We start from the raw sequence: 110,846 nt of genomic DNA, 5'->3' as shown, positions 1-110,846 counted from the left end.
GTTCTTCCTTCGCCATGCACACTCCCACCGGAGAATAAAACGACGGCCCGCGCCTTTAGACGAGGTCGCGAGCCGTGAACAGCGCGCAATTTATAACGCAGCGTCCCGGCTTAGGTCGATGGGGGCGCCTAGCGTCGGAATCGGGCCGCGATCCGGGCGGCCAGGGCGTCACGCACTTCCCGGTATGCTGCCAGCCGCGCCTCACGCGAGCCCTCGGTGAGGGTGGGGTCGAAGGTCGGCCAGTACTCGATGTCGACCGCCCGGCCGCGCGCGAGTTCGACGGCGCGGTGCTGCGCCTCCGGCGTCAGCGAGATCACCAGGTCGAAAGAGCTGTCTTCCAGATCGTCGAAGGTCTTGGCGTTGTGGCCGGAGAGGTCGCAGCCGAGCTCCGCCATGACCGCCTCGGCGAAGGGATCGACGGCGGCCTCGCCTTCGTCCACCTCGGGCTGGGCGATCCTCGTCCCGCAGCTGTCGACAAAGATCTGATCTCCCGCCAGCCGCTTCAGGAGCGCCTCGGCCATGGGGGAGCGCACCCGATTCAGGTTGCAGGCGAAGAGCACGGCTCCGGGCGACGGCGGACGATCCTCAGCAGCCATCCAGGATCAGCCCCGCCAGTGCAGCGCGCAGATGAGGGTGAAGAGGCGTCGCGCCGTGTCCAGGTCGGTCTCGACCTTGCCCTTCAGACGGGTCTGGAGGAGCTCCGAGGCCTCGTTGTGCAGCCCCCGCCGACCCATGTCCAAGGCCTCGATCTGCGCTGGCGTCGAGTTGCGGATCGCCTGGTAGTAGCTCTCGCAGATCATGAAGTAGTCCTTGATCAGCCCGCGGAACGGCGAGAGCGACAGGATGTGGCGGCGCTCGTACTCCGGCCCCTTCACGTCGAGCACCAGCCGGTTGTCCACCAGACCCATGCGCAGGTCGTAGGGACCGCCCTCGGCGCCTTCCGGCGCGAAGTGGTTCTCCTCGAGCAGGTCGAAGATGGCGATCTGCCGCTCCTGCTCCTGGTCGCGCGAAACCGCCGCGAGCGACTCTTCGTCGAGCTCGACGCTCTGCAGTCGGTGCGTGTTGCGGTCGTCGGCGGCCATGACCTGATGGATGGGCGGGCGGTGGGGGAGCTTTATTGCAATCCGGGGGGGCGCGTCATCCCGCGCTGCAGCCCAACGCCCCGGATACGAAAAAACGCCCGGCGCAGGGCGCCGGGCGTTCGAACGTTGGCCTGAGCTCTAGTACCGCGCAGCGTAGCGGTGGTCGGCAGGCTCCGCGTAGGCCCGGTGGACGTAGCCGACGCCGACGCCGCCCTGCCCCACCAGGACCCAGTCGGAGCCGCGCACCTGAGCCATGGCCTGGAAGCGCTCGCCGGCCCGCAGGCTGCCCACGCGGGCCGAGCCCGTGGAGGGGGCCGAGCGCAGGTTCACCGAGCGGGTGGCCACGAAGGTGTCGCCCAGCCGGTGGTAGCTGGCCGGCGCGATCTGCGACGAAAGCCGATAGCCGCCACGGGTGTAGGTCGACGGCGCGTACCCATAGCCGGAGGCCTTCTCGTGGGCGGTGTGCTGCATCTTGCAGCCGATCGCCGAACCGGCCGCCGCGCCGGCGGCTGCGCCGAGCACGGTCTCTGCGGCCGGCTTGCTGCCGCCGACCTTGTTGCCGATCAGGCCGCCCACCAGGGCGCCGATCACCGCGCCGGCCTCCTGCTTGCCGCCCGGCGCGGCGCAGCTGGTGACGCCGCTGATGCCGGCCGCCTGGGCGGGGGCTGCCGCACCAAGGGCGAGCGGCGTCGCCAGGAGGGCGGCGGCCGCGCCCGCGCCGATGGCCTTGTTCGTCTTCGAAGTCCGCATTGTCGTTCTCCGTCCTCTTGCGAATGCTGCTCGAGAGCTGACGCCCTCGACGAGATGCACCCTAGAGGGTCTACCCTGAACGGCCTTTGGGCCGGGAAGACAGCTACTGTTCAGCTAGGTTGACGGCCGTTCAGGGGATCGAACGAGCGCGGCTCCTGCCGGCGACGCTCCGGATCGTCGGGATCCTCGGAGGCCGGCATCATCTGGACGCTGGTGAAGGGGCTGGAGATGCCCTCGGCATCGAACGCCTTCTTCAGGCGCCGGTTGTACTCGCGTCCAACCTTCCACTGCGCCTTCGGCTCGGTGGTAAGGCGAGCCTTCAACGTCACGGCGGTTTCAGTCAGCTGATCGACCCCCAGGACCTCGAACGGCTTGGTGATCACCTCGGTGAAGTCCGGGTCGCGGGCGAGTTCGTCCCCGACCGACTGCATGACCTCGAGGGCCCGGTCCACGTCGGTATCGTACGCCACCGGGACGGCGATAAGGTAAGAGGAGAAGGCCTTGGTGCGGTTATGGATCACCTGCGCTTCGCTGTAGGGGAAGATGTGCAGCGTGCCGTTCATGTTGCGCAGGCGGATCGTCCGCAGGGTCATGGCCTCGACCGTCCCGCTGGCGTCGCCGATGCGCACATTGTCGCCGACGGACACGGCGTCCTCGGCGATGAGGAAGACGCCGGTCAGGAAGTCCTTCACCAGCGTCTGGGCGCCGAAACCGACGGCCAGCCCCACCACCCCGGCGCTGGCCAGTAGCGGACCGACCTGCACGCCGAGCTCCGACAGGAAGGTAAGCAGGCCCACCACCAGGAGCACGGCCTGGACCGAGCCGGTCAGCAGCGGGCCTAGGGAGCGTATCTGGGCGGCGCGCCGGCCGTCTCCGCCACGGTTGGCGAAGCTCTCCACCAATCGTCGGATCACGAAACCCGCGACCTCGACCAGGGCGACGACCAGGAAAACGACGAGCGCCAGGCGAGCGATCCGGGCGCCGGCGCCGGCGGATATCCACGCCCACGGGTCGATGCCCCAGACCGCCACTACACCCAACAAGGCCGCGGCGACGACGAGGAGCCGCAGCAGGGTCCAGGTGACCCCGACGGCGCGCGGGGCCCGCTTCTGGTCGTCGGCCCCCTCCACCTCGCACTTGCTGGCGAACTGCCGCAGCCAGTAGTCGACCAGCCGGCGCAGCAGGAACATGCCGCCGAGCGCCAGCAGGATCACCCCTGCCGACATCAGGAAGTTCAGCCCGGCCTCGCGGGCGTCGAGCTGCGCGAGGTGGGCCCAGGCGTCGCGGACGAACCCGGTCAGCTGTTCGGCAAGCGAAGGTTCGACGGCGTCGGCGGGAGGGGCCGCGGCCTCTGGCGCGGCGGCAGGTGCTGGCATCACGCTGAAGCTCTACTCCAAGGGCCGGGCCGCAACGCCTTGAGCTTGCAGGAGGTTCCGCCTCAGCGCCTAGTCTGCCCCAGGCGGATCGCCGCCGAGCGCGCATGCGCCGGAAGCCCCTCGGCCTCGGCCAGGGCGATCGTCGCCGGCGCCAGAGCCGCGAAGGACTGGGCGTCACACTTCACGATCGAGGTGCGCTTGAGGAAGTCGTAGAGCGACAGCCCGGACGAGAAGCGCGCGGCGCGGCTGGTCGGAAGGACGTGGTTCGAGCCCGCCACATAGTCGCCCACCGCCTCGGGCGCATAGCGGCCCAGGAAGATGGCGCCCGCGTGCCGCACGCGATCGGCGAGGCGCTCGGGCTCCTCCACGGCGAACTCCACGTGTTCCGGCGCGATGCGGTCGACGAGGCCCGGCGACTCGTCCAGAGGGGCGATGACCACCGCGCCGTGGTCGCGCCAGGACGCCGCTGCGTCCGCGCCGGTCGTAAGCGTCGAGAGCTGCACCTGCAAAGCAGCTTCAACCCGCCCGGCAAAGGCTTCGTCGTCGGTGATGAGGATGGATTGGGCGGCGGGGTCGTGCTCCGCCTGCGAGAGCAGGTCCGCGGCGATCCACTCCGGGTCGTTGAGCCCGTCTGCGACCACCACGATCTCGGATGGACCCGCCAGCGCGTCGATGCCCACTGCGCCGTACACCCGCCGCTTCGCCGCGGTGACAAAGGCGTTGCCAGGCCCCACGATCTTGTCCACCGGGCGGATCGGTCCGGCGCCGTAGGCCAGCGCCGCCACCGCCTGGGCGCCGCCGACGCGCCAGATTTCCGTGACCCCGGCCGTCTTAGCGGCGGCGAGCACCGCCGGCTGCAGGCGGCCGGGCGGCGTCACCATGGCGATCCGCTCGACGCCCGCCACGGCCGCCGGGACCGCGTTCATCAGCACGGTGGAAGGATAGGCCGCGCGACCGCCCGGGACATAGATCCCCACCGCCTCGAGCGGCGTCCACCGCCAGCCCAGCTCTACGCCGGCGTCGTCCGTGAACTGCTGGTCTGCCGGCCGCTGCCGTTCGTGATAGGCGCGGATTCGATTGGCGGCGAAGGCGATCGCGTCGCGCACCTCGGCCGGGCAGGCGGCCGCGCCTTCCTCGATCTCGGCGCCCGAGACCCGGATCGAACCCTCGTCCAGCTCGATGCTGTCGAACTCGCGGGCGAACCGCAGGAGGGCCGTGACCCCCTCGCTTCGGACGGCCGCCAGCACGTCGCGGACGATCGCGTCGACCGCCTCGGGCGTCTCGCGCCGCTCTTCCACGAAGGCGGAGAAGACGGCCTCAAAGCCGGGGTCTGAGAAGCGGAAGCGGCGCATGGCGCGCCTCTTTAGCGGTGGCGCGCCGCCAGCGCCATGCCGGTCTAGAGCTCGTGCGCGGGCGTGCGCGGCGTGGGCCAGGGCTGGGAAACGTCGGCCAGCACGGCCTCGACACACTCGACAGTGGCCCTCAGGTCACCCCCGCCGGCGCAGCTCAGCGTGACCACACCGCCTGGAGCTTCGCCGGGCTCGAAGGTGAGCGCCAGCACCTCCAGCACCGCGTCGGGGGCATTGCGCCGGATCTTGCGCGCCTGGACGGCCAGCACGCCGCCGAGTTGCAGTCCGGTGCGGACGCGCTGTCCGCCGCCGCATTCCCAGCAGTACCGGTTGAACGCGATGGTGAGCCGGCGCGCCTTCGGCTCGAACTTGATGTCGCCCACCTTGGCCACGGCGTCCTGCAGGGCCGCCGAGATCACAGCAAGATCGTCGGCGTCCTGCGCGAGCAGACGGAGCGGCTGCGGTTCGGCCATCAGTCCTCCGGAGCCTCTTCGTCACCCTTGATGCGGCGGATCTGGGCTCCGCACGCGGAGAGCTTCTCCTCGAGCCGCTCGAAGCCGCGGTCGAGGTGGTAGACGCGGTTCACCACCGTCTCTCCGCGCGCCGCGAGTCCCGCGATCACCAGGCTGACCGACGCCCTTAGATCGGTGGCCATTACTTGGGCGCCTTCGAGCGAGGCCACCCCGCGCACCCGCGCCTCGCCGCCCTGCACCAGGATGTCCGCGCCCAGACGGCTCAGCTCCGGCGCGTGCATGAAGCGGTTCTCGAAGATGGTCTCGCGGATGACGCTCTCGCCATCCGCCAGGGTCATGAGGGCCATGAACTGCGCCTGGAGGTCCGTCGCGAAGCCGGGATAGGGGTCGGTCGCCACCTCAACGGCCTTCAGCCGCGCCCCGTTGCGCCTGATTGTCAAACCATCGTTGTGCGGCGTCACCTCGACACCGGCCTCGACCATCTTGTCGATGAGGGCCTGGATGAAATCGCTGCGGGTCCGGGTAAGCCTGACCTCGCCGCCTGCCATGGCCGCCGCGAGCGCATAGGTGCCCGTCTCGATCCGATCGGGCAGCACCGCGTGGGTGGCGCCGGACAGCCGCGCAACGCCCTGCACCCGGATCACAGCCGTCCCCGCGCCGGTGACCTTTGCCCCCATCTTGTTGAGACAGTCGGCCAGGTCGGTCATCTCCGGCTCCTGGGCTGCGTTCTTCAGCACCGTCTCGCCCTGGGCCAGCACGGCGGCCAGCAGCGCGTGCTCGGTGGCGCCAACCGACACGAACGGGAACTCGATCTCCGCGCCCGAGAGGCCGCGCGGCGCCTGGGCGTAGACATAGCCCTCGTGCAGGTCGATCTGCGCGCCCAGCGCCTCCAGCGCCTTCAGGTGCAGGTCCACCGGCCGGGCGCCGATCGTGCAGCCGCCGGGCAGCGAGACCTTCGCCTGCCCGGTGCGGGCCAGCAGCGGTCCCAGCACGTTGAACGACGCCCGCATCTGGCGGACCAGGTCGTAGGGCGCGAAGCCGGAGACGATCTCGCGGGTGGTGAGCACGGTTTCCGAGCCGTCCGGCCCCTCGCGCTCCTCCACCTGCGTCCCGAGCCGCTGCAGCAGCCGGCCCAGGAACCGCGTATCGGCCAGCCTGGGCATGTTGGTCAGGCGAAGCGGCTCTTCGGTCAAAAGGCTCGCGGCCATGAGCTTGATGGCCGAGTTCTTGGCGCCGCTGATCGGGATCTCTCCCTCCAGCCGCGCGCCGCCGGTGATGGCGATGCGGTCCAATCCAGGTCCTTCGAAGCAGGACCGCATCCCTTGCGGTGTCGCGGGGGCGGCCTAGACGCCGTATCTAGCGTGCGAGCCGTCCGCCCGCAAAGGGCTCCGACGACTAGGGCTCGCCCTCCTTTTTCGGCGGCTTTGGAGGCGCACCCGCCTTCCGCCGGCGCAGGTTCGCCCGGAGGGCCTGGGCGAGCTTCGCCTCCTTGCTCGCATTCTCCGGCTTCGGGGGCTTGCCGTCCGCGCTCATGTCGGAGGGGTGCGGCGAGGCGTCTCCGCCGTCAAGGGACAGGCGCGCGGAATTGGGGCTTCCCCCGGCGCGCGACGTTGGCTATAGCCCCCGCCTCGCCTTTCGCCGCCGTAGCTCAGTGGTAGAGCGCATCCTTGGTAAGGCTGAGGTCGGCAGTTCAATCCTGCCCGGCGGCACCACTTCCCTTCCTTGCATTTGGCCTGCGGGCCTGAGCGTCCAAGGGGCAGCCCACCAGTTGCACCCGCACGCCCATCTTTCGGCGCACCTCGGCCCGCGCCTCGGGCGTGAGGGCGCAGTAGGCCGCCTGGCTCAGGCCGAGCACGCTCAGCACATGCTCGGTGCGCGGGGTAGCGCAGCCGGCGAGAAGGACGGCGCAGGCCAGCGCCGCGTGACGAACGGTCATTGCGATTCTCCAGATTGACGAAGAAATATATCCGGGTAAAAACCTGACGATGACGCCGACCTACACTGCCTTCGCCGGCCACCGCTGCCTCGCCTCCGGCGCATCTGAAGCCGTGGCAAAGGCCGCGGCGCTCGCGGTCGCGCGCGGCGAAAGCCATGTCCTGATCTTCGAGGACAGCACCGGTGAGCAGGTGGAGCTCGGCCCGCCTCACGAGCCCCCTCGGATCGTCGCGCGCTCCACGCTGGCGCCCAAAGCCGGCCGCGGGCGGCCCAAGCTGGGTGTCATCCCCAGAAAACGCGCGCGGCGGTCAAGAACAAAATGCGAACATCACTCACCGCATGCCGCGACAGGCCGCCGCAGGGGCGCTAACCCCGCGTTGACTCTAAGGCCAAGCTTTGATGGCCTCTGCGCCACCTACGGGTGGGGGTTCAGAACGTATGCGTGGACAGTCCCTGGTTTGCGGGGCCGCGGTGGCGATCGTGCTTGGCCTGCCGGCCGCGGCAGGTGCGGAGGGGGTGTTCCCCCGCACCAGCGTCGCATTCCAAGGTCCGGCCGAACAGCTCTGGACAGGCCAGGCGGAGGCGCCGCGCTGCACGCGTCCGGCGCCGCGCCAGATCGCGCTCACGCCCTCCCCCACGCGCCGCCTGCCGATGCCGGAGCTCAGGGGCGAGTTGATCGCGGAGTTTGCCGGCAAAGGCCCGGTCCCGCCCGCGGCGCTCGCCCAGGCGCGCAGCTGCGCGGCGACGGCTGAGGCCGCCACCACCGCGCCGGTCATGCTGGCAAGCGCCCAGGGGTTCTCGAAATTCCAGACCGCCTTTGCCCAGTGCATGGACAAGGCGCAGGCGGGGCGCGCCGTAGGATCGATGACCCTATGGGTGGACGCTCACTGCAACTGGTGAACGGGCTCTAAGCCTGCAGGTCGCGCCGGTCCGCCTCGGTCAGCGCACGCTCCTGCGGCGGCGGCCCGAGCGTGGCCCCGCCCGCCCGCACTTCGGCCACCCGCGCCCGGTCGAACCCCGGAGCGAACTCCACCTCCTCCCACGACAGGTATGGACGATAGAGGATCAGGTCGTAGGCAGCCGCCAGCCCCACCGTAGGCAAGGTGGCGAGCTCCTCCGCCGAGGCGCTGTTCAGGTCGATCATGCGAGGCTCCCGTATGTGAGGCCAACGCCGCGCATCGTACGCCGTTCCAGGGAATTTGCGTGTTACGTCAGATTTGATTCAGGGGCTGTTGCGGCCGCGGCCCGCACCTCGCCGGAACACGAACGGCAGCCCCAGCAGCAGCGGCAGGAAGAAGACGAACGCGCGCCCGCCGCTCGCGTACCAGACCACCACGGAGAGCGCCACGCAGGCCAGAACGATCAGGATATTGAGGGGCAGGCGCATGCCCGCAGAACCCGCGCGCCGCGCAGCCGTTCCTAGCGCTCCGCTTCGCGCCCGCTGCTCGCCGCGGCCACCGCCTTCGGCTTCGGCGCCGGCTTGCGCTTGGGCGTCGCGACCTTCAGGTCCGGCTCGGGCTTTCCGGGGTCCTCCTCCCGCAGGTCCGGCGTCGACGTGTAGCGGACCGAGAACTGGGCGCAGGCCCCGTCGTAGCCTTCGACCTGGGTCTGGCGCACGATGTTGCGATAGGCGACCTCGGCCCGCAGCTCGCAACCGAGGTGTTGGCCGTCCACCTCGACGGTCTTGCGCCACACGTAGTGGGTGCGGCCCTTGATCGTAATCTTGGCGTCGAAGGGCCCGTAGATCGCAATGGCGTTTTCCAGGTCGCGCCCATTGATGGCCTCCGGAGCCGGGACCACCGACGCCGTCGCACAGGCGCAGCCCAGCAGGGCCAGGCCCGCGAGCGCAGCCGCCGTCGGCGCCGACGCGTATCGGCGCGTCCGCCTCGTCTCTGTGTTCGCGGTCAAACTGCGATCCCCGACAGGGCGGCAAGCTAGCGAGTCGCCAGCCCCTGACCAAACGCCAAGTTACCGGGATTGGGTAAACACCTAGTGCGTGTACCCCGGTGGGTAGGCCCGGTTGAGGTCGCGGTAGCGGTCGCGCAGCTCGATCTGCCGGGAGGTGAGCGGCTGCGGCCGGCCTTCGATGAGGATCAGCCTGGGCCGCGACAGCGGCTCGAACGGGTCGCCTGACCAGAGCACCAGGTCCGCCGACTTGCCGGCCTCGAGCGAGCCCAGCCGGTCGGCGACCCCGAAGATGCGCGCCGGGTTGATCGTCACCGCGGCCAGCGCGACGGCTGGCGGCAGGCCATGGGCCACGGCATTCCCGGCGTTGTAGCGCGTCTCGTGCGCCCGGTGCCCGCCACCTTGCCCTTCCAGGGCGATGGTCACGCCGGCGGCGTGCAGGCGCGCGGCGTTCTCCATGGTCGCGCCCAGCATCTCCAGGCTGGCCGGCCGGTCGGTGGTCGGGTTGATCAGCACCGGCACGCCGGCGCGGGCGATCTCCTCGGCGACCCGCCAGCCTTCCTCGGCGCCGGACAGGATCAGCTTCAGCCGCTCCTCCCGCGCCAGCTTCAGCACCGCGCGGATGTCGGACGCTCGGTGCACGATCGCCACCAGCGGCATCCGCCCCTCGACCACCGGGATCAGCGCCTCGAGGTCGGCGCGCGACAGCGCCAGGTCCCGGTAGCCGGCGCGCTCGTAGGCCGCGCGGTTCCTCATGTAGGCCCGCACGTCGGCGAGCGCGGCCTTCAGCACCACCACCTGCGCGCCGCGGGCGCCGCCCGCGAGGGTTGCGCCGGCCTCCCCGAAGGTGGTCACCATGCCGACCTTGGGCTTGACCAGGATCTCGCCGCCGCCGGCCTTCAGCTGGATCACCGCCGCCTGTCCGGCGAACAGCCCCGTCGAACGCGTCGTCAGGTCGCCGTCGCCGGCGAAGTCGTGCATCGCGCCATCGTCCTGATGGTCCGTCGGCGGTCCTGGCGCGCCGGGCCGCGGCGTCACGATCGCGCTGGTGATGCCGCCCAGCCTCGCCACCGGGATCACCACCGAGTCCGGGTTCAGCGCGTACTGCACGTCGAAGGCCGCGCCGAAGCCGGCGTTGTTCACCGACAGGTCGTTGCCCTCGGAGTTCACCTCCACCGCGCCCAGCGCCGAGTTGGTGGCCACCAGCCCCGGCGTCACCACGCCCCCCCGGGCGTCGACGACCTGGGCGCCCTGCGGGATCGCCACATTGGCGCCCACGGCGGCGATCTTGCCGTCGCGGATGACGACAGTCCCCCGGGCGATCTCCCCGCCTGGTCCGGCAGTCAGCACGCGCGCGTTGGTGATCGCCACGGTCTGCGCCGCGGCCGCGCCGGCCATCGCCCAGACGGCTACGGCCATCATCAGGGAGCGGATCATCTCAGGCCTCCTAGGCCGAGCTCGAAGTCGGACTTCGGCTGCAGGCGCGGGTCGCGCCGGTCGTACGCCACGCCGCCGTCGATCCACACCCGCTCGGCGCGCGCGTAGATCGAGAACGGGTTCTTGTCCCACAGCACCATGTCGGCGCGCTTGCCGCGCTCCAGGCTGCCGGTCTGGTCGGCGATGCCCAGCGCCTTGGCCGGGTTCGAGGTGATCCAGCCGATCGCCTCGGCCTCCGAGATCTGGAGGCCGGCGTCGCGGCCCGCCGCCAGGGCCTCCGCGGCCTCCTGGTTCAGCCGCTGGATCACGTCAGGGTCGTCGGACTTGATGATCGCGCACGCGCCGGCGGCGTGGACGAGCGGCACGTTCGCCTCGATCCCGTCCCACGCCTCCAGCTTCATGCCCCACCAGTTCGCCCAGGTCGCGGTGCAGATGCCTTCGCGCGCCAGTACGTCGGCGATCTTGTAGCTCTCCAGGGCGTGGTGGAAGGCGGTGATCCGGTAGCCGAACTCCTTGGCCACATCGATCATCTGCGCCATCTCGTCGGCCCGGTAGCAGTGGTTCTGCACCAGGATTTCGCCGCGCAGCACGCCCACCAGCGTCTCCAACTGCAGGTCGCGCGTCGGCGGGTCGGCCTTCTCGCCGTTCGACGCCTTGCGCCGGTAGTCGCCCCACTTGCGGTCGTATTCCGCCGCCTTGATCCAGGCCGAACGATACCCCGCCACATTGCCCATCCGCGTGTAGGGCGCCCGCCCCCGCGAGCCGTAGTTGCGCTTGGGGTTCTCGCCGCAGGCCATTTTCAGGGTGTAGGGCGCGCCGGGGAACTTCATCTCCTGCACCGTGCGCGCCGGCACGTTGCGCAAGGTGACGCCGCGCCCGCCGATCAGGTTCCCCGAGCCCGGCAGCACATGGACGGTGGTCACCCCGCCGATACGGCCGGTGTTGAACTGTGGGTCCTGCGGCCAGACGGAATGCTCGGCCCACACCTGGGCGGTGTTCGGGTCGCTCATCTCGTTGCCGTCCGAGTGCGCCGGCACGTTCGGCGAGGGATAGACCCCCAGGTGCGAGTGGGTGTCGATCAGCCCGGGCGTCAGCCACTTGCCGGTCGCGTCCACCGTCTCGTAACCCGCGGGGACCGCGAGCCCCGGCCCCACCGCCTCGATCCGCCCGTCGCGGACCAGCACGACCCCGTTCGCCAGCTGCTGGCCGGTTCCGGTGAGGATGCTCGCGCCCACCACCGCCAGCGGCCGGCTCGGCAGCGGCCGGTAGGTGCTCGGGAAGGGATTGGACGAGGCCGCCGGATCGAGCCCCTTGGCCAGCGGCGCCGACGGCGACTTCGGCGCGTCCGCCGGCTTCGCACCCTGGGTGGTGGCGCACCCAGCCAGCGCCAGCGCGGCGGCGGCCATCATCAGTGTTCGTCGCATCCCGTCCCCCTCAACCCGGAATGTGGCCGGGCTCAGGGATGCAAAGTCAAGCCGCTCAGCGGCGCCTCGCCAGCGCACCGCCGGCCAGAAGCAGCCCGCCCAGGGCCGCCGCGGCGGCCAGCGGCCCGCGGTGGCGGCTGGCCCACAGCATCGGCGAACGGGTCCGCGCCCCCGCCCCGAACCGGCCGTGCGCGCCGTGGTCTCCCGGCAGCGGCTCGAACAGGTTGTCCGGCCGTCCGGGGGCGATGGGCTCGCCGCTCTGGCCCTCCACTGCCGTCTTGGCCAGGTACCGGTCGAGCCAGCCCGAGATCAGCTTGTCGCCCACCACCGCCTGCATGGCCGGCGCGCCCACCACCACCTCCTTGCGCTTGGAGTGCGCGGCGAACCAGATCGCCTCGGCCGCCACCTCCGGCTGGTAGACCGGCCCCACCGGTTGCGGCTGGCCGTCGATGTGGGCGCGCACCCAGTCGAACTGCGGGGTGTTCACCCCGGGCAGCTGCACCATCACCAGGTTCACCCCGCTCTTGGCGTGGATCAGCTCGGCCCGCACCGAGTCCTGGAACCCCTGCAGGGCATGCTTGGCCGCGCAATAGGCCGACTGCAGCGGGATGCCCCGGTAGGCCAGGGCCGAGCCCACCAGCACGATGGAGCCCCGGTCCCTGGGCAGCATCCGCTTCAGCGCCGCGCGCGTCCCGTGCACCTGGCCCATGTAGGTGACGTCCGTGACCCGCCGGTACTCTTCCGGGGTGATCTCCAGGAAGGGCGAGAAGATCCCGGCGAAGGCGTTGTTCACCCACACGTCGATCGGCCCGAGCTCGGCCTCCACCTGCGCGGCCGCGGCCTCCACCTGGGCCTCGTCCGCCACGTCGGTGGGGATCGCCAAGGCGCGGCCGCCATGCGCCTCCACCTCGCGGGCCGCGGCCTGGAGCCCATCCGGTCCCCGCGCCAGCAGGGCCACCCAGGCGCCCCGGCGGGCGAACTCGCGCACCGTCGCCCGGCCAATGCCCGCCGACGCGCCGGTGACCACCACGACCTGAGCCATTTTCCGCGCTCCTGCGTTTTCTTGCACGTCAGAGTCGAAAACGCGCCGAAGGTTCCCTTTTGATCCTCGCGGGAACCTCGGCGCGCCGGGGCGGTCTAACGCCCAGGACGCAGGAGGAATTGGACGTGTCAGAGATCGACCACAGCAATCCGAAAAGCACCGCCAAGGTCGGCGGCCACCCGCTTCACCCGATGATCGTGCCCTTCCCCATCGCCTTCTTCATCTCGGCCCTCGTCACCGACATCATCTACCTGGCCAACGGCCGTGAAGGCTTCGCGGAAGCCTCCATGTGGCTGCTGGGGGCGGGCCTGGCGAGCGCCGCCCTCGCCGCCATCCTCGGCCTCATCGACTTCTCGGGAGACCGCCGGGTGCGCGCGATGAAGACCGCCTGGGCGCACATGATCGCCAACGTCATGGTCGTGGCGCTCGAGGCCGTCAGCTTCTACCTGCGCGCCGGCGGCGACTTCCGCGACGCGGTCGCCCCGTCGGGCGTGACGCTGTCGTTCGTCTCCGTCGTGATCCTGGCGGTCAGCGGCTGGCTCGGGGGCGAGCTCGTCTACCGCGGCCGCGTCGGCATCGAGGATAGCGACGCCCACGACCACGCCCGCGTCCGCGTGCGCAGCTGACCCCGGCTGACCCGGCCGCCCCCGCGGCGGCCGGGACGCCACGCCCATGATCCGCATCGTCTCGGTCCGCAAGGCGGTTGCGGCCGGCGCCGCCGGCGCGCTTGCCTGGGAGGCGCTGGCTCGCCCCCTGCTGCTCGCCGGCCTGCCCATGCCGGACATCGTGCTGACGCTCGGCACGCTGCTAATGCCCGCGGGGCCTGAGCCCGCCGCCTGGGCCATCGGCCTGCTGATGCACATCGGCGTCGGCATCCTGTGGGCGGTCTTCTACGCCTATGTCTTCTGGTCGCTCACGCCTTGGAAGCCCGTGTGGCAGGGGCTCGCCTTCGCGCTGATCCCGGCCGCCCTGGCGATCCTGATCATGTATCCGCAGCTTCGGCTGATGCACGCCGAGGCCCTCGTCGCGCGCGCCAACGCCTGGACCCTGCTCGCCGGCCTCACCTGGACCGACCGCTTCGGCATCCTGCTCGGCCACCTGACCTACGGCGCGGTGCTGGGCGCGCTCTACACCCGCCCGGTGGGCTACCGCGCCGGCAACGCGCCTCCCCCGCTCCGGCGTCCGAGGCCGCTGCGCGACGTCCGCGCCCAGCCCCGCGGCCCCTACGCCTTCATCTTCGCCACCGGCGTGGAGTGCAGCTATCCCACCGTCGAGAACGGCCGCTGGCGGCGCGACCTCATGGACGCCGCCGGCCACTACCGCCGCTGGCCGCAGGACCTGGAGCTCGCCGTCGAGCTGGGCCTCACTCACGTCCGCTACGGCCCGCCCCTGCACCTCGCCTGTGCGGCGCGCGGCCGCTTCGACTGGTCGCTGGTCGACGGGCCGATGGAGGCCATGCCGCGCCTGGGGCTGACCCCCATCGTCGACCTCTGCCACTTCGGCCTGCCCGACTGGCTCGGTGACTTCCAGAACCCCGAGGTCCCGGAGGCGCTGACCGCCTACGCCATCGCCTTCTCCGAACGCTATCCGGACGTGCGCTTCTACACCCCGGTCAACGAGATGTTCGTCTGCTCGCGCCTCTCGGCCCTCGACGGCCTCTGGAACGAGCAGCGCCGCGACGAGCGCGCCTTCGTCACCGCCGCCCGCCACCTCGCCCGCGCCAACGTGCAGATGACCGACGCCATCCTGGCGCGCCGCCCTGACGCGGTCTTCGTCACTAGCGAGAGCGGCGAGTTCTACCAGCCGGCCACCCCCGACCCGAAGGTGGTGCGCGTCGCGGCGTTCGAGAACGAACGCCGCTTCCTGCCCCTCGACCTGGCCTTCGCCCATCCGGTCAGTGACCGCATGCGCGCCCACCTGCGCGACCACGGCATGGCCGACGACGAATACGCCTGGTTCATGTCCCGGGAGCTTCCCCGCCGCACCATCCTCGGCGTCGACTACTACGACTGGAACGAGAAGCTCATCGACACGCAGGGCCACCCCCAGGCCCTCGGCGAGCTGTTCGGCTGGTACGTGATCGCCTCGCAGTACTGGGACCGTTACCGCCGGCCGCTGATGCACACCGAGACCAACCACCTCGACGCGCGCGAGGCGCCGCGCTGGCTTTGGCGGCAGTGGCACAACGTGCGCCTCATCCAGCAGGCCGGCGTGCCGGTGGTGGGCTTCACCTGGTACAGCCTCACCGACCAGGTCGACTGGGACATCGCCCTCGCCGAGCCGCTCGGCAACGTCAATCCGGTGGGCCTCTTCGACCTCAACCGCGACCCTCGCCCCGTGGGCCAGGCCTACCGGCACCTCATCGAGACGTTCCGCGACACCCCTGAGATGCGCGAGTGCCCGACGCTGAAGGAGCTCCTCTCATGATGGGCTTCCTGCGCGCCCACGGCATGGACGCCGGCCCCCTGCAGCGGCCGATCCTGGCGGGCGTGCTCACCGGCTTGGCGGCGACGGTCCCTGCCGCCCTGCCCTTCCTCGTCCTGGGCTCCTTCGAGGTCGCCGCCGACCAGGTCATGCGCCTGCCTCGCCCGCTCGCGGCCGGCGTCCTCGTCGGAGCTTTCACCCTCTCCGGCGCGCTCTACGGCCTCGTCCTGCGCCGGGCCGCCAATGACCGCCGCGGCGGCTGGCTGTTTGGCGCCGTCTTCGGCTTCGTGCTGTGGCTTGCCGCCCCTGTGGTCGTCCTGCCGCTGATGGGCTCGGGGACCATGGCCGCCGGCCGCGCCGCCGCCGGCTTCCTGGCCAGCTTCCTGGTGTGGGGCGTCCTCACAGGCGCCCTCTTCCCGCTGCTCCACGCGCCGCTGAAGTCGAAGATGGACGGCGGCCGCCGCGGCTTCGACCGCGTGGGCCCCTCCGGCGCCGCCTTCGGCCAGGGCCTCCTGCGCCGCTTGCCCCGCAACTGGCGCTGACCGGTTGACCCTCACGTCGCGTGAGGCCGCAATGGTCACGCCATCGGCAAGGGATCGATCGACGTGCGCTTCTACACGGTCAGCGAAGTGGCGAGGCTTTCGGGCGTCAGCGTCCGTACGCTGCACCACTACGACGAGGTGGGCCTTCTCAAGCCCGCCACCGTCGGGGTCAACGGCTACCGCTATTACGGGCAGGATGAGCTCCTGCGCCTGCAGCAGATCCTCTTCCACCGGGAGATCGGTCTCCCGCTGGTGGAGATCGCGCAGGTGCTGGACGCACCGGACTTCGACCGGGCGGCGGCGCTCAAGGCCCACCGGCTTAAGCTCGCCGCCCAGGCCCGGCGCTACCGGCAGCTGATCCGCACCATCGACGAGACCCTCGCCGCTCTCGAAGGAGCAAGGACGATGGACGACCAGAAGATCTACCGGGGGTTCGAACTGGCCAAGGGCGAAGAGGCGCAGGCCGAGGACTGGCTACGCCAGCGCTACGGCGGGTGGGTCCAGGACAGGATCGACCGCTCTAACGCCGTTGGCGCAAGCTGGTCGGACGAACAGAAGGAAGCCTACCTCAAGGACGGCCGCGACTTCGACGCCGCCGTCGCCGACGCCCTGCGCCAGGGCCTGCCGGCCACCAGCGAGGCGGTCCAGGCTCTGGTGCGCGCCCACTGCGCCACCGTCTTCCGCGGCTGGGGCGTGGAGCCCGCCATCGGCGCGGGCCTCACCCTCGCCGACATCTACCGCGAGATGCCGCAGTTCAAGGACCGCTTCGACCAGATCGGGCCAGGCGCCGCCGAGTTCATCAGCGACGCCATCCGCGACTACGCCGAGCGCGAGCTGAGTTAGGCGCGCTCGCCGCGCCGGAATTCCGCCGCAGCCCCTGGCTCCGTGCGCGCCCGCATTGTGGCAGCCAGCAGCCCGACGCCTAGCCAGGCGCCCAGGATTGGACTGAGGCCCATGCCCACCAGCGGGACAGGGAACGCGCCCAGCGCTGGCGCGAGGCTCCAGAACAGGAACAGCGCGCTGAGCGCATATCCGGTGGAGCGGGCCGCGGTCCCGCGCGCCGACAAGGCCGGTGTGACGGCGAAGGCTGCGAGCGCCAGCACCGCCAGGCCCGCGAGCCATGGCGATTGCCGGGCCGCGAGCCCGATCACCTCCTCCACCTCGGGGACCGGCGCCAGGGGGTCGGGCCGCGTCCACGAAAGCGCGGCCAGGGCCGTGGCGCCCAGGGCGATGCCCACCTTCACGCGGGCCGACGAGGTGCTGAACCCGGCGACGCAGATCGCGAGCGCCAACGCACTTGCCTGGGACGCGTCGGGCTGCAGGACCAGGACGGCCAGGGTGAGCAGGGCTGGCATCCACCACCACGACCACCGCTCAGCGAGAGCCCCCACGGCCACGACCAGCGGCGGCAGCAGCAGCATCGCGGCGTTGATGTAGACCGGACCCAGGCCGAGCCAGCGATGCACGCCCTGCTGACCGTCGAAGAGCATCGCCGCGGCCACGCCCAGCGGCGCGACGAGAGCGACGGCCGCTAAGGTTCGGACACCCGCGAAACGGCTCAGCGCCATCGCCGCCAGCGCGCCGACCAGCCAGGCGGCCAGGTTGCGGCCCCACACACCCTCGGGGACGCCGCTCAGGGCGCACACCGCCGCGCCGACCCCTACGGCCAGCGCCGACGCTGCGGCGAAGGCCGGAAGCGGCCGCCTGAAGGCTGCAAGCCAACTCACCGGGTCAGCGGCCTAACGCTTCGTCTGCGGGTACTTCTTCGCCGCGTCTTCCCACTTGAACGGCAGGACGTCGGGCGTGATCTGGACCGGCGTCGTGAACTTGAACGGATACTTCGTCCCGGTGTCCCAGGTCAGCTCGACGAAGTAGGCGGTGAACCCCGCGCCGGGCTTGGCCGCGTGGCCAAGGTACGACCCATCCGCCTGACGCGTCAGCACCGTGCTTGTGTACGCGGGTCCGATCACGTCGAGGCGGAAGTCGCGCGCCTTCGGGTTCGTCGCCTGCCACAGGCGGACCTCCTTCGGCGGGGTGTCGGGCCTGACCACCAGCGCGCCGTCGGCCCGCTTCGTCCACTTGAAGTCCGGCCGCTTCGTGCCGCGCACGATGGAATCGTAGAACGCCACCATCGAGTCCACCGCGTCGGAATTCGACAGGTTGTGCTTGGTGTTGGGCACGTAGCGGATGTGCTTCTCCGCCGGCAGCGCCTCGTAATAGTGGCGCGCATTATCCGGCAGGAAGAACTCGTCGCCGGCGGCGTTGATCATGAACTTCGGCATCCGCAGTTGCGGGCGGCGCCGATAGTTGACGGGATCCTCGATCGCCAGCACCGCCTGGTAGTCCGGCGTGCCGATCTTGTGCGGGAACAGCCCGTGCTCGACGTAGTCGTCCAGGGCCGAGGAGAAGAAGCCCAGCGCCTCGAAGTGATGGCGGGTGATCGCCTCGGAGTTCAGCGCGTCGATGACCAGCGGCATGACCGCCGTCACCCGCTTGTCGGTCGCCGCCGTCAGCCAGGCGGTCCAGCCGCGCTTCGACCCGCCCGACACCACGAACCGGTCGACCTTGCGGCCCCCGCCCTGTGCGCTGGCGGTGAATTCCTGCACCGCATCCAGGGCCTTCACCGCGCTCTTCACCATCGCCAGGCGCACCAGCCAGGTGTCGTCCTTGGTCGAGAAGTGTTTCACCCGGGTATAGGCGATGATGTCGTCCTCGAAGCGGGCCTTGTCCGGGCTGTCGGTGAACTTCAGCGGCTGGTTCGGGACCATGCCCAGCTCGGCCACGATCGTGCCGGTCTCGGTGGCCATCCGCACGCCGCGGTCCGACGGCTTCGTGGGCGGCGGGTCTCCGTTGTCGCCGCCGCCAATGAACAGCAGGCCGGTGGAGGACTTCACCTGCGTCGGCCGGATCACCGTCAGCCAGTGCTTCCACACCGGCCGGTCCACGTCCTTGCCGCTGCGCCAGGTCTGCGATGTGAGCTCCAGCACATAGGCCTGCCAGCCGTCGCCGGGGATCGTCTTGACGAGCTTCCAGCCGTAGGCGGGCTCCGGTCGGGCGATGTAGCGGTCGAGGGCGGTGGGCCGGGTGGCCGCCACCGTCGCCTTCTCCACCGCCGCCAGGTTGGGCGCCTGCGCCATCGCCGCCGGCGCGGCTGCGAGCAGCGTCGCCGCCAGCAAAGCTCCGAACCTCATCCGCATCGCCCGCCTCCCCATGATTTGACCGTGAGCTTAGGCTGCCGACGGGCGGTTGCAACTTCGCCTGAGACGAGCACTGCGACAATTCGGCACGCCAATAGGTCGAGCTGGGCCGCCTCATTAGGCAATGAAGGCGTGGGACCAACCAAGCCGCGCAGACGGCGCAGGTTGTTTTTCTTGCCCACCGAGGAGTTCGTGAAAGCTCCTACCTTCGCCGTGCCAGTCATCGCCTGTCGCGCCGGTTGTGACTGCTGGCCCACATTCGGCGAACGGGAGTCGCCAAGCGCTCAAATATGGGCCACGGTTTATTCAGGCTGTGACGAAATCAGGGTTGGGCTGATGCGGGCGGGAGCGGACGGCTCCAGCGGACGATCGCAATGGATACGCTCGGCGGCAGCCCAGCTGTTCGCCCTCGGCCTAGTCGCGGCGGCCACCATGGGACGGCTGTTGCTGGGCGAAGCCTTCGTCAACGTCGCCCCGTTCAGCCTCTACTACCCGGCCGTCCTGCTCGCCGCCCTGGCGGGCGGCTGGCCCGCCGCCCTCACCGCCCTGGTGGCCAGCACCCTGTCGGGCTGGTGGCTGTTCTTCGTCCCGATGGGGCTGGTCTACGACCGCTCGGAGACCGCGGTAAACCTGACGATCTACGTGGCCTCGGCGGCCGGCGTGGGGTTCGGCGGCGTCTATGTCCGCCAGCTGATCGCGAGGCTGCGGGACCAGCACGAGCTCCTGGCGGAGCGTGAGCTGCGCTACCGCACCCTGTTCGACACCGTCTCGGAAGGCTTCGCGCTGGTCGAGGCCATCCGCGACGAGAACGGGCGGCTGGTCGACTACGTGGTGCTCGAGGCCAATCCGGCGCTGCTGCGGATCCTGGGCCTGGACGCCTCGGTGGTGGGGCGCCGCCAGAGCGAGGTCCTCCCCAACGTCTCGCCCGCCTACCTCTCAGCCTGCCACCGGGCGCTGAAGGGTGAGGAGGTCTCCTTCGAGTACCAGTCGCCGCACGGCCAGCACTGGTACGAGCTGCGCCTGTCGCGGGTCGGCGAGAACCGGCTGGCTCAGTTCATCGTCGACATTACCGCGCGCAAGACGACGGATGCTCGGCAGACGGAGCTTTTCGACGAGCTCAACCACCGCATGAAGAACAACCTGGCCATGGTCTCCTCCATGCTGGCCCTGCAGGCGCGGATGGGCGAGGCCGGGACGGTGCGGGCGCACCTGATGAAGGCCGTCGACCGGATCCAGGCGATCGCCGACGTCCACGCCAGCCTCTACCGCGAGAGCCGCAAGGACGACGTCGACTTCGCCGCCTACCTGCACGACCTCTGCACCCGGCTCGCCGGTTCGCTCATCGAAGGCGATCGGGTGAAGATCGAGTGCGAGGCGGAGCCCGCGACCCTGCCGCTGGACCGGGCGGTCGCCCTGGGCGTGGTCGTCAACGAGCTGATCACCAACGCCGCCAAATACGCCTACCCGCCGCCGGCCGAGGGGGTCATCTCGGTGAAGCTGCAGTACGCCGGCGCCGGCCTGACGCTATCGGTCCGCGACTCCGGCCAGGGCCTGCCGGAGGAGCCCCCGAACACCGGACTGGGGATGCGCCTGGTGCGCTCCCTGGTGCAGCAGATCGGCGCCACCCTGGAGATCGAGCGCCAGCCCGGCGCCACCTTCCGCGTGAACCTCCCCCAGGCCACGCCGACGCCCGCCGCGGGCGCGGCCGCCGGCCAGGCCCGGCTCTTCTAGCGACGGCGGCGCACGGCCCTCAGGTCCCGCGACAGCCGGATCCACAGGAGCACGATCCCGAACACCACCATCGGCAGGGTGAGCGCCGCCAGGCCGATCAGCACCGGGTGGTTGAAGTTCTCGCCGGTCTCGAAGTCCAGGATGTGAACGCGCCACCAGAAATCGTAGAACCGCCAGAGGTTGGAGCGCATCGTCACCACCTCGCCGGTGTCGGGCGACAGGTAGACGCTGGTCTTCTCGGCGTCGTCGAAGTCCACCCGCCACAGCGGCTCCTCGCGGCCGGTCTCCTGCGGCGCCTTGGCGTAGAACCGCGCCGCCACCGGCTTGCCCTCGCCCTCGTACTGCACGCCGGCCAGCAGCCGCGCCTCCTTCTGCGGCAGCGGCGGCAGGTGGCGGCCCGAGGCGGCGTCGACCACGTGGGTTCCGCCCGCGGCGTCCTTCAGCACCCAGAGCGTCCCGCGCAGAGTGGTCTTCAGCGTCGCCTCGACCGCCTCGACGCCGGCGGCCCTGGCCGCGCCCTGGGCGTCGAGCACGCCCTGCCGGGGCAGCGCCTGCGCCTGGAACTTCGCCCGGTGGTGCTCGGAGCGGACCTTCTCGATGGGGATGGCGGTCATCACCAGCCCGCCCAGCACCCAGCCCAGCACCTGCAGCCCCACCACCAGGGCGAGCCACTTGTGAACCTGCGTCGCGAATCTCAGCATCCCGCCCCCCGAGCCAGGGGCGCAGTCTAGAACCCGGCGCCGTTCTTGCGAACGTGGTCGCAGATTGTGCGGTAGTCGCTGGTCAGCTCCTCGCCGGCCGCCAGGTCGCGCGCCGCCCGGTCGGTGCCGAACGCCGGCCCGTCGGAGACCGTGCTGGGCTCTTCGGAGTGGTTGAAGTACCGGCCGTTGTCGCCGCAGAGCACGAACACGCCGGCCGTCTCATGCCAGGTGGAGTAGGTCTCCAGGAAGCTCTGCATGTGCGCCGGCAGGCTGGCCACCTCCTCCGGCGCATAGACCCGGTCGATCCGGCTGTCGAAGCGCCAGACCAGGTCGCCCTTCTTCACCGGCTCCAGCAGGAACACGCCCAGCCCATGGATGGGGCTCGGTCTCAGCTCGGTCTCGACCATCATCATGAGGAGTTCTGTCGGCTTCCAGACGGCACGCGCGAAGCGCCGCGGACAACGGTCCGCGGGCTTGCGGCTTGCCATGCATGGAGCCCTCGCGCCAGACGCTTTTGGCAAGTCCGCGGACGGAATGAGCCCGTCCGCGGACGCCAAGCTGCGCCCTAGGCGAACAGCGAGAACTTCGACCGGTAGGCCGAGGCCGAGAAGCTCTGGAAGCTGTAGGCGTTCGACTGCGCCAGCTGCAGCAGCGGCAGCGAGGCCTGGGTGTTGACCACCGCGCGCATGGCGGTGACCTGCAGGCTGCTGGCGCGCTTCAGCTGCGCCTCCGACACGCGGCCGCCCGCCATCGCCGGATGTCCGGCGCGCTTGGAGAACGGCAGCGCCGAATAGACCGGCGCCGGCTGGTCGCGGACGTGCTCGCGCACGAAGTCCAGGAACCTCGGCGTCTCGCGCTGCTGCGGCGTGATCACCGGCTGCGGAAGCGGCGGCGCGGGCGGGACCGGCGGGCTGGTCTGCACGGGCGGCCGCGGCGGAACCGGCGGCGGCGGCGGCGTCACGACGGGCGGCAGGCCGTGGCCCTGGCCGTGGTCGTCGCCCTGCCCGTGGCCATTGCCGTCGCCGGAGCCCTGGGCGCCGCCCGGGCCCTGCCCCGTCGGCGGCAGCGTCACGCCGCCCGAGCCGGGGCCCGGATTGGAGCCCGCGTTCGAGCCCCCGTTGGACCCGCCGTTCGAGCCCGAACCCGAGGCAGGCGGAGCCGGCGGGGCCGACGGGGGGTTCGCCTGAACGGGCGGCGGCGTCACGCCGCCCGGGCCCTGCCCGGAACTGGAGCCGGAACCGGAGCCCTGGCCAGAATTCGAGCCGGAGCCGGTGGCCGGCGGCGACGCCGCGCCGCCCGGGCCCTGCCCGCCGTTGGCGCCGGCGTTGGAGCCGGAGCCCGAGCCGGAGCCCGAGGTCGGAGGAGCGGTCGGCGGCGCGGGCGGAGCCGGCGGGGCCGGCGGCGTCGGCGCGTGGCCGTGCTGGTTGTCCTTGCCGTGGGTGGGCTGCGGATCGGCCTTCTTCGCCTTCTGCGCACGCTCCTGCGCCTGCAGCAGCGCCGCGCTCAGCGCCTGGTGAAGCGCCGGCGCATGGGCCTTCAGGGTCTTGGCCGCACGCTTGGCGGCGACCTTGGCCTTGGCCTGGGCAGCCGCTGCGGCCGGCGTGTTGGTGTTGGCCGCGACCTGGACCTGCACGGCAGGCGCTGCAGCCGCCGGCTGGGCCGGGGCAGCCGGCGTGGCGGCCGGGGTCGCCGCCTTGTCCTGCGCGGGCGTCCCCGCAAGCTGGGCGATCAGCCCGCTCAGGGTGGACGACGCCAGCGACGGCGGCGCCGCGACAGGCTGCGCCGGGGTCACCGGCGCAGGCGCCTCGGTCTTGGCGGCCGGTTCGGCCTTCTTGTCGGACTTGGAGTCCTGCGTGGACTTGGCGGCCGCCACGGAGGCGGCCTGCAGGCTGTCCAGCCAGTTGGTGTTTGAAATCTTCAAGGTCATCTCTCGCGTTATCCCCCGCGACGAGCCGCCAGATAACGCAGGTATGATTTCGTCTTCACCAACGAACATCGTTACTGTGCGGTTTTATTAGACTTCACCGCCGATTTACTGTGGTTACCTGCCCGTTCAGATTCACGGTGAATCGCAGATTACCTGCCGCCTACCCTGCAATGCTTGACGTCCGGCCATGCAAAAGGCCCCGGCGGCGACCGCCGGGGCCTCGCATCGCGTCCTTGGCGTCTGCGCCTTAGCGCATCGCCGTCCGACGGCGGCCGGCGATCAGGCCCCAGACGAACAGCAGCAGGATCGCGCCGCCCGCGGCCACGAGCAGGGCCATGATGACATTGTCGCCGGTGTTCCAGCCGAGCCGGTTGGCGATGAACGCGCCGATGAACGAGCCCACGACGCCGACGATCAGGTTCGTCAGGATGCCGTGGTTCCGCCGCATCACCTTCTCGGCGATCCAGCCGGCGATGATGCCGATGATGATGGCGCCGATGAATTCCATAGGTCTCTCCTTCAGTTCACGGACGCCTCAACTGTCGCCAAGCGGCGCCGGTTGCATCACGTGCGAGTAACCGCCCGTTAAAACCCGCTGGTCCAGGGTGGCGGGTGATGCAGCTCAGCGTGCAACAGGTTACGTTCTACCCGGTGCCCCCGGTGAAGCCCGTGGTCCGCCAGACGGAGGACCAGCAGGCCGAGACGGCGCGCGCCCAGCCGCAGGCCCGTCCGCTCACCCAGAGCCACGTCGGCCGCAACCTCGACCTCAAGGTCTAGAGCGACAACGAAAACGCCCCCGCCTGGGGATACAGGCGAGGGCGCCGTCGCGGGCACAACAACGCGAGAAGTTGTGCGAGCCCCAGACTTACAACCTTAGGTGTCTTTAGCGTTAATGCTCGTCGTTCTTCGGCGAGGTCGCCCCGCCGGCGCTCGTCGCCCCGCCCGGCTCGGCCACCTGGCCCGCGCCGCCCACGTCGGCGCCGGTCGTAGCCGCGTTGTCGCGGCCGGTGTCGGCCACCGCGCCGGTCCCGGTCGCCGCGGCGTTGCCGGGATCGCCCGTCGCCGTGGCGCCGTCCGCCGCCTGGGGTGACTTGTCACAAGCGGCCAGCGCGAACGTCATCGCCGCCGCCGCGCACAGGCTCATTATCCGCATCCCATCCTCCTGCTCATCCTCGAAGCTGAGCTTCGAACCCACCCGCCCGCCGCTGGTTCCCTGGGGACCTCCCTCTCCCGCTCGCGGCAGCGAGGGGAGCCGTCTCCCTCTCCCGCTCGCGGCAGCGAGGGGGAGAGGGTTGGGGTGAGGGCCGGCTGGGCCGGCTCCGGATGCCGGACCCGCACGCAGGGCGCCGGCCGCCGGCGCCGCGGCGCGCCATCCCCCTCCAAACAATTTCCATGCGGCTCTTGGCGGCACGGTCATTCGGCCGGGATTCCGCGCCCCCGGTGAGACCCTGGGCCTCCTTCCCGCACGCATCCCGCGCCGGGACCAGCACCAGGAGCCCCCATGCCGAAGACGTTGAAGCCGGCGGAGAAACGCGCCCGCAAGGTCACCTATTCCGAGGAGGTCGCCCAGACGATCCTCGATCGCCTGTCCGCGGGGGAGCGGTGGAGGCGCATCGCCGGGACGGACGGCATGCCCAGCGAAGCCACCCTCTTCCTCTGGCGCGACAGATATCCGGAGTTCGCCAAGGCTTACCGCCTGGCCAAGCAGGCCGGCGCCGACGCCCGCGCCGACGCCGTCCTCGACGTCGCCGAGGCCGCCACGCCGGCCACCGTCAGCGTCGCGCGGGCCCACATCGGCGCGCTCAAGTGGCACGTGGACCGCGACGACAGGATTTGGCGGCGCGAGGAGCCGGACCTCGGCGAAGGCCGCGTCCTCGTGGTGCGCTTCCGCCACTTCGAGCGGTACGTCGCCGACGACGGCGTGACCCGCGTCCGCGAAGTCCCGCTGCCGCCCCACGACGGCGCTGCGGCCGAAGAAGGGGCCGGCGAATGAGCGGCGGCAAGATCACTCGTCTCGACCTGCCGCTGACCTGGCAGCCGCGCGACCATCAGCTCGAGCTCTACAACTACCTCGTCCACGAAGAGGGCCGGCGCGCCGACGTGGTCGCCCACCGCCGGTGGGGCAAGGACGAGGTCGCCCTGCACTGGGCGGCGATGGCGGCGTCGAAGAAGCCCGGCACCTACTGGCACCTGCTCCCCGAAGCCTCCCAGGCCCGCAAGGCGATCTGGGACGCAGTCAACCCGCACACCGGGCGCCGCCGTATCGAGGAGGCCTTCCCGCAGACGGCGCGCAAGTCGCGCAACAACGCCGAGATGAAGATCGAGCTCTCCAACGGTTCGGTCTGGCAGGTGGGCGGCGCCGACAACTACGACAGCCTGGTGGGGTCCTCCCCCGCCGGCGTGGTGTTCTCGGAGTGGTCGCTGTCGAAGCCGGAGGCCTGGGCCTACATCCGCCCGATCCTGCTGGAGAACGACGGCTGGGCGCTGTTCCTGTGGACTCCGCGCGGGCGCAACCACGCGGTGCGCGCCTGGGAGGACCGGGCGCGGCGGCCGGGCGAGTGGTTGACGCTGAAGAGTTCCGCGGCGGACACCGGCATCTTCACCAAGGAGCAGCTCGACCGCGAGCGGGCCGAGCTGATCGCCGAACTGGGCTCGGAGGACGAGGGCCACGCCCGCTTCGCCTCGGAGTACCTGGTGGAGTTCGACGCCCCCGCCCCCGGCGCCTACTACGCCAGCCTGCTCGGCCAGGCCGAGCGGGAGGGAAGGATCGGGCGCGTGCCCTACGACCCGGCGCTGAAGGTCGACACCGCCTGGGATCTCGGCATCGACGACTACACCACGGTCTGGTTCTTCCAGCAGCAGGGGCGCGAGGTCCGCGCCATCGACTACTTCGAGACCTCCGGCGACGGCCTGACCCGGATCGTCAAGGAGGCGATCTCGGAGAAGCCCTACGTCTACGGGACCCACCACCTGCCGCACGACGTGATGGCGCGCGAGCTGGGCACCGGGCGCTCGCGGCTGGAGACCCTGGCCGGGCTGGGGCTCACCAACGTCTCGGTGGGCGCGGCGATGGACAAGGAGGACCGCATCCATGCCGGGCGGCTGCTGATCCCGCTCACCTGGTTCGACGCCGAGCGCTGCGGCCGGGGCCTCGACCGGCTGCGCGCCTACCGCAAGCGGTGGAACAAGGCGACGCACAGCTACGGCGGGCCGCTGCACGACCACGCCAGCCACGCCGCCGACGCCTTCGGCGAGTTCGCCGCCAACCGCCGCGGCCCCGTCGAACGCCGCCCCCCGCCCCGCCGCTACCTGGGCGACACGGGCCCCCTGAGCTGGATGCGGTGATCTCCCCCTCTCCCGAGGCGCAGCCTTGGGAGAGGAAGACGGCGGCGGCGCATGGCTCCCCCTCTCCCGAGGCGCAGCCTTGGGAGAGGGCTGGGGTGAGGGCCGGCTCGTGCAGGCGTCCCGCGCCGGATGCCCGCCCAAGGGCCCGCGCCCCCGGCGGCGGCGCCCTGCATTCGGGTCCGGCATCCGGAGCCACCCCAGCCGGCCCTCACCCCGGCCCTCTCCGCCCGCTGCCGCGAGCGGGAGAGGGAGACGGCAGCGGCGCATGGCTCCCCCTCTCCCGAGGCGCAGCCTCGGGAGAGGGCTGGGGTGAGGGCCGGCTCGTGCACCCCGTCCGCGCCGGATGCCGGCCCAAGGCCCCGCGGCGCCGGCAGCCGCGCAGCAACGAGCGGGAGAGGGAGTGCGCTTGGCGCTACGCCGCCGCGCGCGCTAGGCTCCGCCGGGGCGCTGGAGTTGAAATGGCCCTGTCCCGCCTCCTGCCTGCCATCGCCCTGGCGCTGGTGGCCGCGACCGCCGCGCCGGCCCAGGCCCCGCCGATCCCCTCCGGCTACGTCCGCGGCGAGCCGCTGGCCAAGCTCTCCGACCGCCTGCTGCTGTGGAGCGACGGCCGCCTGGCCACCGGCCGCGGCCGCAACCAGCCGCCCGAGGAGCGGCCGCGCACCGAGTTGCAAAGGGTCACCCCGCTCGGCCCCGACGTCCTGGCCTGCGGCCTCGGCGAGATGACCCAGACCTACTTCGCCAAGTACGGCGCCCTGACCTGCGTGGTCGCCACCCGCACGGGCCGGCTGCGGCGGCTGGCGGTCCGCACGCCGAAGGTCGCCGCCGTGCACGACCTGCGCGCCGGGGATGGCTGGGCGACCGCCCTGGTCTCCGAGCACGGCCGCGGGCCGGCGGTGATCCGGTTCGACCCCGCGACCGGCCGCCGGACCGCGCGCATCCGCCTCAAGCGGGAGGAAGGCGAGCGCGCCACCCCCGCCCTTCTCGACGCCAACACCGTGGGCCGGCTGGTGCGCCGCGACGGCGCCTGCCTGTGGACCGTCACCCGGCTCGACGGGACCCCCTCCCCGCCGCCCCAGGCCCTGCCGCAGCTCCCGCCCGGCTGCGGCGTCTACCGCGACCGCCTGCTGGTCGACGCCGCCGACCAGAGCCGGCTGCTCCTGCTGATGACCCGCGACAACCGCGCGACGGGGACGGCGATCGCCACGCCCGCGACGCGGCCGCCGTACGCGCTGCGCATCGTCGCCCGCCGGCAGCCGGACCCCACCAACGACAGCTCCCGCTTCGTCCTGTGGGGCGATGCGATCTACGTCCCCGACTTCAGCACGGCGACCTACAGCGCCTACCGCCTCTCCGACGCGCGCCTGCTGCGCGCCGACGGGCCGCTGCCGATGAACTGGCTGGCCGGCGTCGCGGTCGACCCCTCCGGCGCCTCCCGCCCCACGGTGGTGTTCCGTCCGAAGACCGGCGGCTGGGAGACCCAGCCCTTTCCGCCCCGGTGACGGGCGCCGCCCCCAGACGCGCCGCGTCAGCCCAGCGAGGCCCCCAGCAGCGCCGCCGCCAGGGCGAACAGGGCGAGGCTCAGCACCACCAGGGCGATCGCCCAGCGCGACGGCGGCCGACGGCGGCTGAGCAGGTTCGACGGCTGCACCGGCGTGGGCAGCCGCCCAGCGGACATCCGGCCCGGTCGTCGGTACATCAGCTCCCCCGCGCAGGCGTGACGCGGTTTAACCGGAAGGGACACGGCCGGTTCCGTCCGCGCTCAAAAGACGCCCGACAGCCTTAGATCCGGTGCTTTTTGAGTGGACATCGGAGCGGCGGCGGTTAGACCGGCGCGCCCAGGCAGGGAGCTTGCAGTGCCGCGACTGTTGCTCGTCGAGGATGAGGCCGCCATCGCGGTGCTCCTGGAAGAGACCTTCGGCGACGCCGGCTTCGAGGTCGTCTTCGCCAGCTACGGGGACGAGGCGCTGGTCCTTTTGGACAGCATGGCCGGCCCGCCCGACGTGCTGGTCACCGACATCAACCTCGGCCGCGGTCCGACCGGCCTGGACGTGGCGCGCCGCGCCCGGGAGCTGCACCCCGACCTGCCCATCGTATTCATCACCGGCCACGCCGAGCTGGAGCCCCACTCCTGCGGCTTCGACGACGCGCTCGTCTGCCCCAAGCCCTTCATCCCCTGGCAGTTCGCCGAGAAGGTCCGCGCCCACCTGGAGGCCTCCGCGGCGCCCGATTGATCCAAGCGTCGCCTTGGCGCTTGGCGCGGGCCTTTGCGCGTGCGGCGCGGCTCAGTGCGGCCGGACCATCGGCTTGAGGTCCAGGTAGGCCGGATCGAACCCGGCCACGGCGCGCAGGTGGGCCGGGTCGTGGATGGTCATCACCGAGGCCTTCCAGGTGATCAGGCCCTCGATCCTGAGGTCCTGGACCATCCGGTTCACGTGCACGGCGGACAGGCCCAGGGCGTCGGCGAGCTGCGCCTGGTTGACGGGGAAGGCGAAGTGGTCGCCGTCGGAGAGGCCCAGCAGCTCCAGGCGCGTCGCCATCTCGCAGATCAGGTGGGCGACCCGCTGGCGGGCGGTGCGCCGGCCGAGCCCGGTGAGCCATTGTCGGAAGACCCCGGCGTCCACGACCGAGTCGCGCCACATGGCCAGCGCGATGTTCGTATGGGTCTGGGTCAGCGCGATCAGGTCGGCGTGGGGGATGAAGGCGACCCTGGCCGCCGAGACCGAGCCGATCGCATGGTCGAGATGCGGCATGTGCACGCTGTCCCGGTCGGGCAGGTCGCCGGGGATGTGGAACGAGACGATCTGCCGGCCGCCGTCGATGGTCAGGGCGTAGCGGCACAGCCAGCCCTCGATGACGAAGCAGGCCTCCGTGGGCGACGAGCCCTGGGCGATCACCTCCACGCCGGCTTCGACGCTGCGGGTCCGCAGCGGCAGGGCGCCGAGCGCCTTGCGGTCGGCGGGATCCAGCCTGGAGATGCTCTCCAGCTTCCGGATGAGTCGGCCGTGTTCGGGCGAATTTTCGGAGGTGAGGGTCATGGTCTTCTTCGCATTGCGCGAGCGACCAATTGAGCCACCTGCCAGGTAAGGGGACACTGTGCCCCAAATTCCGGCAGTCGTCGTTAAACCAGGTTAAGGGCGCCTCTCAGGCCAGGCGCGGGCGCGGCGCCGGATCGTAGACCCGCGGCGGCCACGGCGCCGCCAGGGCCTGGCAGCAGATGGTGAACAGCACCACCCTGGCCGCGTCGGTGACCGTTACCCGCCACTCGCCGGAGTTCCAGAACTCGCCGGCGTGGTCGTGCAGCATGGCGCCGGCGGCGGTGACCGCCTCAACGCGGGCGGCGGCGTCGTCGGCCAGCTCGACGCCGTCGAGGTCGGGGATCACGATGCTGTCGGACACATGGAAGAAATAGCGCGGCACGAGAGGGCTCTCCGGGAGGGCGGGAGCACGACGTCTCTCAGCCACCGGCAGGCCAGGAATGGAGCCGATGATTAACTCAGGTTACACGAAAACAACCTGCGATGCACGGCGCAATGAAGCTGAGCTGCTTGAAATTCCTTGTTAAACCGAGCGGAACCGGCCCGGCGAAACGCCGCACCCCCCGTGGAGCCCCTCCGCGGGAGCCCTGCCGTAATCATTTGACTTCCCTAAGCCCCGGCCCTTGAAGCTTGGCGCTCAGAGCGGGAGAGCGGCCTTGCATGTGCTGATCGTCGAGAACGATCCCCGCGACTGCGAGCTGCTCGTGCACGCATTGACGGGCGTCGGCCTGCGGGCCACCTGCGCCGCGACCGATCTCGACGCCTATGCCGCCATGGCGGCGGAACCGTTCGACGCGCTGGTCACCGACATCGACTTGGGCGCCGGCACGACGGGCTTCGACGTGGCGCGCCAGGCGCGCCGGACCTGGCCCGATCTGCCGGTGATCTACATGACCGGCCTCGACCTCGAGACCGCGCGGCACGCCGTCGCCGGGAGCGTGGCCCTTCCCAAGAGCGGGGACTACGCCGAACTGGCCGGGCGGATCGCCGAGACGCTGGGCCGCGCGCGCTAGTCGCCGCCCTCTCCGGCGGCCTGCTTGGCGGCAGCCAGCAGGCTCTCGGCCAGCCGCACCGCAGCCTCCGGGGTCAGCGCCAGGCTGCCGGCCCCCGGGCCGATCATCAGCACCCCATGTGCGAAGACCATCACCCTCGGCGGCTGATCGGAGAGATCGTCCCGCGGCTCGTCGTCGACCATGCTCTCCGAACCTTGCAGCCGGGTGAGTGTTCCGCCCGCCCCCTGCACACGGACGTGTGATAATTGTCGGTCGCTGACCCAGCACTTGTAAATGACGGCGGGGAAGACGATGGCCATCTTCCGCGCGATGTTGACGCCGGAATTCTGCCTCGGCCGCGCGGAGGAGTGCGAGCTGCGCGCCGAAGAGTTCGCCGATCCCGCCCTGCGCCGGGAGTGGCTGCGCATGGCGGCGGAGTGGCGGGTCGGGCCTTCGACAACGACGGCCGAGCCGGGTCCGGGAACCAAGCCGGGCAGCAGGAATTGTTAAGCTGAGCGGCCTCCCCGAGGCATTCCCTGGCCGCTCGTCTGTGACACACACCCCCGATACCGCCCCCGGCCCGTCCCTGGCCGGGGGCTTTTCGTTGGAGCCGCGCCTTGAGCCCGCCCGCCCTCGCCGTCACAAACGTGCGATGCCCGACGAGTCGCCGCCCGTGTTCGTACTGACCGTCCAGGCCGTGGCGGGGCCGAGGAACTCCGTCCCCGACGGGCGGCGCTACGACCTGCTGGTGTTCGCGCGCGGCCGCGAGGAGATCGAGGCCGACGCCGTGGCGCGCAAGGCCCTGGCCGACCTCGGCTGGGACGAGCCGGCCATCCGCCGCACCGGCGAGATCACCGACCCTTCGGGCATACCGCCGGACCTGGAGCGCGCCTACGCCAACGCCGCGGCCCACGGCTGCGCGGTGATCGTCTACGACGAGCCCTGATTACGAGGATTGGGGGGGCCGGGCCCGCCGCGCCTGCTCGCCGGCCCGCTCCGCCTCCGCCAGCCAGCGGGCGGTCAGCGAGACGAACGACTGCTTGATCGCGGGCTGCGAGCAGCTCTCGGCGATCTCGCTGGCGGCGAGCGCGCGGAGCACGAAATCGTGGACCTCCGGGGCGGTCTGGCTTTGCATCGTCCGATCTCCCTTCGAGCCCCGGTGCGGCACAGAACTTGCGATTTGCCGTCCATGTTCCTAAGGCCAAGGCGTTCGGAACGAACCAAACCTTTGCTGTAGGCGTTGATCCCCTCGTTGGGGCACGACGCTGACTGATGAGAGACGAGATTGTTCAGGATCCTCCTGGTCGACGACATGGCGTCCGACCGTAAGCTGCTTCGCGACGCGCTCGAGCACCGCGGAGCCCAAGTCACCGAGGCCGCCACCGACGTGGACGCCTACGAGGCCCTGGCCGCGGCCAACCGGCAGGACTTCGACCTGCTGCTCACCGACATCAACCTGGGCGTCGGAACCACCGGCTTCGACGTGGCCCGCGCCGCGCGCCGGGCGATCCCCGACCTGCCCATCGTCTACATGACCGCCCACGACATCGACATGGAGGCGCACGCGCTGGAGGGCGCCCTGTGCCTGCACAAGCCCATGCGCATCCTGGGCCTCGCCGACCAGGTGCTGGACTACGCCGCCGCCCGCCGCGCGCACGGCGGCCGCGTTGCCTCCGAGGACGATGGCGCCCTGACCGCCTGAGGCGGAACCGGCCCCGGCCCGGCCGGGTTGCCCCGGGTGAAAGCCATGGGAGCGCGTCGATGGACGAGCAGGACAAGCAACAGCAGCAGGACGGCGGCCGGCGCGGCGAGCCGAACCACGAGGGCGGCGCCGCCAAGGACGGCCACCTGTCCCCTCAGACCGACATCAAGGGCGGCAAGAGCGAGGGCGGCGGCCAGATCGCCCAGGACAGCCAGCAGTCCTCCGGCCAGGGCATGGGGCAGTCCTGAGCCTGCGACAGCCTGCCGCAGGCAGGGCTTAAGACGAACAATACCAGGGGGCTGCGAGGTTAACCGCGGTTTTGAGTACGCGGGATATCGCGCCCTATGGTCACCTCAGCCCGGGAGATCCGGCCGCTGCCGGCGCTGCACAGCGCCGGCTCGACCAGCCGTGTGCTGAACCTGACCGCCGTATGGGAGCGCGACGCGGCCGAGCCCGACTATTCTGCCCGCCCGTTCTTCTCCAGCCCGCTGCTCAACACCGCGATCATCGTCAAGCACAAGATCCGCGCCGACGAGCGCGACCTGTTCGACGGCGCGCCCACCTCGGCCACCAAGATCATCATCCCGTTCCACACCTCGGAGCTGGGGCTGGGCGCACGCGCCATGTTCGTGGGCCAGCGGGGCTGGCAGGCCATGCTGCTCGACCTGTGCCGGGGCCCGGCCGAGTTCCAGCGCGACCGCCGCGTCGTGGAGCTGCTCAACGCCCTGCCCTCCCTCGACCCGTTCCTGCTGCGCGAGCACTTCAAGACCCACCAGATCGACATCGCCCCCTGCTACTTCGCCATCTCCGAGGCCGACTGCCGGCGCATGCAGGCCTTCGTGGGCGAGGAGATCGGCCGGCTCATCGAGCTCGCCTACGCCAACAAGCGGGACTCCGGCGACGAGGCCGCCAAGCTGGTGAAGATCCTGCTCTCCACCCAGATCGACGAGCGCCTCGAGCCCCTGCGCCTGACCCTCAACCTGGAAGGCGACGCATACCGGGAGGGGGTATTCAGCTGGAAGGGCTTCCTCTACTACAAGTGGATGCTCTCGGAGCTCTGGCCAAGGCTCGGCGCCGTCGTCGCCGAGCTCCAGCAGATCCGCTCCCGCGGCCTGGGCGAGCTGGAGCTGAGCATCTACCTCGATGGCGCCGTGCAGCGCCTGGCCCGCGCCATCGCCGTGCACCGCGCCGAGGTGCTGGAAGCCCTCAGCCTCTACGACCACGCCTTCGCCGACCTGACCGAGGGCGGCCGCACCGCCCCCTTCCGCGACTTCCTGATCAAGGCGCCGACCATGTTCACCATGCTGGGCGAGCGGATCGGGGCGATCTCCCACATCGCCAGCTTCTGGCGCTACCGCTTCCCCGACGGCTGCGCCCACGGCATCCCGGCGCTGGAGCTCGTCGAGATCGTGCAGGACTTCGAGGCCAGCCTCGGCGTCCTGCAGCGCCAGCCCAACATTGCCGCCGGCGAGGCCGCGGACCCCACCCTGGAGCTCGGCGAGGCGCAGCGGCGCATCGCTTAACCATCGCGCGCCGCGTATCGCTTGATCCTACGCGCCAGCCGTGTATCAGCGATGCATCCTGTTGGGGCGGGCCTTTCCGACAATCATGGTGCTGGGCGACTACACCTTCCGCTGTCTGCGGGGCGGCCGAGAGCCCGAATGGACGCGCGTCCTGGGCCAGGCGTCCGACGCCGCGGCCATCGAGGAAGCGCGGCTGATGCTGATCTCCCAGGCGGCCCTGCCCAACGGCAGCGGCGCGCTCGCAATGCACGTCGGCCGCGGGCGCGAGGAAGGCGCCCTCGAATGGCTGGGGACCTGGCGCATGCAGGCCGGCCGCCCGCAATGGGAAGCCGAGGCTTAAGCTCGTTCCGCGCGAAAGTGTGAATGGCCGGTACGGCCAAGCAGGCGCAATCTGCCCGCAAGGGAGGACAAGCCGTGGCCAAGGATCGCCAGATCACCGTGCGCCCCGTCGCGGGCGGCTGGTGCGTGGAGTGCGAGATGACAGGCGAACTGATGTTCCTGTCGGGCGCACGGGCGGAAGAGAAGGCCCGCAGCCTCGCCGCCTGCCTCGCGGAGCTGGGCTCGGACGTGCGGCTCTCCGTGCACGACCGCCAGGGCGGGCTCATCGCGACCCGGCGGTACTTCGGCGACGCCGGCCTGCCGAAGGCCGCGCGCGAGCGCCGGCTGGAGCTTGCCTGAAGGGCGAAGAGGCCCCCGGCCGACGGGGGAATGGGGGCGCGGCCGGGGGCCGAGCTCTCGCGTGACCAGCGTCGAAGAGCTTGCGTTTTGAAAACGCGGTCACGGCCAAGCTGTTCCGATCAGGCGGTTATGGACCGCATATCCGCGGCGTCTCCGGCGCCCGCCAGCCGAGCCTCGATCGTGCAGACGAGGCCGCCGGGGCGGTAATCCAGGTCGACGGTCCCGCCGAGCTCGTGCGGCAGGCCGCGCTCCAGCAGGCGCGAGCCGAAGCCCTTGCGTGTGGGCCGCTCGACCTTGGGCCCGCCGGTCTCGCGCCACGTGAGCGTCAGCAGGGCGTCAGGCTTGGCCGGGCGCAGTGACCAGTCCACCTCCACCCGCCCTGTCGCGGCGGAGAGGGCGCCGTATTTCGACGCGTTCGTACCCAGCTCGTGCAGCGCCATGGCCAGGGCGAGCGCCATCTGTGGCTCGAGCCAGACGGACGGCCCCGACAGCCGGAACCGCTCGCCGCCGGTCCCGTCGAAGGGCGTGATGGCGCCCTGCACCACCGCCGCCAGGTCCGCGCCTTCCCAGCTCTGGCGGGTGAGCACGTCGTGGGCGCGCGACAGCGCCATGAGGCGGGCCAGGAAGGCGTCGTTGGCCTCCGCTGGATCCTGCACCGAACGGGCGGTCTGGGCGGCGATGGATTGTACGGTGGCCAGCGTGTTCTTCACCCGGTGGTTCAGCTCGTTGATCAGCAGCCGCTGGTGCTCCTCGGCGCGTCGGCGCTCGGCCAGCTCCCGCTGGGCGGACTGGTAGAGCCGGGCGTTGTCGATTGCGATCGCCGCCTGGGCCCCGATCCCGGCCATGATCCGCTCGGCGCGCTCATCGAACACGCTGGGAGCCGAATGGCCGAAGAACAGCCCGCCCAGCACCTCGCCGGAGCGCGACTTCACCGGCACCGCCAGGTAGCTGCGCACCGGAAGGTGCCCCGCCGGCATGCCGTGGTGCGGCGCCATCCTGCCGTAGCGCGGGTCCTTGGTGATGTCGTCGGAGCGGACGATGTGGGTTCCGGCGAAGGTCGGGTGGAAGACCTCGGTGTCGCGCGGCATGCCGAAGTTCTCGAACGCCTCCCGCGGGGCTCCGGAGAGCGTGTACAGGGTGTAGGACCCGCCGTCGTCCTGGACCACGTTGTAGAAGAAGGCGCCGAATTCGGCGCCGGTCAGCGCCACGCCCGCGTCGGTGACCTTCTGGACCACCGTCGCCTGGTCGAGCTCGGCGGCGATGAGCGCGCCCGTGGCGTTGAGGATTTCCAGGGCCTCGGTTTCGGCCCGCAGCCGCGCTTCGCTCTTGGCGAGCTTGGCGCTCCCGCGGCGCTCGTCGGCGACCGCCGCCAGGATCAGCACGGTCACTCCGCTGGCGGCGGCGAACTGCTGGGCGATCAGCAGCCGGCCCGCGGCGCTATCCTCGACGATGGACATCGGCCCCAGCCCCTTGACTGTGCCGTAGATGGCCAGCCCGGAGGTGATCATCAGGGCGAGCGCGCCGCCGCGCACGCTGAACGCCAGCGCCGCCCAGACGAGGACCGGAAACAGGTGCCAGGTACGGTAGGGCGCGTCCGGGGGCCCAGTGAAGACGATGCCCGCCACCAGGGCTATCGCTCCCAGGCAGACCGCCAGGTGCAGCCATCCCAGCACCGTCATGGCGCGCTCGTCCCGGCGCCACCAAGCCAGGATCGCCGGCGCCACCACCATCACGCCGACGGCGAAGCCGAAGGCCCAGGTCTCGAAGAACAGCAGCACCCGGGAGCCCGGCATGCCGGCCGCGGCCAGCGCCGCACTCGCGCCCAGCCCGGAGATCACGGCCCCCAGAACCGCGCCGAGGCCGATCAGGCGCACCATGTCCTTCAGGCTGCCAAGCCGCGGATCTATGCCGCCGGCCCGCCGGATCATCCAGACCGGGACCAGGGCGCCGAGCGTCGTGGCGGCGGCGACCCCGGCGTCGACCCACCAGGGCTGAGGCGAGCTCACCACGAGGGCGGCGAGAAGCCGGCCCAGGAACACGCCCGGCCACAGCCGGGCGCCGCCGAGCACCAGGGCGGCGAAGGCGATCCCGGAGGCCGGCCACACGGCGGTGCCCGCGCCGGGCACGATGGTCCACTGCAACCCGCCGACCGCCGCTGCCGAATAAGCCACGACGAGGACCGCCAACGCCGGGAGGTCGCGTGCGCCGGGTCGCCACTGACTGCGGATGTCCGTCGACACCTATCCCGCCCCGGCCATTTTCATTTGATCGAACGCATGTGGCCAAGCCCGGTTCAAACGGCTTGAAACGGCGATTTCGGGAACCAAGCTTGGCTTTAGTCGTTTCTGCCGCCGTAGGGGGGGCGAAGATGAGCCAGACTACGAGTCCAGTCCAAGACGGGTTCGAGCGGGAGCTGCTTGCAGCAGCCCCGTTCATGCGCGCTTTCGCGCGCAGCCTCTGCCGTGACCCAGAGCTCGCCGAGGATATCGCCCAGGAGACCATCCTGAAGGCCTGGCAGTGCCGCAGCCAGTTCCAGCCGGGCACCAACCTCAGGGCCTGGCTCTCGACCATCCTGCGCAACCGCTACTACTCGGGCCAGCGCCGGCTGAAGTGGCGCGCGGAGTTCGACGCCGACGTGATCGAGCGCACCCTGATGGCCCCGGACGACCCCTCCATCAACGTCGAGCTGGAGGACGTCCGCCGGGCGCTCGCCATGCTGCCCGCCTTCCAGCGCGAGGCGCTGATCCTGGTTGGCGCGGGCGGGCTCTCCTACGACGAGGTGGCGCAGATCGTCGGCTGCCCGGTGGGCACGGTGAAGAGCCGGGTCCGCCGCGCCCGCGACGAGCTCGAGGCCATCCTCTTCCGCGGCCGCACGGCGCCTGCGCCGCGCTGCACCGAACCGCTGAAGGCTATCGTCGACGATTTCGACCGCCTCCGCGCCGGTAAGGCCGCCGCTTAGGCCCTAGACCTCAGGCAGAGCCGCCGCCGCTGCGATCCACAGAGCCTTGCAGGCGAGGTGGAGGACCTGGTCGGTGATCATGGTGATGCGGCGGTCGGACTTGAGGTGGTCGATCGCGCCATGCAGGCCGGCTTCGGCCAGACCGAGCCACCAGAGGTCCGCGCGGCCGACGATGGCCAGGGCGCCGGCGACGCCCGCGGCGTGGACCATGGAATGCGCCGAGAGCCACATCAGCCAGCCCGGCTCGTGACGCTGGTCGCCGGCCAGGATGACCCCGTGCCGGCGGCTCTTGCCCCTGGCCATCGCGTCGGGCTGGAGAGCGAAGTCGCACACCGCGTGCGACGCCACCAACCAGAAGGCAAGCTGCAACATTGAGCCTCACGGGGCCGGAGAAACCCTGAGAGTCCAGCAAGCGCCCTTCGCGGCCGCCTCGCCGTGACCCCGGTCACACCGCGCCGCAGGCTGCCCCCGGCAAACGTTTTGGCGAATTCTCCAGAATTTACCGGACCTTCACGGCGCCAGAGGCAGGCTGACGGCTGGGGAGAGGCGCCTGGTCGAATGAAGCTCGACGATCTCAAGATCTCGACGAAGGTCGTGCTGCCGACCGTCATCCTGGCGGTCGTGGCGCTGATCTGCACCGGCATCGGATTCTGGCAGGAGCAGCAGGTCGCCCGCGCGGCCCAGATCCTGGTCGAGCACCGCTCGCCGGCCGAGGTGATGTCGGCGCGGTTCAACCGCCGCGTCAGCGTCGTCGGCTATTCCGCCTACCGCACCTTGATCTTCAGCGAGGACCCCGCGGCCGCCCAGCGCGCCTCCGCCGAGCTGGACAAGGCCTACCACGAGGGGCGCGAGAGCCTGCGGCTGATGGCGCGGTACGATCCCGCCACCGCCGGCGCGGCGGCCATGTTCGCCGGCCGGATGGACGCCGCCTACCGCGACGCCCGACGCGGCGCCGACCTGGCCCTGGCGGGCGATCCCGCGGCCGCCAAGCACGCTTTCGCCCGGTTGGACGACGCCGTCGCCAGCTTCTCGCGCGACGCCAAGGCCTGGGGCGACGTCTACCACGAGGACACCGCCGCGATGATCCGCCAGGCCGCCGAGCGCGCGCGCCTGGGCCGGATCACGAGCCTGGCGCTGGCCGTGGCCGCCGCGGCGGCCGGCGCCGGCTTCGCCCTCTGGATCGGGGCCACCCGCATCGCGCGGCCGATCGGCCGGCTGGCCGAGGCGATGGACGCGCTCTCCGCCGGCGAGCTCGACACGCCGCTCTATGGCGCCGAGCGCAAGGACGAGATCGGCGCCATGGCCCGCTCGGTCCGGGTATTCCGCGACAACGCGCAGGCGCTTCGCCAGGCCCAGGCCGCCGACGTGGCCAAGTCCGAGTTCCTGGCCAACATGAGCCACGAGATCCGCACGCCCCTGAACGGCGTGCTGGGCATGACCCAGGTGATCGAGGCCGACGAGCTGACGCCGCTGCAGCGCGAGCGCATCCGGGTCGTGCGCGAGTCCGGCCAGGCGCTGCTCGGCCTGCTCAACGACGTCCTAGACCTTTCGAAGATCGAGGCCGGCAAGCTGGAGCTGTGCGAGGCGCCGTTCGACCTGCAGAAGACCCTGTCCGCCGCCTGCGCCACCTTCGAGGGCGCGGCCGCGGCGAAGGACCTGGAGCTGATCCTCGGGGTGCAGGCCGATGTGCGCGGCGTCTGGATGGGCGACGCCCTGCGGCTGCGCCAGGTCATCTCGAACCTGGTGTCCAACGCCCTGAAGTTCACGGAGAGCGGGTCGGTGACCATCTCCGCCTGCCGCGACGCCACTGACGGCCCGCTGATCCTTCGGATCCGGGACACCGGCATCGGCATCGATGCCGACGTCGTGCCCAGGCTGTTCGCCAAGTTCGCCCAGGCCGACGCCTCCACCACCCGCCGCTACGGCGGCACCGGCCTGGGACTGTCCATCTGCCGCGAGCTCGTCGAGCTGATGGGCGGGGAGATCTCGGTCGCCAGCACGGCGGGCGCGGGATCGACCTTCACGGTGGTCCTGCCGCTGACCCAGGTCTCCACCTCGGCCGAGGCCCTGGATGAGGAGGCCGCCGCCCAGCCGGTGGAGCTCTCAGGGACCGACGCCCTGCGGATTCTGGCCGCCGAGGACAATCCCACCAACCAGCTCGTGCTGCGCTCTCTGCTGCAGCCGCTCGGCGCAGAGCTCGTCATCGTGCCGGACGGCCGCGCGGCCGTGCAGGCCTTCGCGGGGGCCGACTTCGATATCGTGCTGATGGACGTCCAGATGCCCGAGATGAACGGCGAGGACGCCACCCGTGAGATCCGCAAGCTCGAGCAGCGGGCCAGACTGCGGCGCACGCCGATCATCGCGCTGTCGGCCAACGTGCTCACCCACCAGCTCGACGCCTACCTGAAGGCCGGCATGGACGCCCATGTGGCCAAGCCGATCGAGGTGGAGAAGCTGTTCTCGACCATTGCGTCGCTGCTGCACCCGGCGGAGACGGCGCAACCTGTCCGGCGCGGACGCGCCTAGGCGGTGAAGGTGGCCAGGACGGCCCCGTTGTGGCGCAGCTGGACGCGGCGGCCGAAGTACTCCCGCGCCGCGGCGTAGTAGGCGGCGTAGGCGACGCCGGCGGTCAGGCTCATGGCGACCACAGTTGCTTGGCCCCCCGCGCCTTCCTCCTCGAGCAGCTCGACACAGTACGGAAGCTCACGCTCCGCCGACGCAAGCCGCGATGCAGACTTCAGCCGGTGCACGGCCATGGACGCTCTCCCTCGACAGGAGTCCCATAGCACGGCGTTATCCGGGCGTACGTCAGCCGGCCGACGTTAGACGCCGATTTGTGCCTATTCGCCGCGTCCGCGTCAGGCGATCCAGTCCGCAGCCCCGATCTGTCCCGGGGCCACCCCCTGCAGCGTGGTGATCAGGAACGGCCAGTCGCCACTGTTCGGGGCGTCGCGGTCGAAGTAGACCTGGGTGTTGCCCTGGCCATCGCCGCGGAACTCGACCGAGCCGCCGGACGCCGCGTCGAACAGACCGGAGAGGTCCAGCTTGTCGGTCCCGGGGGTGAAGTCGGTGATACGGCCGGCGTTCCAAGGCAGTGCGCCATAGACGAAGTGGTCCGCGCCGCCCGCGCCGGTCAGCTGGTCCGGCCCCTGGCCGGCATGGAGCGTGTCGTTCCCGGCCCCGCCGACGATGGTGTCCCCGTACTGGTCGGAGCGAAGCACCTGACCGTCGCCGCTTGGCGGCGGCGGGGGCGGAGGCGGCGGAGGCTCGGAGCCGCCGCCGCTGCCGGTCAGCTGCGCCCAGGTCAGGCTGCTCCTCGCACCGGCCGCGCCGCCGCCGTACACGCCTTCCAGGGTGAAGGCGAAGGTCCCCCACTGATCGCCAGTCCCGGCGCCGTCGCGGTCGATGTAGACATGAGTGCTGCGCCCATCGAGCGCGTTGACCAGGCGCACATGGCTGTCGGCCACGGGGTCCGACCCCGAGTAGCCGATGTCCTGGAACACGCCGGACAGGTCGAGCCGGTCGGAGCCGATCGCAAAGTCGGTGATCCGGCCCGCGGACCAGGGCATGTCGCGGTAGGCGAACGTGTCGGCCCCGCCGTTGCCGGTCAGCACGTCAGCGCCCTGGCTGGCGATCAGCGTATCGTTGCCGGCGCCGCCCTGCAGGGTCGAGCCCGGGCCGGGCGAGGTGTAGACCTGCCCGGGGGTCCCGCTGCCTGCGCCGTCGTCATTGGTGATGACGCCCACGGCGGTGGAATTGGGGCCGACGGCGGTCGGATTGCTGCCGCCGCTGTTGGCCTGCAGGACGACGCTAAACGTCTCGTCGCCCTCGGCCGCGGTGTCGCCGGTCACGTAGACGGTGATCGTCTTGCTGGTCTCGCCTGCGTTCCAGCCGAACGAGACGCTGGGCATCCAGCCGTTCTGGAAGTCGCCGCTGTCGGCCGGCCGTTCGCCCGAGCCCTGCACGCGGTAGGCCGTCGTGGCGACCTGGCTGGTGTCGCCGGTCCGGGTCAACGTGAAGCTGTAGGCGGTGAGGCCGGAATTGCCTTCCGCGTGCGTGACCGTCGCGGGAGAGATGTTGACGGTGCTGCCCGTGGGCGGTGGAGGGTTGCCGCCCCCCGCGCCGGCGAGCTGCGCCCAGGTTAGGCCGGAGGTCTCGACGTTCTGCAGGTTGACCACGAAGTGCGGCCACTGGGGGTTCGGGCCCGCGCCGTCGGGGTCGAACAGGATGCCGGCATCCGCGCCGCGGTCGACGATCCAGATGTACTTGTCGGCCACCGGGTCCGAGCCCGTGTAGCCCGCCTGCTGCAGCAGCGGCGACAGGTCCAGCCGGTCGATGCCGACCCGGAAGTCGGTGACGTTGGCGAACTGCCAGGGCGTGCTGGTCCAGCGGAACACGTCCGCCCCGGCGCCGCCGGTGAGCTGGTCAGGCCCCTGGCTCGCGATCAGCGTGTCGTCGCCCGTCCCGCCGGTCAGGGTCGAGCCCGGCCCCGGCGACTGGATCACCCGCCCGCTCGCGCCGCTCGGCGCCTCCTCGACCCGCACGCTCAGCGTGGAGCTCGCGCGGTCGCCGTCGCCGTCGACCACCTCGTAGGTGAAGGTGTCGGTCCCGTTCGTCGCGCCGTTGTTGGCGGTGTAGCTGAAGTGGCCGTTCGACTGCACAGTGAGCACACCGCGCGCGCCATTGAGGGTGACGGTTCCCGAGGTCTGGGCGCCGCCCATCCCCCAGAGCGACAGCCCGTCGGCGCTGCCGTCGTTGGCGAACAGCTGGCCGGTGACCGCGCCGGCTCCCACCTGGGCCGTGGCGGTGTCCGCCGAGACCCTCGGCAGGTCGTCGTAGATGGTGACGTCGATCCGGCCGCTCGTCTGATCGCCGTCGGTGTCGGTGAGGGTGACGCTGGTGTTGAAGAAAGCCTGGCTCGCGCCGGGGTTATGCCGCACCGCCTCTTCGAGGTTGAAGATGATGGTGACCTTGCCCGTGTCGGGATCGAAGCTCCTGATCGTAAATGTGCCCAGGCCGAAGGACGCTTCCCAGGACGAGGGCGTGAACACGCCGTCGGCGATGACAGTGTGGCCGTCGATCACCAGCGTCTTCACCCCGTCGGGGGCGGAGACGTAGAACTGGTGCAGGGTGCCGGTCGAGTAGGCCTCGTAGCTGCCGCCCGGCAGGCCGTGCTCGTTGCCGCCCAGATTGACCAGCGACTGGCCGGTGTTCGCCGCGCCCGACCAGTCCTTCAGCGTGGCGGGATTGTCGGCGGGCGCGCTGGACGACGCCGCCACCGTGAGCTTGAACTGCAGGTTGGGTCCGCCGAGGTGCGGGTACAGCGTGTGCTCGCCGTTGCTGAGCGGAGTGGTAGTGATGTTCGCATAGCCGCGGGCGACGTCGTCGGCGGTGAGCACCGTCTGGCCCACAGCCGTGCCGTTCTCGCGGACGTACAGCGTCTCACCGGCCTTCATGCCGCTGCTTTCGAGGCCGATCTGCAGGGTGGGCGTGCTGTCGTCGGTGGTCGCGCCGTTCGCCAGGGCGCCGGTCTGCGGACCAACGTCGTCGGTGACCGTCCAGATCTCCGGCCGCAGGATGAAGCTGAAGCTGTCCTGGACCGGATCGCTCACCACCCCGTCGGCGCTCTTGAAGCGCGCGTACCAGGTGCTCGGCATGCCGTCGCCCGTGAACCCGATCACGGGGATGTCGATATAGCCGCGGTCCACATCGGCCTGGGTGACCTGCACCCCGCCGTCGAGGCTCTTCTCCCAGGCGGTCCCGCCGTCGTGGCGGGTGACCAACACGGTACCGACCTGGGTCACCGCCACCCGCGCGACCGGCGTCGCGTCCGTGGACCAGTCGGTTACCGGCCCCTGGAACTTGCCCTGGTCGTCCAGGATGGTGAGGGTCGGCGCGGCGGGCTTGGCGAGCGCGGGCGGGTTGGACGGGTCGATCTCGAGCGTGCGGGCGATGCCCCCGTCGTTCCACTGGACGAGGTAGTCGCCGTCGGCTTGGACGGTGATGGTGGGCAGGTCGCCGGTGATCTGCACGGGCCCGCGCACCACCTGCCCGCTGTTGTCGTAGAGGGTCAGGAAGGGATGGTACTGGGTGTCCGGCTGGCCGCCGCCGGGGGGGACCTGCCCCTTCTCCATGGAGACGACCAGGAAGCCGCCGTCCGGAGAGGCGGCGATGTCGTAGCCGTGGCCGCCGCCCGGCAAGTCGAGGGTGGCGACGCGCGGCCCGCCGGTGTCGTACACGCGGGCGTCGATAAGGGCTCCGCCCTTGGAGGCGAACGTCGTCACGACGACATAGCCGCCGCCGGCGAGGGCCACGACCTCAGGGCCGGCCGCGCTGTTCATCAGGGGGGAGCTGACCTCCTGCGGGCCGACCGGGGCGCCGCTGGCGTCGTACTTCTGGACCTTCAGCTGACCGCCGTTGACCCATTCGACCTCGACGCGGCCGCCATCGGTGAGGGGTGTGACTATCGTGGCCATCTGCGCTCTCCAGTACGCACAAGGAGTCGCGCTGCCGCGCCTCCCCCGGTAGCCAACCGAAAGAGGGGCGTCGAAGTTCCTACAGCCAAGCCGCTGGAGACGAAGATAATTTCGACAGCCCCGCTTGCGCGGCCAGCGGCGCCTCAACCGGAGAGGCCACGGCGAAGTTCCGGCCGGAGCGGACCGGAATTTCGAATATCCGTGATCAGAGCGTCAGGCGGTGATGGCGTCGCGGATCACCCGCTGAAAATCGCGCTGTACGACGTCGACCGGCTGCTGGATCATCAGCACGGCAACGAGCTGCTCGGCCGGATCGGTCCAGCTCATGGTGCCGTAGGCGCCGCCCCATCCGAACGCGCCCTTCGACCGGCCTGAGCCGCTCAGCTCGGCGTCCAGCACCGTGCGGACCTGGACCCCGAAGCCCGTCCCGCGGGTGTCGCCACGGGTGCCGCGGTAGAGGTCGCCCACCAGGTTGGAGCTCATAAGCGCCACCGACTCCGGCTTCAGCACCCGGCGGCCGTGGATGGTCCCCTTGTTCAGCAGCATGGTCTCGAACAGCAGGTAGTCGCGCGCGGTGCTGACGAGGCCGTAGGAGCCGGCGAAATAGCTGGTCCGCATCGGCGGCCCGCCGCCGCCCCGCGGCGTCGCCCAGGCGCCGTTCTCGTACACGTAGCGGCGCATCACGCGGCCCGACTGCTCGGGCGTCAGGTTGTGGGCGGTGTCCTTCATCCCGATGGGATCGAAGATGTGCTGCTTCAGGTACTGATCGTAGGGCTGGCCGGAGGTGATCTCGACGACACGGGCCAGCACGTCGGGTCCGACCACGGCGGAATAGGCCCAGCGGGTCCCCGGCTGGAAGTCGAGCGCGGCCTCCCTCAGGCGCGGGATGTACTGGGCCAGGGTCTCGCCCGGCCGTCGCTGCGGGCCGGCGTTGAGGCCCGAGGTGTGGGTGGCGAGGTCGCGGATGGTGATCTCGCGGGCCTGCGGCTCCAGCTGGTCGTCGGTGTAGGTCTGGCCTGGCTGCAGGCGAGGCGTCCCAGGCTTGGCGGCGCCGCGGACGGCCTTCAGCTCGGGGATGTACTTGCTGACCGGGTCGGACAGGGAGACGCGCCCGAGCTCCATCTGCTGGAGCAGCGCCACGCCGGTGACCGGCTTGGTCGACGACATCATCACGAACATGGCGTCGGGCCGCATCGGGGTCTTGGCGCCCCAGTCGTGGAAGCCGTGCGGCTGGAAGTGCACGAGCTTATTGCGCCGCGCCACCGCCGTCACACCGCCGGTGATCCGGTTGGCCGCGATGTGCTCGGCCATCATGGCGTTGATCTTGTGGAGGCCGGCGCTGGAGAGCCCGACACTCTCCGGACGCGCCGCGGGCACGCCGGGGATGGCGCCCACGCCTTGCGCCACCTGCGCCCAGCCGAGGCCCGGCGCGGCCGCCGCGGCCCCAAGCCCGAGCAGCATCGAGCGGCGATCCAAGACTGCGTAGGCCATCGGCCCCTCCCGTTTGTCGTCGTTGCGGGCGAGTTTAGGGCCCGGTGTTGCGCAGAGATTGCAGCCGCCGCGCGGGCGCTTAAGGTCGGCGGCCAAACGGGGATTCCACCATGTTCCGCACCGCCTGCTCGGCGCTGGCGCTGGGCGCCGCCCTCATCTCGACGGACGCCTTGGGCCAGCCCGCGCGCACTGCGCCGGCCGCCGCCCAGTCGGAGGACGCCCGCCTCGCCGCCTTCTTCGAGCAGGCCTTCCTGGAGGCGGCCCGGCAGAGCCCCGAGACCCTCACCAACCTCGGCCGCAAGGAGCGCTACGGCGAGCTCGACGACTACACGGAGGCCGACCGCAAGCGCGGCCGCGAGATCGCCGAGCGCCAGCTCGCCCGCATGAAGCGCGAGTTCCGCCGCGATCGGCTGAGCCCGAGCTCGCAGGTCTCCTGGGACCTGTTCGAGAAGCAGGTGGAGACCGGCCGCCGGCTCGACCGTTGGTACTGGCACCGCTATGCCGTGAGCTCGGGCGGTGGGGCGCTGAACGGCATCCCGGTCTTCCTGATCAACAACCACCGCGTCGACAGCGTCGCCGATGCCGAGGCCTACGTCTCGCGGCTTCGGGCCGTGGAGCGCGTGGGCCGCGAAGTCAGCGCCGACATCGACCAGCGCACCGCCCGCGGCTTCCTGCCCCCGTCGTTCGTCTTTGGGCGCGTGATCCCGGATACCCAGAACCAGCTCAAGGGCGCCCCCTTCGACGCCGGGCCCGAACACCCCGTCTGGGCCGACTTCAAGAAGAAGGTCGGCGCGCTCAACGCCGACGCCGCCACCAAGGCGCGTCTGCTCGCGGCTGGCGAGGCGGCGATGAAGGGCGAATGGCGGCGCGGCTTCACCCGCTACCTGGCCGCGCTGGACGCCATGTCGAAGAAGGCGACCACCGTGAACGGCGTCTGGGCCCTGCCCCAGGGCCAGGCCTTCTACGCCGACATGCTGAAGTTCATGACCACCACGGACATGACCGCCGACCAGATCCACCAGACGGGACTGGACGAGGTCGCCCGCATCCGCGGCGAGATGGAGCAGATCAAGGCAAGGGTCGGCTTCACGGGCACGCTGGAGGAGTTCTTCCGCCACATCCAGGCCGGGGCCCAGTTCCACTACCCCAACACCGAGGCCGGCAAGCAGCAGTACCTGGCGGACGCCAAGAAGGTGATTGCCGACTACATGGCCGTCGCCGACAAGCAGTTCTCGCGCCTGCCCAAGGCGCCGTTGGACGTCCGCGCGGTGGAGCCGTTCCGCGAGAAGACGGCGTCGACCGCCTTCTACAACCGTCCCTCCGAGGATGGCTCGAGGCCGGGGATCTTCTACGTGAACCTGGCCGACATGACCCAGACGCTGAAGCCCCAGCTTCCGGCCATCGCCTTCCACGAGGGCGCGCCCGGCCACCACTTCCAGATCGCCCGCCAGCAGGAGCAGGCGGACCTGCCGATGTTCCGCCGCTTCGGCGGCTTCGTGGCTTACTCGGAGGGCTGGGGCCTTTACGCCGAGCGGCTCGGCAAGGAGGCCGGCTTCTACCAGGACCCCTACGACGACTTCGGCCGCCTCAGCCTCGAGATTTGGCGCGCGGTGCGCCTGGTCCTCGACACGGGCATCCACCACAAGCGTTGGACGCGGGATCAGGCCATCGCCTACATGCGCAACAACAGCCTGAACTCCGAGCTCGACACCGTGCGCGAGGTCGACCGCTACTTCACCAGCCCCGGGCAGGCGACCGCCTACAAGATCGGCCAGCTGAAGATCCTCGCCCTGCGCCAGAAGGCGCAGGCGTCGATGGGGACGCGCTTCGACATCCGCGCCTTCCACGAGGTGGTCCTCGGCGCCGGCGCCGTGCCGCTCGACTTGCTGGAGAAGCGCGTCGACGACTGGATCCGCACCTCGCGCTGAGCTTGCCTTCCCCCCGGTGAGCGCCCCAGGGTGTCGTCCAAACCACAAAGGGAGGATGCGCCATGGCCATCGACTTCGAGATTCCCGCCGAGGCCAAGGCCCTGCGCGAGCGGGTGCGCCAGTGGGTGCACGACGAGTGCATCCCGGCCGAGAAGCGGCTGATCGATGGCGAGGACTACAAGACCATCCTGGGTGAGCTCCGGCAGAAGGCCCGCGCGCAGGGTCTATGGTGCCCCTTCATCCCCAAGGAATACGGCGGGATGGGGCTGGGGCCGCTGGCCAATGCGCTGGTGCAGATGGAGCTGGGCGAGAGCTACCTGGGCGCGCTCTCCATGAACACCCAGGGTCCCGACGACGCCACCATGATGACCATCCTCACGCACGGGACGGAGGACCAGAAGGAGCGTTTCCTGAAGCCGCTGCTGAACGGCGAGAAGCGGGTCTGCTACTCGATGACCGAGAAGGCCGCCGGCGCCGACGCGACCGGGATGCAGACCCGGGCGGTGAAGGACGGCAACGAGAACTACGTCCTCAACGGGGAGAAATGGTTCTCTTCAGCGGCCTCGGTGGCCGACATGGCGCTGGTCATGGCGATGACCGACCCGGACGCGCCGCGCCACCAGCGCTATTCCACCTTCATCGTCGAGCTGCCGAACCCGGGCTACAACATCAAGCGGAACATCCCGACCATGGCGCTCGAGGGCCCGCTCAGCCACATCATGGGCGGGGGCCACGCCGAGATCGAGATCAAGAACCTGGTGGTGCCCGCCGCCAACCTGCTGGGCGGCGAGGGCAACGGCTTCAACATGGGCCAGCACCGCCTGGCCTACGGCCGCCTGCGCCACGGCATGCACAACATTTCTCTTGCCCAGCGGGCGCTGGACATGGCCGCCGAACGGGTCACCAGCCGCGAGACCTTCGGCAAGCCGCTGGCCGAGCGGCAGGCGGTGCAGTTCATGCTCGCCGAGTGCGCCACCCAGCTCTACATCAGCCGCCTGATGCTGCTGCACATCGCCTACAAGGCGGAGAAGGGCCTGGACCTTCGGCAGGAGAACGGCATCGCCAAAGTCTACTTGGCCAACATGGTGCACCAGGTCGTGGACACCGCCATCCAGCTGCACGGCTCGCTGGGCTACAGCCTCGATACCCCGCTGGCCCGCTGGTACACCCACATCCGCTCGCAGCGGCTGGTGGACGGGCCCGACGAGGTCCACCGCTGGACCACGGGGCGCAACGTCATCAAGGCCTTCAAGGCGACCGGCACCACGGCGGGAGCCTGTGGAGGAGACCTGGTCTGACGCTCAGGCTGTGACCCAGGTCACGGCCTGGGAGCCCCTCCCCGTCTCTGCTGGAGCTTCGTCCGGCGCGGGAGGGCCGGAGGCTTCGGCCGCACGCCCGGCGTGCACAATCGCGTGGATAGATTGCATTGGCCGTTGCCTGAGCTCCCCCGCGCCCGCAAGCTCGGCCGTACGCGGCCACATCGGGGAACGGGGACCACATGCCGACGCTCACCATCAACGACGACGTCTTCACGGGCTCGTCCGGGAACGACACCGTCTATGCGCTCGCCGGCAACGACCAGGTCAACGGGGGCGCCGGCAACGACATCATCGAGGGCCACGAAGGCCATGACATCCTGCGCGGCCAGGACGGCGACGACACGCTCGACGGCGGCGCGGACGACGACTTCCTGCACGGCGGCCTCGGCGCCGACCTCTTCATCGGCGGCGCCGGCTGGGACCGGGTGGCGTTCTCCAGCGGCGCGACGCACGGCGCCACCGTCTACCTGATCACCCCCGGGGCGCAGGCCACCGGCTACGGCAACGACGAGTTCCTCGGCATCGAGCACCTCTCCGGCACGCGGTTCAACGATGTGTTCTGGGGCACGGCCAGCGCGAACTGGATCTGGGGTGGCTCGGACGGCAGCGGCGTCACCGGCAACGACACCCTGGTGGGCGACGCAGGCGACGACCTGATCGAGGTGGGCGCCGGCGACCACCTGCTGAACGGCGGTGACGACTACGACGTGCTGTCCTTCTTCGGCAACGGCAGCGACATCACCAGCGCCGGCGTCGTCTTCTCGCTGGCCCAGCAGCACACCTACCAGGCGACCCAGCAGGGCTCGATGTACGCCTTCAACTTCGAAGGCCTGTCCGGCTCGTTCTACGCAGACACCCTGAGCGGCGACGGCGGCGACAACTACCTCGCCGGCAGCCTGGGCGACGACCAGCTGTACGGCGACGATGGCGACGACGTCCTGCTCGGCGACGGCCAGAGGATGGTCGACACCCACGGGATCGGCGGCTCCGGACCCATCGTCAGCTACGACGACCGCGCCGCGGTTTTCGGCGAGACGCCCGGCAACGACTACCTCGATGCCGGCGACGGGAACGACTACGTCAACGGCGGCGGCGGCGACGACTTCGTGCGCGCAGGCAAGGGCGACGATGAGATCGACGGCGCGGACGGCCACGACTACCTGCGCGGCGACGCGGGCAAGGACGTCATCAAGGCCGGCGACGGCGACGACCTGCTCTACGGCAACGCGGACGACGACGAGCTGCACGGTGAGGACGGCTGGGACCGGGCGGCGTACGCTTCCGGGGCCACCGCCGGCGTGAAGGTCGACCTCAACCTGCAGGGGACGTGGCAGGACACCGGCAGCCAGGGCTACGACTACCTCACCGGCATCGAGCACCTGTCGGGCACCATTTTCGACGACGAGCTCATCGGCGACGAAGGCGCCAACTGGATCTGGGGCGGCTCGAACACCACGGGCGTCACCGGCAATGACGTCATCCACGCGGGCAAAGGCGACGACCTCGTCGAGGTGGGGACCGGCGACCATTACCTGGATGGCGGCGACGACGTCGACGTCCTAAGCTTCTTCGGCAACGCCACGGACATCACCTCCGCCGGCGTCGAGGCTTCGCTGGCGCTGCAGGGCTCCGTACAGTGGACCTTGCAGGGGAACATGGAGTTCAAGGGCTTCGAGGGCCTGTCGGGCTCGATCTACGACGACAAGCTCTCCGGCGACGGCGACGCGAACCTGCTGGCGGGCGCGGCCGGCGGCGACTACCTCGACGGCGCCGAGGGCGACGACACCCTGCTCGGCGACGGCCATGTGCGGGCGTACAGCCACGGCACGGGTACCTCGGGACCGATCGTTACCGACATCGACGTCACCTGGAACGGCAGCTCGTTCCCCGGCGGCGCGGACACCCTCGACGGCGGCAAGGGCAACGACAGCCTGACCGGCGGCGTCGGCGCCGATGTCCTGTGGGGCGCGGGCGGCGAAGACCACTTCGTCTACACGCGGGCCGAAGATTCCAAGCCCACCGACCGCGACCTGATCATGGACCTCGAGAAGTGGGACGTGATCGACCTGTCCGGCATCGACGCGGACGTCACGACGACCGGCGACGACGCCTTCACCCTGGTGGCCGCCTTCGGCGGGACCGCCGGCGAGGCCACCCTCGCCTATGACGCGGTGACCGATATCACCTCGCTCAGCCTGGACGTGGACGGCGACGGGAGGGCCGATACGGTGGTCGACATCCGCTACGACTGGAGCGGCTTCGGCAACTTCATCCTGTAGCGGTCACCGGCCGTAGATCGCGTCGAGCGCCCGGGCCACGTCCACCAGGCGCTCGCACGCGGGATCGAACCGCTCGCCAGCGGCCAGACGCGTTGCCCAGTCGGCGGCGGCGCGGCCGCCCCAGGCGTCCGGGGGCCCGGACAGGGTCTCGCGAACCGTTCCGCGGTAGCGCTCGGCGGTGAAGTCGTAGAAGGAGCCGCCGACGTTCTTCAGCGCCGCGCCGCCCAGCGTGCCGTAGAAGGACGCGCCGATCACCGCATCGCAGCCGGCCTGCAGCCGCCACGAGCAGGCGAGCTGGACGGCGGTCCCCGTCGAAAGCTCTAGGTTGGCGACGGCGTAATCCTCAACCTTGTCGCCGCCCACCAGCGGCTCGCCGCCGGCGAAGAGCTGGCTGGAGACCTCTGTAACGGCAGGGAAATCCAGCGCCCACAGCGCCAGGTCCACGAGGTGCACGCCCAGGTCCATGACACAGCCGCCGCCCGACAGCGCGGGGTCGTAGAACCACGGCTTGTCCGGCCCGTAGGCATTGTGGAAGACGAGGTCGACGGCGAAGACACGGCCGAGCTCGCCAGCCGCGATCTGCTCGCGGATCCGCTGCATGCCCTCTGTGAACCGGTAGGAGAGGTCCACCGCCAGCAGCCGGTCGGCGGCGCGCGCGGCGTTCACGACCGCCTGAGTCTCGGACGCCGTCCGGCCTAAGGGCTTCTGGCAGAAGACGGCGACGCCGGCGTTCAGCGCCGCGATCGACTGCTCCGCGTGCAGGGCCGACGGCGTGGCGATCACCACCCCATCGACGTCGGCGGCGAGGATCTCATCCAGCCCGGCCACGACCTCGGCACCTGGTGCGAGCTTGCCGGCCTCGGCGGCCATATCGGGCGACGGATCGGCGATGGCGGCCACCTCGGCGGCGCCAGTCTGCACGATGGCCTCCATGCGGTGGCGGCCGATCCAGCCCACGCCCAGGAATCCCAGGCGCGGACGGCGCACGGTCGCGCGCGTTCGGGGTTCCTCCATGACCTCGCTCATCAGAAGGTCACCAGCGCCTTGAGGAAACCGTCCGGCCGATCGCGCGTGTCGTTCAGCGCCTCGTCGAGCCGCTCCAGCGGATAGACGTGGGTGTAGAGCGGGCTGGGATCGAGCCTGCCCGAGGCCACGGCCTCCACCGCCTCGCGCACACCCTGGGCATAGACCTCCGGGTCGCGCTCGTGGGCGTTGATGACGTCGAGACCGCGCCAGTTCCAAAGCTGCATGTTCACCTGCCGCGGCCCGTCCTGGTGATAGCCGGCGATCACCAGCCGGCCGCGCTCGGCGCAGAGCTCGGCGGCCAGATCCAGCGGCCACTGCTTGCCCACCGCCTCGATGACGCGCTCACAGAACTTGCCGCCGGTGAGCTCCCTCACCTGCTCGATGATCCGCCAGTGGTCGTCCATCGCCACGACCTCGGCCGCACCCATGTCGCGTGCCAGGTCCAGGGAGAACGGCCGGCGCGACACCGCGATGACCCGCGCGCCGGCGTCGGTCGCTAGCCGGGTCAGGATCGCGCCCAGGAAGCCGATGCCGACGATGGCCACCGTCTGGCCCGGCTGGATGTCGCAGCGGCGGAAGATGTTGAAGGCGCAGCCCAGCGGCTCGCCCGGGAACGGCTGTCCGGCGAGGCTGTCCGGCAGCTTCACCACCGCGCCCACGTCGGCGACGTCGTACTCGGCGTAGCTCTTGTGGCTGAGTGCGGCGACTCGGTCGCCGACCTGCAGACCCTGTACGCCTTCGCCCACGGCGTCGACCACGCCCCAGCCCTCGTGGCCCAGCGCGCCCGGCTCGGTTGGGAACTGCATCCACTCCGGGCCTTCCCAGGGCGTCAGGTTCGAGGCGCAGACGCCGCAGCCTTCCAGCCGCACGCGCACCTGGCCGGGCCCCGGCTCGGGCCGGGAGACCTCCTCCATCCGGATCATCCCCGGCCCCGCCACCACGGCGGCCCGCATCTTAGGCTCTGCGGCCACGGCCACGCTCATCGCCCACCCTCACTGCGACTGACACACACGGCGGGGGGCACACGGACAAACGCGCGCGCGGCAAGCGCCGCGCGCGTCAGGCCAACGTCGGTCCTGGCGTCTCCCACCTCGGGAACAATGATGAAGGCGCCGCTTGGTTCCCGGAACAGGCTTCGCCGTTGCGCGTTCACCTCAAAAGCGACGTGGCAGACGCTGCGGCGCCGTGCGGCCTCGCGCATCTGGTCAGGGGTGAGATGGCGGCCACGCTCGAAACTGCAGCCAAGGGCGGCATTCCCGACCGTAGCGACACGCTCGAGGATTTCTTCGAGAATGGCGCCGTGGGCCTGCACCTGGTGGACGGGGGCGGCCGGATCCTGCGCGCCAACCGGGCGGAGCTGCAGCTTCTGGGTTACCAGCCGGAGGAGTACCTCGGCCGCCAGATCAGCGACTTCCACGCCGACGCCGGCGCCATCGAGGATATTCTGGCCCGGCTCTCCCGGGGGGAGACGCTCGACAAATACCCAGCTCGACTGAAGGCCAAGGACGGCTCGATCAAGCATGTGCTGATCTCGTCCAGCGTCTGCTTCGACGAGGCCGGAAACTTCCGGAACACCCGCTGCTTCACGGTCGACGTGACCGATCGGGTCGCCGCGGACGCGGAGCTGCGGGAGGCCCAGCAGCGGCTGGCCGCCACTTACGAGCACGCGCTGGCGGGCATCGCCGAGGTCGACTGCCACGGCCGCTTCTTGCGGGTCAACGAGCCCTTCCACGAGATCACCGGCTACAACAAGGCCGAGCTCCTGGGCCGCTGCGTCTTCGACATCACCCACCCGGAGGACGCGCCGGCGGACCGCTCGCAGTTCGAGCGGCAGGTGCGTGGCGACATCGAGCGCTACGCCACCCAGAAGCGCTACCTCCGTGCCGACGGGCGCTGCGTCTGGGTGCACGTGATGAGCTCGACCGTGCACGGGCCGGACGGCGAGTTCCTGTACGGCGTGCGGGTGGTGCACGACGTCACCGAGCAGAAGCAGGCGGAGGAGCGGCGGCGGCTGCTGGTGGCCGAGTTGAACCACCGGGTGAAGAATACGCTGTCGACGGTGCAGTCGCTCGCGTCGCAGACTGCGCGCAACGCCCGCGACCTGGACGACTTCCAGGACCGGTTCGAGGGCCGCCTCGTGGCGCTCTCGAAGGCGCACGACCGGTTGACGCGGCGCAGCTGGGCCGACGCGAGCCTGGCTGAGATCGTGGAGGAGGAGCTGGGGTTCCGGGGGGGCGGCCGCGCCGTGGTCGCCGGCCCCGACGTCGCACTCTCCCCGCATACGGCGCTGGCGCTCAGCATGGCGTTCCACGAGCTCGGCACCAACGCGGCGAAGTACGGCGCGCTTAGCAGCCCTGACGGGCGCATCTCGGTGCACTGGAACGTCGAGCGCGACAGGTATTCCCGTCCCGTGCGAGTGTCACTCACCTGGATGGAGCGCGGCGGTCCGACCGTGAAGCCGCCGGAAAGCCGCGGGTTTGGCTCTCGCCTGCTGGACGCCATGGCCGCCGAGCTCAACGGCGCCGCCGAGCTCCGGTTCGAACCGGAAGGACTGGTTTGGAGCCTGGAATTTCCGCTGCAGCTGGCCGCCTAGGCCTTCAGCAGCTTACCGATCGCCAGCGGCCTGGCCGGGCCGGTCACGTCCTCCGCGGCCAGCGAGGCGCAGTCGGGGACCTTGCCCTTGGGCTGCGAACCCGCGACGCCGACGGAGAGGCCGACCCACTCGCCGCCATAGCCCTGCGGCCGCTTCCACGGCATGCCGAGCAGGGTGCCGGGGATGGCGGTGTCGAGGGTCTGGTCGCCCGAGGGCTCCACCACCACGACGTCGGCCAGCTTGTTGGCGTCGGCGCCCCATCGGACGCACACGCCGACCGTGCCCTGCGGAGAGGGCATGGCCTCGGCGGCCTCGTCGGCGTGGGCGAACCCAGCCAGGGCGAAGGCGGCCGCAGCCGCGGGGAAAAGGAGGGTCAGCCTGCGCTGGAAGGTTTTCATCGGGGCTCGTCCTTGAAGCCCCGTATGAGTTCGCAAACCCGGTTCGCGTTCCGGCGGTATTCTAACGAATAATTCAACCCGGACGCGGGAACCGGAGCCGTAGCCCCGGCGGCAGGCCCGGCTGGCGAGTGAGGGGTGAAGTCCCGTCACCAGCTGCAGCAGCGCGGTCGCCCGCACCGCAGAGGGCCTCCCCCGAGACCCCGGGCCGCCGAGGCGCGCGCGCCGCCGTTGAGGCGATGGCGAGCGCGAGCGCAACGACTTCAAACCGCCGGTCGCTCCCCGACCGAGCTTGGCTGTACGGGAGATACGCAACCCCTAGCCGGGCGGCTGTGACCCTGGACACACGGCTTGACGCGGAGGCGCGGCGAGGCCCTTTGAGCGGCGGCAGCAGGGGAGCGGGCGATGGACCGGCGTATGGTTGGCGAGTTCGAGGTCTCGGCGATCGGGCTCGGCTGCATGAGCCTCAGCCACGCCTATGGCGCGCCGCCGCCCCGGGAGCAGGCCGAGCGGGTGCTGAAGGGCGCGCTCGACGCCGGCTACACCTTCCTCGACACTGCCGCCGTCTACGGCGTCGGCCATAACGAGACTCTGGTCGGCGAGGTGCTGAAGGACCGCCGCGGCGACTATGTGCTGGCCTCCAAGTGCGGTCTCACGGTCGGTGACCAGCGCGCCCTGGACGGCCGGCCCGAGAACCTGAAGGACACCTGCGAGCGCAGCCTGAAGCGGCTGCAGACCGAGGTGATCGACCTCTACTACCTGCACCGGTGGGACCGCCGCGTGCCCATCGAGGACAGCGTCGGCGCGCTCGCCGACCTAGTGGCCGAGGGCAAGATCCGCGCGATCGGGCTTTCGGAGGTCTCCGCGCCGACCCTGAAGCGGGCCCATGGCGTCCACCCGATCACCGCCCTGCAGACGGAATACTCGCCGTGGACCCGAAATCCCGAGATCGCGGTGCTCGACGCCTGCCGGGAGCTCGGTGTGGCCTTCGTCGCCTTTTCGCCCGTGGGTCGCGGCTTCCTGGCCGGCAACGTGCGTGACGTGTCCGAGCTGGAGCCTGGCGACTTCCGGCTCGGCATGCCGCGCTTCCAGGGCGAGAACTTCGAGCAGAACCTGAAGCTGCTCGACCGCTTCGAGGCCCTGGCGCGGGACGCCGGCTGCACGCCGGCCCAGCTGTGCCTCGCCTGGCTGCTGGCCAAGGACGAGAACATCGTGCCGATCCCAGGCACCACCAATCCGGTCCACATGCGCGAGAACGCCGCCGCCGCGGACATCCGCCTGTCGGCCGAGATGGTCGAGCGCGTGGACGAACTGGTGAACGAGCGCACCGTCGCGGGGCGGCGCTACAACGAGGCCATGCAGGCCAGCGTCGACACCGAGGACTGATCGCATATCTAGGTAGTTCTACGGAATGTCGCCCGCGCCCAGGCGTCGGCAACCATGCCACCATGGCATCTCTGAAGTTCCCCGCCGATCTCGACCGTGAGGTCCGCGACCAACGCCGTGCGCGGCTTGCCCCCGGCTATGCGGTCGGCGTGACCGAGGAGATGATCCACGCCCAGGTGCATAGCTTCTACGCGCGCGTGCGCGAGGACGCCGAGCTGGGGGCGATCTTCAACAGGCGGATCGCCGACTGGGACGCCCACCTGGCGAAGCTGTGCGACTTCTGGTCGTCGGTGCTGCTGATGACCGGCCGCTTCCATGGAGCCCCGATGCGGGCGCACCTGCAGGTCGCCGAGATCAATGCCCCCCTCTTCGAGCGGTGGCTCGGGCTGTGGGCCGATACGGCGCAGAAGGTCTGCCCACCGGAGGCCGCCCTGCTCTTCACGGCGCGCGCGCGGACCATAGCCTCGAGCCTGCAGCTCGGTATCGCCGCCAGCCGCGGCGAGGCGGTCTGACCGAGGCCGCGCCGGCTGAGAGCCGGCGGCGGATCAAGCTTGGCCGTTCGCGCGTTGTGCTCCGCGATGAACGCAGAACTTGCCCGCGAGGAGAGCTACGCCCGCGGGCTGGCGCGGGCTGCCGCCGGGGCGCTGATCTTCGGCTTTCCCCTGCTGATGACTATGGAGATGTGGGAGCTGGGCTTCCACATGGACCGGCTGCGGCTGGCGCTCTTCGTGATGGTCACCGCGGGCGTGGTCATCGGCCTGAGCCGCTACGCCGGCTTCCGCGACGACACCACGGTCGCCGACGACGTGCTGGACGCCTTCGCAGCGCTCTTCGTGGGCGGCGTGGTCTCGGTTGTCCTTCTGGTGATGATGGGGCTGATCCGGCCCGACACCACCATTCGGGAGGCCGTGGGCATGATCGTGGTGCAGGCAGCCCCGGCCAGCATGGGCGCGGTCCTCGCCAACAAGCAACTGACGGGCGGCCCGCCCGGCCGCACCAAGGAGGACCGCGCCGGCTATGTCGGCCACCTGTTCCTCATGTCCGCCGGCGCCCTGTTCTTCGCCTTCAACGTCGCGCCCACCGAGGAGATGATCCTGATCGGCTTCAAGATGAGCCCGTGGCACGGCGTGATCCTCGTGCTGGCCTCGCTCGTCCTCCTGCACGCCCTGGTGTTCTCGGTGGGCTTCGCGGGGCAGAAATCGCATGACAGCCAGTTCCGCGCCTTCCTGCACTTCACCGTCGCCGGCTATGGCGTCGCCCTGCTGGTCAGCGCCTACATCCTGTGGACCTTCGGCCGGGTGGAGGGTGGCTTGAGCGACGCCGTGCGCGCCGTGGTGGTCCTGAGCCTTCCCGCGGCGCTCGGCGCGGCGCTCGCCAGGCTCGTCGTCTGATGGCCGCGCGCAAACCCGCCGCCAGCAAGCCCGCGCCCCGCAAGGCGCCCACCCGCAGCATCGCCGAACGCACGCCGCTTGCCGAGTGGGTCGCCGCGGCGCTGGGCCTCGCCCTCACGCTGGCGGCGGTGGGCTATCTCGCGTGGGAGGGCCTCACGGACGACCGCACGCCGCCCAACCTCAGCGTGACGGCGGGAGCGCCGCAGCGGGCCGACGCCGGCTTCACCCTGCCGGTGAAGGTGCGCAACTCGAGCTTCGAGACCGCGGCGGACGTGGAGATCGTCGGCAGGCTGAGCGCCGGTGGTCAGCTGGTCGAGGAGCGCCGCACCCACTTCAGCTATGTGCCCGGGAAGGGCGAGGCCGGGGGCGGCCTGGTCTTCCAGCACGACCCCAGCAGCGGCCAGCTCGAGCTCCGCGCCGAGGGCTACGCCGAGCCCTAGCGCGCCGGCGCCAGCAGCAGGTCCAGGGCCACCTTCAGCACCGCCTCCAGACGGCCTGCCTCGCGCTCGGCGCCGGCCGCCTCGCGCGGGGTGAGCTCGCGCCCGCAGACGAGGTCGCAAGCCGCGATAAGGTCGGCCTGCCCCATCAGCCGCTCGCGGTAGCGGCCGAGCTGGGCCTCCGCTTGGCGGCGGCCCTCCGCCTGCGCCAGCACGAAGGTGAGCGGCGGCCCCCCCGGATCGGCGAAGCCGGGCTGCACCTCCAACGTCGAGCCGATCTTCGGCCCCGCCTCGGCCCGCCGGTATACGGCGCCGTAGCGCTCGCCGGCCTGGGCCTGCGCGCCGGTGATGCGGCCCTTTTTCATCAGCCAATCCAGCCCAGTCATGCGCCGGTACGGGGTTTCGCGGCCTGAGTGGCCGGCTGACGGCTTCTCGAACGCCGCGCCGCGCCGTCGCGCCAGGTGAACGGACTCGGCCACGCCGTCGCCGACCTGACGGGCTTCCGCCCTGGTCTTCTCCCGCTGCTCCAGGACCAGCAGGCGCTCGCGGGTGGCCCGCGCGGGATCGTAGACGCGCTTCATGCGCCTTCCCTCTCTTCGTCGGATATGGACTGAGGTCAGTCGCCGCCGCGGGCGACCACGGCGTCGGCAAGGCGGTAGACCGCCTCGCCGGCCTCGCGGTCGCCTTGGATGACGACGAGGCCGGCGGCGGTGTGGGCCAGCAGCTCCTTCAGGAACTGCGCCCGGTCGGCGGGCGCGCGGCGGGCGAGCGCCTTGGCGACCACCTGTCCGGCATCGTCAGCGGGACGGGTGGTCATGGACGGCGCTCCGGCATGACCGGAAATCCGCCCTCCGCCAGGACCGCGGTGACGTGCCTGTGGTGGCGGGCGAAGCGGGGACGCATCGGCCCGCCGAAGCGGCCGTGGAAGAATAGCTCGAGCTCGAAAGCCACCCGGCGGCCGAGGCCGAGCTGGGCCCGCGCGTCAACCGGGGGCGCGCCGCCATGCCGCAGGGCGGCATAGCAGGCGCTCGCTATGGTGGTGTTCATGGTATGTTCTGCCTCCAGGCGCGAACTGTATGTTAGCTACAGCGATTGCGGCAACTAAATTTGTAGATTATCTACAGCGTCCAACGGCCGCACAGGATTCCGGATGGACGATCGCTTCCAGAGGCTGCGTGAGGCACGGCAGGCGAAGGGCTTCGAGACGGCCGCAGCCGCGGCCGACGCCTTCGGCTGGAACCGCAACACCTACGCCTCCAACGAGAACGGGAACGCCCCCTTCTCCTATCGCCGCGCGAAGGAGTATGCGTCCGCTTTTGGCGTGCGCCCGGAGTGGCTTTACGACGCGACCGGCCCCATGCGTCCGGCGGCGGAGGCAGGGCTGGTGCGGGTGATCGGACGAGTGGGGGCGAACCCCGACGGCGTGGTGCTCTTCGCCACCGGACAGGAAGCCGGCGACCTCGCGCCGATCCCGCCCGGAGGCACCGACAAGGCCGTGGCGTTGCGGGTGGTCGGACACTCCATGCGCGGCGTCGCCGACGACGGCGCCCTCATCTACTTCGAGGACCAGCGCACCCCACCCACACCGGACATGCTGGGCCATGTCGTGGTGGTGGGGACCGACGCAGACGAGGTGCTGGTCAAGCGCCTGCTGCGGGGCTCGCGCCCGGGCCTCTGGGACCTGGAAAGCGTCGCCGGACCCACTCGCCACGACGCCCGGATTCGTTGGGCGGCGCATATCACCGCGATCATTCCGCCGTACCAGGCGAGGCGGATCGTCCGCTCGGCGTAAATTGGCTACAGCGTTTCTTTGGCGGATGTACTGTATGCAACGTACAGTTCAATCATGCCTGACGAGCTTTCCCGCTTCACCGAACTCGATGGGACCGCCCTTTCGATTTGTCCGCGACAGCTCTTTGGAATTGTCGTCCAGGGGCGGTCTCACAGCAGCAAACTCGCTCTTCCTCGTGTCCCGCCGCGCGACGTGCCCCGCGGACAAGATCCAGACGAATGGCAACAGCGTCAGCGGTCGCGAGAGGTCGAGCTTTCTTCAGAAGCGACTGCTTTCCCGGTCCCGCTGACATCGCGCCAGGACATCCGCAACCCTATCAGCGATTAGCTTTCTCTCTCTGCGCGATTGGGAAAGCAGATTGAGAAAGCACCTGCTGCCGGCCGGCCTACACCAGGAGCGGGAGTCGCCTCCCCACGCGCTGGCGATCCCGCTCTTGGCGAGAGGGAGTCCGCCGCTTGCTACGGATTTTTCACGCTTTTTCGTAGCTGAGGCACCGCCCATACGGGCACCTATACAGCAATATTTTTGTTCAGCTTTTCAAAGACTTCGCTAGTTGAGAGCCCCGCCCGTCCGCCCTGCGCCTTGAAACTGCGGGTATATTCGGTACGTCAGCAATTTCCCCCACAACTGGCTATACAACCGCCCCGCTCGCCAGAGCTCGATCACACGGTTGTGAGACACTAGGGCTTCGTTTCAGTTAGAAGCTCTGCGGCCAGACGGTCGGCAGTGGCCTGAACCTTCCGGCCAGAATCCAGCTCGCATTCCCAGGCAACCAGGACGCGCCACCCTGCCGCCGAGAGCGTCGAAGCTGCGGTGGCATCGCGGCTTACGTTTCGATCGAACTTCTCAAGCCAGTAGGCGGTGTTGGATTTCGGCGTCGTCGCGACCTTGCAGCCAGGGTGGCGGTGCCAGAAGCACCCGTGGACGAACACGACGGCCTTGTGCTTCGGAAGCACGATGTCAGGCCGCCCCGGCAGCTTGCGGTCGTCGAGGCGGAATCGGAAGCCTCGCGCATGCAGCGCCTTCCGGAGCGCGAGCTCCGGCGAGGTGTCGCGCGAGCGGATCTTCGACATCCGCTCCGAGCGCTGCGCCGGCGTCAGGAAGTCGGGCATGCCCGGCGCGGTCTAGCCTGGCGCGTCCCGCTGCACTAGCTCGAAGAAGGGCAGCCCACGAACGATCTCCCCAGGCACATCGAACGATTTGTAGAGGCACTGGTGGTTCTGGAGGGACTTTACGCGCTCCGCCAGCTCGGCGACCGAGCCGGTAAGGCCAAGGGCCGATAGCTCGCCGGGCGTGACGTTCGGCACCTTGTGGACGAACCAAGTAAGCAGTGGCTCGCGGTAGTCCGTTGCCCCCGCCTTGAAGTGCCGGAGGTATTGCGAGGCGAGGATGACACCGGCGCCGAACTCGCGACCCTGCAGCAACAGCCGCCGCAGCACGTCGAACTCATAGCGCATGATGTTGTCCGCCTCGTCGACGAGGAGGTAGGAATCGATAGCCCTCAGCTGGGGATCCGATCCCTCGAACGGACGCTTCTCGGTACGCAGCATGTTCTCGTAGAAGAGGTTGAGCATCACCGCGACGAGCATGTTCTTGCTCCTGTCGTCGGAGCCCAGGGCGCTAAGCGAAATCACCACCACCCCGTTGAAGAATTCGTCGAATGGGACCGTCCTGGCCGGGTCGGCCTCAAAGACTTGCATGTCGTCGAGGTCGCCGATGATCGAGAGGACGGAGTCAGACTTTCCATCAACGATCTCGCTGTACGCTTGGCGGACATCGTGGAGCGTCGGCTGCCGGCCGCCAATGGCCGTGGCGTAGGCCGACCGGATGGCATTCTTGAGCTTGTCGCGCTGGACTGGTCCAATGCCGGAGTAGATCTTGTCGAGCACGTCGCCGAAGAAGAGGTAGCGTTGCATGGGCAGGTTGAGCCCAGCCACGCCCGTCGTATCAAACATGTTTAGGGGAAGGTTCTGGGGCTGAACGACCTTTGCACCAGTCTCGGCAACGAAGCGCTCGTCACTGTAATCATTCTTGTAGTCAAAGATTAGGAACCTAGGGCGAACCCCACGATTGGCCTGCGAAGCGCTGGAAATCTGGGTCATCAACGACTTCAGAAGCTGCGTCTTGCCCGTACCCAGGTCACCAACGACGCCCATGTTCATGTGGTTGAGGCGCGTGTCGGAGATGTTGAGGCTGATGGGCCTCGGCTGGAAGCCGTCGACCGTCGACCCGATGTCGAGCAAGATTCCGCCCGCTCTGGAGGGCTCGGACGCGGCCGCGGGCTGAGGCCCCGGAACCTGCTCGCTGGAATGGTGGCCCTCCTGGACCCCTCCGGGCCCGGATGGTTCTGCCGGCTCGCCTTCGGGCCATACAGCTTCCTCGGCTGCAGGACTGGTGTCCGGCTCGGGCTGCGCGGCATCGCGAAGATCGCCTTGCGGGCCAGGGAAGAACCCCCAGTCCCCTACCTTCGCGCGGACACCATCATAGAACTCCCGAGGGTCGCCGCCGACGATGACAGCTGCATCCTTGAGGCCGATGTTGATCGTTTCGTCGAATTTGTCCGAGTCGTGGTCACGGACCCTGCTCATCGGGGCGTCGTCGATGACGATAAGGCGGCCGCGCCTGTCCACGGTGACCTCGCACTCGCCGCCGAGGATGGATGCGGCAATCCGCTCATGAAAGGTTGCCCACCGGTCCTGGTCGACCACGTCATGGTGCTGGCTGTAGACCCGCATGCCGAAGCCGATGATCGACAGGAGCAGGTGCTGGAACGCGAGTGCCCACGCCGCTGGCTGCCCCTCGGCCGGTGCCATGTCAGCGAGCAGCGTGCAGAGAGCCCTCGCCTGACCGAGCGCGCCTGCCACCTCGCTAGCCGGGAAGACCGAGCCTGGGCGGCACTTGACCTCGACCGGGGTGAGGTGCAGCCGCACTCCCGCGGGTGAGATTTTCGCGGCAACCACTAGCAAGTCCGGTCGTGACAGAGAAGCGTCGCGGGGATTCAGGCTGCGAGCGAGGTCGGACAAGTACCCGCGGAATGGATCCACAGGCACCACCAGACAGACCTGGGCGTCGTCCTCCGAGCCACCGATCACTGGCAGCAGGCTGTCGTACTGGCTAGATTTGCGGAACCGATCCTGTAGCAGCCGCACCGCAAGGAACATGCCGAGGTCGCCGGTCGCGCCGGCGTTGTCGCCCGCTAGGCCCCGGATGGTTGGTATGCCCCGCCGGGCGACCTCCAGCAGAACGTCTTGGACGAGATCCCGGGGAAGTGACGCGCACCCTGGAAGGCGCGCCAGCGCACGCCCTAGCGCTTCGCGGTCCGCGTCCTTGACGCGGGAGAGCAGGTAGTAGCCGTTCGTATCACCTGCACGATGGGAATATGAGGGCAGGTCGTAGTCCCAGAGAAACGTGCCTTCAAGCCAACCCCCAAGGAAGCATGCGGGATCGACAGCGGACGATGAAATGGCGACGAAGTCGGCCTTCCTGCGCTCCAGCATCTGGTGGATCGCGTTTACGTTCGGCGCGAACCGCATTCCCGTGCGTTGCTCGCCACGGTTCTCCATTGCAGTCACGCAAGCGCCGACCTTGTCCATCAAGACATCCCCGGAGGAAGTCGGGGGGATGCCCTGGCGGGACTCGCTCAGGAAGGCACCCGGAAGCTGGCGGCGTACGCGGTGCCGGATGAGGGCCCCGTGCCCCACTGCCGACCTGCTTTGGACCGTCGACGCCATGGGCTCTGCCATGTCGAGCTGTGCGATGATGCCGAGGTCGGGCCCTGCCTCGTCGGGCTGGCGGGTGAACCAGCGCACTGCGTTGCCGGTATCCTCGCAGAGGTTCGCGACGGTGGCGTCGTCGGGCCTCGAGGCGTCGTCGCGCTCGTCATAGATGTCGAGGTACCGGGGACCGACCGACTGCCGGACGGGGCGGGGTCCGTCCTGCTCGTAGCGATTGGAACACCAGTCGATGAGGCCCTGGTTGCAGGCGTCGGTCGTACCTCCCGCGCTCGCCACCGCAATGCTGATGAGGGGCTTTGCCGCGAGTAGGTCCGAGACGTCGTGCAACGCCCGCCCCACCTGGGCGGCACTGAAGCCCGCGGAGATGCCGCCGACGGACACCCCAAACCCCTCTCCGAAGGGTGCCCGCTGCGACCGCCTCGGCAGGTCGGACAGCTGCCGCCCGTTCCACAGCACCGACCAGTAGTCAGTCCCGTTCTCCACAGCGAGGAACTCGGTTCGCTCGACGCCATCGGGTGCCCTGATTCCAAGCGTTAGGAGGTCGGGTACACAGTCGGGATCCAGTACGCTGGCCGCCGGGCAGGGCCTCCCGCCCTCGTCAGCTTCGAGCAGGACCTGCTGGGCGATGCACTGCCAGGCGATCCTCACCGGGTGCAACGGCGAGAGCATGATCGCCTCTGGGACGCGCGTCAGGTTCCCACCCTGGTCTACCGACGTGACGGCGATGACATCGATCCAGGACGCCACGTCCGGAGCCGCCTGCAGCCACGCGTGGTAGCAACCGAGGTAGCGCTCGACCTGCTCGCGGAACTCAGGGTCGGTGTGGACCCAGCGGCCAAGCTCCGCGGATTCGACCAGGCCTCCTTGCTCGCCTGCTCCTCGAATCCTGCTTGCTATCTGCTGCCTGGCTTCGACAAACCCGGCTGGCGGCTCGAACTCGGCGGCTGCCGGCCGCGGGTCTTGAATGAAACGCCCCTTAGACAAGATCGGGCCGAATTCTCCTGTCCAGTCGGGCTGTACCCACGCGTCGACATAGTCTTCCGCCATGACGACCGGCCGGTAGGAACGGGAACAGAGCTTCTCGGACAACATCCAGTCCTGGAGGCTGGACGCGCGAGCATTGCGATCGAGCTGCACCACTGCGCGGGCTGCAGCTGGATGGACTACGCGCCTGTTCGCGCGGATCAACCGCTCGAACTCGCTGCGGCATCCCTGATGCTGTACCTCCTCGACCGTCAGCGCCACCCTGCAGGTCTCGCGCGCCAACGTCTCGTCGCCGGCCGTCCGGGTAAAACTGATGTCGACTTGGAAGTTGCCTTCGACCTCCACTTCGACCTGAGACTGGCGTTCGTCCACTTCGCGGACTGCGAGCAGGCTTGGCTCCTCACCCCGCTGGGCGGCTTCATCGGAACTGCCGCTGGCGTGGGCCTCCACGGCGATCCCGGGCGAAGAAAAGACCACCAACTCGTATCGGCCCGAGCCCGGCAGGAGAAGCCCTGCCTCCCACTCAGGCGACTTCTTGCCCTTGGTTCGCTTGGTCGGCCATAGCTTGGTGGCCAGGCGGCAACCGACGAAGATGCCGGGCCTCCACGAGGCTAGCGAGATGATGCGCATCCTGGCCTGCTTGAAGCCTGGCGCTGAAACGACGTACCGGATTGGAGTACCGTGTGGAGGAGGGTTGTCGTCGACGAACGCCTCCCCTGAGTCCGACTGCACCTGGCCAACCTGCTTGCCCGCCGGGCCCGCCGGGGTGCGCTCGATCGTAAGAAGGGCGGCAGCCGCGTTCGCTCCCACCGTCTGGAACTGGAGCTCGACCTCCCGCTCCACCAGGAGCGGCATGCCCTTGCGGAAGCGCATCAGTTCGTTTGAGCAAGAGACCTCAATGTCACCTGCGACGACTGCATCCTCCGACAGCAGTTCCGCCCACTTCTCGGCAGTGAGCACGAACCACCAATCGGGCGGCGGCGGCAGTTCAAGCCCTGCCGGCCCGTAGTAGGCGGCCGGAGCGCGCTCGAATCCCGTGGGGCTGTCGCAGACTTGCCTGAGATGCTCGAGGAAGCTCTGTAGGCTCGCCTTGTCAGCTTCCTCGGCCTCGATCTTGGAAATGCCTGCCCCAAAGCCTTCCGACAGGGCGTCCGCTACTTTTTCGAGGACACCCAGCTGCTCCCGCGCGGCCAACGACTCGCCTGTCATGGGCGGGACGCCGCAGGCCAACGAGATGCGATCGGCCGGAGACAGGGTGCCTACTGGCGACAAGGCTTCGAAGAGCCGCCCTATCGATCGCCAAGCGCCGGTTCGCCGTGTCCGCTCAGTGTCAACCTCGTCCGCCGCGGAGGCGGCCCGCTCGGCGAGGGTGCGGACGTCCTCGTCGGGTAGCCCCGACTCGGTGACTACGCGGCCAAGTAGGTCCTGGACGAACTCGTCGGCCCACCAGGCTTCGAATGGCACATTCCCGCTGTTGTTCGATGCGGACATGCCGAACTCGTCGCTCGTTGTCTCGACCGATCGATTGCTGTGCTCGCCTGGTGGCACGAGGGCCACATAGGTCGGCCGCGTCGGCGAGTTCCTTAAGTTGAGCAGGTGCGTGGCGTCGCATCGGCCAGAGACGCCGACGGGCGGATTGTCCTCGCCCGCAGCACGTCGGGGGATTTGAAGAAGCACCGGGACGCCAGCATGGCCGTCGCTGCCGAGCAGGTGGAAGGCCTCCTCTAGTATTTCCAGAGGCGGGCCGTGGAAGATGAGCCTGATCTCGCCCGATCCGCCGATCGAAGCTTGCTCGGCACGAGCGCGCACGATTGTCGCAATTTCTGAGGCCAACCGCATCATGCGCTGACACCGGCGAAGGGCGGGACGAGCAGCATCCCGCTCTCGGCGTCGGGGCTATCAAGCACCAGGCCCAGCATCCTTAGCTGGTGGCCGAGGTCGTTGGCGGCAATGTCCCGATAGTCCACGGCGATGCCATACCCTGAAAGGTGTTGTGCAAGCCGGTGCACGGAGCGCGGTCCCGCGCTTCCTGCAAGCGAGCAATGCACCAGCGCGAGTACCGCGACTGGCCCCAGGCCCACGATCCACGGGCTCGATGCGCTCGCGCTTTTCTTTCTCAGCGCAAACCCCTGGTCATAGCCCCTCAGCACGGAGCTGGCTGTCTGGCGCTGCCCAAGGACATGCCGCGCGAACTCCATGATGTTCGAGCCGATGTTCTTGCTGCAAAGGATGGTCCTGTTCTCGCGCTCCTGGATCTCTTCGATCGTGTCACGAAGCCCGAGCTCCACGAGGCTGCCCCTGCTGGCCGCTACCTCGCAAAGCAGCGCATGCACGTCGGAAGCGGAGCCAAGCGTGTCGGGGACGCGACCATGCGTGTCCTCCAGGGCCCACAGCACCGCATTGAGGCCGACGCGGGCGCGCAGGTAGGCCGAGGCACGGTCCTTGATGCCTGGCAGTGCCCGATCACCGTAGGAAAGATAGCTGAAGGGGCGCGGGAACAGTGCTTTGCGAGTCGCTTCTACAGACTCCGGAGCCGCCCCATCGAGCGCCGCCCGGACAAGACTCCATGTACGGGCCTGGACATCCAAAATCCACGCCACATGGGCGACCACCGCAATCCTTAGGACGGCTTCGACCAGGCTTGTCCATTGGCGTCGCGTGACGACTGCCTTGGCGGCAATGATCGGCGCAAGATCCCTTGCGAACTGGCGGGCCGGGTAGGAAAGGCCGAGGCGGTCTTCGGGCGCGAGGGCGGGGATTTCCTCGGCCGCGGCTCGCGACCAGCGAGGCTCAGAACGCCATGCAGCAAGCTCGGTCTGCAGGAACCGCGCAAAGATGTCGTCGTCCGCAGACACCGAGAGGGCGTCAAACAAGCCCTCCCAGGCGACCTGGGCCTCCTCCGGACTGGCGGAGCCCAGCCAGACCATTCGCCGCACGAGGTTGCCGGCCGACCAGGGGCTGCCGTTCAGGCGAGGAGCGCCCGAGAAAATCGCAGCCTGTGGAACAAGTGGAGTTACCTGGAGAAACCTCTTCGACGATTGGTTCGGCAGCTTCGGGCTTTCCAGCGCCGAGTGAAGCAACATCAGCAGTGCGTCAGGCTCGAGCGCCGCGCCGGCGCGGGTCCGCTTGCGATCCCTGAATGCCTGGATTTCCTTGTCGAGGTCCCGGCCATTTTGTGGGACCTCCCGCTCGATCAGCTCCGGGAGCCCAATCACGCGGTACAGTGAGGAAAGCACGACCTCAGAGCTTGCGTACTCGGGCGCTGGCGCAAGCGCGAGTGCGGAGCGCCGGTAGGCTTCGTGCGAGGTGCGCCATGGCTCCTCGTGGAAGGCGGCCAGCTTCATCGGGTCGCCCCCAGCTTCCGAGCGATAAAGCCTTGGCGACGTTCCTCGACCGTTACCCCGCCGGCACCCAGCACGATGCGTGCTCGATCGAGAATGTCCGGATCCCGCACGATGGGTCCTGCAAGGCGGGCGCGGGTCGTGTCCATGAGCGCGAGCACGGTCCGCGGCAAGGATGCCGGCGACATTCCGCGCGCAAGCTCCTTCGTCGCCTTGAACAAGTCGTAGGTCAGGGCAATCGCCTGGCTTGACTTGCCGCCCCCTACCGAAAGGAACGCGAGAGGGTTGCGCGGGCGACCCGTGGATTCCTCCTCGAGGGGTTTCACCTGCCTAGCTGGGACCACAAGGGTTGCGCGGCGTATAGCCGGGGGAAGGGGTTGTCCAAAGGTTGTAGTGAGCGAGACCTCGAAGTCCTGGTTCTTGTTCAACAGGCGCTCGACCTCACGCGCAACGTCGTAGAGGTCGCTACCCTGCTCGTCCTCCGACACCCGTTGGAACTCCGCGAGGATCGCGGCGTCGGGGACAGTTGCCGTCCTTGCACCCAGCGTCCTGCGCACAACCCTGCACGCGAAATCCCGGACGAGCCGCTGCACCCGCGCGGCCACCTCGGGGCGCTTCCGGCGCATGGTGCTCTCGGACAGCAGGGCGTCGAGTTTGCGTAGCCTCTCCAGTAGGTCCATCTCGATGTTCGGAATCGCCTGCAGCCGGCGTATGAACTCAATTCCCTCGGCCACGGACCGGCTGAAGCGAACGTCGAGCTCCCGCAGGGCGAAATGCGTCCGCTGCGTCGCCTGGACTACCGCGGTGGACTCGGCGAGCGCGGGGTCCAGCAGCTCAGCTACACCGTCCAAGGAGCTCGCAATCGTGGCCGGCAGGTAATGCCTGCTCCGCCGGGACGTCAGGAACCACTGGAGGCCAACCGCGGTGTTGTTGGTGTCGAGGCCCAGCTCCCGGATGTCCCGCCCAAGAGAGGGCGCCGCTTCCCGGTCCCAAGAGTGGAACAACGCGTGCTGATACTGCGCCGCCACGAGCTGGAAGATGGCAGTAGAGCTCTCCTTGGTTGGCTTGGCCTCGCGCTTGGCGGCTTCGTCTGCCTGGAGCATGGTCGCGGCCCATTCGCAGGGGGAGAGCTTGCTCGCCGCCTGCGTCATGCGGTGGCCGGCAAGCAGGTAGGAGACGACGGAGAACAGGTCCCGGAAGCTCCAGCGCTTGCCACTGGCAATCTCATACCAGCGCAGTACGCGCAGCAACGCCTCGCGCTCTCGTGGACGCGAGAGATGTTCCCTGCTGTTGCAGAACGGGCAGGAGGGGCCGGCCCCGCAAGATCCCGCCATGCCCCACCGCGTCTCGTCGAGAGCTGCGGCCAGCAACGCTTGTGCAGGCGCTGTCCCGCCCCGGGTTGTAGGGACGAGCAAGCTCTCGGCATCCATGGGCCAGACCGCCACATGGGGGAACTGTTGAAGGGGCCAGCAAGCTGGTGCGTCCGGGAACAGGCTAACTGCGCGTGTCACGGCCTCCAGAAGCAGCCGCTCGTAGTCAGCGTGGATATCGATCGCCTCTATCAACGCGTCGTCGAGAACGCCACGGTTGACGCAGCAGAGGTACGCGGTGTCGGTCGACCTGACCGTGGCGAGCTCATGCAGCAAGAGCTGCGCCGCCGACCGCGACTCCGTGCCGGTAACGGCAGTCGCGTCCTGCACGAGGGCCAGGCGTCCCGGCCCCCCGGAAGCGCCAAGCGCCCGCAGGTCAACCTCGACAAGCCTTGGAACAAGCCCGTCCTCGGGAGAGAACGATCGGGCGAGCTCACTCACCAGTCGCGTCTCGCAGCCAACGGCCTCGTCCAGCCAGCGGATGGTGGACTCGATAGCCTCGGTCTTCCCGTTACCGGGGCCGCCGACAAGGAGGATGATCCGAGGCGTGCCAGGTCCACCCGCGGGATAGGCCCTCGCCCATGCCTCGAGGCGATTTAGGAGGTTGGTCTCGAGGACGAGCCCTCCAGGGCGGCCGCTGCCTTCGTCGAAGAGACGCCGAACGCCGCCGGAACGGTGGCCGGCCCAATTCACGAGCCCTGCGGGGAACTCGGCTTCTGTTCGAGCAGCAGTCATGTCAGCCGCCAAGGTGCGGCCGCACCGCACGACGAGTTAACGTCCCTCGACGCATCACGCCGCGAGGTCTTTCGCAGCCTGGCTCCGCATTTTGGCCGCGTATCCCATCAGGACCTCGCCCCAAAGCTCCGCGACCAGCGGAGGAACTGCGTTCGCGACCTGGGTGAAGCGTGGGACCTCCCGCGCACGCCGCTCACCGCCGGTCGTGTACTTGCCCTGGAAGGCGAACCAGTCAGGGAAGGTCTGCAGCCGGGCGTTCTCCCTCACAGTCAAGGTGCGCGGCTCGGAGTAGTGCAATAGATCATCCGGCATGCTCGTGATGGTGGGCGCAGGCTTCGAGGGATCAAGCACGCGCGTCGCCATCTTGTTGATCCCGTACCGCTCTCGCATCGCCAGGCTTAGTTGCACGTTCAGCCGCCCGGCGGCCTTGCATTCCGCGATGATGCGAGCGAACCGCTCGACGATGTGAGGGCGGTGCTTTGCGAGGCGGGTGTCCGGCACAGCGCCGTCGAAGTTGTCTCGCATGAGGCGCTGGTAGTACGTCCTTGGCCGCCCGGCGACGATCGCCTGGTATCCGGGCGTGTCCGGACACGGCCCCCAATGCGCTCGCTTCGACTCAAGGTCCGACAAGGCCTGGCTGGCGGTGACCACCGGGCCCAGCCCTCTCTTTTCAAGGAAGCTTTTCCTCGACGATCGAAGCCGAGCGAAGGGCGCGTCGCTTGCGGTCAGCCGCTGAGGCATCCTCCCCTTCAGAATGCCCACGAGAAAGAACCGCGGTCGTTGCTGGGGAACACCGAATTCCGAGCACCTGATCGTATCGGAGTAGACGTGGTAGTTTTCCCGAAGCCGCGATTCCAACTCGCTCGCGAAATTCCGAGGGCTGTCGCGCTCGCTTGCCACGAAGTCATAGGTAATCCCTCGCACGTTCTCGATTAGGACAATCCGGGGCAGTACGAGCTCCACGAATTCCAGGTACCGCTCGACCAGCTGATTCCGCGGATCGCCGATGCGCCGGCGACCGGCGCTCGAAAAGCCCTGGCAGGGTGGGCCACCGGCTAGCAGGTCAACCCTGCCTCGCAGCGCGGCGAGCTGCTCGCGATGCTCCTCGACGAGCGTTTCGATCGTCCAGGGTTTTTGGGCCAGCCAGGCCGGCCATGAATAACGGTGCCGGGAGCCTTGATCGACCAAGTTGTACTTGAGGGTCCGGAAGGCGAAGCTGTCCTTTTCGATGGCGAAAAGGCCGCTCCATCCTGCCCGCAGCAGACCAAGGCTAAGCCCTCCACAGCCCGCGAAGGCGTCGATGAAAACTGGCTTGTCGTCCAACTGCACTCCCCCAACTCCCCCACTCGAGATGGGTAGAGTCCCCTCGCCGGTCGTCTGCATGCGAAGCGCCTAGGAGACGAGCTTCGCGGCCATTAGACGTCGGCCCCTAACCATCCTCGAGTCCCTTGTGCCAACGGTCAATGCGTAGCCTGCTCATGGGATGACAATGGCGGCTTCGTACGTCAGCTTCGGTCGCATGCGTAGGCCTGGCGTGCCAGGGCCCCCGATTCAGCTACAGAGGCTGCCGATCAACGTATGGCGCACAACTACTGGATCGAGATCACTGGGCGTCGCGACATCGGGACCGACCTTCGCGCCCCGGCTGGCGACAAGGATGGCAAGCCCAACTGGTCTTATGACGCAATTCAGCAGGTTGGATCGGGGGATGTCGTCTTTCATTACAGCTCGCGGGAGCGGGCGATCGTTGGCCGCTCGCGCGCCGTCGGACAGCCATGGTTGGACCAGATCTACTGGGCGGCCAGGGGCACTAGGTCTCGAGGTATCGCACCGCATCTACAGCCGGGTTGGTATCTCGCCCTCGAGGGGTACACGCCATTTGACCGGCCCCTCTCTGCGGACGAGCTCACGGAGCGTCGCGTGGAGCTGTTCGCCCTCCGGGACGCAATTCAATCCCGAAGCTCCAAGGCACTTGCATTCCCCTTCATCCTATATCGGCCGGACGAAGTTCGGGCCTTCCAGGCCTACCTCACCCGCTTTCCAGCGGAGATGTTGGAGATGTTCCCCCAGCTCCGTGAAGGGCGTTTGGCAGAGCCGTTGCCGATCGAGCTCGGCGGAACATATCGAGTAGCCGACGAGGCCACCTCGGTTGGCCTGCGGGATCCGTTCGACATCGATCCAGGGGTGGTCGAGCGCGCGTTGCGCGGGCATGCGGTCACGCAGAACGCACTTGCGAGGTTCGTGGCTTCAATTCCCGCGGAGCCACTCTCCCCCGTCGGCGACACCCCGATGTTCGATCTAGCGTGGCAAGTCGGCTGCTCCACCTTTGTTGCCGAGGTGAAAAGCCGCACGGACGCCAACGAAGAAAGACAGCTGCGGCTGGGCCTCGGTCAGGTGCTCCGATACGCACAGTGCTTGCGTGAGAAGCACTCGATCGTGAAGCCGGTCCTCGTCCTCGAGTCGGAGCCGGTGGATCTAACTTGGAAGGACCTCTGCGCCTCGGTTGGTGTCCATCTGTGCTGGGCGCCTAGCTTCGAAGGCCTCTAGCCTGCGCCGTTCAATCCAATGAGGCGGCGGTGCCCGACGACGTGTCCGCCCTTGAGGAATTGTACGGGCGCGGGGGCAGAAGCCGCCCAAGTGACCCCGGAAGCGGACGGGCGAGGCACGCCTCTTAGCTAACGTGGGCGACGACCATTATTCGGGGATGGTAGTCAGCTGCCCCGTCTACGGAGTCTCTTCCTCAGAGGGCTCGTCATCATAGAACGAGCTCACGTCCGCTCGAATTGAGGTGATTGCGATCGACTCATCATCTCGCACCTCAAACTCTATGCGTGCGGGAAACGCTTCGGAGAGCTCCAATTGCTCCTTGGTGCCGGGTTCATATAGGAGGCGCACATATACGGTCGCCGGCGCAATCCAGTGACCATCCTCGATAACAGCGGACTGCCCGTGGGTGACGATACTCTGGAGCTCCGTTACCTCTGAGAGGTCGGCCAAGTCGCTCCACTCGGGCTTAGACTGGTAGTCGTACGCTTCCACCGCCTCTTGGAGGCGATCCGGAAGGTCCCTGAACCAGCGTCGGTCGGTCCGGGCGATCGTTGGGACTGTCATTACCATGGTGGGCCTAGGCTCATTGTATGGCCATTCCGCCGCGGTAGCGCCAGCAAAGGTTAGACGCCAAACCGTCGATATCAGCCATGATCATCGCCGCATCCACACCCACACCAGCGAGGTAGCCCAGGATCAGTTCCTTATGGGCGGCAGGAATTTCGAAGCGCTCTAAGCCCTTCTTGAGAATCCAATTTTTCTCCGGCTGAGGATGCACGCTAAATAGCCCGCGCTGTGACGTGATCCGCGCCGCCACTGCGGTTGGGTAGACGAACCGGGGTTTGCTAAGGGCAAACGGGCCTGCCTCCATTGCAGCCGTATCCAAGACGCCAACTGAACTCGTCTCGACTGCGATCAACACGCCGTCCCGTTTGCGGCGAGCGGGCGGCTGACAAGCGAAATATGCCGCCACCAGCGGGTTGGTAGTCCAGTCGAGCAGTCTGGTCGGTAACCCGTGATGCTGTGCCACGAATAGCCAATCCCACGAGGTCGAGACAGCCGACCTGTCTACGAACGGCGATGCCAGTCGCCGAAACTCGTCGAACAGCTGTAACTCTCGCGCTGTGCTGTAGCTTTTCACCCCACGGCCGGCCGCAGGCTTCAGAGGCCACTTCTGGCTTTGGCCTCTGAACACCCACCGAGGTGACTCGTGACGCCTCATCCAAGTGAGCAACTCAGTCCAGGTTTGGCCTGCAGCAATGCGCAGCACTACATGTGCTGGGATGCTTCGGCGGGTGATCTTCAGCGTCAATGCCAATTCCTCGATGACGTTGCCACTATCCCAGGAAAGCCTTCGGCCCCTTGACGAGCACCACGCGGAAGAAGCCCCAGATCACTGTGCTCAGAAGCGTCGCTCTCCCCAGGGAGGGAGCCTCTGCTCCCGCCGAAGTAGAACTGCCAAGTCCCACGGATGGAGCAGCTAGTAGGATAGTAGCCGCTGTAGAGGTTCTACTATGGAACGCGCCCGCGGCGGCAGTTCATCAAAAGTGTCAATATGCATCGCCCGACCCATCATCCACCAACGTCCTCTTGGCGCCAACGTTGGCTGACGCGCGCAAAGCGGCATTTCACACGGGTGCCAGACTGCGGCCGCGATGGCACGTGCTCACCTCCGGCTTTACATCGATGGGCTTGGCTGGTGGTTTCCATGCCTGACCTCACCCTGAACTGCACCTTTACTGCTGCAGCCGATAGTGTGCACGGGGCGGTGAACAGCACATCGCACATCCTCGGTTGTTTATTTAACGCCGCGCGGCGCGCGCGGAGCCGGCTTGGCGATCGTCGCGCACGATGCATCTGGCGTCGCTAATGAGAGACATCTTCCGCATCTTGATCGACTTGACGCGAAAGACGCGACATCTTATGCATGAAGACGCGCAGCAGGAGCCGCCACATGTCCCAAGTTCTCACCGTCCTTACCTTTAAGAGCGCCGAGCACCTCCTCGCGGACGGTGGCACGCAGTCATGGGTGCTCAACCGCAAGCGGGCGCTGACCTGTCGGTACGTTGTGTGCGCGCGGCATCGGCAAGGCCCGTGGAAAGCAGAAGGTCCAGAACCGCACAAGCACGCTTTTCTGGTCGGCCGCATCGACGACATCGTCCCCTCCTCAGAGAACGCAAGCCGTTGGTGCGTGATGTTCTCGGAGTACGCTCTGTTGAATGGCCCGAAGCTGCCGCTCGAAAGCGCGAGCCCCACCCAGTATTTCCCCACTTTGAAAAGCCTTGGCATCGATGAGGCGGCGCTTCACTGGCAGACCCTCGCCTCCTCGGCGAGCGCCCCCCCGAGCACTACTCTCGCGTCGCCGGCCCGCGCCGCGACCGCGCGCACGCCAGCCCAGACCCTGAATGACGCCAAGGCGATGGTTGCTACCGCCTTCGGCGTCGCTCCCGAAGCCATCGAGATCATTGTCCGGGCCTGAGACGCCCCATCTTCCGCGTCTTATCGACACCCTCCCAGGCACCCTCTCAAGACGGGCCATCCCAATCCAGGAGATCCTCCATGCTCGTCGACCTGATGTCCGGTCGCCCCGTCGCCAACATGGCTCGGGCCGGAGAGTATAAGCAGCTAATGAAGCGCCTCGACGCCTCGGAAATCTCAGCCATCAAATCAGCGCTGAACGCGCTCATCGATGGCGACGAGGTCCACACCGCGGGCTGGATGCCCGGCTCAAACTGGGAAGGCACACCCTATCAGCCCATCTACGAGAAGGCCGCGAACCGCGACTATGTGCTGTCCGCCAAGTGCTTCGGCCTAATCGTCTACGAGGTCTTTATGGAGCGCCCTGAGCGCTGGACCTCCGGAAGATTCGAGAAAAACGGGGAGCCCATCGGCAGCCGCACCTACTTCCGGGTGAAGTAGCGGCCGTCGACAGACTCACCCAGGTCTCTTCGGACGGGACGTGGCGGCTTGCCTTGCGCGCGTGGCAACCGACCCGCGGAGGCCGCCTCGCGCCGGCGTCAATCTCGGGAGCGCCACCCCGTTCGACGTCCGCGAGCATCTCGGGACGCAAGTCGCCATCACGAAAGGCTCTGCGCCACTTGTCGGCGGAGCCAAGCCGGACAGCTTTGCCGCCTGGACGACGAAGGCCAGGTTGGGGTCATGAACGGTCATAGGTGCCCTAGGCGGCGCGGCGTTTCAGCTTGGCCACCGCAAAGGTTGACCACGCGGCTTCGAGGCGCGGCTGAAGTTCCTCGCGCGCCGCGATGATCCTCGCCCGAAGACGCTCAAGTTCTTCCGGGCCGGCCGCCAGCGTGGCCGTTAGTGCATCGCTCTCTGGCTTCACTAACGCGTCGATCCTCGCAACTTCCTTAGGATCCTCTGAAAGCCGCGGATTGTAGCGCAATGACCGCTCGCAGTGTGCTCGCCACTGAAGAAGTCGCTGGGTGGTAGCAGGCCCGAAGCCATAGAGATGTTGGACGCCGCCGTTCACATCCTTAGCCGTCCGATAGCCGTGGGCGCTAAGGGTCGTGACCCGGCTGGCTCCTACGCCGGGGATGTGGGCCGAACGGATCAGGATGCCGCTCAGGTGGCGATCCATTTGGAAGCTTCGTTGGTTTAGTTCAGCGAGCAAGCGTCCGCGCTTGGCCATGAGCTTATCGTAGGCCGATTTTGCCGTTTCGAGCTGGCTCCGAGCTTCATCGAAGGGGGTCACAGAGGCCCGCCCGGACCATTCTCGCTGAACGGCGGCCCAGGCTTCGCGCGCGGCTCGGAATTCAGCCACAGCGCGCTTGCCTTCTGGTCCACGTGCCCTTGGCCACATCAACAGGGCGAGCGCGGCAGCACTGACCACCATGCCGACACGTGTGAGCGGCGACTGCGTCAGAGCAACCGCGCAAGCCACGCCAATCACGGCCCAAGCGGCCCACCGGCGGAGGTCGTTTCGGCGGGCCTTGGCGACCGGCGCTCCAGGCGGTGGTGTCCATTTCCGCGCTGAAGGCAAGGGCGGAGCCGGGCCGGGACTTGTGACCGATGAAATCGCCGTCCACGCCGCGTCTGGCGTCAGGGCGGCCTTGGTTCGAGCTGGAACCGGAGAGACCTCCCCCCGCCCAAGCTTAGGCCCAGGCACAGTCCGTCCGCTGATGGCCGGAGTGGACACCGGTTTGGCGATCAGCTGCGGCTTTTCGGGCGGTGCAGCTGCGTCTTCCGATATCGACGCTGGCCGTGCGCCCGCCCCCTCAAGCTGCGGCTCAGGCGGGTCCGGCAGCAGAGGGGCTAGCTGCTCGAAGAGCTCAGCCAACTCGGGGGCGTCGCCCGCGGACATCTGTTCTGGGTCTTCATCGCCGCGGACGATGCGAATTGTGGAGTGCCGTTCGAGGTCACGCGACTGGATCGCGCGGCGCCACTTGGCGGGCGACGAGAGCGACACCCAGCGACGGTCCGTGAGGACATGGATTGTCAGGTCCGTGGGCGCCTCGTGGGCGGCCCGCACCTCTTCTGCGATGTTAGAACCGGCCGCCACAACGCTCCCCCGCCCCATTGGAGGTCGACCCTAGCGGGCATGTCAACCCGCACTATCCCTCCGTACCCCGCATACACCTGTCCGGCTAAGAGGATTGAAGGCACTTCAAAAAATGACGCTAGACAGCGCTCGCATCGCAAGGCCAAGGTCGCGGCCGCTAGTGCTGGGGGGCGCGGCTTGAAGGTTGATTTCAGCAAACGGGCGGGGTTGTTCCTTGGCTGCTTTGGGCTCGCACTGACGCTCACCGCATGCGGGGACGCAGAGCATTCCAGTTCGCCGACGAAGACGAGCGCCGCTCAGGTTGACTGTCTTCCACAGGGTGTGGCACCGCGCGAAGCGAGCGCGCGCACTGCGGACGGGCGTATTCGCGTGTACCTGGACGCCTCCCTGAGCATGGCCGGCTACGCACAAGCTCAGTCCCAAGACCTGCGTCCTCTTGGCGATGTGCTCGCCATGATACCAACCGCCGCCGCGGGGAAGGTTCAGTACGTCGCCTTCGGAAGGACTTTGAAGTCGATCGCGTCAGAGGCGGCGCGAGGGTATGCCTCTCCGGCTCCTTATCGTTGCAGCGACAAGCCAGGCTGCGACAACCTGGAGAGCCGCATCGATCTCGTACTGCAGGATATCCAGCGCAGCCCTCCTGACGCGCTGAGCGTCGTCGTGACGGATCTCTGGCTCTCCAGTGGGGCCGTGGTCGGCAGTCCCCAGGTCGCCCTGGGCGGCCCCCTCTCCGCCATGCTGACCGAGGGCCGCGCGGTTGGCGTGGTTGGTCTCCGGGCACCCTATTCTGGCGCGGTTTATGACTTGCCCAATGGCGGCAAGTACGAAGGGGCAAGAGAGCGCCCCCTCTTCCTCCTGCTCGTCGGGCCTGAAAAGGCGGTCACGCAATTCATATCGAAGATGTTGGACGGGGGCAGCCCGGCGTTCGCAGCTGACCGGTTCAAATACAGTCTGTTCTCCCGCGCGAGCGCCTCAGCCTGGAGGGCGGGTGCGGCGACCCCACTGAAGGTCACGAGCGTTGGCGTCACCGCGGGCGCAGCCGTGCCTGCGCCAACCCTCTCGCACCTGCGCCAGTATCGGGTTCAGCTCGGCCAGATGAAGGCTTCGGGCGGCGGAGTCGAAGGCGAGTTTGACGCCGCCCGTGCGGTTCCCCGCGGGGCGGTCTGGCAGGGACCGTTGAAGGCTCGAACCCACGTCTGGCTGCTCAAAAACGATGGCGCGCTTAGGCGATGCGCAGGGGATACGTGGTCCGACTACGGCGCGCTGAACGGCGCCTGGGCGCCGGTGAACGGCAGCCCCACGGCGGCGAAATTCAGCCTCAATGCGAACTCGGCCTCAGGCCTGACGGCGGGCCGTACCTACCTGGTCGCGACGTACTTGGGCAGTGCGGGCATCTCGACCCCAAACCCCGCGGCGGCCTGGATGCGCGCTTGGAGCTTCGACAGTGGCGACGCCGCTGCTGTGGTCGCCAAGCGACCGACATTCTTCCCGGTCCTCAACCTTGGCGACATCGCGAGCATTATGGAGTCCTCGCTCCAGCGCGCTACGCCTGAGGGGCAGACCACCGTTGCCACCGCCCTCTTGGTGAAGGTCGAGCGATGACGCGCGCCCTCGGTAAATCTCTCGGAGTTCTGACGTGATCAGAAGCCTCGGCATTTCTGTCAGTATCGCGATCGGCGCGCTGGTTGTCGCAGCGGGGATCCTCTTGTGGACGACGCGCGAGCCCGCGATGTTGAACGCCACCGTGGTCGACCAGGCCATGCGCGCAGCAAGTGTGGCGCCCACAAACGGCGCGCTCGACGCGCCCGATCAAAGCTCGGTGCCCGAAGCGACGGTTCGGCTGGATGCGGTGAGGCAGGACGCACAAAAGCGGACCTTGCTCTGGCTGGTCTACACCCTGACCGGCGCGCTTCTTGCGACCTGCGGCTGGCTGATCTTCGCCGAGAAGCGCGCTCACACGGTCAGTGGAGTGCAAGGCCAGAGGTCCGCCGGTGGCCTTTGGTGGGCCCTGTTCATCGCGGCCGTGCTTCTGCTCGCTGGCATTGCCTATTACGCCCTGCGCCTCAACGCCCTCGCCGACGTTCTCTCGGGGCAGACCCTCCAAATCGCGATCATCGTCATCACGGTCGCAACGGTTCTCACCTACTACCTCGGCACCGCCATCGCGGCTCCTCGCGTCATGCGTCCGTCGGTGCCGCTTGCCACGACCTGGATCCGGTAAATGCCTACTAACATCATTATCGGCGTCGGCGGCACCGGCGCGAAGATCGTCGAGTCCGTCATTCACACCTGCGCCGCCGGGCTAGGTCCCGAAGGTTTGACCGTGGGCTTCGTCGACCAGGATCAGAGCAACGGAAACGTCACCCGTAGCCTGGACCTGCTCAACAAGTACGTTGAGGCTCGGCGACTGTGGCGCGCTGAAAACAGCTCCAACCGGCTGGGCGAGCAAACCGAGCTGCTAAAAACCGAGCTGCGCTCTCTCCTGCCGGGCCAGGAGGTCTGGGTGCCTCATCGCGACCAACAAACCACGCTCGCGATGGTCTTGGGCGAAGCCTCTATGCCCCAGGAAGATCGCCACCTCTTCGACCTGCTCTTCGCCGCGGGCGAAGAGGAGCAGGACATGCCTCTCGATGAAGGCTATCGGGGCCGCCCCAACATCGGGGCCGCCGCGATGACGGCGCGCGTCGGCGAGGATGTCGAGTTCTGGCGCACGCTTATCCAGAAGATTGAGCAAGCCAAGGGCGGGGAGGACGTCCGTCTGGTTTTAGCTGGCTCCGTGTTCGGCGGGACGGGGGCTGCGGGCTTCCCAACGCTCGCTCGTCTCATTCGCAATCAGCTGCGAGAACGACGGGTCACACGGAACGTCAAACTCGGGGGCATCCTCATGCTCCCCTACTTCGCCTTCAACGCACCGGAGAAGGAAGAAGGCGTTCAGGCCAACGTCGCCCGGCGCGAGCAACTGTTGCTGCAGTCGCAAGGGGCGCTGAAGTACTACCACAACCTCTTCAAGGATGAGGGCGTCTTCGACGAGCTCTACTTCGTCGGCTGGAACCGCATGTTCGACCTGGGCTACCACCGCCCAGGCAAGGCGGAGCAGGCCAATCCGCCGCTCGCCCCAGAACTTCTGGCGGCGCTTGGTGTCGTCACGTTCCTCACCAAAGAGATCGAACAAGAGGGTCAGAACCGAGTCTTTGTGAGCTCCCGGCAACAGGATGACGTCCTGTCGTGGTCCGACCTCCCCTCGCCTGATCCTAACCGTCCGGACGCGCCCTTTGAGCGGCTAGGCCAAATGCTTCGGTTTGCGACCGCGTGGCTCTACTGGCGGCCGCTTCTTAGCCAGCGCGGCGGCTTCAAGCGGATCTTCGGCAATGACCCTTGGTATCGTGTGCAAGGCCTCGACAAGGTGGACTTCAAGACCGCGCCGCCTGACGCAGAGCTTCGGAAGCTCACCGAGTACCTCGAGAAGTTCCTCTGGTGGGCCGCTTGCATCGAGCACTACAGCCCAAGCGCGCGCACCCGCTTTGATCTCTGGCGGACCACGCCTTTGGTCGCGCAGGTGACGCGCGAGGAGAATCCGACGGATCCCTACCAGATCGCCCAGGCGCTCCGGGAAGAGGCGTTCGGGCCCGCCTTTGACCAAGTGGTCGTCAATCACGCGGCGGCCGACGCACTTCCCAGCGCGAGCGAACTCATCCGCAAGATCAACGAACAGGCCGCGCCAGGCGAGAACCGCGGCCTCGGCGTCATGGTGGCATCGCTCCACCAGTATAGCCACACGGGCAGGGCGTAATTTGATGCCGGTCTACAATCTTCCCCCAATCCGCACCGACAAGGCGTTGCCGCAGCCTTCGACCTACGCAACGTGGGAGCCAGTGGCGAACCTCGACGCCCTGGCTGAGGCCCTATCTGTCGGCAGCGAAACGGCGCGTCCGAGCGACCTAAAAAGCATCCCTGACGCTTGGGCTCAGACCCAGGTGTTCCAGCACGCTCTTCTGGATCCGGCACACCCACTGCACCAGGAAATTGAGGCGCAGTGGCGTGGGCTCTTGGCTCTCTTCGCCTTGCAGCCAGAGTTTTCCACGATGTACGACCTTGACGTCGTGCCGGTCGACCTAGGCCGCCCCGCCGAGAGTCGCCAGCGTTTACGGGCCGTCCTTCAGCACCTACTCCCGAATAGCTCGATTGCACCCAGCCATGTGAGCTGGCTGTCGATTGGCTGCGTTCTCTTCCGAGAGCGAACAGGTGGCAGCGGCGTCTTCGCGCGGTCGAAGGCAGCTGTCCCTATCGGCCTTCTCTCGCCCGCGGTTCTGATCACCGCCGGTCGTGACGGTCATCGGGTCCAATCGGCATCAGTGCCGTGGCTGGTCGATGGCATCGGCGATCCGACCAAGGCCGCCGGCTTGTCGCCGCGGCACTACCAGGTTCTGGCGACTTACATCGAGGGACTGACTCAAGAGCTGGTGCATACGCTTGGCGCAACCGGCCCGATTGTGGATCGCCTATTGCCCCGCTTGGAGGCCTACTACGACGCTTGCCGGTCGCGGTTTGAAGCTGAAGCGCCGCTGGGTCCGGCGGAGGTCAGAACAACGTGGCCAAACGCCTTCTTCGCTCTCCTCGGCCAGACCCGTGCTCTTGCTGCCGAGCGGATCACCGAAGGTCACAGCGACTGCACGCTTCAGCTTCGTGGAGAGTTCAAGGACGTCTTCAAGGGCGTCGTGCTCATCGACCCCGCGCTGGCCGAAAGCTTCGGCCGCGCGGCCGAGACGATTACCGTATGGGAGCGCTACTCCCTTCGAGACGCCGCCGCGCCAGCAACGCTCGACGAGATCCGTCAAGACGCAGCGAAGAAGGGTTGGCTCGTCGTTCAGCCCGGGGATTTCTTCACCCACGAACTCGTCGGTTTCACGCCGGGCACAGAGATCGAGGCTCACGGCCGGAAAGGCTTCGAAGCGGCGCTTATGCCGTTCACGCCTCTGGTCCTCGCCCTCTTCAATGCCGAGGACCTCGCGACCGCAGCGGATATGGCTCTCGTGGGCGAAGAGCATAGGGTGCGCCTCACGGTCACCCTCACCTCCAGCAAGCAACATGCGATCCGCAAGTCGTTCGGGGCTGGCCTCGGAGAGACGGCCGATGTTCAGCTGAACGAAGACCGGCCCGACGACCTGTCGATTTGGCCAAACTTCACCGCCCCAAACTGGCGGTGGAACTTCCTCCACTTCCAGTACAACCCGCGTTATGAACTCCAGACCCGGTTCGCGCTGTCGGCCGAGTTCCTCGCCGAGGACCTTCTGCAAGACACCGTCTCGACGGCCGACCGCGTGCGCAAGTTGCAGGAGTGGGGAGATCCCAATGGCCTGACCCACGACGCGCGGCTCTTCGGGGGCCCGCACACCGAATTCAAGGACGGTCAGGGCAAGCTGCTGCTCCAGCGGCTGCAATACGCTAAGAGCGACAAGCTCGTTGCGGAATTCCAGCGCCTCCCACGTGGCGTCGAGGCCATCTTCTTTGCGCGCCGGCGGGGCGGTGAAGGCCCTCCGAGGGCGGTGGGCCTAGCCCTTGTTCGATTGAAGAAGAGCGCGCCCAGCCACGCTGATGCCACCGTCGCCGTCGACTTCGGGACCACCAACACGGTGGCCTACGAGCTGCAGGGCGGATCAAACCGACCGATCGCGTTCGAAGACCGGCTGCTCTTCCCGATCCGTCACACTCAGAAGGAGTCGGATCAGCGCGAACGCTTGTCGTCCGCCTACACCCAGTTCTTCCCGCTAAAGCGGCACGACACGCCCTTCCCGACGGTGGTTCGCAAGCGCGACTTTCGCCTCGCGGGCGCGATGCCCGATCAACTCTCGACGCAGCTGCAGCGCGGTCACGACGCGCACGGCTTCTCCGACACGATCTTCTTCGTGCCTAACTTTGGCAGCACCGGAAGCGCCGCCGAGTTCATGGGCCTCGTGGCCACCGGGGAGCTCGTTTTCGGGATCAAGTGGGCTCCAGGTGAGGCCGCACGTCGTCTCACGCGCCGGTTCCTGCGGCAGGTGATGATGATGTCCGCCGCCGAACTCGTAGATCGGGGAGTAGATCCGCGGACGATAAGCTGGCGGTTCTCGTTCCCGCAGGCCTTCACACGCCAAGACAGGGGCGACTTCGAGAGCCAGGTGCGGGAGGCCTGGGCCGAGCTCCTCGAGGTTCGGCTGGCGGAGGCTCCGCAGGTCCCCGTCGCCTTCGAAACGGAAGGAGCCGCGGCCGCGCACTATTTTATGTACGGGCGCAGCCACCAGGAAGCGCCGGCCGGCAAGCTCATGCTGATGTTCGACATCGGTGGGGGCACGACCGACATCGCGCTTTGGTACCGCCAAGAGTTGCGTTGGCGTAACTCGTTCCGCCTCGCGGGCGGTGACTTCTTCACCCGGTATCTCGCGAACAACATCAAGGTTCTCGAGAAGATCGACTTCAGCGATGTGGCGACGAGCCTCTCGGACAAGGGAGCCGCGAGCCTCAATCCAGACGCCCGTCTGAACTTCGTCGAGCTGTTCGTGAACGCCCCCTCGTTTGGGCGGAACTTTGAGGCCAACTTCCCCACCTTCTCCATGGAACGGGAGGGCGCCGGTCTTCGGCAGTGCGCCAGCATCGCTGTGGGCGGGCTCTTCTATTACGTTGGCATCGTCCTGAAGGAGCTGATTGCGAAAGGCGTTGTCGACAAGGATGACATGAGCAGCCTCACCTTGGCCTTTGCCGGTCGCGGGTCGGCGCTGCTGCGTTACTTCGATCGCGGGGCGGTGAACGACACTCCCCTGCACCACCTCGCCGGTCTCTTGGCAATCGGCGCGGATCTCAATCCACAGGATCTGCAGATCGACACCCTCTTCTCGCAAATGCCCAAGCACGAGGTGGCGTTGGGCCTCCTCGCCGCGGGCTCCTCGAGTGCGGTATCGAATGAATCGCGCATCGCGCCGCTCGGCGAATCCCTCAACGTCGCCATCGGCGGTGGCCGCGTGGACCTTACGGCCATGGAGGACGTGCGGCGACTCCTAGGTGCGAAGGATCCTCGCGACGTTCCGCTGACCGAGCTGAAAGCCTTCCTTGTTGGGCTCAAGAAGCAGACGGGGCTCGACGTCGAACTGTCCGGGCCTGCCGGCGACGCAGCTCGTCAGATCAAGCAGACGGTCAGTGCAAAGCTGCTCAGCGCGCTGCGAGACGTGACCCCGGACGATGTCACGGAAGACACGCTGTTCGTGGAGCCGCCGTTCATCACTGAACTACGCGCCCTGGTGAACATGATGAACCTGCCGATCGAGCAGCGGGATCGCAATCTGACGCTGAAGGAGCGGCTCCGGTGATCGAAGCAAGCGCAACTCTCACTAGGAGCAATCCGTGAGCTGGCAACTCATCGCGATGATCGCGATAGCCGTCGTCTCTGCCGGAGTTCTGACCGTCGTCGTATCAATGGGCCTCCGAGCCAAAGTTGCACGACGGGCGCAGCCAGCGCCGCCGCAGCCGACCGTAAGCAGTCAGTCCGGGAGCGCCGAGATGCGGAGGCGAGTCGATATGCTCGAGCATCGCCTGCAGATGCTTGAGCGGGAGGTTCGTGAGCGCGCGCGTTGGGATGCCCCGGCGTCTTCCCGCGTGTCAGGCCTCGCAAGATCCCTCAGCGGCTCTCCTCGCAATGAGGAGCTCCGACCGCTGGAGCTGCAGCGTAAAGATGCGGTGAGCTGGTCCGCTCGGCCGCAACCCGAACAGCCGCTGCAGCCCGAGCCGTCCCCAACTCCCCCAACGGACGCCGAAAAAGCTTTGGCCCTGAATGATCTCGACCAGGACCCCAGCATCGCCAGGTTGTTGGAGGAATTCAACGGCATCGCCGCGAGCGGTGACCGCCGCGCGTTGCAAGCTTTCGGCGAGAGCAACGGCGCGATGGTCGTCGGGGAGCTTGGAGACGACGCGCTACAGCCGGACGAGAATGGTAAGCTGTGGTGGGTGGAGGTGGACACAGTTTGGTACGGGATGCTGCTGCCGGCGCCGGACGTGGTCCAAAACTGGGATAAGTTCTATCGCCACATGGGTGGACGGCAGGCGAAGATCGAACTGGGCAAGACGTTCGACCTGCACGCTGGCGACACGTTGCGGATCAACAGCCCGGCATGGGCGCGCCGGGCCTCGCTCGACGAAGGGTTCCAGCGCGTTCGTCGCGGCGTCATCCAGGGCATCTGACGAGAGCTCACGGTGACGTCCAGATACGCCCCCGACGACCAAATTGCGGTCGCCTTCGTCGTCGAGGGCAAGTGGATCAGACTGTCGACAGAAGAACGTTGGCTTCGCGCCATCCGAGCGGGCGATCTGCGCCCCGATACAGAAGTCGAGGTGGAGCTGCACGGCCAGGTCGTGAGCCGCACGGCGGCCGCCAGCGTGCCCCACCTGCAAAAGCTGTTCGAGGCCCTCGCTCCACCCCGGCCTAGCAACAGCAGTCCGACGCCCGCGCCGGAAGCACCTACTCCAGAGCGCCCGCCCCCATCGCCGCCTGAGACCGCCGCGGACAGCGACGACTCCGGACCTTGGTCTCTGCCGAAGTCCAGCTGGCCTTCTCAGGACCCTCTCCGCGCGGCGGCCAGCGCCGAAGAGCCAGCGTCGCAAGCTGTCACAGACGAACAGCAAGTAGATCAACCGTCAGAGAGAGGCGCTGAGGAGGGGGCAACCTCGGTCGCGCCCGCTCTGCAGCCAAAGAGCGGCGGCGCAGGCTGCTTCTGGATCGTCGTGGTGATCCTGCTCTTGGGCTTCCTGCTCTCCAGATGCGGGTCGTCCTCCGATCCCTTCAGTACTGACCCGCAACAAGTCTTCGTGCGCGTGAATACCTCCGCCTACTCCGAGATGAGCGAAGCGGTGACAAATCGCGAGCCGCTCATGCGTGGGGCGTCCCTGAGCGTCATCCAAGGGGCGGACGAGACGGACGGGGCGGACTGGGCGAAGATCGTCCATGGCCCGCTCAAGGATCGCTATGTCCGCAAGAGCGCGCTGTCTGCGCGTGAGCCGCCAGACTTAGTCCGCCTAATAGGGCAGACATGGACCGTTGGCCCTGTGCAGGTGAACGTCCGCGAAGAGCCTAGCGCATCGGCCGCAGCGTTGACGCAACTCGCCCCGGCCACCCGACTGACTGTGGTCGGCGTCACCGCAAACGGTTGGGCTGAGGTGACCCTGCCTACGGGTGCCGCTGCATACGTTCATGCTCGCCTTCTTCGCGCGCCAGCACCCGCCAAGGAGACGGTGATCCTTTCCTCCCCGCCGCTTGCGGAACGGCCGCGGACCGCCGCAGCTTCGCCTGCCGTGCCTGATCCGCAGGAGAACAGCCCTGCCGGACGGGGGGAGAGCGGCAGTCCCCCTGCCGACGACAACAGACCAACGGTTATCACCTCTCCTGACTGGCTTCGACGGCCCAGTGGGGAGGAGGTTGCGCGCTATTATCCCGACCGAGCGATGCGATTGGGTCTGGAGGGGCGCGCGGTGCTCTCTTGCGAAGTTTCGGCAGCTGGCGTGCTGGTCGACTGCTCCGTCACGAGTGAAGAACCCGCCGATGGTGGGTTCGGTGAGGCGGCGCTTCGTATGACCCGGCTGTTCAAGATGCGCCCAATGACTCGTGACGGAAGGCTGGTGGGCGGCTCGAGGGTTCGCATTCCGATCAACTTCCGCCTGCCTAACGGCGGAACATGAACGGGCTCGCATTCGGAAGGCAGGGCCGGCATGCGCTGTCGGCGGCCTGCATCGTGGCCGCGCTGCCTCTCCTTGCTTGTGAGAAACGTCGGAGATGGCCGCCACGGCGGCCGCAACCTGTGTCGCCGCCGACGCTGCAGAGCTTGAAGCGGATGATCTTCGACGATGCCCAGCAGCTTTCGCTTTATGCGAACAAGCTCGCCTTGCAGCAGATCGGCTGGCGACCAGAAGCACGGCAGCCGTCGAGACTGCAGTGCTCGATGCTTTCGATGCTCTAACGGAAAGATGAGCTGCAGCGGGCGTCTGCGAGCGACGGTTCCCGCCGGCGCAATCCGGGAGATGGCGACGGAAATCGAGGCTTGGCGTCAACGCGAAGCGTGCCACGACCGAGCCTGCTTACGGGATTGGTACGTGGCCAGACTGCAGGAGCTTGGCGCATCCACCCCCCAAGTCGCTCAACGGCAAAGGACCTCGCAGGGAACCCCGTCTCCGTCTTGATCGAGGCTGCTTAAACCGCAGCTTTTGACGTACCGCCGCGCCTCAGCGCAGGACGACATCTCACGGCACGAATGCTTTGTCCCGCAGCCTCCCGACGTGGGTGATTGAAGAAAAGAGAGAGGCGCTGACTGCAGTGTCGACGCGCCGCCCCCGCGGCGCCAAACCCAGGGCGGAACGGTTTCACGCTCAGACAGAGCCCAGAGCCCGCGCCGCTCCCGTCGAGCATCAGCCTCGACCTGGAGCAAGGTCTTCTGTTTGAGGTAGTCCCGGTAGGCCCAGGCCGCGCCGCGCCGCACCATCTCTGCGCTCACATCCTGCCCGGCTGCCTGCAGCCGCGCGATCGTTCGGCCGTAGCGATCCTGACCAGTTACAGTCAGCACAACGGCCTTGCCGTAGACGAGGTTTGAAAGCGTTTCCTTCGACTTTGATCCCCAGGGCTGCCCCTTCTCTGGGGCATCAATCTCCGCCAAGCGGACCCGCATTTCGGGCCCTCTCGGCGAGGCGATGACGACTGTGTCACCATCGATCACCCCAACCACGGTGGTCGAGGACGGCCGGGCGGCGCACGAGATGGCGCCGAGCGCGAAAGCGAAGGTGATCGCCAAACCCAAAGAGAGCAGACCCCTCCGTCTATCGCGCGACGTCGGTCGCCCCAGCGCGAGCCGGCGTCCGCTTCGTTCCACACCCATCCTTCAGCCTCGGTCCAGCTGCGGGCTCAGCCGATAGCCGCGGCGGCCAGTGGCGAGGGCGACGAGCTGAGCTTCGCCATCAACAGCGTGTTGTGGCTGCGGATGTAGCCGGGGATCAGGAAAGCATCGACGAGCACCCATATCCCCATGACGATCAGGAAAACCGCGCCGATGCCCACAAACAAGGTGAGCCATCCCAGAACGCTCAGAGCCAAGATCCCGAGGCCAGACGCTGATTTCCCCAGATAGAACCGGTGCGCGCCGAGCCCACCAAGGAACAGCCAAAGGAGGTAGGTGACGCCCATGGACTTCTTGTTCGCCTCGAACGCCATGAGCGCTTGAGCGTCGCGGCTGACCGACAGGCCACCAGATCCGTCCGACATAAATCCCTCCGATTTGGTCCGTATCCGGACACGCTTACGCCGCTAGGTCAATCGAACCTGGGCAGGCCTTACCGCCTCAGCATCTGTCGCACTCGGCCAGCCCCGGTTGCGCCGCGCCTATTTGTAGAGCGGGGATGAGCGCAGCGCCGTCAGCGCCCACACGTAACCTCGTCCTCTCGCAGGACGCAGCACGCGCAGATCAGACGTCGTGTTGGTGTGTGGGTACTTGGGGTTCTCAGACCGTCGATGCGAACAGGAACGCTGCCGTAGTCCTTCTCGAGCAGGTCCGCTTCGACCTCCTCACGGACCTGGCCAGGCGGTCAGGGCCAAAAGCCAGGTCCTAAGTCAGCGCCCGAAGCGGAAATCCCGAACATCAGCTATGAGTCAGGATCCGACCCTGCCGCGTGCGGCTGTGTAGGAAGTCGTATAGGGCTGCAAGACCTCGAGAATTCTTCTGCTCTAGCAATAGAGGTGATCGGAAGGCGTTTCCGCCCTGCGCCTAGATGGCGTCCTAGTGGTCATCCGCCCCTATCTGCGTCCCGACTGGCTCAGGCGAAGAACCACCTCGCGTACGCGACGCCAGCGAGCAAGAGCACAACGAGCGGCACGGCGAGCACGCCCCATCCAGTCGCGTTGGCTTCAAACCACTGCCCGATCCTCAACGACAGCGTGGCGCGTTCAGTAGGTTTGGGGGCGATGTCCGACATGCCCGCAGTATAAAACCTACAGCGCCGGATCTCCAAAGAATTCCAGCCGCTTAACCGCCGCCCACGTCCGCATCTGACGCCACCCGTTTCCGATAACGCTAGATGTGAGGGCTAGGCTCGACGCCAGCAGGGCTCGCGAAGCGTTGGCGACGCAGCTTCGGCTCAAATGAATCGTGTTGCTCCTGGCGTGATTATAAGAAATTTGATCGAGGGCCGCGGCTCACCCTGCCCGGCGCAGCCGGCCCTGCTCACCGATGCAATACGAAGTGTGGCTCACGTCAGCGGCGTTCGCCGAAGCCGAGGGTGTCAGCGTGCAAGCCGCCCGAGCGGCGCTGCGCGCCGCTTCTCGCGGGAGATTGTGGCGGGGCCGCAGACTGCAGGTGCGGATTGCGCCAGGTCGGGGTGGGCGTGGTGGCCTGACCTACGAGGTGAAGAGCGCCGCTCAGGGGGTAGAGCGCGAGCAGGCCCCAACGACCCTCGAGCCACGGACCACAGCAGATCGCCGCCTCATGGTCCGGTTGGAGGCGCTGCGCGAGCTCATCGATCAGGCCGCGCCGTCTGCAGATCGCGCTGCCGCTGTCCAGCGCGCGGCCATGTGCGCCGGCGTCAGTCCCCGGACCATCTACAGATGGCTTGGGCGGTATCACGTCCGAGGACTTCGCGGCCTTTCGCGAGCCCGACCCGCAAACGCGGGTCGGCGCCGAGTGTGGGTTTCCCGTGTCTTCGATCGCGCAGCGCATCAGGCTGGGGTGGAGAACGCTCGGCTTGAAGCCCTCTCGCGGGAGGTCGAGCGTACTCTCCGGGGTCTGTGGGCTTCCCGCGCTGAACAGGCCGGCGGCGCTGAAATCCGCCGGCTCGCGGAGGCAATGCTCTTCGAGCTTTGCCAGGCCCACGGCCTGAAGTTGCCCGAGAGCGCCCTGCGTTTGTCGCGCCGCTACGTGGAGCGGTTCTCCGCCTATCGGGTGGTCAACCAGCGGCGGAACGATCGCAAGGCGTTCGACGACGCCAAGCCCCGGATCCGTCGCGACTGGACGGGCTTCTTGCCCATGGAGCGGGTGGTGGCGGACGTGAAGCACCTGGACGTCATCGTCCAGCGCTCCGACGGCTCGTCCGCCTGGCCCAAGATCATCGCCTTCATGGATGCCGCGACGGGCCGACTCCGGGTCCATCCGTTGCTTCTGGAGCGCGGCGAAGGCATCCGCCAGGAGCACGTCATCGAGGCCTTCCTCGCCATGGTCGCCGCCCCAGGCTGGGGCTTCCCGCAGGGGCTCTATCTCGACAACGGCTCCGAGTTCGCCGCGCTCGCCAAGATCGACCGCGCACTCCAACTGCTCAATGAGCCCGGCGCCCGCACCCTGATCTTCGCGCGTCCCTACAATGCGGCCGCGAAGCCGATCGAGAGCCTCTTCGCGCGGCTCGACCGGCAGGTGTTCAGCCTGCTGCCCGGCTACGCCGGCGCAGACCGCATGGCCAAGAAGACCCAGACTGTCGGCAAGCCGCCCCTCCCCTACCCGGGTGATTGGGATGACTTCTGCCAGACGCTGGACGGCCTGATCCGGGCGCACAACCACCGGACCGTCGGCGGCGCGCGGCAGGGACGCTCGCCCGAGGCCTGGCTGGAGCGCAAGGTCGCGGAGGGCTGGCGACCCGTGCACGTGGATCCGCTGGCGCTCGACGCCGCCTTTGCCGACCCCGACAGCCGCCGCGTTGACCGTGGCGTCTTGAAGATCGGCGGCCAGCGCTACACGCATGAGCGGCTCGCAGCCCTCCCGTCACGTAGCGCCGTCGACCTGGCGTTGCCCTGGCGTCGCGACGCCCCGCCGCTGGCGAAGCTCGCCGGCGCTTGGGTCTACCTGCAGCCGGAGGTCGCCTACCCAGCGCGCTGGATCGAGGGCGCAAGGGAGTCCAGCCGCCGCCAACAGGCGCAGGCGAGGCATGTCGCGGCCTTGGCGACGGAAGCGCCCGAGATCGACCCCGTGGCGTTGAAGATCCGATGGGGCGCGCGCCAGGCGGACGCCACGTTGCCGGCCCCCCTCCCCCCGCTCGACCTCGGCGCTCAAAGGCGCGAGCAGGCCGCCGTGATCCGCGAGGCCCACGCCGTGCCGCCCGCGCCCTCGGCCGCCGAGCTTCGGCGCGCCCGCGAGATGGCGCTCACGGAGCGTCTGGAGAAGGCGCAGGGCCATGACTGAGTACGTCGCCACCAGCATTGCCAGGCGACTGATCGCCCGCATGCACGCGACCCACGAGCGCCGGCGGATTTCGGTGTTTGCGGGGCCGCCCGGCATCGGAAAGACCACCGCTATCGAGGAATTCGCCAAGCGCATCGAGGGCCAGGCGCTGATCGTGAAGATCGGGCGGCGCAATGCCCGCGAGCTGCTCTTCCTGCAGCACACGCTGGAGGCCCTGCGCATCGTGACGAACGCCAGCTCCGGCAACGTGCCGAGCTCGATCTGGCAGCTGCGCACCGAGATCTATGAGACGCTCTGCGCCTGGGCGCGGCTCGACCCGCAGTCTGCGCGCCGTGGCTGGTACGCCGCGACCGCCTTTCCCCACCTCACCATCGTGTTGGACGAGGCGCAGAACCTCTCGCGCGAAGCCATCGAAGGGCTGCGCTACTGGAACGACAGTGACCGGTGCTACGCCCCATTTCCGCTGGGCCTGGTCTTCGTCGGCAACAACGAGTTCTCGCTGGCTTCCACTTCGAAGGAGAGCGTGATCTCCGCCGCGGTCGCCGACCGCGCGCTCTACATCCAGACCTACGACTACGACGACGTCACCGACGACGACCTGCGCCTGTTCATCGAGGCGCGCGTGGAGATCGAGGACGCCGCGCTCACGCTCCTGCTGCGCACCTTCAAGGGTCCCCGCGCCATCCGCAGCCTGCGACGGGTCTCTGACCATATCGATGAACTCGCAGAGGTCTCCGCCGGACGGGCGATCACGCCCGCCGACGTCCGCGCCCACCTCGACCGGGCGGCGGCGAGCTAGGGGCTCAACGCCGGTCGTCGGGCGGCGCCCTGGCAGCCTGGCTTGCGACGGCCGCTGCTCGATCCTCGTCGATGGCCATGGCCACGAGCAGGGCGATCAGGCGATGCAGCCCGGCTTTCGCGGCGGCGTCTTCCTCCGGCGTCGCGGGCTCGATCACCTCGACCTCGCCGCTCGACCCAAGACGTACGATGGCCAAGGCGCTCTCCTTCTCCTACCCGGGCTCCGTAGCGGGCTCCACCGTCGCCAGCCCCTGCGCGCGCGCCCAATCGTAAGGTCCCTGGCTGCGCGCCTCGTCCTTCACCTCGTCGATCTCCCAAAGCTGCAAAGCGACAGCCGGCGCGTAGAACCAGGTCGACTCCGCCGCCTGGGCGAGCGCGCGCGCCTCATCAAACTCGAGCTTCGCGGCGCACGCCGAGATGTCGAGAAACGGGGCGCCAATGAGCGCGTCGATCTCCGCCAGCTTGCGCCGGATCCAGGCCATCATCTCGAGAAGGCGCGGCCGGTCTCCTGTGTCTTGGCTCTCGAGGTGCGCGAGCGCGGTGCTGAGCCGGGCCCGCTCCTGCAGCTTGCCAGCCACCAGATCGACGAACTCCCCTCGCCGCATCTCGCGCGCCGCAAATGCCGCCTCGCGCAGTCGCCGCGCCTCGGCCGCCTCGGCCCGGCGTTGCTGCTCTTCCCGTTCCCTGCGCCGCTCCTGGATCAGCGCCGCGTGCCCGACAAAGGCCGCCAGAATGTCGGGAAGCTTGTCGACCAGCCGCGCCGTCTTGCCGTCCGAGAAGGTCCGACGCAGGCCCGAGTAGTCGTTGGCGTCGATCACCAAAGACAGGTCGCCGGAGGGCGCTTCGTCGTAGGTGGGCCAGAGCTCGCTACGCCGCCAGTTCTCGCGCGCCTTGCGAGCCAACTCAGCCTCCGTCGGGAGATGCCGGGTGCGCCGAGGCTTCTCTTCCAGCCGAAAGGCGATCGGCTCGCCGGCGACTAAGAGGGCCACGCCGGTTTCATTCGCCTGCCAGCTACAGCCCTGGGCCTCAGCGCTTCGCACCAAGGCGGCGAGGAACGCAAGGGCAGGCGCTACCGAGGGCTCGCCGACGTATGTGGGCACCACGCCCTTGCCACGGGCGCTTAGGAAGCCTTGGCGGTCCGGTTTAGCCTTTAGAAGCGCATTGCGAGTTGCAGCCAACACCTTTGGCTCCGGCGGCGCTCTCTCGGGCGCCTCAGGCCTCGCAGCCGCCGCCGGCTGCGGGGCCGCCGCCTGGGGCCTTGCCTTGGCGGCACGCGAGGTCTCCCGGGTGAGGGCTTGCGCGGCCTCGACGGCCGGCGGGTAAGTGCGCGCCCCGAAGATGTTCACCTGCTCGAGCCGCTTGTCCTTCACCGGCCGCAGCTTCGGCCGCGGGAACGTCCGCCCGGCCCGGAGCTGGGCCCAGTAGCCGCGGCCGGGGGTCGGGATGTCGTGCCGGTCGCAGGTCTTCTTCAGCGCGGTGGAGGTGACGCCGAGCTCAGCGGCGACGTCGGTCAGGGGCCGGTCCCAGGCGCGCTGGAAAAGCTCGTCTCGGCTGAGCACCGTCATCGCCACCTCCTCATGTCGCGAAGAGGGTAGCGCGGCGCCTGTGGCGCCCTCAGCTCACAAGCGCTCGATTAGCGGCCGCGGCCGCCCTCGCGCACGCCTGTTCGCCGCATAAGGTCACCGACGGACGCGCCGCCCAAGGTGCAACGCGCCACCACCCGGTCATACGAGCGATCGCCGGCGCGGCACTGGAGCATCTGACCCGAGGCCACGCCTTGCAACGCCCGCTTGGCCTCTGCGCCGCCCGGCGCCTGGAGCTCAGGGGCGTAGAAGTCGGCGAGCCGTACCTCCACCCAGGTGCGTGGATCGCTGGAGGTCCCGACGCAGAGGCTGTCGCCGTCGCCGACGTAGCGCACCTGGCCAATGAAGGCCGTGCCCGGCCGCGGCAGCGGCGCCTCGCAGGGATCGGCGAGGGCCACGCCCGGGGCGCAGACGGCTAGCGCTGCGAGCAAGATCTTCGCGCCCATGCCGGCGTCTCCCGAATGATCCTTCTGCGGAAGAGCTTAGCAGTTGGCTTCGGAGGTGAAACCCCGCCTAGCGGCGGGACTCGAACCTTTGGACGCCTAACCGGCGTTACGGCTCGCCCGCTGCGGCTGAGGCGCTCGATCAGCACCTTCATGGCGCGGCTCCACACAGCCGGCGGCGCAAGCCGTTCAGCCTGACCCGAGCAGCAACTCGCGGCAAGCTTAGGCGTTGAACGATTGCACCGCGACAAGCCGCACCACCGCTTAGGCTCGGCAAGGCGAGGCCATGGCGAAGCCGCCGTGCCAGCGCTTGGCGTCGCACCGCGTGCAATCCTAGATAAACTGGAAACGGAGGAACAATGACGAATGTCATTCCGCTGGAAGATGGCTATGGCGGCGTGGTGGGCGACCGCAGTCGCATGCTCGGGAAACCGGGCTCCCACACCGTCTACGCGCGAGGCTCAGACCTGGTCGTCGAGTGGTACGACTTCGGCGACCATGCCGCTTATGAGTCAGCCAACCTGCTGATCTTCGATCGGCCCACCCAGCTGAAGCTCGCCCAGGAGCGCGGGTTGGAGCCTGAGCTGTCGCCTCACCTGCTCGCCAACCGCGTCGCGACCCACTTCCACTCGTATTTCGAGGTGAAGGCGTTCGCCGAGGAGCACGGCCTGCCGTTCAGGATCGAGCGCGACTTCGAGCCTTGAGTCGCAACCCGCAGCCCTAACCGCGCGGTGCCCGATCGGGCACAATGAACCTATGTTCTCCCGGTACGTCCTGCGCCGTGATCGCGGCCCCTTCAGCGTCATCGACATCTGGACAGGGGAGCCTGCGGTGATCGCCATGGTCCCACAGAGGGGGCTTTCCGAGCTCGACGCCCAGCACACGGCCGACCTGCTCAACCGCCGCGCACGCGCGGGTGACCGAGTGCTGATGCAGTAGCCCGCCCCCTCTCAGCAGGGGACTCGGACATCATTTCCGAGCGGTCTACAAGGGGACGTCTGATCGGCGAATCAGTCCACTTCCGGCGCACACCCGTCGAACTCATCCGGCCCAAGGCCGAACATGTCGTGCCGCATGATGGCCCACCGTACGCTAGCCAGTGCCCCCGTCACAGGTGCGGGCGCAATAAAGGGCATACCTGCCACGGCTAGGGCGGCGCGGACCTCCTCCACGAGATCGGGCGGCGGAGGCCCGTTCCTCGGCACATGGATTTTGCTCAACAGCCAGCCCCGGTTAGTGGTCAGAAGAGCCGCGATGGCGGGGCGTCGCTTATATTCGATCCAGACCGTCTGACCGCAATTTGCCTCCTCAAATTTGCTTCGAATGCAGTTACGGAAGCGGTTGCCCACGTCCTCAAACTGCTCGCGCGACTTTAGGTGAACGAACCCCTCCGGCACCTCAATGGGGAGGGGCGGAAGCTCTTGGATGAGCCCCAGGAGGCGATCCAACTGCACGTTCAGCGGGCTGTACTGGTCAGCTTGAGCGGCGAACCCGGTGATTTCCTCGTTCGCGAGGTCCGCCCTGTGCGAGCGTAGCACCGCGAGGATGTCATTGCAGACCTGGGCGCCCGAAGGGCAGCGCACCCTTCTGGCTAGCCGCGCCGTGCAGAGAGTTTCGTCCAGGTCGAGGAGTGCCTGGACGCGTTTTGCGGCGAGCCTCGGCACGTGGCTGAGGACCTGCTGACGAGCAGCTTGGGAGGGTTCGCCCCAGACCTCGACGAGGCGCACGTAGTCGGCCCAGCGGAGCGGCTCCGTGACCCGCGCAAAGGTGCCAAGAAGGCCTCGCGGGCACAGCCCGTAGGCAGCCTCGATCGCCTCCTTCGGGGAGAGCGTGAAGAGGAGGTGGGCGATCGCCTCGACAGCCGAAGCCTGCTCGGCCACCGCTTGCGGCGTGGCAGTGTCGAGGAACGGCCCCACAGACTGGGCCAGGACGGCGAGCACTGCCTGCCGCTGCACAGGTTTGCTGCGGGAGAAATCGGTCATGAAGCCGGGCCGGTGACGATCGAGGAGGCCAACCGCCTCCAGGGCGCTGCCGGGCGGGATCGGTTGCAGCTTTCGTCCGCGCCCAGGAAGGGGCATCGGCCCGCCGAGATCATAATCGTTGTTGAGCATGTCGCCTCCAATGAGGCGGCGAAATCAGCCGCCTAAATGGGCGGCGACGCGGCTGCTGGGGCTGATCATGTGGCTAGCCTCTCACGAGTTTGGCTCACGTCAAGCGCTCGGATCACACCAGCCAATTAGTGCTGAACCCCGACATCCCGAGGAGCACCAACTGGTTCCCGCCTCCGAAGTCGAGCACCGTGTCCGCGCCGATCTGCTGAACAGTGTACGTCCCGAACTCAACCTTTATGCGGTCTCCGTCCCCGAAGTTGAAATCCGTGATCCGATCGATCCCGGCCTCACCGTGAAAGAAGAACGTGTCCGCGCCCGAGCCGCCGGTCACCGTGTCAGAGCCGCGATCCCCCCACAGCCAGTCGTCGCCCGCGCCGCCGTCTACGAGGTCATCACCCTGGCCGCCGCGTACCCAGTCGATGAACGCTCCGCCTTCGCAGGTATCGTTGCCGAGGTTGCCATACACGATGTCCCACCCCTCGTCGCCGAACAGAAGGTCGTTGTCCTTTCCGCCGACAACCCAATCGTCACCGAGGCCACCATACACGGTGTCATTGCCCATGTTGCCGTGGGCGTCGTCGAAGTTCGGGCCGCCAACAATCAAGTCGTCGCCCTCTTCCCCGCGTAAAAAGTTCTGACCCGAGCCGCCTGCAACGGTGTCGTTTCCCGCCCCGGATAGGATCGTGTTGCCACCCGACGAGCCCATCAGGCCGTCGTTGGAAGCCGTGCCGGTTTGGGTATGACCCGGATGGCTGTTCAAGTAGACGTGGATGCGCTCTCCGCCCGCATTTCCCTCGACGGCCAATATGTCTGTTAGACCGTCGCCATTAGCATCGCCCACCGTGAGCTTTTGAAAGACGGTGAGATTGGGCAGGGTTACGGGCATGCGGACAAACTGGCCACTTCCGTTGTTGATCAGGAGTGGGGAGGAATCCGAGTCCACACCTTGCGAAAGCACGATGTCCACTGAGCCGTCGCCATTCATGTCTGCGGCGAAAACTTCGTATGCCCAGTACGGCCCCAGTTGGCCCCCACTCAGACCCAGAAGGCGGTTGTCCGTTTCATCGACAAACCCGTGCGGCGTGTTGATCAGGACCTGCACGTAGCCCCCGACCGACTGATGTGTGGTCTCGATCAGTACAAGGTCCAGCCGCCCGTCCCCGTTCAGGTCCACGGCCTCGGAGTCAGAGACGATCCTGCCGTTCGGCTTCGGTACGACGATCGGACTTCCGAAGACGCCTCGCCCGTCGTTAAGCAGAACGGTGGATGCCGCCATGCTGAGATCGCCCCCAAGGAACAGGTCCGGGTGCGTATCGCCATCGGCGTAGAAGAACAGGCAATCCGTGAAGGAACCCTCGGAGGCGAAGGCGAGCCGCGCGAGGGTGAATTGGCCTCGCCCGTCATTCACCAGGAGGTATGGGGCACGGTCTCCTTGGCCAAGGTTGTTCACGTAGATATCGATGTCGCCGTCCCCGTCCACGTCGGCTGCGGCCACCGAATGGGTGAAATCCGACTGGCCCGGCACGCCAACAGCGGCGACATAACCGGCACCGCTGCTCACGATGAGCGTGTTGTGGGCGCCGGGAAATGGCGGCTCATCAAAGCCCTGATCGCCGAAATAGACGTCAGGACGTCCGTCTCCATTAAAATCCGCGACGGCGCTGCCGCGCGCGGAGATCGTCTGCGGGACGCTTGACCCAAAAACAGAAGCAGTGCCGTCGCTGAAGCCCCCCTTGCCATCGCCGAGCAACGCGCGGAGCGGTGTGCCGCTGTTCTTAAGGGAGGTGTCCGCAATTAGCAGATCGAGGTGTCCGTCCCCGTTCAGGTCTAGCGGAACCACCTGATTGACCGCCCCAACGTAGTCGGATGAAACCGCAATGGTTGAACCGACAAAGTAGTTCGGCACGGCGTGGCCCCTCGGGTGGCGGAACACTGTCAAGCTTCACGAATCGAGGCAATCGTTAGCGTCAGGCCAGTAGAAGCGGCTCTCCATCCCGCAGCCGCTTCACAGGCGGGAAGCCCACCTGCTCTTCATCCCAGGCTATGCCGTGGATGGGCACCAGCCACTTCGGAGCGATCGCGTTCGCGAACGCCCGCAGATCATCAGGCGAGGCATGGCCGCTGGTGTGGATATGCTTCGCCTGTGCCCCGCCCTGGTCGAACCACTGCTGTAGAGCCTGACCGTCCGGAGCCTTGAGATACCCTGACCACTGTGAGAACGACCAAGCGTCATCTGAAGTCGGAGTGACACCAGAGCGGGCGTAATCGCGGGCAAGGGAGGGGCGCACCATCACCACCCACTTGGTGCGATGCTGCTCCAGCTTCCTCGCGGAGATGCCATTCTCGACCATCTGCTGCACGAACGCCTCGTCACCGCGGCGCCTGTACATTCGAGCGAGGCTGCTGGTGACGACGACCATGATCCTTGACCAATCCGGCAGCGGCAACCGTCCGAAGTCCCCGAGCGCCTGCATGACCTCTGCCGTGTAGAGATCGACGACCAGGGTGCGCCCCGCCTGGAGGGCGGCTCGGTAGAGAGTGACGGTGCGGTCCACGTTTTGAGCCGACCACGCGACGAAAACCCGTCCAGGCGTGCTGTTGAAGAGGTCGATGAACTCGCTTTCGAGCGCAGCCTCAGTCTTCGACGGCTTGGTTGTGCCGAGGTTGGTCCCCTCCATTAGGAGCACATCCACGTTCGCAGGAGGGTCGGCCATCAGGCGCTCCACGAGGCCGGATTTGCGTCCATGTCGTCGGAAGTCGCCGGAGTAGAGGATGCGCCTCCCCATGCCGTCGATCTGGAGCATGTGCGCGTCAAAGGCGGAGTGGTCCGTCAGCCACGGCTTGACTGTGAACGGGCCGATCTGCGTCGCCTGCCCAACGATCCAATGACGGAACTGGCGATCGACCCTCTTGCGGAAGATGCCAGCGGTCAGGCGGATGAGCCGCTCCGTCGCAGCGCCTGAGTACACAGGCCAGGAAGCGGGGGTTTCCTCCAAGAGGCCGTAGTGGTCCTGGTGGGGGTGAGAGATCAGGACGCTCGTGTCCGGGGCTGCGAGGTCGAGCGTGGCCGGGATCAGCCCCTGAGCATCGGAAGGCGCATCGAGTGGCCTTCCGACATCAAGGATCAGCCTGTGCCCGTCCCCGGCGATCTCAATGCAGTTGCCGCCGATCTGGTCAGTGGCCCGGTGGACGGTGAGGGTTGGTCCACTCAAACCGCAGCGTCCAATCGAAGTATGCCGGGCGTCGCCTGGGCAAGAACCCGCGCCCTACCTTTGAGCTTCGCCAAGTGGCCATTCTGATGCCAAGTGTGCCACTTCCGGCCTTGGGGTGCGCCGACCTCAACAGCAGCTTCGTCGATGACCACCAAAGCAGCCTCGCGGGCCACGGTGAGTTGCTCGTTGTGCCGTGCATCTAGGATGGCTTGCCCGAGTGGACGCCGAGTTTCCACCGCATCGGCAACTGCTCGCAAACGGGTCAGCACTGCTGCGGCTTCTCGGTACGCTTGGGCAATGCGCCAGCGATGCACATCCTGAACAAGGAACTCTCGGTAGTGTGCAAGCTGGATAAGAACCTCTGGGTCTGCCTGTGCGCGGATGCGGGCGTCGCCCGCGCATTTCGCTTCCCAGAAGACCACTTGTCCGTCGTCGATCGTCACGATGTCCATACGCAGTGGCGCTTTCCGATGGCGCCAACCAGGAAGGCCCATTTCGAGATCGATGACGTGGCTGTTTAGGCCCACAAGGTCATCGACGAGCCGCTTCTCCACGCCCGCGTACTTCGTGTCGATCAGGGCTATCCAAGCCAGTAGCGTGTCGAGGCCATCGTAGCGGACCTGCTCGTACAGGCTCTTCACGTGATCACCGGCGAATTCGCCGTACACCTGTCCACCACGTTCGCGAGCGGCGGCACTGAAATATTTTGAGTGAACGTGGCCTCGGAGTTGCCCACGTACAAACTCCACGCGGGCGACGGATTGACCCCTTCGGTAGAAGTTGAGGTAGCCGTTCCGCACGGCAAGGCGCAGCCCATCCTGGCCTGAAGCTTGGCCAGCCGGGCGCCAGAGGCTGAGGAGGTCCAAAATCCAGTGCGGTTCACCCCGCGCCGCTAGCCGCTCAACTTCCCCCGTGCCGTTGAAGCCGCGCCGGAATTCGGCGCACAGGCCTGATGCGATCTGCACCATCTGGTGCCGCATCTCCTGGGTATCCGGGAGAACGGCAGTATCGTCTTCTTCGAAGTCACTCATTGGGGGTCCTCCCGTTGACCTACACTATTCGATCGAGACGCTGAGAAATTGCGCGGTCCGGGCAGATGCCTGGGGATAAGTTCCTCAAGCAGTCCTCGCGACGCGGCTCGCTAGATGGAAGATCGCGCGTTCAACATCGACAGCACGCCACGCAAGTAGTCCATGCGGCGCGGGTGCTTCGCTCCTCGTAAGCTCCGCTGCTGTCTCAGACAGGAAGGAACACCAACCGGCGTACCCTGATGCGATCCGAGCATGCTTCTTCCGCTTAGTAAGCTGGCCAAACGCTGGCCACGCGTCGCGCGCCGTCGATCTCCCTATCCAACGGGCTTCCGCACGGGTTTCCAGGCCCGAGACGCACCTTGCCAGATACTCATAGATTTGTTCGTCGAAGACACCTGCTGCCTCGGGCGCAAGAAACGCGATGACTTTGGAGCCGAAAGACGTACTGCCGATCGCGGGAAGCTCTCCGGTCAGGACAAGAGCGTCCCCGAGCCGCCCCTGGTCCACGTGGGCCGCCACTCGCGACAGTATGCCAGCGTTAGCTTCGATGGCCTTCGCAGCTTGAATGGCCGCGATGCCGTGATTGCGACTGAGATGTCCCCAATAGACTACTGATGCCAAACCCAGACGGGCTCGGGCTGGGTCCTGGGATCGAAGTTGATCACCGATCTCCTGCTCGAAGGCGGGGTAGGACAGGTGGGTGCGGTCCCCAGCGGACACGGCGAAACCGAGCGCTACAAAGTGCGGTAGGGACGCGCTGGGGTCGTAGGTGAGCAGCGTCTTCGGATAGTTATAGCAGGCCGCCGCCTGAGCGAGCGCCTCGCTAATGCCCCTATCCATCGCGGCGGGAATCGCCGGGAAACGCCGCCCGATGCGCCGCCAGTAGCTCCTGATAGAGTTCCGGAATGTGCTTGTTCGCGATCACATTCATCCAGGAAATGTCTTCTGGCGTGTAGCCATTCGGGCGTTGCGGCGATCGATGATGGATCGTCCCGAAGATTGCCGGGATCGGCTTCTCGTTGTCGTCTGGCATGCTGGTCCCCAACCTTCAGTATAGGACAGCAGGCTACGGCCTCAGACGCAAGATTGACGGCAGAGCTTTCTGTGCGACCCTGCGGCTATGAGCTTGATTTTCTACGATCTCGAAACCACAGGGACCTCATCCCGCTGGGACCAAATCCTCCAGTTCGCGTGCATTCGCACCGATGACGATCTGAACATCATCGAGGAGCCGTTTGAGATCAGGTCGAGGCTCCAGCCACACATCGTTGCCAGCCCTGGTGCGCTGCATGTCACTGGGCAGTCGATTGAGGACATCCTCGATCCGCAGCGGCCCTCGCACTACGAGATGGTGAGCGCCATCCGTGAGCACCTGAGCGGACGCTGCCCGTCCGTCTTTGTCGGCTACAACTCTTTGCGCTTCGACGAGGAGTTCCTCAGGAACGCATTCTATGCCTGCTTGCACCAGCCATACTTGACGAACACAAACGGCAGTGGGCGAGCGGACGCGCTCCTGCTCATGAAGGCAGTCGCCACTCTCCACCCAGGCCTGCTGAACGTCCCCGAGAACGATGCCGGTAAGCCCACCCTGAAGCTCGATCGGCTCGCTCCTGCGAACGGGTTCTCAGACTTCAACGCTCACGACGCGCTAGCAGACGTCTACGCGATGATCGCGATGTGCCGGATCGTGAAGGAGAGGGCGCGGGAAGCTTGGGCGCGCTTCATCGAATTCGCGCGACCTGAGCCGGTCGAGCGGTTCCTGGCCGACAACGATCCGCTCGTGCTCTTCGAGCCTTACGGCGTCTTTGGCGTCGCGTACGTCGTGTCGCCGCTCGGACGAGGGCAAGGACGCTTGCGGTATGCGCTCGATCTGCTCTGCGACCTGGACGAACTCGCGGGCCTCGATGACGAGCAGTTGGCGAAGCGAGTGGCTCGCTCTCCCAAGCCCATCCGCCGGTTCAGGACCAACGCTGCTCCGTTCCTGTGGCGGCTTGCTGACTCCCCTCCGGACGTCCTGCGGGAGGTGCCGGAGCACGAGCTACGCGCGAGAGCCGAGCGCGTTCGGCAGGACGAGGCCTTCGTAGCTCGGCTACTCGCCGCCGCCCAAGCCGCTGAGAAGGCTTACGAGCCCTCCCAACACGTGGAGGAGGGCCTCTACGAGGGATTCTGGTCGCCATCTGACGAGCGCCTCATGCAGACGTTCCACAGCGTACCGTGGGAGCGGCGGGTAATGCTCTGCGGTGAGTTTGAAGATCGTAGATTGAGAACTCTCGCGCGGCGCCTGATCTACTTCGAGCGTCCTGACCTGCTCACGCAGGCTGAGCGGCAGCAGTTCGAGGAAGCCATCAGGCGCAGGACGTGTTCGGACGCTGAGGTGCCTTGGCTAACGGCTAGCGGCGCGTTGGCCGAGCTTGAGCAGATAGCGCGTGACCCGGACAGACGGGCGGACGAGAGGCTGGCGGCATACCGTAACTACCTAGAGAAGGTGGCCCTCACGGCTGCGCCACTGGAGGGATAGCGGGCCGAGCGGTGGTGCTGGGAGCAGCGCACAAGGCTGTTCCTCACTGGACGGCCCAGCAGACCAAGGTCAAGCTCGTGATGGACGTGTGAGGGGTGAGCGAAATGCGCCGTCGCGAAGGCCAACCAGTTCTCATTCAAGCTGATGCCTCCCTAGCGCTACAGCGGGTCGATCTTGGAGGCACTGCCGCCAGCGGCTACGATGAGCAGTGGTTGCAGAGCCTGCTCCACCGGCATCCCGAGGTCCTTCCTATATCTCAGATTGAGCCTGACTTCGGTCGGTTAATCCCCGCGTGTCGAGAACTGCCGTTGGACTTCGGCGGCACCAAGTACCTGGACAACCTGTTCGTAACGGAGGAGGGCCGCCTCGCCATTGTGGAGGCGAAGCTCTGGCGAAATCCCGAGGCTCGGCGAAAGGTGATCGCCCAGGTCATGGAGTACGCCTCAGCCATCTTTGAGCTTGGCTATGAGGGGCTCGACCGTGCTGTGCAGCAGGCGCGAAAGGCAGCGGGCGAACCGGAGGCTTCGCTCTTCCAGGTAGTCTCAAGAGATGCTGATCAGGCGCTGGACGAAGCCGAATTTATCGATGCAGTCGCTCAGAACCTCCGGAGGGGCCGGGCGCTCGTCCTGGTAGTGGGAGACGGTATCCGGGAAGACATCCTCCCATTGGCTAACCTGTTGCAAGGACACGCGGGGTTCCGGTTCACCTTCAGCCTTGTTGAACTCGCCATCTACAGCCGCCCTCTGGGGAACGAGAAAGTGGTGGTGCCAAGTGTGCTGGCTCAGACAACGCTAATCGAGCGAGGTGTAGTCAAGATCGAGGAGGGCAACTCCCCGTACTCGATCAGCGTGCACTCCCCCGCGATCGGGGCGGCGCCCCAGAGAGGCGTTTCGCTCGGGGTGGACGAGTTTTTCGAGCAGCTTGGGAAGAAGGACGCAGCGCAAGCTGGGCACCTGAAGGCCTTCTTAGCCCGCGCGGAAGCCATAGGCTTTTACCCGGACCGGCTCGGTGGCTTGAACCTGAAGCACGCCTCACCTGACGGCAAGCCGCTGAACGTCGCTACGATTGGAAAGACCGGTATGGTGGATACCGGACCTTCGGGTTGGTTCAGGAGGACCGGACCGGGCGCAACGTACAACCGCACTCTGGCTGACCTCATTGGGGGGCAGCTCAAACAGTCCAACGGGAGCGAGCATTGGGAGCTTCGTACCGCTGATGGGAAGATGCCCCGCCTGCACCAACTCCTTCCACATCACAGCGAGGCATGGCTGGGCGCCATGGATCGGTATGTGGCTGACGTATCGGCGACGCTAGAAGCTACTTCGGAGAAGGGTGAAGCTGCTGTCTGATGGAAGATGCGCACTTTGAGGCGGACCTGCGCTCTGCTCTCTCTGCCCTGGCCGCTTTTGCCGAGGTGTTATCGGCCCCTGAGTTCATTCCGGGCGAGTTCGTAGCCGCCCGAGAACTCCAAGATGGCAGTTGGCAGATCGGCTTCAGTAGCTTGTCAGATGAAGCGAATGCGTTCGTTCAAGCTGCCTATCAGAACGGCTGGATTCAGCCGTTCGACTGGCCAGAATGGCGCGACTCGGACGAGGCGCGGCGGCTCTTAAACGATCCTGCATGCTTGGATCGGGCCAGCCCCCAGGAACTGAGCCGCCTCATGACCGCAATCGTCAGGCAGGACCGGTTTTGCGACGGAGTTCTGCTCAGTGAGTTCGAGAACGGAATTATGGCTGGGGTCGCACGACGAGCTAAGTCGCTGCTCGACGACTAGCTCGGCAGAGGAGGAGTGCGGCGAGCCAGTGATTGAGCACAACGTGCCCTGTAGCTCCGCGCCTCGTTGGACGGGGCAGATTTCCCCGCCGAACTAGACGATCCACGCTGACCCCTCCCGAGATCAGCTTACGCCGTTTCGGAGCTTGACCATGGGAGGAAAGGTCAGGCCCCCGCCCGTACTGTTCAGGACCGGGCGAGGTCCCTTCCTGATGACGGCTATCTTGTCGGGGATGAGGACCGTCGACCCACACGCTAAGCGCGTGACGCGCGAAAGCAAAGACCCCGCTCGCCTCCCCACGAGCGGGGTCCCAGCCCAAATGCACACTGGCGCCCGCGCAGTCGGTGACGGGTAACGACCATGGCTGCGCCGAGGCCGACGCGAAGCTCAGCAATGCGAACCAATTCAGCTAAGCGGACGTGGCGCCAATGGTCCCAATGGGCGGGGCGGGTGAGGTGGGGTGACAATCCAGCACACGCATGACCGCTACGGGTCGAAAGCGGACATCGCCTGCCCAACCCTAAGCGGACCTTCCCCTCCGCTAGGAGCTAGGACCGCCGTTCGCGCATAATCTGTGTTCCACGAACTGAGCGAGGCAGCGTCAGAGATGTGGTTTCCGCCGGCAGGACTCGAATTGTTAAACGGCTATTCGGTCGCTTGGCGCACCGTACCAACGAATCTACCGACAGGCCTCAGCAGGTCGGCTGTGCCAAGAGCTGACCTCCGGCGAGCCGCGCGTCCCACGGCGACGGGAGCCTGTGGGCTTTGGCCTGCCTTCACAATCCCGCAGCCTAACTTAGGCACTGCCGTCATCCCTATGTGAGGCAAGTGCTGGATCTGCAGCCAGGTGCAGGATAAGCTAAACGGCGAGGCTCCGGAAAGCGGTGAACCGGGGCTGATCTGACAGGAACGAGAGAAGTTTCGTCAGGTCGCCGGCCTGGACTCGCCAGGCCATGTACTGCTTCTGCGCCTTCGGCGACGCCCACACCTCGTAAAACGTGACCACGTGGGGCTTCGCTTCGTTGACCAGGATGTCGAAGCTGATGTTGCCCGGGTAGGACCTGCTGACCTGCAGGTTGGAGACTGTGTACTCGAGGAATTCCTCCAGCCGGTCCGGCTTGACCGTCAGTTCAGCGATCATGACGAGGTTGTCGATATATCGGCGCTTCATCAGGACTCTCTGCTGCTCGTTGGAGGTGTTCGGCTCGGCCGGAGCAGCCGTGGCGGTGACCCAACCCATGAGGCTGGGCACGAGGCCCGCTCCGGCACTGCTCACGAGGACCCCACGGCGGTTGCTACGCACAGGCGTCTCTCCGGATGAACGAGGCCGCGGTGGGCGGCGACGAAGAGAGGCTACGAATCCGTCCTGTCAGATTGTGGCAGCAGTCATTGCTCCGGCAGGCCGCGCTGAGCGCGCCATTCCTTGAGCAGAGAGGTCCGCCGCCGCGGATACCGCTCCGACGTCGCCTCCAGCGTGGCAATCCGGTCCGTCCGGAAGTGTCGGTAACCCTCGCGCAGCTCGCACCAGGCGACGAGCACCCGCACGCGATCGTAGTAGGCCACGGCGGCAGGCCAGATGGATCGTTCGGTCCTGTCGCCGTTCTCGTCGGCGTAGACGATCCGGAGCTTGCACTCCGAGCGGATCGCTTGGCGGATGGCCTTAAACTCGCTGTCGCCAGCCGCGACAGGGGCACCTGGTCCGATCAGAAGACCCGAGCGCTCCAAACCATCCCGGAGATCGGCGGGAAGAACGGCGCCGATCTTCGACAGCACGTCGCGAGCGGCTTCGCTGAGGGATCCGTCCGCGCGCTCGGAAACCCAGCGCGACCCAAGGACCAGCGCCTCAATCTCTTCCTCAGAGAACATCAGCGGCGGCAGCATGAAGCCAGGTCGCAGCACAAAGCCAAGACCGGCCTCGCCCTGGATGTGAGCCCCCTGCGCCTTCAAGGTCTCAATATCGCGGTAGAGCGTCCGTATCGAAATCCCGAGCTCCGCCGCCAGCACCGCGCCTGGGACAGGTCGCCTGTAACGGCGCAGGAGCTGGATCAGATCGAGCAGGCGTGGCGCGCGAGGCATAGCGACTCCGTAACCTGGAGCCGACGTATCACCGATTACTGCCAAAGTTTGGCAGCATCTCTGGATTGAATCCACCGGGACTAGGAGCGGCGTGAGGCGCTGCTCCACCAGGAGACCTGCCGAACGTCAGAAAGGGGTGGCAACCGAACTTCACGGCCGCCGTGACCAGAGGTACCTGGGCTAATGGTGCGGCGCCGAGCTTGACCCCGGCTGCAGCTCCACCTGCGGCGCCGGCGTCGCCGAACCCTTCGGCCCGGCCCACTCCACGCGTGTCCCGTCCGCGTAAACCTGGACGAACCTCCAGGTCAGGGCGCTGCCGGATGCCGGGTTCATGGCCAGCAGACCGAACTCGGCGAAGTGGTCGGGAGGCAGGCTGCCCGTCCAGACGGCGCCTACGATCGCGCCGGACGCGTCGCGGCGCGGCTCGACCTTCCAGCCGGGCTTGTCCTCAAAGGCGCTGACCTTCACCTGCGCCGGAAAGGTCGCCTCCACCCGCACTGTCGGAGCGCGCCGCTCGTTTGGAATCCGGACCACGTACTTTTCCCGCGCGCCCTGCACCGACTGCCTGGGCCACACAGTGATGTGAGCCAGGGCCGTCCCGCCCACGAGCGAGAGCGCTGCCGCCAGCGCCAGCGACTTCAGAACGTCCATGTCACGCCTCCAAAGATGGAACGGCCGTCGCCCGGCCAGTACGCCCCCACACCGGGAGAGGCCAGGATCTGCGCCTGCACGTTCGAGACATAGGCCTCGTCGGTGATGTTGCGCACGTCGAGGAAGAGCGCCGTCCGCGGACCCAGCGCAGCGCCCGCCCCGAGGCTCCAGATGGCATAGCTCTTCACCTTCACGGTGTTGCGGTAGTCGGCCCAGGCCGACGAGGCGCGCTCCACTGCAGGCGCGATCCACCAGCCGCGGGAGTGCTCGTAGCGCAGCTCGGCCCGATAGAAGGACCGCGGCGCGATCGGGAGCCGATTGTCCCCGTACTGGCGCTCGCCCTCGAAGCGGAAGTCCGAGAGGGTCCAGGTCTGCCGCAGGCGTAGCGACCGGAGCGGCTGCCAGTCGAGCGCGGCCTCGACGCCCTGGTGGATGGTCCGCCCAGCATTGAACGTGGGAGCCGGCACGCCCGCGGTGACCGTGTACTGCAGGAGCTCGCCGTCGAGCACGGCGCGGTAGACGGCCAGGTCCCAGAGGAACGGGCCGCGGCGGCCGCGCGTCCCCACCTCCGCTGTCACCGCCTCCTGCGCCTCCACTGGCGCGAAGCCGGCGTTGGTCGGCGACATGGAGCCGAGGTTCGGCGGCTCCACAGCGCGGGTCACGTTGGCGAACAGCTGCATGCCGTCTTCGCCTTCCCACAGAAGCCCGATACGCGGCGCGAACCAGGAGTAGTCCTTCGACGCGGTGAGTTCGAAGGTGGCCGGCGCGCCGGGGACGGCAAAGCTCCGGTAGTCGCGGCTGGCCCAGCCCGAGGTTCCCCCGGCGATCACCGCCAGCCGCTCCGTGACGAACAGTCGCCCTTCGGCAAAGACATCCGCCGCCTGCGCGTTCTGGAGCGTGCGCGACGTCGGGGCGCCGCGGGCGCCGCGGACGTTCACGTAGAAGTTGGAGTCGAGGTCGCCGCTGCGCAGCCAGGCCCCCGCGAACAGGTCGGCGCGGCGGCCAAAGAGACTTCCGTCCCAGCTCGCGCGGCCGAAGGCGCCCCAGTTGCGGCTCTGCTGGTCGATCACCTGGAAGATCGGGTGGTCCAGGTCCTTCCACACGCCGTACACCGCGCCTTCCAGCAACAGGCTCTCGTCCACCCGCCACGTGCCGCGGAGCGACGCTCGCAGGCCCCGCTGGTGTCGGCCCTGGTCATTAGCGTAGTTGGCGGGCGCCGCCTGCCGCGAGTTGGCTACGAACTGCGCGGGCGTCAGCGCGCCCGGGATCTCCTGGCTGATGTTTGAGCCGTTGAGGATGAAGCGGACCTCGCGCTCCTCGCCGAAATTCCGGCCGACGTTCAGCGTGCCGAACTGGAGGTTCTGCTGGCTCTGCGGCCGCCAGCCTTGGCCGGTCTGATTTGTCGCTGCGGCGTAGATGTCCCAGTCGCCAAGCTCGCGGGCCGCTGCCAAGTGTTCCCGCGCCATGCCGAAGCTGCCGCCATCGAGGCGCAGACGGGCGTCAAAGCCGGCGTCGCGGCCGGTAGGGGTTACCATGTTGATCGCCCCGCCCAGCGAGGCCCCGCCGAACCGCAGGGCGTTGCCGCCCCGATAGACCTCGGTCAGGCGAGTGTTCAGGGGATCGGCGACCTGGCTGTCCCCGAAGCCGTCGGCCTCGTTCAGCGGCACGCCGTCCTCGGCGATCAACAGGCCGCGGTTGTGGTTGGCGTTGCCAAGCCCCGAGCCCCGGATCGACAGGCGGATGTCGCCGCCCCACTTCTTTTGCGCATAGACGCCGGGCACATCGCGCAGGGTGTCGTCGAGGGCCACCGCGAAGCGTCGCTCGTAGGCCTCGCGCGAGATCACCGACACCGCGCCGGGAGTCTGCGACAGCCGCTCGCGGGCTGCGGCGACGGCGGGCGGGTCTTCAGGATCGCGGGAGCCGGTGACAATGATCGTCTCGACGGTGGGGGCGTCGGCGGCGGCCGCGGGCGCGGCGGCCAGCGCCGCGCATGTGGCGGCGGACAACAGTAGTAGGGATCGCATCGAGGGCTCCAGGACGCGCAGGCGCGCGTCCGCTCACATCTTACGCGCAGGGCGGGGTGCCGGCCGCAGTGGGCCGGATCAGGCGTGCTGGAGCGGTGGGCCGCGCAAGGGCGGCGGCGGCGCGGCGAGGCCGCGGCCAGGCGCCAGGTCGCGAGCGAGTGGCTGGGCGACTGGGACGTAGGCGGCGAGGGTCGCCGTCAGCAGAGACGATGCGTCGGGCGCGGGGCCGGCCACAGCGCCGGCGAAGGCGCAGGCTGCGGTGTCGTCCGGGTCCGGGGCACCGTGATCATCGTGCCCGCCTGCGGGCTGTCCCGGTCCGGCGGTGCAGATGACCAGGGTAGGCCGGCCATCGGCGTCGACGCCCGCCATGAAGCCGGCGGGCACCACAAGCCGAAGACCCAGCGCGAAGCACGCCAGGATCAGCCCCAGGGCCCACGCGCGGCCTATGGTTTGGCTCCCACCCATGAAGGCGCTGTACAATGATCAACTGCCTACTGTCGCGGAGGAACGGCAGCACGCGAGGCAGCATCGTGCTGCGGAAGTGCAGCACAGGCGGGTCCGCGACAGGGTGGAGCGCCAAAGTCCGCAACGGGCGGAAGCGGACATCCACTCCCTTTGCCAGTCGCGCGTCGTTGGAAGGCGCCGCTCCCTGGCATCATGCCCTCGATCCTGTTTCCGCCGCTCGAGGTGTAAGGATCCGGCTCGACATGGCGAGCTGAGCCTTTGACGGATCGCAGCAGGGTCGCGCCCTAAAGGCTGAGTGCTTGCCCATCCGCGTCGAGGCTGGCCTCGTGCATGGCCTCGCTCATGGTGGGGTGCGGGAAGACGGTGGCCTGGAGCTCGGCTTCGGTGACTTCCAGGGTCATGGCCAGGGTGAAACCCTGGATCATCTCGGTGACCTCGTGGCCGAGCATGTGGGCGCCGATGAGGGCGCCCGTCCTGCCGTCGAACACCGTCTTCACGAAGCCCTCGGTTTCGCCGGCCGCGATGGCCTTGCCGTTCACGCGGAACGGGAAGCGGCCGACCTTGGGCTCCAGCCCCTGCTCCTTCGCCTGGGCCTCGGTGAGGCCGACGGAGGCGATCTGCGGGTTCGAATAGGTGCAGCCGGGGATCGGGCTCTTCAGGTTGGTGGGCTTCAGGCCGGCGATGTGCTCGACGCAGTGGACGCCCTCGTGGGACGCCTTGTGGGCC

The 110,846-nt window shown here is 68.0% G+C and carries 108 protein-coding genes, 1 tRNA gene and 2 pseudogenes (1 of these 111 running past the window's edge); 49 read left to right on the top strand and 62 right to left on the bottom strand.

The window, feature by feature from the left end; translation table 11 throughout:
- The 8 genes from infA to murA form a co-directional block, all read right to left on the bottom strand.
- A protein-coding gene (infA, locus tag VIL76_RS10150; RefSeq protein WP_309089804.1) for a translation initiation factor IF-1 crosses the window boundary here: on the bottom strand, positions 1-16 show its 5' portion. It extends 203 nt beyond the left edge of the window; 16 of the gene's 219 nt are visible here — the first part of the coding sequence; the start codon lies at positions 14-16; the stop codon falls past the left edge of the window.
- Positions 17-128: 112 nt separating this feature from the next.
- On the bottom strand, positions 129-596 hold the full coding sequence (locus VIL76_RS10145; RefSeq protein ID WP_332044908.1) for a low molecular weight phosphatase family protein: 468 nt from the start codon (positions 594-596) through the stop codon (positions 129-131).
- Between the two features lie 6 nt (positions 597-602).
- The gene (locus VIL76_RS10140; protein ID WP_332044907.1) at positions 603-1,082 is read right to left on the bottom strand and encodes a UPF0262 family protein; all 480 of its coding nucleotides are present in this window, start codon (positions 1,080-1,082) and stop codon (positions 603-605) included.
- A 138-nt stretch (positions 1,083-1,220) separates the two neighbouring features.
- On the bottom strand, positions 1,221-1,832 hold the full coding sequence (locus VIL76_RS10135) for an SH3 domain-containing protein (protein WP_332044906.1): 612 nt from the start codon (positions 1,830-1,832) through the stop codon (positions 1,221-1,223).
- Positions 1,833-1,942: 110 nt separating this feature from the next.
- Positions 1,943-3,208, bottom strand: a complete 1,266-nt coding sequence (locus VIL76_RS10130; protein ID WP_332044905.1) for a mechanosensitive ion channel family protein — start codon at positions 3,206-3,208, stop codon at positions 1,943-1,945.
- Between the two features lie 62 nt (positions 3,209-3,270).
- Positions 3,271-4,560 (bottom strand): histidinol dehydrogenase, encoded by a 1,290-nt coding sequence (gene hisD / locus VIL76_RS10125; protein ID WP_332044904.1) that lies wholly within the window; start codon positions 4,558-4,560, stop codon positions 3,271-3,273.
- 44 nt (positions 4,561-4,604) lie between these two features.
- Complete coding sequence (locus VIL76_RS10120) at positions 4,605-5,030, bottom strand: DUF2948 family protein (protein ID WP_332044903.1); 426 nt, start codon at positions 5,028-5,030, stop codon at positions 4,605-4,607.
- Positions 5,030-6,322, bottom strand: a complete 1,293-nt coding sequence (murA, locus tag VIL76_RS10115; RefSeq protein WP_332044902.1) for a UDP-N-acetylglucosamine 1-carboxyvinyltransferase — start codon at positions 6,320-6,322, stop codon at positions 5,030-5,032. The genes VIL76_RS10120 and murA overlap by 1 nt, the downstream gene beginning before the upstream one ends.
- A 345-nt stretch (positions 6,323-6,667) precedes the next feature.
- Between murA and VIL76_RS10110 the strand changes: the two genes are divergently transcribed.
- Positions 6,668-6,742, top strand: a tRNA-Thr gene (locus tag VIL76_RS10110).
- Here VIL76_RS10110 and VIL76_RS10105 read toward each other — a convergent pair.
- Entirely contained in the window at positions 6,721-6,966 is a 246-nt protein-coding gene (locus VIL76_RS10105) for a hypothetical protein (protein WP_332044901.1), read from the bottom strand. The two genes, VIL76_RS10110 and VIL76_RS10105, sit on opposite strands and share 22 nt — an antisense overlap.
- A gap of 49 nt (positions 6,967-7,015) precedes the next feature.
- Here VIL76_RS10105 and VIL76_RS19765 point away from each other — a divergent pair.
- A pseudogene (locus VIL76_RS19765) lies at positions 7,016-7,246 on the top strand (DUF2239 family protein); the annotation flags it as partial.
- A 157-nt stretch (positions 7,247-7,403) separates the two neighbouring features.
- Positions 7,404-7,865 carry a hypothetical protein gene (locus tag VIL76_RS10100; protein WP_332044900.1) on the top strand — a complete coding sequence of 154 codons (462 nt, stop codon included), beginning with the start codon at positions 7,404-7,406 and terminating at the stop codon, positions 7,863-7,865.
- A 7-nt stretch (positions 7,866-7,872) separates the two neighbouring features.
- Here the strand turns inward: VIL76_RS10100 and VIL76_RS10095 are convergent, their stop codons facing one another.
- From VIL76_RS10095 to VIL76_RS10070, 6 genes are all read right to left on the bottom strand, one after another.
- The gene (locus tag VIL76_RS10095) at positions 7,873-8,109 is read right to left on the bottom strand and encodes a hypothetical protein (RefSeq protein WP_332044899.1); all 237 of its coding nucleotides are present in this window, start codon (positions 8,107-8,109) and stop codon (positions 7,873-7,875) included.
- Positions 8,110-8,187: 78 nt separating this feature from the next.
- Positions 8,188-8,352, bottom strand: coding sequence for a hypothetical protein (locus tag VIL76_RS10090; protein WP_332044898.1), 165 nt, complete (start codon positions 8,350-8,352; stop codon positions 8,188-8,190).
- Between the two features lie 32 nt (positions 8,353-8,384).
- Positions 8,385-8,873 (bottom strand): hypothetical protein, encoded by a 489-nt coding sequence (locus VIL76_RS10085; RefSeq protein ID WP_332044897.1) that lies wholly within the window; start codon positions 8,871-8,873, stop codon positions 8,385-8,387.
- Between the two features lie 81 nt (positions 8,874-8,954).
- Positions 8,955-10,307, bottom strand: coding sequence for an amidohydrolase family protein (locus VIL76_RS10080; protein WP_332044896.1), 1,353 nt, complete (start codon positions 10,305-10,307; stop codon positions 8,955-8,957).
- Positions 10,304-11,731, bottom strand: coding sequence for an amidohydrolase (locus VIL76_RS10075; RefSeq protein WP_332044895.1), 1,428 nt, complete (start codon positions 11,729-11,731; stop codon positions 10,304-10,306). Before VIL76_RS10075 ends, VIL76_RS10080 begins: the two co-directional genes overlap by 4 nt.
- Positions 11,732-11,786: 55 nt before the next feature.
- Positions 11,787-12,773, bottom strand: coding sequence for an SDR family oxidoreductase (locus VIL76_RS10070; protein ID WP_332044894.1), 987 nt, complete (start codon positions 12,771-12,773; stop codon positions 11,787-11,789).
- Positions 12,774-12,898: 125 nt separating this feature from the next.
- Between VIL76_RS10070 and VIL76_RS10065 the strand changes: the two genes are divergently transcribed.
- From VIL76_RS10065 to VIL76_RS10050, 4 genes are all read left to right on the top strand, one after another.
- A complete protein-coding gene (locus VIL76_RS10065) occupies positions 12,899-13,399 on the top strand; it encodes a DUF2231 domain-containing protein (RefSeq protein ID WP_332044893.1) in 501 nt (166 codons plus the stop codon).
- Positions 13,400-13,445: 46 nt separating this feature from the next.
- Entirely contained in the window at positions 13,446-15,200 is a 1,755-nt protein-coding gene (locus VIL76_RS10060) for a family 1 glycosylhydrolase (RefSeq protein WP_332044892.1), read from the top strand.
- Entirely contained in the window at positions 15,197-15,739 is a 543-nt protein-coding gene (locus VIL76_RS10055; RefSeq protein ID WP_332044891.1) for a hypothetical protein, read from the top strand. Before VIL76_RS10060 ends, VIL76_RS10055 begins: the two co-directional genes overlap by 4 nt.
- Before the next feature lie 63 nt (positions 15,740-15,802).
- Positions 15,803-16,582 carry a MerR family transcriptional regulator gene (locus VIL76_RS10050; RefSeq protein WP_332044890.1) on the top strand — a complete coding sequence of 260 codons (780 nt, stop codon included), beginning with the start codon at positions 15,803-15,805 and terminating at the stop codon, positions 16,580-16,582.
- Here VIL76_RS10050 and VIL76_RS10045 read toward each other — a convergent pair.
- Positions 16,579-17,466 (bottom strand): hypothetical protein, encoded by an 888-nt coding sequence (locus VIL76_RS10045; RefSeq protein ID WP_332044889.1) that lies wholly within the window; start codon positions 17,464-17,466, stop codon positions 16,579-16,581. The genes VIL76_RS10050 and VIL76_RS10045 overlap by 4 nt on opposite strands.
- A 12-nt stretch (positions 17,467-17,478) precedes the next feature.
- Complete coding sequence (locus VIL76_RS10040) at positions 17,479-18,936, bottom strand: PhoPQ-activated pathogenicity-related family protein (protein WP_332044888.1); 1,458 nt, start codon at positions 18,934-18,936, stop codon at positions 17,479-17,481.
- A 336-nt stretch (positions 18,937-19,272) separates the two neighbouring features.
- On the opposite strand from VIL76_RS10040, the gene VIL76_RS10035 reads away from it, so the two are divergent.
- Positions 19,273-20,667 carry a sensor histidine kinase gene (locus VIL76_RS10035; protein ID WP_332044887.1) on the top strand — a complete coding sequence of 465 codons (1,395 nt, stop codon included), beginning with the start codon at positions 19,273-19,275 and terminating at the stop codon, positions 20,665-20,667.
- On the opposite strand, the gene VIL76_RS10030 is transcribed toward VIL76_RS10035, so the two are convergent.
- The 4 genes from VIL76_RS10030 to VIL76_RS10015 all read right to left on the bottom strand — a co-directional run bounded on the left by VIL76_RS10030 (position 20,664) and on the right by VIL76_RS10015 (position 23,803).
- Positions 20,664-21,368 (bottom strand): PepSY domain-containing protein, encoded by a 705-nt coding sequence (locus VIL76_RS10030; protein ID WP_332044886.1) that lies wholly within the window; start codon positions 21,366-21,368, stop codon positions 20,664-20,666. The two genes, VIL76_RS10035 and VIL76_RS10030, sit on opposite strands and share 4 nt — an antisense overlap.
- Positions 21,369-21,394: 26 nt before the next feature.
- A complete protein-coding gene (locus tag VIL76_RS10025; RefSeq protein ID WP_332044885.1) occupies positions 21,395-21,781 on the bottom strand; it encodes an SET domain-containing protein in 387 nt (128 codons plus the stop codon).
- 152 nt (positions 21,782-21,933) lie between these two features.
- Positions 21,934-23,295 (bottom strand): hypothetical protein, encoded by a 1,362-nt coding sequence (locus VIL76_RS10020; RefSeq protein WP_332044884.1) that lies wholly within the window; start codon positions 23,293-23,295, stop codon positions 21,934-21,936.
- 247 nt (positions 23,296-23,542) lie between these two features.
- Entirely contained in the window at positions 23,543-23,803 is a 261-nt protein-coding gene (locus VIL76_RS10015; protein ID WP_332044883.1) for a GlsB/YeaQ/YmgE family stress response membrane protein, read from the bottom strand.
- Positions 23,804-23,922: 119 nt separating this feature from the next.
- Here VIL76_RS10015 and VIL76_RS10010 point away from each other — a divergent pair, with 119 nt between their 5' ends.
- The gene (locus VIL76_RS10010; RefSeq protein WP_332044882.1) at positions 23,923-24,072 is read left to right on the top strand and encodes a hypothetical protein; all 150 of its coding nucleotides are present in this window, start codon (positions 23,923-23,925) and stop codon (positions 24,070-24,072) included.
- 112 nt (positions 24,073-24,184) lie between these two features.
- On the opposite strand, the gene VIL76_RS10005 is transcribed toward VIL76_RS10010, so the two are convergent.
- On the bottom strand, positions 24,185-24,439 hold the full coding sequence (locus tag VIL76_RS10005) for a hypothetical protein (protein WP_332044881.1): 255 nt from the start codon (positions 24,437-24,439) through the stop codon (positions 24,185-24,187).
- Between the two features lie 357 nt (positions 24,440-24,796).
- Between VIL76_RS10005 and VIL76_RS10000 the strand changes: the two genes are divergently transcribed.
- From VIL76_RS10000 to VIL76_RS09990, 3 genes are all read left to right on the top strand, one after another.
- Positions 24,797-25,288: a hypothetical protein gene (locus VIL76_RS10000; RefSeq protein ID WP_332044880.1), complete on the top strand. Its 492-nt coding sequence runs from the start codon at positions 24,797-24,799 to the stop codon at positions 25,286-25,288.
- Positions 25,285-26,640, top strand: a complete 1,356-nt coding sequence (locus VIL76_RS09995; protein WP_332044879.1) for a hypothetical protein — start codon at positions 25,285-25,287, stop codon at positions 26,638-26,640. The genes VIL76_RS10000 and VIL76_RS09995 overlap by 4 nt, the downstream gene beginning before the upstream one ends.
- A 458-nt stretch (positions 26,641-27,098) precedes the next feature.
- Positions 27,099-28,139 carry a hypothetical protein gene (locus tag VIL76_RS09990; RefSeq protein WP_332044878.1) on the top strand — a complete coding sequence of 347 codons (1,041 nt, stop codon included), beginning with the start codon at positions 27,099-27,101 and terminating at the stop codon, positions 28,137-28,139.
- A 26-nt stretch (positions 28,140-28,165) separates the two neighbouring features.
- On the opposite strand, the gene VIL76_RS09985 is transcribed toward VIL76_RS09990, so the two are convergent.
- A complete protein-coding gene (locus VIL76_RS09985) occupies positions 28,166-28,336 on the bottom strand; it encodes a hypothetical protein (protein WP_332044877.1) in 171 nt (56 codons plus the stop codon).
- A gap of 157 nt (positions 28,337-28,493) precedes the next feature.
- Between VIL76_RS09985 and VIL76_RS09980 the strand changes: the two genes are divergently transcribed.
- Entirely contained in the window at positions 28,494-28,871 is a 378-nt protein-coding gene (locus tag VIL76_RS09980) for a response regulator (protein WP_332044876.1), read from the top strand.
- Positions 28,872-28,922: 51 nt separating this feature from the next.
- Here the strand turns inward: VIL76_RS09980 and VIL76_RS09975 are convergent, their stop codons facing one another.
- Entirely contained in the window at positions 28,923-29,675 is a 753-nt protein-coding gene (locus VIL76_RS09975) for a Crp/Fnr family transcriptional regulator (protein ID WP_332044875.1), read from the bottom strand.
- Between the two features lie 106 nt (positions 29,676-29,781).
- Complete coding sequence (locus tag VIL76_RS09970; RefSeq protein WP_332044874.1) at positions 29,782-30,057, bottom strand: DUF6894 family protein; 276 nt, start codon at positions 30,055-30,057, stop codon at positions 29,782-29,784.
- 280 nt (positions 30,058-30,337) lie between these two features.
- Here VIL76_RS09970 and VIL76_RS09965 point away from each other — a divergent pair, with 280 nt between their 5' ends.
- On the top strand, positions 30,338-30,688 hold the full coding sequence (locus tag VIL76_RS09965; protein WP_332045005.1) for a response regulator: 351 nt from the start codon (positions 30,338-30,340) through the stop codon (positions 30,686-30,688).
- Here VIL76_RS09965 and VIL76_RS09960 read toward each other — a convergent pair.
- A complete protein-coding gene (locus VIL76_RS09960; RefSeq protein ID WP_332044873.1) occupies positions 30,685-30,987 on the bottom strand; it encodes a hypothetical protein in 303 nt (100 codons plus the stop codon). The two genes, VIL76_RS09965 and VIL76_RS09960, sit on opposite strands and share 4 nt — an antisense overlap.
- On the opposite strand from VIL76_RS09960, the gene VIL76_RS09955 reads away from it, so the two are divergent.
- Positions 30,980-31,177, top strand: a complete 198-nt coding sequence (locus VIL76_RS09955; protein WP_332044872.1) for a hypothetical protein — start codon at positions 30,980-30,982, stop codon at positions 31,175-31,177. The genes VIL76_RS09960 and VIL76_RS09955 overlap by 8 nt on opposite strands.
- Before the next feature lie 142 nt (positions 31,178-31,319).
- On the top strand, positions 31,320-31,613 hold the full coding sequence (locus tag VIL76_RS09950; RefSeq protein ID WP_332044871.1) for a hypothetical protein: 294 nt from the start codon (positions 31,320-31,322) through the stop codon (positions 31,611-31,613).
- Here VIL76_RS09950 and VIL76_RS09945 read toward each other — a convergent pair whose 3' ends face one another.
- Complete coding sequence (locus VIL76_RS09945; RefSeq protein ID WP_332044870.1) at positions 31,614-31,802, bottom strand: hypothetical protein; 189 nt, start codon at positions 31,800-31,802, stop codon at positions 31,614-31,616.
- 150 nt (positions 31,803-31,952) lie between these two features.
- Here VIL76_RS09945 and VIL76_RS09940 point away from each other — a divergent pair, with 150 nt between their 5' ends.
- The 5 genes from VIL76_RS09940 (at position 31,953) to VIL76_RS09920 (ending at position 34,570) form a co-directional block, all read left to right on the top strand.
- The gene (locus tag VIL76_RS09940; RefSeq protein WP_332044869.1) at positions 31,953-32,369 is read left to right on the top strand and encodes a response regulator; all 417 of its coding nucleotides are present in this window, start codon (positions 31,953-31,955) and stop codon (positions 32,367-32,369) included.
- A 59-nt stretch (positions 32,370-32,428) separates the two neighbouring features.
- Positions 32,429-32,617, top strand: a complete 189-nt coding sequence (locus VIL76_RS09935; RefSeq protein WP_332044868.1) for a hypothetical protein — start codon at positions 32,429-32,431, stop codon at positions 32,615-32,617.
- 96 nt (positions 32,618-32,713) lie between these two features.
- A complete protein-coding gene (locus VIL76_RS09930; RefSeq protein ID WP_332044867.1) occupies positions 32,714-33,892 on the top strand; it encodes a hypothetical protein in 1,179 nt (392 codons plus the stop codon).
- A gap of 61 nt (positions 33,893-33,953) precedes the next feature.
- Positions 33,954-34,232 carry a hypothetical protein gene (locus VIL76_RS09925; protein ID WP_332044866.1) on the top strand — a complete coding sequence of 93 codons (279 nt, stop codon included), beginning with the start codon at positions 33,954-33,956 and terminating at the stop codon, positions 34,230-34,232.
- A 74-nt stretch (positions 34,233-34,306) separates the two neighbouring features.
- Positions 34,307-34,570: a hypothetical protein gene (locus VIL76_RS09920; RefSeq protein WP_332044865.1), complete on the top strand. Its 264-nt coding sequence runs from the start codon at positions 34,307-34,309 to the stop codon at positions 34,568-34,570.
- 119 nt (positions 34,571-34,689) lie between these two features.
- On the opposite strand, the gene VIL76_RS09915 is transcribed toward VIL76_RS09920, so the two are convergent.
- Entirely contained in the window at positions 34,690-36,741 is a 2,052-nt protein-coding gene (locus tag VIL76_RS09915; RefSeq protein WP_414695428.1) for an HWE histidine kinase domain-containing protein, read from the bottom strand.
- A 263-nt stretch (positions 36,742-37,004) separates the two neighbouring features.
- On the opposite strand from VIL76_RS09915, the gene VIL76_RS09910 reads away from it, so the two are divergent.
- Positions 37,005-37,529 (top strand): sigma-70 family RNA polymerase sigma factor, encoded by a 525-nt coding sequence (locus VIL76_RS09910; RefSeq protein ID WP_332044863.1) that lies wholly within the window; start codon positions 37,005-37,007, stop codon positions 37,527-37,529.
- Positions 37,530-37,532: 3 nt separating this feature from the next.
- Here the strand turns inward: VIL76_RS09910 and VIL76_RS09905 are convergent, their stop codons facing one another.
- Entirely contained in the window at positions 37,533-37,901 is a 369-nt protein-coding gene (locus VIL76_RS09905) for a DUF3307 domain-containing protein (RefSeq protein ID WP_332044862.1), read from the bottom strand.
- 186 nt (positions 37,902-38,087) lie between these two features.
- On the opposite strand from VIL76_RS09905, the gene VIL76_RS09900 reads away from it, so the two are divergent.
- Positions 38,088-40,055: an ATP-binding protein gene (locus tag VIL76_RS09900; RefSeq protein ID WP_332044861.1), complete on the top strand. Its 1,968-nt coding sequence runs from the start codon at positions 38,088-38,090 to the stop codon at positions 40,053-40,055.
- Here VIL76_RS09900 and VIL76_RS09895 read toward each other — a convergent pair.
- The 3 genes from VIL76_RS09895 to VIL76_RS09885 all read right to left on the bottom strand — a co-directional run bounded on the left by VIL76_RS09895 (position 40,052) and on the right by VIL76_RS09885 (position 45,496).
- The gene (locus VIL76_RS09895; RefSeq protein ID WP_332044860.1) at positions 40,052-40,285 is read right to left on the bottom strand and encodes a hypothetical protein; all 234 of its coding nucleotides are present in this window, start codon (positions 40,283-40,285) and stop codon (positions 40,052-40,054) included. The two genes, VIL76_RS09900 and VIL76_RS09895, sit on opposite strands and share 4 nt — an antisense overlap.
- 102 nt (positions 40,286-40,387) lie before the next feature.
- Positions 40,388-44,005, bottom strand: coding sequence for a type I secretion C-terminal target domain-containing protein (locus VIL76_RS09890; protein WP_332044859.1), 3,618 nt, complete (start codon positions 44,003-44,005; stop codon positions 40,388-40,390).
- Positions 44,006-44,218: 213 nt separating this feature from the next.
- Positions 44,219-45,496, bottom strand: a complete 1,278-nt coding sequence (locus VIL76_RS09885; protein WP_332044858.1) for a serine hydrolase domain-containing protein — start codon at positions 45,494-45,496, stop codon at positions 44,219-44,221.
- Between the two features lie 110 nt (positions 45,497-45,606).
- Between VIL76_RS09885 and VIL76_RS09880 the strand changes: the two genes are divergently transcribed.
- From VIL76_RS09880 to VIL76_RS09870, 3 genes are all read left to right on the top strand, one after another.
- Positions 45,607-47,424, top strand: a complete 1,818-nt coding sequence (locus VIL76_RS09880) for a DUF885 domain-containing protein (RefSeq protein WP_332044857.1) — start codon at positions 45,607-45,609, stop codon at positions 47,422-47,424.
- A 62-nt stretch (positions 47,425-47,486) separates the two neighbouring features.
- Positions 47,487-48,722, top strand: a complete 1,236-nt coding sequence (locus tag VIL76_RS09875; protein ID WP_332044856.1) for an acyl-CoA dehydrogenase family protein — start codon at positions 47,487-47,489, stop codon at positions 48,720-48,722.
- A gap of 200 nt (positions 48,723-48,922) precedes the next feature.
- Positions 48,923-51,022, top strand: a complete 2,100-nt coding sequence (locus tag VIL76_RS09870; RefSeq protein WP_332044855.1) for a calcium-binding protein — start codon at positions 48,923-48,925, stop codon at positions 51,020-51,022.
- A gap of 3 nt (positions 51,023-51,025) precedes the next feature.
- On the opposite strand, the gene VIL76_RS09865 is transcribed toward VIL76_RS09870, so the two are convergent.
- Both VIL76_RS09865 and VIL76_RS09860 read right to left on the bottom strand, forming a co-directional pair.
- On the bottom strand, positions 51,026-52,036 hold the full coding sequence (locus VIL76_RS09865) for a Gfo/Idh/MocA family oxidoreductase (RefSeq protein WP_332044854.1): 1,011 nt from the start codon (positions 52,034-52,036) through the stop codon (positions 51,026-51,028).
- Positions 52,037-52,047: 11 nt separating this feature from the next.
- Complete coding sequence (locus VIL76_RS09860; protein ID WP_332044853.1) at positions 52,048-53,031, bottom strand: MDR/zinc-dependent alcohol dehydrogenase-like family protein; 984 nt, start codon at positions 53,029-53,031, stop codon at positions 52,048-52,050.
- A 233-nt stretch (positions 53,032-53,264) separates the two neighbouring features.
- Here VIL76_RS09860 and VIL76_RS09855 point away from each other — a divergent pair, with 233 nt between their 5' ends.
- Complete coding sequence (locus tag VIL76_RS09855; protein ID WP_332044852.1) at positions 53,265-54,641, top strand: PAS domain S-box protein; 1,377 nt, start codon at positions 53,265-53,267, stop codon at positions 54,639-54,641.
- On the opposite strand, the gene VIL76_RS09850 is transcribed toward VIL76_RS09855, so the two are convergent.
- Positions 54,638-55,039 (bottom strand): hypothetical protein, encoded by a 402-nt coding sequence (locus VIL76_RS09850; RefSeq protein ID WP_332044851.1) that lies wholly within the window; start codon positions 55,037-55,039, stop codon positions 54,638-54,640. The genes VIL76_RS09855 and VIL76_RS09850 overlap by 4 nt on opposite strands.
- Before the next feature lie 402 nt (positions 55,040-55,441).
- On the opposite strand from VIL76_RS09850, the gene VIL76_RS09845 reads away from it, so the two are divergent.
- The 4 genes from VIL76_RS09845 to VIL76_RS09830 all read left to right on the top strand — a co-directional run bounded on the left by VIL76_RS09845 (position 55,442) and on the right by VIL76_RS09830 (position 58,253).
- On the top strand, positions 55,442-56,422 hold the full coding sequence (locus tag VIL76_RS09845; RefSeq protein ID WP_332044850.1) for an aldo/keto reductase: 981 nt from the start codon (positions 55,442-55,444) through the stop codon (positions 56,420-56,422).
- Between the two features lie 62 nt (positions 56,423-56,484).
- Positions 56,485-56,934 (top strand): group III truncated hemoglobin, encoded by a 450-nt coding sequence (locus VIL76_RS09840; protein ID WP_332044849.1) that lies wholly within the window; start codon positions 56,485-56,487, stop codon positions 56,932-56,934.
- A gap of 66 nt (positions 56,935-57,000) precedes the next feature.
- The gene (locus VIL76_RS09835) at positions 57,001-57,813 is read left to right on the top strand and encodes a TIGR02587 family membrane protein (RefSeq protein ID WP_332044848.1); all 813 of its coding nucleotides are present in this window, start codon (positions 57,001-57,003) and stop codon (positions 57,811-57,813) included.
- Positions 57,813-58,253 (top strand): hypothetical protein, encoded by a 441-nt coding sequence (locus tag VIL76_RS09830; protein WP_332044847.1) that lies wholly within the window; start codon positions 57,813-57,815, stop codon positions 58,251-58,253. Before VIL76_RS09835 ends, VIL76_RS09830 begins: the two co-directional genes overlap by 1 nt.
- Here the strand turns inward: VIL76_RS09830 and VIL76_RS09825 are convergent.
- The 3 genes from VIL76_RS09825 to VIL76_RS09815 are packed head-to-tail and all read right to left on the bottom strand — an operon-like array spanning position 58,250 to position 59,297.
- Positions 58,250-58,831: a hypothetical protein gene (locus tag VIL76_RS09825; protein ID WP_332044846.1), complete on the bottom strand. Its 582-nt coding sequence runs from the start codon at positions 58,829-58,831 to the stop codon at positions 58,250-58,252. The genes VIL76_RS09830 and VIL76_RS09825 overlap by 4 nt on opposite strands.
- Positions 58,832-58,866: 35 nt before the next feature.
- Positions 58,867-59,067 (bottom strand): hypothetical protein, encoded by a 201-nt coding sequence (locus VIL76_RS09820; RefSeq protein ID WP_332044845.1) that lies wholly within the window; start codon positions 59,065-59,067, stop codon positions 58,867-58,869.
- Positions 59,064-59,297: a hypothetical protein gene (locus tag VIL76_RS09815; RefSeq protein WP_332044844.1), complete on the bottom strand. Its 234-nt coding sequence runs from the start codon at positions 59,295-59,297 to the stop codon at positions 59,064-59,066. The genes VIL76_RS09820 and VIL76_RS09815 overlap by 4 nt, the downstream gene beginning before the upstream one ends.
- A 103-nt stretch (positions 59,298-59,400) precedes the next feature.
- On the opposite strand from VIL76_RS09815, the gene VIL76_RS09810 reads away from it, so the two are divergent.
- A complete protein-coding gene (locus VIL76_RS09810; RefSeq protein WP_332044843.1) occupies positions 59,401-60,042 on the top strand; it encodes a LexA family transcriptional regulator in 642 nt (213 codons plus the stop codon).
- 680 nt (positions 60,043-60,722) lie between these two features.
- Here the strand turns inward: VIL76_RS09810 and VIL76_RS09805 are convergent.
- From VIL76_RS09805 to VIL76_RS09785, 5 genes are read right to left on the bottom strand one after another with little or no spacing between them, the layout of a single operon-like run.
- Positions 60,723-61,154 (bottom strand): DNA mismatch endonuclease Vsr, encoded by a 432-nt coding sequence (locus tag VIL76_RS09805; RefSeq protein WP_332044842.1) that lies wholly within the window; start codon positions 61,152-61,154, stop codon positions 60,723-60,725.
- A gap of 12 nt (positions 61,155-61,166) precedes the next feature.
- Entirely contained in the window at positions 61,167-66,602 is a 5,436-nt protein-coding gene (locus VIL76_RS09800) for a hypothetical protein (RefSeq protein WP_332044841.1), read from the bottom strand.
- On the bottom strand, positions 66,599-68,104 hold the full coding sequence (locus tag VIL76_RS09795; protein WP_332044840.1) for a hypothetical protein: 1,506 nt from the start codon (positions 68,102-68,104) through the stop codon (positions 66,599-66,601). Before VIL76_RS09795 ends, VIL76_RS09800 begins: the two co-directional genes overlap by 4 nt.
- Positions 68,101-70,206 carry a hypothetical protein gene (locus tag VIL76_RS09790; protein ID WP_332044839.1) on the bottom strand — a complete coding sequence of 702 codons (2,106 nt, stop codon included), beginning with the start codon at positions 70,204-70,206 and terminating at the stop codon, positions 68,101-68,103. Before VIL76_RS09790 ends, VIL76_RS09795 begins: the two co-directional genes overlap by 4 nt.
- Before the next feature lie 54 nt (positions 70,207-70,260).
- The gene (locus VIL76_RS09785; RefSeq protein WP_332044838.1) at positions 70,261-71,529 is read right to left on the bottom strand and encodes a DNA cytosine methyltransferase; all 1,269 of its coding nucleotides are present in this window, start codon (positions 71,527-71,529) and stop codon (positions 70,261-70,263) included.
- Positions 71,530-71,784: 255 nt separating this feature from the next.
- Between VIL76_RS09785 and VIL76_RS09780 the strand changes: the two genes are divergently transcribed.
- Positions 71,785-72,753, top strand: a complete 969-nt coding sequence (locus VIL76_RS09780) for a hypothetical protein (RefSeq protein ID WP_332044837.1) — start codon at positions 71,785-71,787, stop codon at positions 72,751-72,753.
- A 177-nt stretch (positions 72,754-72,930) separates the two neighbouring features.
- Here the strand turns inward: VIL76_RS09780 and VIL76_RS09775 are convergent, their stop codons facing one another.
- Positions 72,931-73,323: a hypothetical protein gene (locus VIL76_RS09775; RefSeq protein WP_332044836.1), complete on the bottom strand. Its 393-nt coding sequence runs from the start codon at positions 73,321-73,323 to the stop codon at positions 72,931-72,933.
- A gap of 13 nt (positions 73,324-73,336) precedes the next feature.
- On the bottom strand, positions 73,337-74,065 hold the full coding sequence (locus VIL76_RS09770; protein WP_332044835.1) for an FRG domain-containing protein: 729 nt from the start codon (positions 74,063-74,065) through the stop codon (positions 73,337-73,339).
- A gap of 642 nt (positions 74,066-74,707) precedes the next feature.
- On the opposite strand from VIL76_RS09770, the gene VIL76_RS09765 reads away from it, so the two are divergent.
- Together VIL76_RS09765 and VIL76_RS09760 are read left to right on the top strand one after the other, a co-directional pair.
- On the top strand, positions 74,708-75,232 hold the full coding sequence (locus VIL76_RS09765) for a hypothetical protein (RefSeq protein ID WP_332044834.1): 525 nt from the start codon (positions 74,708-74,710) through the stop codon (positions 75,230-75,232).
- A gap of 80 nt (positions 75,233-75,312) precedes the next feature.
- Positions 75,313-75,672, top strand: coding sequence for a hypothetical protein (locus tag VIL76_RS09760; RefSeq protein WP_332044833.1), 360 nt, complete (start codon positions 75,313-75,315; stop codon positions 75,670-75,672).
- Between the two features lie 259 nt (positions 75,673-75,931).
- Here the strand turns inward: VIL76_RS09760 and VIL76_RS09755 are convergent, their stop codons facing one another.
- On the bottom strand, positions 75,932-76,351 hold the full coding sequence (locus tag VIL76_RS09755) for a hypothetical protein (RefSeq protein ID WP_332044832.1): 420 nt from the start codon (positions 76,349-76,351) through the stop codon (positions 75,932-75,934).
- A 1,098-nt stretch (positions 76,352-77,449) separates the two neighbouring features.
- On the opposite strand from VIL76_RS09755, the gene VIL76_RS09750 reads away from it, so the two are divergent.
- From VIL76_RS09750 to VIL76_RS09720, 7 genes are all read left to right on the top strand, one after another.
- A complete protein-coding gene (locus VIL76_RS09750) occupies positions 77,450-78,874 on the top strand; it encodes a hypothetical protein (RefSeq protein ID WP_332044831.1) in 1,425 nt (474 codons plus the stop codon).
- A 34-nt stretch (positions 78,875-78,908) separates the two neighbouring features.
- Positions 78,909-79,493: a hypothetical protein gene (locus VIL76_RS09745; protein ID WP_332044830.1), complete on the top strand. Its 585-nt coding sequence runs from the start codon at positions 78,909-78,911 to the stop codon at positions 79,491-79,493.
- On the top strand, positions 79,494-81,062 hold the full coding sequence (locus VIL76_RS09740) for a tubulin-like doman-containing protein (protein WP_332044829.1): 1,569 nt from the start codon (positions 79,494-79,496) through the stop codon (positions 81,060-81,062). It abuts the gene before it with no gap.
- Between the two features lie 4 nt (positions 81,063-81,066).
- On the top strand, positions 81,067-84,609 hold the full coding sequence (locus VIL76_RS09735) for a hypothetical protein (RefSeq protein ID WP_332044828.1): 3,543 nt from the start codon (positions 81,067-81,069) through the stop codon (positions 84,607-84,609).
- 34 nt (positions 84,610-84,643) lie between these two features.
- The gene (locus tag VIL76_RS09730) at positions 84,644-85,477 is read left to right on the top strand and encodes a hypothetical protein (protein WP_332044827.1); all 834 of its coding nucleotides are present in this window, start codon (positions 84,644-84,646) and stop codon (positions 85,475-85,477) included.
- A 543-nt stretch (positions 85,478-86,020) separates the two neighbouring features.
- A complete protein-coding gene (locus VIL76_RS09725) occupies positions 86,021-86,968 on the top strand; it encodes a TonB family protein (protein WP_332044826.1) in 948 nt (315 codons plus the stop codon).
- Positions 86,965-87,246 carry a hypothetical protein gene (locus VIL76_RS09720; RefSeq protein WP_332044825.1) on the top strand — a complete coding sequence of 94 codons (282 nt, stop codon included), beginning with the start codon at positions 86,965-86,967 and terminating at the stop codon, positions 87,244-87,246. The genes VIL76_RS09725 and VIL76_RS09720 overlap by 4 nt, the downstream gene beginning before the upstream one ends.
- 177 nt (positions 87,247-87,423) lie before the next feature.
- Here the strand turns inward: VIL76_RS09720 and VIL76_RS09715 are convergent, their stop codons facing one another.
- Together VIL76_RS09715 and VIL76_RS09710 are read right to left on the bottom strand one after the other, a co-directional pair.
- Positions 87,424-88,071, bottom strand: coding sequence for a thermonuclease family protein (locus tag VIL76_RS09715; protein ID WP_332044824.1), 648 nt, complete (start codon positions 88,069-88,071; stop codon positions 87,424-87,426).
- 110 nt (positions 88,072-88,181) lie between these two features.
- On the bottom strand, positions 88,182-88,538 hold the full coding sequence (locus tag VIL76_RS09710) for an NINE protein (protein ID WP_332044823.1): 357 nt from the start codon (positions 88,536-88,538) through the stop codon (positions 88,182-88,184).
- Positions 88,539-90,111: 1,573 nt separating this feature from the next.
- Between VIL76_RS09710 and VIL76_RS09705 the strand changes: the two genes are divergently transcribed.
- Both VIL76_RS09705 and VIL76_RS09700 read left to right on the top strand, forming a co-directional pair.
- Entirely contained in the window at positions 90,112-91,434 is a 1,323-nt protein-coding gene (locus tag VIL76_RS09705; RefSeq protein WP_332044822.1) for a hypothetical protein, read from the top strand.
- Positions 91,427-92,233: an ATP-binding protein gene (locus tag VIL76_RS09700; protein ID WP_332044821.1), complete on the top strand. Its 807-nt coding sequence runs from the start codon at positions 91,427-91,429 to the stop codon at positions 92,231-92,233. The genes VIL76_RS09705 and VIL76_RS09700 overlap by 8 nt, the downstream gene beginning before the upstream one ends.
- Before the next feature lie 4 nt (positions 92,234-92,237).
- Here the strand turns inward: VIL76_RS09700 and VIL76_RS09695 are convergent, their stop codons facing one another.
- The 3 genes from VIL76_RS09695 to VIL76_RS09685 all read right to left on the bottom strand — a co-directional run bounded on the left by VIL76_RS09695 (position 92,238) and on the right by VIL76_RS09685 (position 94,261).
- A complete protein-coding gene (locus VIL76_RS09695) occupies positions 92,238-92,429 on the bottom strand; it encodes a hypothetical protein (RefSeq protein WP_332044820.1) in 192 nt (63 codons plus the stop codon).
- Between the two features lie 15 nt (positions 92,430-92,444).
- Entirely contained in the window at positions 92,445-93,797 is a 1,353-nt protein-coding gene (locus VIL76_RS09690; RefSeq protein WP_332044819.1) for a hypothetical protein, read from the bottom strand.
- 68 nt (positions 93,798-93,865) lie between these two features.
- A complete protein-coding gene (locus VIL76_RS09685) occupies positions 93,866-94,261 on the bottom strand; it encodes a nuclease (RefSeq protein ID WP_332044818.1) in 396 nt (131 codons plus the stop codon).
- 356 nt (positions 94,262-94,617) lie between these two features.
- Between VIL76_RS09685 and VIL76_RS09680 the strand changes: the two genes are divergently transcribed.
- Both VIL76_RS09680 and VIL76_RS09675 read left to right on the top strand, forming a co-directional pair.
- Positions 94,618-94,962 (top strand): hypothetical protein, encoded by a 345-nt coding sequence (locus tag VIL76_RS09680; RefSeq protein WP_332044817.1) that lies wholly within the window; start codon positions 94,618-94,620, stop codon positions 94,960-94,962.
- Positions 94,963-95,014: 52 nt separating this feature from the next.
- Positions 95,015-95,197, top strand: coding sequence for a hypothetical protein (locus VIL76_RS09675; protein WP_332044816.1), 183 nt, complete (start codon positions 95,015-95,017; stop codon positions 95,195-95,197).
- 71 nt (positions 95,198-95,268) lie between these two features.
- Here VIL76_RS09675 and VIL76_RS09670 read toward each other — a convergent pair whose 3' ends face one another.
- The 5 genes from VIL76_RS09670 to VIL76_RS09650 form a co-directional block, all read right to left on the bottom strand.
- Positions 95,269-96,369, bottom strand: coding sequence for a hypothetical protein (locus VIL76_RS09670; protein ID WP_332044815.1), 1,101 nt, complete (start codon positions 96,367-96,369; stop codon positions 95,269-95,271).
- Positions 96,370-96,481: 112 nt separating this feature from the next.
- The gene (locus tag VIL76_RS09665) at positions 96,482-98,275 is read right to left on the bottom strand and encodes an FG-GAP-like repeat-containing protein (protein ID WP_332044814.1); all 1,794 of its coding nucleotides are present in this window, start codon (positions 98,273-98,275) and stop codon (positions 96,482-96,484) included.
- 61 nt (positions 98,276-98,336) lie between these two features.
- Positions 98,337-99,581 carry an MBL fold metallo-hydrolase gene (locus VIL76_RS09660; RefSeq protein WP_332044813.1) on the bottom strand — a complete coding sequence of 415 codons (1,245 nt, stop codon included), beginning with the start codon at positions 99,579-99,581 and terminating at the stop codon, positions 98,337-98,339.
- Positions 99,578-100,612 (bottom strand): hypothetical protein, encoded by a 1,035-nt coding sequence (locus VIL76_RS09655; RefSeq protein WP_332044812.1) that lies wholly within the window; start codon positions 100,610-100,612, stop codon positions 99,578-99,580. The genes VIL76_RS09660 and VIL76_RS09655 overlap by 4 nt, the downstream gene beginning before the upstream one ends.
- Positions 100,613-101,444: 832 nt before the next feature.
- A complete protein-coding gene (locus VIL76_RS09650) occupies positions 101,445-101,645 on the bottom strand; it encodes a hypothetical protein (protein WP_332044811.1) in 201 nt (66 codons plus the stop codon).
- Positions 101,646-101,732: 87 nt separating this feature from the next.
- Here VIL76_RS09650 and VIL76_RS09645 point away from each other — a divergent pair, with 87 nt between their 5' ends.
- From VIL76_RS09645 to VIL76_RS09635, 3 genes are all read left to right on the top strand, one after another.
- Positions 101,733-103,130, top strand: a complete 1,398-nt coding sequence (locus VIL76_RS09645; RefSeq protein ID WP_332044810.1) for an exonuclease domain-containing protein — start codon at positions 101,733-101,735, stop codon at positions 103,128-103,130.
- A 104-nt stretch (positions 103,131-103,234) separates the two neighbouring features.
- The gene (locus tag VIL76_RS09640; RefSeq protein ID WP_332044809.1) at positions 103,235-104,479 is read left to right on the top strand and encodes a hypothetical protein; all 1,245 of its coding nucleotides are present in this window, start codon (positions 103,235-103,237) and stop codon (positions 104,477-104,479) included.
- A complete protein-coding gene (locus tag VIL76_RS09635; protein ID WP_332044808.1) occupies positions 104,479-104,904 on the top strand; it encodes a DUF6508 domain-containing protein in 426 nt (141 codons plus the stop codon). The genes VIL76_RS09640 and VIL76_RS09635 overlap by 1 nt, the downstream gene beginning before the upstream one ends.
- Before the next feature lie 859 nt (positions 104,905-105,763).
- On the opposite strand, the gene VIL76_RS09630 is transcribed toward VIL76_RS09635, so the two are convergent.
- The 6 genes and pseudogenes from VIL76_RS09630 to VIL76_RS09605 form a co-directional block, all read right to left on the bottom strand.
- On the bottom strand, positions 105,764-106,180 hold the full coding sequence (locus tag VIL76_RS09630) for a putative quinol monooxygenase (RefSeq protein ID WP_332044807.1): 417 nt from the start codon (positions 106,178-106,180) through the stop codon (positions 105,764-105,766).
- Between the two features lie 110 nt (positions 106,181-106,290).
- The gene (locus VIL76_RS09625; protein WP_332044806.1) at positions 106,291-106,980 is read right to left on the bottom strand and encodes a YafY family protein; all 690 of its coding nucleotides are present in this window, start codon (positions 106,978-106,980) and stop codon (positions 106,291-106,293) included.
- Positions 106,981-107,160: 180 nt separating this feature from the next.
- Positions 107,161-107,631: a DUF1775 domain-containing protein gene (locus VIL76_RS09620; protein WP_332044805.1), complete on the bottom strand. Its 471-nt coding sequence runs from the start codon at positions 107,629-107,631 to the stop codon at positions 107,161-107,163.
- Positions 107,619-109,655: a TonB-dependent receptor family protein gene (locus VIL76_RS09615; protein WP_332044804.1), complete on the bottom strand. Its 2,037-nt coding sequence runs from the start codon at positions 109,653-109,655 to the stop codon at positions 107,619-107,621. Before VIL76_RS09615 ends, VIL76_RS09620 begins: the two co-directional genes overlap by 13 nt.
- Positions 109,656-109,733: 78 nt before the next feature.
- Positions 109,734-110,120: a DUF2946 family protein gene (locus VIL76_RS09610; protein ID WP_332044803.1), complete on the bottom strand. Its 387-nt coding sequence runs from the start codon at positions 110,118-110,120 to the stop codon at positions 109,734-109,736.
- A gap of 284 nt (positions 110,121-110,404) precedes the next feature.
- Positions 110,405-110,846 (bottom strand): annotated as a pseudogene (locus VIL76_RS09605) (dihydrolipoyl dehydrogenase); the annotation flags it as partial.

The sequence above is a fragment of the Phenylobacterium sp. genome (assembly GCF_036563285.1).
In the GTDB taxonomy this organism is placed as follows: domain Bacteria; phylum Pseudomonadota; class Alphaproteobacteria; order Caulobacterales; family Caulobacteraceae; genus Phenylobacterium.
The sequence above is the reverse complement of the archived record's forward strand: the minus strand, read 5'-3'. Positions and strand labels throughout refer to the sequence as shown.

What these genes read in the sequence shown, in the direction of transcription:
- VIL76_RS10145 (WP_332044908.1), bottom strand. Translation starts at nt 596, where the DNA reads ATGGCTGCTGAGGATCGTCCGCCGTCGCCCGGAGCCGTGCTCTTCGCC.
- VIL76_RS10140 (WP_332044907.1), bottom strand. Translation starts at nt 1,082, where the DNA reads ATGGCCGCCGACGACCGCAACACGCACCGACTGCAGAGCGTCGAGCTC.
- VIL76_RS10135 (WP_332044906.1), bottom strand. Translation starts at nt 1,832, where the DNA reads ATGCGGACTTCGAAGACGAACAAGGCCATCGGCGCGGGCGCGGCCGCC.
- VIL76_RS10130 (WP_332044905.1), bottom strand. Translation starts at nt 3,208, where the DNA reads ATGCCAGCACCTGCCGCCGCGCCAGAGGCCGCGGCCCCTCCCGCCGAC.
- hisD (WP_332044904.1), bottom strand. Translation starts at nt 4,560, where the DNA reads ATGCGCCGCTTCCGCTTCTCAGACCCCGGCTTTGAGGCCGTCTTCTCC.
- VIL76_RS10120 (WP_332044903.1), bottom strand. Translation starts at nt 5,030, where the DNA reads ATGGCCGAACCGCAGCCGCTCCGTCTGCTCGCGCAGGACGCCGACGAT.
- VIL76_RS10105 (WP_332044901.1), bottom strand. Translation starts at nt 6,966, where the DNA reads ATGACCGTTCGTCACGCGGCGCTGGCCTGCGCCGTCCTTCTCGCCGGC.
- VIL76_RS10100 (WP_332044900.1), top strand. Translation starts at nt 7,404, where the DNA reads ATGCGTGGACAGTCCCTGGTTTGCGGGGCCGCGGTGGCGATCGTGCTT.
- VIL76_RS10095 (WP_332044899.1), bottom strand. Translation starts at nt 8,109, where the DNA reads ATGATCGACCTGAACAGCGCCTCGGCGGAGGAGCTCGCCACCTTGCCT.
- VIL76_RS10090 (WP_332044898.1), bottom strand. Translation starts at nt 8,352, where the DNA reads ATGCGCCTGCCCCTCAATATCCTGATCGTTCTGGCCTGCGTGGCGCTC.
- VIL76_RS10080 (WP_332044896.1), bottom strand. Translation starts at nt 10,307, where the DNA reads ATGATCCGCTCCCTGATGATGGCCGTAGCCGTCTGGGCGATGGCCGGC.
- VIL76_RS10075 (WP_332044895.1), bottom strand. Translation starts at nt 11,731, where the DNA reads ATGCGACGAACACTGATGATGGCCGCCGCCGCGCTGGCGCTGGCTGGG.
- VIL76_RS10070 (WP_332044894.1), bottom strand. Translation starts at nt 12,773, where the DNA reads ATGGCTCAGGTCGTGGTGGTCACCGGCGCGTCGGCGGGCATTGGCCGG.
- VIL76_RS10060 (WP_332044892.1), top strand. Translation starts at nt 13,446, where the DNA reads ATGATCCGCATCGTCTCGGTCCGCAAGGCGGTTGCGGCCGGCGCCGCC.
- VIL76_RS10055 (WP_332044891.1), top strand. Translation starts at nt 15,197, where the DNA reads ATGATGGGCTTCCTGCGCGCCCACGGCATGGACGCCGGCCCCCTGCAG.
- VIL76_RS10040 (WP_332044888.1), bottom strand. Translation starts at nt 18,936, where the DNA reads ATGCGGATGAGGTTCGGAGCTTTGCTGGCGGCGACGCTGCTCGCAGCC.
- VIL76_RS10035 (WP_332044887.1), top strand. Translation starts at nt 19,273, where the DNA reads ATGCGGGCGGGAGCGGACGGCTCCAGCGGACGATCGCAATGGATACGC.
- VIL76_RS10030 (WP_332044886.1), bottom strand. Translation starts at nt 21,368, where the DNA reads ATGCTGAGATTCGCGACGCAGGTTCACAAGTGGCTCGCCCTGGTGGTG.
- VIL76_RS10025 (WP_332044885.1), bottom strand. Translation starts at nt 21,781, where the DNA reads ATGATGATGGTCGAGACCGAGCTGAGACCGAGCCCCATCCATGGGCTG.
- VIL76_RS10020 (WP_332044884.1), bottom strand. Translation starts at nt 23,295, where the DNA reads ATGACCTTGAAGATTTCAAACACCAACTGGCTGGACAGCCTGCAGGCC.
- VIL76_RS10015 (WP_332044883.1), bottom strand. Translation starts at nt 23,803, where the DNA reads ATGGAATTCATCGGCGCCATCATCATCGGCATCATCGCCGGCTGGATC.
- VIL76_RS10005 (WP_332044881.1), bottom strand. Translation starts at nt 24,439, where the DNA reads ATGAGCCTGTGCGCGGCGGCGGCGATGACGTTCGCGCTGGCCGCTTGT.
- VIL76_RS10000 (WP_332044880.1), top strand. Translation starts at nt 24,797, where the DNA reads ATGCCGAAGACGTTGAAGCCGGCGGAGAAACGCGCCCGCAAGGTCACC.
- VIL76_RS09995 (WP_332044879.1), top strand. Translation starts at nt 25,285, where the DNA reads ATGAGCGGCGGCAAGATCACTCGTCTCGACCTGCCGCTGACCTGGCAG.
- VIL76_RS09990 (WP_332044878.1), top strand. Translation starts at nt 27,099, where the DNA reads ATGGCCCTGTCCCGCCTCCTGCCTGCCATCGCCCTGGCGCTGGTGGCC.
- VIL76_RS09985 (WP_332044877.1), bottom strand. Translation starts at nt 28,336, where the DNA reads ATGTACCGACGACCGGGCCGGATGTCCGCTGGGCGGCTGCCCACGCCG.
- VIL76_RS09975 (WP_332044875.1), bottom strand. Translation starts at nt 29,675, where the DNA reads ATGACCCTCACCTCCGAAAATTCGCCCGAACACGGCCGACTCATCCGG.
- VIL76_RS09955 (WP_332044872.1), top strand. Translation starts at nt 30,980, where the DNA reads ATGGCCATCTTCCGCGCGATGTTGACGCCGGAATTCTGCCTCGGCCGC.
- VIL76_RS09960 (WP_332044873.1), bottom strand. Translation starts at nt 30,987, where the DNA reads ATGGCCATCGTCTTCCCCGCCGTCATTTACAAGTGCTGGGTCAGCGAC.
- VIL76_RS09950 (WP_332044871.1), top strand. Translation starts at nt 31,320, where the DNA reads ATGCCCGACGAGTCGCCGCCCGTGTTCGTACTGACCGTCCAGGCCGTG.
- VIL76_RS09945 (WP_332044870.1), bottom strand. Translation starts at nt 31,802, where the DNA reads ATGCAAAGCCAGACCGCCCCGGAGGTCCACGATTTCGTGCTCCGCGCG.
- VIL76_RS09935 (WP_332044868.1), top strand. Translation starts at nt 32,429, where the DNA reads ATGGACGAGCAGGACAAGCAACAGCAGCAGGACGGCGGCCGGCGCGGC.
- VIL76_RS09930 (WP_332044867.1), top strand. Translation starts at nt 32,714, where the DNA reads ATGGTCACCTCAGCCCGGGAGATCCGGCCGCTGCCGGCGCTGCACAGC.
- VIL76_RS09910 (WP_332044863.1), top strand. Translation starts at nt 37,005, where the DNA reads ATGCGCGCTTTCGCGCGCAGCCTCTGCCGTGACCCAGAGCTCGCCGAG.
- VIL76_RS09905 (WP_332044862.1), bottom strand. Translation starts at nt 37,901, where the DNA reads ATGTTGCAGCTTGCCTTCTGGTTGGTGGCGTCGCACGCGGTGTGCGAC.
- VIL76_RS09900 (WP_332044861.1), top strand. Translation starts at nt 38,088, where the DNA reads ATGAAGCTCGACGATCTCAAGATCTCGACGAAGGTCGTGCTGCCGACC.
- VIL76_RS09895 (WP_332044860.1), bottom strand. Translation starts at nt 40,285, where the DNA reads ATGGCCGTGCACCGGCTGAAGTCTGCATCGCGGCTTGCGTCGGCGGAG.
- VIL76_RS09890 (WP_332044859.1), bottom strand. Translation starts at nt 44,005, where the DNA reads ATGGCCACGATAGTCACACCCCTCACCGATGGCGGCCGCGTCGAGGTC.
- VIL76_RS09885 (WP_332044858.1), bottom strand. Translation starts at nt 45,496, where the DNA reads ATGGCCTACGCAGTCTTGGATCGCCGCTCGATGCTGCTCGGGCTTGGG.
- VIL76_RS09880 (WP_332044857.1), top strand. Translation starts at nt 45,607, where the DNA reads ATGTTCCGCACCGCCTGCTCGGCGCTGGCGCTGGGCGCCGCCCTCATC.
- VIL76_RS09875 (WP_332044856.1), top strand. Translation starts at nt 47,487, where the DNA reads ATGGCCATCGACTTCGAGATTCCCGCCGAGGCCAAGGCCCTGCGCGAG.
- VIL76_RS09870 (WP_332044855.1), top strand. Translation starts at nt 48,923, where the DNA reads ATGCCGACGCTCACCATCAACGACGACGTCTTCACGGGCTCGTCCGGG.
- VIL76_RS09865 (WP_332044854.1), bottom strand. Translation starts at nt 52,036, where the DNA reads ATGGAGGAACCCCGAACGCGCGCGACCGTGCGCCGTCCGCGCCTGGGA.
- VIL76_RS09860 (WP_332044853.1), bottom strand. Translation starts at nt 53,031, where the DNA reads ATGAGCGTGGCCGTGGCCGCAGAGCCTAAGATGCGGGCCGCCGTGGTG.
- VIL76_RS09855 (WP_332044852.1), top strand. Translation starts at nt 53,265, where the DNA reads ATGGCGGCCACGCTCGAAACTGCAGCCAAGGGCGGCATTCCCGACCGT.
- VIL76_RS09850 (WP_332044851.1), bottom strand. Translation starts at nt 55,039, where the DNA reads ATGAAAACCTTCCAGCGCAGGCTGACCCTCCTTTTCCCCGCGGCTGCG.
- VIL76_RS09845 (WP_332044850.1), top strand. Translation starts at nt 55,442, where the DNA reads ATGGACCGGCGTATGGTTGGCGAGTTCGAGGTCTCGGCGATCGGGCTC.
- VIL76_RS09840 (WP_332044849.1), top strand. Translation starts at nt 56,485, where the DNA reads ATGGCATCTCTGAAGTTCCCCGCCGATCTCGACCGTGAGGTCCGCGAC.
- VIL76_RS09835 (WP_332044848.1), top strand. Translation starts at nt 57,001, where the DNA reads ATGAACGCAGAACTTGCCCGCGAGGAGAGCTACGCCCGCGGGCTGGCG.
- VIL76_RS09830 (WP_332044847.1), top strand. Translation starts at nt 57,813, where the DNA reads ATGGCCGCGCGCAAACCCGCCGCCAGCAAGCCCGCGCCCCGCAAGGCG.
- VIL76_RS09825 (WP_332044846.1), bottom strand. Translation starts at nt 58,831, where the DNA reads ATGAAGCGCGTCTACGATCCCGCGCGGGCCACCCGCGAGCGCCTGCTG.
- VIL76_RS09820 (WP_332044845.1), bottom strand. Translation starts at nt 59,067, where the DNA reads ATGACCACCCGTCCCGCTGACGATGCCGGACAGGTGGTCGCCAAGGCG.
- VIL76_RS09815 (WP_332044844.1), bottom strand. Translation starts at nt 59,297, where the DNA reads ATGAACACCACCATAGCGAGCGCCTGCTATGCCGCCCTGCGGCATGGC.
- VIL76_RS09810 (WP_332044843.1), top strand. Translation starts at nt 59,401, where the DNA reads ATGGACGATCGCTTCCAGAGGCTGCGTGAGGCACGGCAGGCGAAGGGC.
- VIL76_RS09805 (WP_332044842.1), bottom strand. Translation starts at nt 61,154, where the DNA reads ATGCCCGACTTCCTGACGCCGGCGCAGCGCTCGGAGCGGATGTCGAAG.
- VIL76_RS09800 (WP_332044841.1), bottom strand. Translation starts at nt 66,602, where the DNA reads ATGATGCGGTTGGCCTCAGAAATTGCGACAATCGTGCGCGCTCGTGCC.
- VIL76_RS09795 (WP_332044840.1), bottom strand. Translation starts at nt 68,104, where the DNA reads ATGAAGCTGGCCGCCTTCCACGAGGAGCCATGGCGCACCTCGCACGAA.
- VIL76_RS09790 (WP_332044839.1), bottom strand. Translation starts at nt 70,206, where the DNA reads ATGACTGCTGCTCGAACAGAAGCCGAGTTCCCCGCAGGGCTCGTGAAT.
- VIL76_RS09780 (WP_332044837.1), top strand. Translation starts at nt 71,785, where the DNA reads ATGGCGCACAACTACTGGATCGAGATCACTGGGCGTCGCGACATCGGG.
- VIL76_RS09775 (WP_332044836.1), bottom strand. Translation starts at nt 73,323, where the DNA reads ATGGTAATGACAGTCCCAACGATCGCCCGGACCGACCGACGCTGGTTC.
- VIL76_RS09765 (WP_332044834.1), top strand. Translation starts at nt 74,708, where the DNA reads ATGTCCCAAGTTCTCACCGTCCTTACCTTTAAGAGCGCCGAGCACCTC.
- VIL76_RS09760 (WP_332044833.1), top strand. Translation starts at nt 75,313, where the DNA reads ATGCTCGTCGACCTGATGTCCGGTCGCCCCGTCGCCAACATGGCTCGG.
- VIL76_RS09755 (WP_332044832.1), bottom strand. Translation starts at nt 76,351, where the DNA reads ATGGATCGCCACCTGAGCGGCATCCTGATCCGTTCGGCCCACATCCCC.
- VIL76_RS09740 (WP_332044829.1), top strand. Translation starts at nt 79,494, where the DNA reads ATGCCTACTAACATCATTATCGGCGTCGGCGGCACCGGCGCGAAGATC.
- VIL76_RS09735 (WP_332044828.1), top strand. Translation starts at nt 81,067, where the DNA reads ATGCCGGTCTACAATCTTCCCCCAATCCGCACCGACAAGGCGTTGCCG.
- VIL76_RS09720 (WP_332044825.1), top strand. Translation starts at nt 86,965, where the DNA reads ATGAACGGGCTCGCATTCGGAAGGCAGGGCCGGCATGCGCTGTCGGCG.
- VIL76_RS09710 (WP_332044823.1), bottom strand. Translation starts at nt 88,538, where the DNA reads ATGTCGGACGGATCTGGTGGCCTGTCGGTCAGCCGCGACGCTCAAGCG.
- VIL76_RS09705 (WP_332044822.1), top strand. Translation starts at nt 90,112, where the DNA reads ATGCTCTTCGAGCTTTGCCAGGCCCACGGCCTGAAGTTGCCCGAGAGC.
- VIL76_RS09700 (WP_332044821.1), top strand. Translation starts at nt 91,427, where the DNA reads ATGACTGAGTACGTCGCCACCAGCATTGCCAGGCGACTGATCGCCCGC.
- VIL76_RS09690 (WP_332044819.1), bottom strand. Translation starts at nt 93,797, where the DNA reads ATGACGGTGCTCAGCCGAGACGAGCTTTTCCAGCGCGCCTGGGACCGG.
- VIL76_RS09685 (WP_332044818.1), bottom strand. Translation starts at nt 94,261, where the DNA reads ATGGGCGCGAAGATCTTGCTCGCAGCGCTAGCCGTCTGCGCCCCGGGC.
- VIL76_RS09680 (WP_332044817.1), top strand. Translation starts at nt 94,618, where the DNA reads ATGACGAATGTCATTCCGCTGGAAGATGGCTATGGCGGCGTGGTGGGC.
- VIL76_RS09675 (WP_332044816.1), top strand. Translation starts at nt 95,015, where the DNA reads ATGTTCTCCCGGTACGTCCTGCGCCGTGATCGCGGCCCCTTCAGCGTC.
- VIL76_RS09670 (WP_332044815.1), bottom strand. Translation starts at nt 96,369, where the DNA reads ATGCTCAACAACGATTATGATCTCGGCGGGCCGATGCCCCTTCCTGGG.
- VIL76_RS09655 (WP_332044812.1), bottom strand. Translation starts at nt 100,612, where the DNA reads ATGAGTGACTTCGAAGAAGACGATACTGCCGTTCTCCCGGATACCCAG.
- VIL76_RS09650 (WP_332044811.1), bottom strand. Translation starts at nt 101,645, where the DNA reads ATGCCAGACGACAACGAGAAGCCGATCCCGGCAATCTTCGGGACGATC.
- VIL76_RS09645 (WP_332044810.1), top strand. Translation starts at nt 101,733, where the DNA reads ATGAGCTTGATTTTCTACGATCTCGAAACCACAGGGACCTCATCCCGC.
- VIL76_RS09640 (WP_332044809.1), top strand. Translation starts at nt 103,235, where the DNA reads ATGCGCCGTCGCGAAGGCCAACCAGTTCTCATTCAAGCTGATGCCTCC.
- VIL76_RS09635 (WP_332044808.1), top strand. Translation starts at nt 104,479, where the DNA reads ATGGAAGATGCGCACTTTGAGGCGGACCTGCGCTCTGCTCTCTCTGCC.
- VIL76_RS09625 (WP_332044806.1), bottom strand. Translation starts at nt 106,980, where the DNA reads ATGCCTCGCGCGCCACGCCTGCTCGATCTGATCCAGCTCCTGCGCCGT.
- VIL76_RS09620 (WP_332044805.1), bottom strand. Translation starts at nt 107,631, where the DNA reads ATGGACGTTCTGAAGTCGCTGGCGCTGGCGGCAGCGCTCTCGCTCGTG.
- VIL76_RS09615 (WP_332044804.1), bottom strand. Translation starts at nt 109,655, where the DNA reads ATGCGATCCCTACTACTGTTGTCCGCCGCCACATGCGCGGCGCTGGCC.
- VIL76_RS09610 (WP_332044803.1), bottom strand. Translation starts at nt 110,120, where the DNA reads ATGGGTGGGAGCCAAACCATAGGCCGCGCGTGGGCCCTGGGGCTGATC.